Origin of the sequence: Akkermansia sp. NBRC 115031 (assembly GCF_030268505.1) — a bacterium.
Taxonomy (GTDB): Bacteria; Verrucomicrobiota; Verrucomicrobiia; order Verrucomicrobiales; family Akkermansiaceae; genus Akkermansia; species Akkermansia massiliensis.
Window position 1 is genome coordinate 144,290 of record NZ_BSQU01000005.1, and the last position, 113,272, is coordinate 257,561.

Genomic DNA, 113,272 nt, shown 5'->3' on the forward strand with positions numbered 1-113,272 from the left:
CTGTTCTGCTGCTCTTGTTGTTTTTTCTTTTCCTCTTCCAATTTCTTCTTTAATTCCTCCAACTGCTTGCGGTATTCGTCCAGAGATTTGTCGTAACGGAGCATTTCCTCCTTGTTGGCGGCCGCTCCTTCATGGGAGCCGTAGGCGGAGAGGGCGTCGTCAAAGCGCTTGACGGCTTCCTTGACGTGTTCTTTCGCCACGGGTATTTTTGCCAGGCGGGCGTCAATTTCCTTGATCTGGTCATCAATGGAAGAGGGCTGCGCCTGCGGTTGTTCCCCTTCCGGCCGGGAGAAGATCATGGTTTTACGGGCCTGGGCGGCTTCCAGGTTGCCAAGGTTGAAGTGGGAATCCGCCTGGAGGGAGGCTTTGGGAGAAAGGAGCGCCTGGGAGAATGCTTCCGCGGCTTCCTTGGGGTTGTCCGCTTTTTGTTCCAGGCAGCCTTTGGCGAATTCCAAGGCCTGGCGCGTTTCTTCCGCCAGGTCCGGAACGGCGAGCATTTCATCAATGGCCTTGACGGCTTCCTCTGTCTTTCCCGTCCGGATCAGGTCCGTGACGTTGTCCAGGGCGCTCGTGTCCGCGCGCGCTTCCGTGCCCAGCAGTCCAGCGCAGAGCAGGGTTGCGGCGGCCAGGGCGGTCATGCCGCGGCGTCCGGAACGGCGGAAGGAGCGCCAGCGGGTACCTGCCAGAAGAGTGAGGAGCAGGCAGATGAGGGCCGGAACGGCAAAGATGACGTAGCGGTCGTTCGGCACGCGGCGCACTTCCTCCCGGCCTTCCGTGATGTCCAGGCGGTCCGCGATGTCCCTGACGAAGTGGTTCAGCGCCGCTCCGTCGGAGAGCTGCACATACTGGCCGTCCGTCTGCCGGGCCAGGTATTGCAGGCTTTCCGGATTGAGCTTGGAGACGACATGCTGGCCGCGGCGGTCCCGGTACAGGCCGGAGGGGGATTGCTCATCCGGAATGGTGGTGCCGATGGTGGTGCCGATGCCCGCCGTTACGATGATGAGCTGGTGCTGCCTGGCGGCTTCCGCCGTCTTGTAAGTGATGTTGACGGTGTCTTCCCCGTCGCTGAGGATGACCAGGGCGTTTTTGGCGTCCGCCTCCTTGTCCCGCTTGAAGGTCTGGAGGGCCAGCCGGACGACGTTTTCCAGATTGGTGCCTCCCTGGGAGACCCAGCCGAATTGAAGCTGTTCGATGGTTTCCTTCAGCGCGTTGTGGTCATGGGTAAGGGGCATGAGCAGGACGGCGTCCCCGGAGAAGATGATGATGCCGAAGTTGTCCCCCGGCAGGGCGTCCAGCAGGTCGTAGGCGGCGGTTTTAGCCCTTCCCAGGCGGGTGGGGGAGGCGTCCTTGCTGAGCATGGAGCGGGAGCAGTCAATGGCGATGAGGATATTGCGCGATTTGGGAATCTCCTTTACCTCCGTGTAGCCGTCCACCGGACGCGCGATGGAGAGGATGGCGAAGATGGAAGCCAGCACGGCAAAGATGACGGGGAGCACCCGGTGCCAGGTGGCCGGAGCGTGAACCAGCTCCTGCCGGTATTCCGGGGAGACGAGCACTTCCCATTTTCTGGAACGGCGGCGCCACAGCCACCAGGCCGCCGCCGCGAGCAGGGCCGGGAGGATGAGCGCGTACAGAACGTTGGGATAAAGGAAGGTCATGGCGGGAAAGGGATGGTGTTACGGGGCGGGGGCCGGTTTGAGCACTTGCAGGGAGAGGCCCAGTAGCGTCAGCGCGGCGCCCGTTACGAGGAAGTACATGAAGTATTCTTCAATGTGGCGGACGGTCTGCACCTTGGCCTCGCTTTTTTCCAGCTTGCCGATGGAGGCGAACGCCTTGTTGAAGGAGGCCATGTTCGTGGCCCGGAAGTGCTCCCCGCCCGTGAGCTGGGCTATTTTCCGCAGGGTGGGTTCGTCAAATTCGCTTTGCACCACCATTCCGTTCGCCAGGGTGCCTTCTTCCGTGCCCACGGCGATGGTATAAATCTTGATGCCCAGCTTGGCCGCGTTTTCCGCCGCCACCAGCGGGGATATCTGGCCGGAGTTGGAGGCGCCGTCCGTCACCAGGATGATGATTTTGGATTTGGTGTCCTTGCGGTCGTCCAGCCGGGTGGCCGCCGCCGCAATGGCGGAGCCGATGGCCGTGCCGTCCGCCTGGATCATGCGAGGATGGAAGTCCCGGATGATGCCGTTGACCAGGGCGTGGTCCAGCGTGAGCGGACAGAAGGATTTGGTTTTCCCGGCAAAGCCCACGATGCCGATGCGGTCGTCCGGACGGCTGTCGACGAATTGGGTGATGACATGCTTGGCGGCCACCAGGCGGTTGATGGGCATGCGGTTGAGGACCATGTCCGGCGTCTCCATGGAGTAGGAGAGGTCAAAGGCGATCATGATGTCAATGCCGTTGACGGTGCGGAAGGTTTTATCCTCCACTTTTTGGGGGCGCGCCAGCGCGATGGCGAGGGCCGCCGCCGCCAGCACGAAGCAAATGGCCCCTATTTTTCCGGCCAGGGATTGGGGATTGCGCGCCAGGGAGGAGATGAAGCGAACGGTCGGGTAGGTGATGGAGCCTTCCGCCCCCCGCCTGCGGCGGAGGATAATGAGGCACAAGATGAAGGGAAGGACATAGAGCCATTCAGGTTGTGCGAATTGGAAGTGTTCCGTCATGGTGTGCTAGCGTTGGTTGGGGCGTGGGGAAGGTTTTTTGACGACGAGGTCCGTTTCCTCCTTCGTGCGGTGTGCGTCCGCTTCTATGTCGTTGATGAGTTGGACCGTGTCGTCCGCCAGTTCGTTGACCAGGGAGTCGTTTTCCGGAGTGTCCGGCTCATATTTCAGGGAGGCCATGCGGTCCAGCAGGTCGCGCGTGGGACCCTGGAGTTCCGAGGGGAGCGCGGTGAGCGCGTCCGCCCGGCGGTTGAATTCCTGCTGGGTTTCATACAGCGCCGGGTCTTTGGTTTCCCCCACCAGGTATTTCCGGAGGAGCAGGGAGAATTCCACGGCGGCCTGCCTGAGGGAGGGGTGGGTTTCCCGGAGCATCGTGATGTCCCGGATAGCGGTTTCCGCCGGGCTGAGCGGCGCGGCGGGGGTGCGCCCTTTCCTGCGGATGAGCACGATGACGGCTATGGCGACGGCCAGCAGGATGGAGGCGAGCATGATCCAGATGCCCCACGTATCCCAGAAGCCCGCTTGAAGGTAGGCGTCCGGGGACTGCGTTTCCATCAGCGTGGGGAAGGCCGGCGGTTCCGGAATGGCCGTGGGGGGAGTCTGGAAGGTGGCGGGTGCTGGCATGGCTGGCGGAGAAGGGTTTAGCGTGAGAATTTGCGGGACCTCCTGGTGAAGAGGGCCTGGAGGGGCGGCATGAAGTTGTCCGTGGTCTGGAGGTCCAGGAAATCGATGCCCAGGCGGCGGAAGTCCTGCGTCCATTTTTCACGGTGCAGGTGCACGACGTTGGCGTGGGCTTCCCGGACGTCCTGGCGGGCGAGGTTCAGGAACATGCTTTTGCCGGTTTCCGGGTCTTTCAGGATGACGCGCCCGGCGTCCGGAAGGTGCAGCTCCATCGGGTCCGCGATGCGGATGGGGATGAAGTCGTGCTTGAAGTTGAGCTGTCCCAGGGCGGCCTTGTTGTGCTCGCTCCAGAAGTCGCTGAGCATGATGACCATGACTGCCTTTTTCTGGGAAAGGACGAGCTGCCGGGCTACCTCCGCGATGCTTTGATCCGCCCCGTCGTTTTTACTGGCTACGATTTCACGGACGATGCGCAGGGTCTGCTTGATGCCCTTGGCCGGGGGAATGTAATGGGAGTGGCTGTTCCCGTAAATGAGAAGGCCGCACTTGTCCCCGCTCTGGGCCGCGCTGAAGGCGAGCACCGCGGCCACTTCCGCCGCATAGTCCAGCTTGGAAGCCCGGGCCGCGGAGGAGGCGTAGTGCATGGAGCCGCTGACGTCCACCGCCAGAATGACGGCCTGCTCCCGTTCCTCCCGGAAGCGACGCACGAAGGGGGAGTTCATCCTGGCCGTCACCTTCCAGTCAATGAAGCGGGGATCGTCTCCCGGCGTGTATTCCCGGAAGTCGTCAAAGTCCAGCCCCTGGCCGCGGAAGCCGGACTGGTATTGCCCGGCGAAGTTTTCCGTGGCCAGATGCCTGGCGCGCAGTTCAATGCGGCGCACGCGCTTGAGAATGTCTGAGGCTTTATCCATGAAGTGATCCTCCCTGTTTGAATTCAATCAGGTTCCGGTGAGGCGCCCCGCGGGGGCTGAAGGATAAGGGCGGACGGGGGAGCCGCCTCCTGCCGTCACGGCACGGGAACCTTCGTCAGGATGTGGTCGATGACGTCGTCCGTGGAGATGTTTTCCGCTTCCGCCTCATAGGAGAGAAGGATGCGGTGGCGCAGGATGTCATGGGCCAGGTCCTTGATGTCCTGCGGGGTGACGAAGGAGCGGTGGTGCATGAAGGCGTTGGCGCGGGCCGCCAGGGCCAGGTTGATGGTGGCGCGCGGGGATGCGCCCGCGCGGATGAGGCCGCGCAGTTTCACGTCCACCGTTTCCGGGAAGCGGGTGGCGCGCACCAGGTCCACGATGTAGCCGCGCACGGCGTCGTCAATGTAAATCTGGTTCACCAGGTCGCGGGAGGCCGCCACCTGTTCCGGCGTGGTGACCGGGGAGGTTTCCGGCGGCTTGGCGGAGCTGGCCATGAGGTCCAGCACCTGGAGTTCTTCTTCGCGCGTGGGGTAGGTGACCAGAACCTTGAAGAGGAAGCGGTCAAGCTGGGCTTCCGGAAGCTGGTAGGTGCCTTCCTGGTCAATGGGGTTCTGCGTGGCAAGCACCAGGAAGGGGTCCGGCAGGCGGTAGGTGGTTTCCCCCAGGGTTACCTGGCGTTCCTGCATGGCTTCCAGCAGGGCGGACTGGACCTTGGCCGGGGCGCGGTTGATTTCGTCCGCCAGGATGAGATTGGCGAAGATCGGGCCTTTCTTGGCAGTGAACTGCCTTTCCTCCGGATTATAGATCATGGTGCCCAGCAAGTCCGCCGGCAGAAGGTCCGGCGTGAACTGGATGCGGGCGAACTGCGCGTGCAGTGTGCCCGCCATGGCTTTTACGGAGAGCGTCTTGGCGAGGCCGGGCACGCCTTCCAGCAGGACGTGCCCCTTGCAGAGGAGGCTGAGGATCAACCTGTCCACCAGCGCCTGCTGGCCGATGACCACCTTGCCTACCTCCGTTCTGAGAGCAGAAATCCACGATGAGTTCGCGGCGATAATTTCGTTGAATTCTCGGGTGTCCATGATTCTTAATAGCGGGTGAGACAGTCTGCCGGGCGCTTGCGTTGAAAAATTCCGATTATTTCCCAAGGGCAAATCCGGTTTTCAAGAGAAGGTCTTCCCGGAAATGGGGGGCCGTCATCTGGAAGCCCACGGGGAGCTCCATGCCGCCTTCCTTCACGGTTCCGCAGGGGATGGACATGGCGGGCAGCCCGGCCAGGTTGGCGGGGATGGTGTAAATGTCCGCCAAGTAGGTCTGGAGGTGGTCCAGCGCGGAGTCTCCGATTTTAGGCGCGGGCGCGGGGGAGGTGGGGCCCACGATGATGTCCGCCCTGGAGAAGGCTTCCGCGAAGTCCCTGGCGACCAGGGAGCGGACCTTCTGCGCGCGGGAGTAGTAGGCGTCATAGTAGCCGGAACTGAGCACGTAGGTTCCCAGGATGATGCGGCGCTTGACTTCCGGGCCGAAGCCCTCTTCACGGGTGCGTGAGAAAAGCTCCATCAGGCCGTTGGCGTCTTCCGCCCGCTTGCCGTAGCGCACGCCGTCAAAGCGGGAGAGGTTGGAGGAGGCCTCCGCGCAGGCGATGATATAATAGGCGGCGACCACGGCGTCTGCGTGGGGAAGGCTGATTTCCACCAGTTCCGCGCCCAGGCTTTCCAGTTGCTTTACGGTGTTCTGCACGGCCTTGGAAATGCCCGGATGGTTGCCGGAGGTGAAATATTCCGCAGGAATGCCCACTTTCAGGCCCTTGACGTCACGGCCCAGCGCGGCCTCAAAGTCCGGCACGGGCTCGTCTGCGGACGTGGAATCCTTCGGGTCGTGCCCGGAGATGGCCTGGAGCAGGATGGCGGCGTCTTCCACCGTCCGGGTCATGGGGCCTATCTGGTCCAGGGAAGAGGCGAAGGCCACCAGCCCGTAGCGGGAAACGCGCCCGTAGGTGGGCTTGAGGCCCACGATGCCGCAGTGCCCGGCGGGTTGCCGGATGGAGCCGCCCGTATCCGAACCGAGCGCGGCGATGGCGGTGGCAGAGGCGACGGCGGCGGCGGAGCCGCTGGAAGAGCCGCCGGGGATGTGGTCCGGAGCGTTCGGGTTGCGCGTGACGCCGTAGGCGGAGTTTTCACCGCTGGCGCCCATGGCGAATTCATCCATGTTCGTCCGGCCCAGGGGAATGCCGCCCGCCGCCTTCAGCAGGCGGATGGAGGTGGCGTCATAGGGAGAAGCATAGGGGGCCAGCAGGCGGGAGGCGCAGCGCGTCGGCTGGCCCAGGACGTTGATATTGTCCTTCACGGCGATGGGGATGCCGGCCAGGGGGCTGGCGGTGTCCGCCGCGGCTGCGGCCCGGAGGGCGGCCTTGCGGTCAAAGGAGATATAGGCGTTGGTGGTCCGGTCCGCCTCAATGGCGTCCGCCGTCAGGTTGACTAGTTCGGCGGGGGAAAGTTCCTTGCGGCGCAGGCGGTCGCGCCACTGGGCCAGGGTGCCTTGAATGCTTGACATGGAAAGAAAGGGGTAAGAACGGTTGAAACGTGAAAGGGAAGAGGACCGGGAGGAGGTCAGGCGGATTCCACCACCTTGGGCGTGCGGAACTGCCCCTGGGACTGCTGGGGGGCGTTGGAAAGGGCTTCCTCCTGGGAAAGGCCGGGTTCCGGAACGTCCTTGCGCATTACGTCCATCGTGGGCAGGGGATGGTTCATGGGGGCGATGCCCGTGACGTCGTAGGATTCCAGCTTGGTGATGTAGGCCAGGACTTTGTCCAGGTCCTTGGAAAAGAGGGCGGCTTCTTCCTCTGTCAGGTCGATGCGCGCCAGTTTGGCAATGTAGGCTACGTCAATTTGGGGCGTGCTCATGATGGGAACGTGCGTAATATATAAGAGAAAGGGAGGGTGAGGCCTATTGCTGTTCCAGCAGGCGGACAATCCAGCAGAAGGAGGCGGCGATGGCGCAGACCAGCAGGCCCAGCAGCATGAAGTTTTCACGCAGCTCCCGCCTCATGTTGGTGGCGCGGCCGTCGCGGGCCACCACGGCGCGCAGGGCGCGGTTCTGGGTGCCTTCCCGCACGCGGTCCGGCGGGGGCATGGTATTGCGGTCCAGGCGCATGCGCGTTTGCTGGGCCGGACGTTTGAGAGAGGCTTCCAATTCCTGGATGCGGTTCTCAATTTCCCGTGAGGCGCGGTCCAGTTCTGCCAGTTCGGAGGAACGGCGTTTGGTCTTTCTTTTAATCATGATGCGGAGGGGCTGAAAATCCAGATGAAGAAGAGGATGATAAGGGCAATCAGGAGCAGGGGAAGGTGGAAGGAAAGGCCCTGGAGGAACTGAGTCATGAATTCGCGGGAGCTGATGCGCACTTTGCTGGAACGGCGCACTCCCGTAAGCACCTTGGTGTGCTGCATGCGGGCGCACTGCTGGACGGCGTCCGCGAATTCCTCCTCGCAGCGGTCGATGACCTGCTGGCCCTGGTTGATGAGGTTGTCCGTGTTTTCAATGGGCCATTCGTCCGGGCGCACGGTGCTGAGCATTTTCAGGCTCCGCGTCAGGGCCATGTGAATCTGCTCCAGCTCATTGCTTTCCTGGCGAAGGCTTTCCACCTCCCTGCCGATGAGGTCCGCGGCGTTGACCATGCGGTCGCCCAGTTCGTTCTGCTGGTCCATGAAGCGGGCCTTGCGCAGGTGGGTTTCCTCCAGGCGGCGGCGGGAGCTTTCCACCTCCTCCTTTTCCTTCCGCAGTTGTTCCAGTCGGAGCTGGGCCTGTTCCATGTCGGCATCCACCTGGTCGTCTTCCTGGGGATGGTAGCCGGGATCGGCATCCATGCGGCGGTATTGGGGATTGCTTGGTTTCATACGCGGTAAAAATGATGCGGCCGGTGTGCGGGATTGCAGCATTCCCGGCCGGTATGGCCGTGCCGGGGAATCCCTGCGCGTGTTATTATTTAACTTTCACAAAATAAATCAAGCCAAGAAGAAGGTAAAAAGTGATTTTTCAAGTATGTTTCCGGCGGGGAATGCCGGGGCTTTTTTTCTTCCGGAGCCGTGCGTCCGGACTGTCCTCCGGGCGGCATGGCGCCCCGCTTTCCCGCAAAGGTGGATGCCGTGCACTTTTTTTATGGTCAAGGGCATGGAATTGCTGGTATGTAAGAAACATGCAGTCTGACACGGTAGAATGTAAGCCGACCATGTGGTTTACCGGCAGGGCGGTTATCATGGCTCTCATGTTCCTGGGGTTCGGAGTGTATTTTTATTACGATGCTTCCACCGGGTATCCCCAGAAGAACCTGGAGTTTTTCATGCACAAGGCGTTTGTGGACGCGGGAGCCCTCTTTGACCGTGAGGTGAGCGGGAACGGGGCCTCCCCGCAGGACTGGGAGCGCACCGTCCTGGAGCGCACGGTTGAATTCCCGGAAGGGTACCAGGTCCCGTCCGGCGTGGACCGGGACGCGACGCCGTGGCCCGACGTTCTGGCGGATTACAGGCTGATGTCCGCCCCCGGCAAGGGCTGGAGCGCCGCGTGGCAATCCTATTCCGGAGAAAAGCGTTACCCCATCAAGCCGGTGGACCACCCGTATGACGCCTCCAAGATTTTTGAACAATGGGTGGCCGGAAGCATCTGCATGGTGCTGGCCCTGGTGGCGCTGTTTTTCCTGGTGAGGACGCGCGGCAGGAAAATGGCCCTGAAGGAAGGGCAGGTAACGGCTGCTGGCAGGGTCTTCCGCGTGGATGACATCGCCCGGCTGGACTTGCGCAGATGGAAGATGAAGGGGCTGGCTATTGCGACGCTGAACCCGGAATGCGGAGGGGACCGGATCAGGCTGGACGGCCTGACCTACGGCGGCTTCCGGAAGGAGGATTCCCCCAATAACGCGGAAGATTTCATGAAGGCCCTTCTTTCCCTTTACCGGGGTGAGGTAGTTGACTATGAAGAAGCTCCGGAGTCCGGCGGCACGCCTGCCCGGAAGGATGACGAGGATGCCGTATGAGCGAATCCCTTCCACCGGAAAAGAACGCCCGTGACCGCGCGTTCGGCATCGCCTGCTGGACGCTGGGCGCGCTGGCGTTCGTCCTGCTGCTGATGGTGGGCGTCTCCTTCAGCCTGACCGCCCGCACCGTGGTGGTGGAAAAAGTGGTGGAAACGCCCGTACCCGTTCCGGTGCAGCAAAATCCGGAAGGGCCGGCGGCTGTTGAAGAAGGGGACGAACCGGATACGGCAGGCATTGCGGCCGTTCCGGCGGGTTCTTCTGAAAAACCCCGTTCCGTGGAGGAAATGCTCCGGGCCGTCGATTTGTCGGATCCGGCGGGCGATCCGGTCCCTGCGGCAGTGGCAGCCCCAGTCCCGGGAGGGGAAGGCGTCTCCGGCCAGTCACCCCTGCCGGCTGAGAACCCGGCGGAAGCCATGCCGCCCATGACGGAGGAGGTGGCGGAGCTGGTCAAGGCGGCGCGGTATGCCCAGATTGACGGAGACCTTAAAGTAGCGGTGGTGAAGCTGGAGCAGGCCATGAGGCTGGAGCCGGACAACCCGGTGGTGCTTTATTACTACGGCCTCACCTATGAATGGCTGAGGAATGCGGATAAATCCCGGGAATTTTTTCTGAAAGTATACACCCAGCGGGAAAAGGCGGGGAAATACTTTGCGCGCGCGGCCCAGCACCTCCAGGCCGGTTTTTCCAGCCCTGCGGACCTGCGGGGCGATATGTCCTTCGGCACCATTCTGGAATACCGGGACCCGGAATGCCCCGCCGGAGAGCGCGTCAAGCTGATCGTACCCATCCTGATGAAGGATGGCCTGAACGTCAGGCCGGAGGACCTGCGCGTCATCGTCCAGTTCTTTGACAAGGTCAACGGCAAAAAGGTGGAAAAAACGCACGCTCCGGAACCCTCCTCGCGGTGCGTCACGGAACCTGCGGACTGGGCGGATGGAGAGGAAATCATGGAGGTGACCTACTATATGCCCCCCCTGACGGAGGAGGAGACGATCGCCTACGGAAGCCTCAAGTACTACGGCTACACCGCCAAATTGTACTACAAGGGTGAACCGATGGATTGCCATGCCTCCCCGCCTGTGCTATTTTTGCTGGAACAGATGAACCAGAGTTCCCCTTCCGGCATGCCTGAAATTTATGACGGCGGCCTGCTTCCCCCGGTGGAGGCGTCTCCGGTTTCCGACTCCTATGACTCCCTGCTGCCTCCCTGATGCCTGAATCGTCCATGTTCGACCTCCCCCACAACTTCGGCGACTATACGCTGGTGGCGTTCATTGGCCGCACGCGGGGGGGGATGCTCTACCAGGCCATCCAGCAGGGCATGGACCGCTCCGTGTTCCTGGAGCTGCTGGAGCCGGACAACCCGGAAGGCGTGGGCGTGGAGGATTTTCTGATGAAGGCCCGCACGCGCGCCGCCGTCAGCGCGCCGGTGCTGGGAACCGTCTATGAGGCATCCCAGGCCCAGGGGTACTGGTTCGTCACCAGCGAGCAACTAGGGGGGGCCTCCCTCCAGTCCATGCTGGACCGCGGGCAGACCCTGTCCATGAAGGACCTGCTGAAAGTGATTGAAACGGTCGGCGGCATGTGCGGCAGGTATGAACGCCTGCAAACCGCCTTCAACGTCATGGAGCCGCGCCACATCTTCCTGGATGACAAATCCGCCGTGCGGCTGATGAATACGGCCATGCCCGGCGACTTTCATGAAGAAATATCCCGTGCGCAGATGAAGCGCCTGGGGGCCGACCTGCTGCCCCTGGTGACGCCGGACGTGCCCGGAACCACCCGCATGCGCACCCTGCTGGAATGGATGCGGGAGGGCCAGAACGGCAAGCCGATGCAGTGGGACCAGGTCATGGAGCTGATTGCCGCGGTCCGCGAACAGCTGGGGCTTTCCCCTCGCGCCACCACGCACCGCTATACCGTTCCCGTGGAACCCCGCAGAAACTCCGGAAAATGGATGCTCTGGGCCGGAACGGGCCTGCTGGGCGCAGGAATAGCCGCGGCTGCCGTTTTTCTTTTATTCCCCCGGGAGGAAGCCTCCACGCCTGCTCCGCCCCCGGCGCCGAAACACTATCCGGATTTCTCCGCCAGCGACCATACGGAAGTCTGCGTGAACCTTCCCGGCGGCGGGGAACTGATCGTGGGGGCCCATGAAATTACCCTGGAATCCTACCGCCTGTTTCTGGACCAGTGGGCGCGCCTTACCCCGGAACTGAGGGAGGAATACTCCCATCCGGACCAGCCGGACAAGCAGACCGCCACCCATATCCCCGAGGACTGGGAAGCCATGTGGAAGGCGGCCTCCACTCCGGGAGGCAAATGGAAGGGCAGGAAAATAACGCCCCGCTCCCCCGTCGTCAACGTCACCTTCTGGGATGCCTGGGCATACGCGAGCTGGAAGCCCGTGGCCCCCGGAGAGCCGCGTTACCGCCTGCCCGCGCGCGGGGAATGGATGGCCCTGGGGAACATGCTGGAAACGGGTGAAAAGGGAGACAAGACCCTGGTGATTGACAGATACAGCAATGATTACGACTTAAAGACGGGCATTTGCGGCATGGCTTCCGGCGTGATGGAATGGACCTCTTCCATGGAAAAGGACCCCGCGCGCGTGAAGGAGCCGCCGGGCCCGGTGGCCTGCGGCGGGGACTGGAGGCAGCCCGGCATCACCAACCGGGTGGAATACCTGCGCTCCCGCGGTGAAAGCCGGGACAACCTAGGCTTCAGAATCGTGCGGGACGTCCGCTGACCTGTTTAAAAACACATACTCGACAAACCAATACCATGAAACACATCCTTGCAATGCTGCTGCTGGCCCTGATGGGGGCGTCCGGGGCCCTGGCCCAGATCTACGTGAAAGTAGTTCCGGAAAAGAAAACCTTCCTCAGCGGGGAGGCCATGTACATGAGGCTGACCATCACCAACAACTCCGGCGTGCCCGTGGAACTGAAAAGCCAGGAATATTCCTCCTGGCTGGACATCCATGTGGAGCACTCCACCGCGGGCGCGGAACTCCCCCAGTCCAAATTCGCCATGTTCCCTCCGCTCAAGGTGCCGGCCGGCATGAGCGTCTCCCGTAAAATTGACCTGCGGCACTTCTATGACCTGTCACGTGAGGGGAACTACCATGTGCAGGCCGTCGTGAAAATGCCCAACCAGAAGGACATGTTCGCCTCCCAGAAATCCCTGTTCGCCGTCCGGACGGGCACGCCCATGTGGTCCCAGACCGTAGCCATTCCCTCCAGCGCCAAGCGGTGCACCTTCTCCATCTGCACCATTGCCGTGCGCGGAATCCAGAAACTGTACGTGCAGACGAAGGACCCGGATACGGGCGTGGCCTACAATGCCGTATGCATCGGGGACTGGCTGGGCACCACCCGCCCGCAGTGCATGGTGGACGGCAAGGCGAACGTGCACGTCTTCTTCCCCACCACGCCCATGCTGGGCGCGTATTCCCGCATCAACTACCGCGGAACCATGGAAAAGCTCCAATACTACAAAAAGGTGATGGGCACCCCCTCCATGGTCTTTCTCCCGGACGGCAGCGTGCGCGTGACGGGAGCCGTCCATTATGACCCCACCGTGCAGCCCAAGACGGTGCCGGACGCCGCGGACGTTCCGGGCATGTAATCCGCCCGGTGTTGCCGGTTGTTGCGCGGGAGGAAAAACAAGAAAAATGGACGCCGGGCCGTTCCCTGCGCCGGAAAGGAGTGGAAGACGGTTCAGGAATCCCCCTGCGGCTTTCTTTCCGGCTGCGGCGCGTTTTTCAGGATGCGCTGCACGCTCTCCTGCACCACGCTGATGGGCAGGGCGTAATTTTCCGCCCGGTTCACTCTGGCGATGTTCATGCCGATGAGCTCCCCTTTCAGGTTGAGCAGCGGGCCGCCCATCAGCGTATGCCGGGAAGGGGTGTCATGCTGGAGGACCATCGGAAAATCATCCCTGCGTTTGCTGAAGCCCCCGCTGATCAGGTCGTTGGAATCCTCGGGAGCGTCTTCCCCCAGGGCCTGCCGCCGGGAGCCCAGCGTGATGGCGTAGGAAAGCTTTTTGCCCTTGCGCCTGACCTTCAGCGTCACTTTTTCCCCGATCTCCTTCTTGGACAGGATGGGGGAAACGGCTTCCAGCGTGGTGATGGGCGTGCCGTCCACCTCCAGAATCTCGTCTCCGGCCATGGCTCCCGCCTTGGCGGCGGGACCGTCCTTGACGACCTCCTGAATGGAGCAGGGGGTGCCGAACATCACGCCCATGTAGGCCGTGTCTCCGTTCGGGATGGGCCGCCGCGCCGCGCTGAGGGTGCCCAGCTGGGGGCGCCTGGAAGTGCGGGTGGTGGAGCCGTTGCTGACCACCATCATGCCCATGGCGGCCTCATTGCTGACGGGGCCGGGGGCGGGCAGGCTGGCGGCGTCCACCTTCACCACGGCAATGTCCGTGGCCGGGTCCGTGCCAATCTCCTTGAAATGGCCGTACTTGGAGGAACCTATCCGGACCACCAGGTTCTGGTGGGAGTGGAGTTCCGAGGCCTTGGTGGCGATGTAGCCGTCCGTACTCAGTACAATGCCGTAAATCACGACGTCATGGCCGGAAAAGAAAACCGCGCTCAAATCCTGGAGCCGTTCCCGGATGGGCTCAATGGTTTTCAGAACGGTTTTTCCGTTGATGCGCTGTTCAAAATCCAGGCTCCCGTTAAACCCTTCCGCCAGGGCGGAGGGAAGAAGGGAACAGGCCAGGGGCAGCAGGCAGGCGCAGGAGGAAAGTTTCATGACCATGGAGGGAAAAAGCTAGCCGTCCCGTTCCGGTGACGGAGGCAGGGGGGCCTTTCCGCTTGCGGGAGATTCCATCAGTGCGTCGAAATCCTTCATGGGAACGTGGAGATTGTCTTCAAGCCCGGAACCTACCCGGCTGTGAATGCCGATCAATTCCCCGTTCAGGTTGAAAAGAGGGCCGCCGGAATCCCCGCGGATCAGCTTGCAATCCGTCTGAATGACGCCGTGCTTGAGGGAAACCACCCTCCCCAGGCGCACCATCGGGCCGCGTTTCTGGTCCAGGCCGCCTCCGTGCCCCAGCGCGAACACCCAGTCCCCCACGCGGGGCAGTTTCTCCGCCTTCTCCACGCGGGGAAGGTTCTTGTTCAATTTGGTCGTGATTTCAGCCGTTCCGGCGTCCGAATCGCTGTTCTGCGCCGTGGTTTTTCCCGGCAGGCGGGTGCCGTCCGGCAGGATGATCTTGAGCACGGTTCCTTGTTTGTCAACGACATGGGCCGCTGAAAAAATCAGGCCTTTTTCCGAAACCAGAATGCCGGTGCCGCTGCCGTTGTTCACTTCAATGCAGACCAGGGCGGGGAGCACCCGGGGAAGCACCTGCTGGAGCTGGTGTTCAATCCGCTGGAGGTCCTCCACGGACTGCGGCGTGGTGGAAAGGATTCCGGCGCTGTCGGCGGACTGCGCCCGCGCCTGCGGAGCCAGCAGGGCCGCTCCGCAGAGAATGGCGGAAAAACAGGGTTTCCGGAAAGCCGTGTTCATGATTGCCGGGGACTACTGTTCAGAGGCGGGAGCTTCCGCCTTCTGCTGGTCTGCCTGTCCGCCTTCCGCCAGGGAATCGTGATAATACACGCCGATGAACAGGCCCGCCAGCGTGATCAGGGTAATGAGCAATTCTTTCATGCCGCCACAGCATAGAATGTGTCTTTCATTCTGACGAGAGAATTTCATTTATAAGCCACACTTTGATGCAGTTCGGCAGAAAAAGGATGGATGGCGTATGGGGAAATTGCCAAAATAAAGGTTGCTTTTTCCCGCAACGGGCGTATAAACCTCCCCAGCGGTCGGTTCCGGTCCGCTGACCCATCCAAGCGGATGTAGCTCAGGGGTAGAGCGCAACCTTGCCAAGGTTGATGTCGTGGGTTCGAATCCCATCATCCGCTCCATTTTTAACTTCCTAATTTCAGGAAGTTTTTTGTTTTCAGAGAATAACAATTGCGGGCCGTTCTAATAGTATCCTATTATCCCGAGTAACCGGAATTATCGTCAAAACCGTTACTGCCTGCTGAAACCTGAATGTTACAGTCAATAAAATCAAGGCTGTCTGTTGTATATTTAGAAAATCATTGACGATGAATGTTTTAAGATAAGGTGAAGAAATATCCTGGAGGAAGTTGACGCTTCATGCAGGATGCTATTTTTCTGCAACAGATACAGGATTTTTTTGAAGTGGCAGCAATGATTGCTGTGTATTCGGAAAATGGAGGACACATTAAACCAGGGGATGGCTGGATCAGATTCCTGTTGTCCCGGCTGGAAAAAGGGGCTTCTGTGGAACCCAACATAGAAGCCGCCTAACCGTTGAAGCTGTCAAAATCCGGGAAGACCGCAGGCTTTTCGCGAGTGAGAATGTTTTCGGAGTTACCATCATGGATATGAAGGCAGCAGAGTCGTCATGCCACTTCATTACAAGTAACAATAATAAACAAAACCATGAATACTATTAATATTCTCAATGGAATCACCCTGGCATCCCAGGAGGAAGTAACCGGACATACCGGGAATACAACGATGCATCTTACGGAAGAAGAGCGTACGGCCTGGAATTCCGCCGCCGCTATTCCTGACGCATCCGGTACTTACACCGGCAACAACACGCACGCAGGTGTGGAAACATTCAACGGGGCTGTCGTTCTGAACGGCCCCGTAACATCGGACGCACTGGAAACCGGGCGCATGCTCGCGAAGGTGACGGCTTGTTCCTGCATACCTCTGATAAGCGCCTTCAACGCGACGGTTAAGCAGAAGGGGCCTATGGGGTTCAATATCTCCCGGCCTGCCGACGGAAGGCCGGTAAAAGTGGGAGGCACCGGAAACCCGTGGGGATGGTGGAGCAAGGACAAGGTTGTCGTACAAATCAATTTTGTTCCGGATGAACGGGCCGTTTTTGAGGTGGGCTCATGCACGTTTGCGGATTTTACCGCTCCTCCGGAAGATCATTATGCCTATGCCCATACCATACGGCAAACAGGCAATGCCGCCGGCATTTATATCAGTCTTCAAATCGACAGTGCTCTGCGCAAATTCCGGGTGAAATATCATTCCAGGCTCTCGAATTCCGCCGTGGCTCCGGGGGTGCTGAGCGTTTATGAATGGGATATGCCGGAGGAATTTTACAATGTTAAAATGGCACGCCTCATTTATGCCTACCGTCACCAGTATCTGGACGTGTATTACGTGACGCCCTCGGGAGAACTGAAGCTTATCGCCGCTACGCCGGCCTCACAGGGTTACGCCATCACTGAGGCGCAGCTGCTGTTTCATGGCAACAGTGAAATTTATTCCGCCATAGCGCACGTGGAAGATAACAAGCTGAGGGACTGGCTCGGCAAGCAGCCGCTTCCCTATTCCCGTTCCAAATGGATTGAGCGCAATTCGAATGCTCCTTTATCCGGTATCGATCTGCCCTCTGCCGGGGGGAGCTTCCCGTTGACGCTGAATTCCGGCGCCGGTTCTGCATGGACGCTGGTTTCAAAACCCGACTGGCTGGACGCAGGTGGGGAGCATTGGGAGAACGGCGCTGTCGTGACCGTATCAGCCGGGGCAGCGGAAGAAACGCGGCATGGCTCGCTTATCCTTGCGACGGATGGCAACCATGCGGTGACCGGAGTTAAAGCCTATGAAAAAGTCGTCATCACGCAAACTGCCCAAGCGTGAGGCAGGCGTAAATAACGGTCATGGCCTGCTCTGGACTGATGGACAGTAACGCTTGAAGCGGCTGTCCGAATCAAACGACAGCAGGAACATTGGTTCGCATTCAGACGGGCGGCTTTTAGCCGTCCGTCTTTTTTTGGAGTACGGAAGATGAAGGCTCAAGGCTGCGGTTATTTTTCCGTTTCAGGAAATGCTTTGCCAGGAAGCTCCGGACCGGTTCATCGTAGAATTTCAGGCACAGCCAGGCCAGCAGGATGCTCCCGATGACGACGGCCAGGGCACCGGGGAGGGATTCAGAGAAGGAGAGGTCTCCGTTTTTCACCCACGCATAATACAGATAGATGAACGGGTAATGCACCATGTACAGGGGGTAGGAGATTCTGCCCAGGAACCGGCATATTTTATCCGTATAGGGATCAGTGATTTTTCCGGAAGCGCCAAAGAGGAGGATAAGGGGGAAGAAGACCGCGAAGCACACGGTTTCATAGAGGCTGTTCATCCAGAAAGCGTCTTCTCCTCCCAGGCGGGGCATGGCCAGCAGGATGGCGAGGGAGATGCCGCACAGCCAGAAGGAACCCTTGATGTTGACGGGCTTGAACAGGCGGAACAGAAGCAGCCCGGCGGAGAAGGAGTACAGCAGGCGCAGGGAGCCGCCTGTCCATTCCGTGCCGGTCATGGCGAAGCCGGAGCAGATGTCTCCATTGGGCCCCCAGAAGCTGAAGGAAGCCAGGCCGCATCCGGCCAGGATCACCAGTGCCGCCAGGGAGCGCGTGGAGAGTTTCCGGATGAACAGCGCATAGAGAAGGTTGCCGATGTATTCAAAGAATAGCGACCAGCTTGGCCCGTTGAGCGGGTACATCTCTCCCAGTCCCCGGATTTCCAGACCGGGAGGCGACGGAATCAGCAGGACATTGACGAAGGTGGCGACCAGCAGGGAGATGACCGTGACCTGGGACACATCCCATACGGAACAGCCCTGGAAATAAAAGATGAGTGCGCCAATGACCGCCCCGATCGCCACCATGGGCTGCAGGCGTATGAGGCGGCGCTTGATGAATTCCCCGGTCGTCATCGTTTTCCAGCGGTTGTCGTAGGCGTAACCGATGACGAACCCGGACAGCATGAAGAAGAAGTCAACGGCCAGGTAGCCGTGGTTGATGATTTGGTCCACATGGCTGGTGGCGTATGCTTCAAAGATATGGAACCACACGACGACAATGGCGGCCACCCCGCGCAATCCGTCAAGAATGTGGTAGTGATGTTTTTCACTTCCGGGTGGGATGGGAGAGTTCTGTGAGTTCGACATAGGAGAAGCTGTTTTTTAATGTTGTTTTTGTTTTGCTTTGAGAGAGTGTCCGCCGTATCAGCCCATTCCCCGCTACGGATAGCCCCGTACAGGGGAGAAATCATCCGGAGGCGCAGTTTTCGCGTTACCTAATCAAATACCATTCCACCCTGCAAGTTCTTTCATCCATTGTCCTTTATCATAGGGCTTTATAGGGGGGAATAGGGGGAATAGGGGGAATAGGGGGAATAGGGGGAATAGGGGGAATAGGGGGAATCACCGCCGGGCAGGGAGAGAAGACGGCTTTAGAGGCGGGAGTGGATGGGTGACAGGGAGCGCCTTTTCCTGTATGATGGGACAGAAGGCTACCCCTTGCGGTAGTTCGCTAGCGTTTCCACGTATATTCCGGAGATGCTGCCTCCCTCCATGGGGGCAATATCCTTGAACGCGGGATTGATGGGTTGCAGGACATGTTCCATTTTTCCCGTTTCCGCATTTTTCTTCCGGATCAGTTTTTTCAGCGTGACGCCGCGTCCGTCGTTGTATTCCACGATGGTTCCCGGCTTGGGGACGGGCGGAGCCGTATGGCGCCGCATGACTACCAGCGCGCCGTCCGGGATGAGGGGTTCCATGGATTTTCCTTCTACGCGGACCACGTATTCGTTTTTGCCCAGGGGCCTTTCCATGTAAATGGTGGACGGGACGGTATCGCTTTCCGAAAGGGAGCCCGCGGCGATGTTGCCGACAATCTGCGTGCTGTATTCGCGTCCGGCATGTCCGGCAACGGACGGGAGTTGTTCCGCCAAGGGAATGAAGGAGCTTTGCCCCGTCCGGAGCTGACGCGCGTCCGCCGCTTCATCCGCCAGCTCGGTCAGCCACTGGCGCAGGGGCATGCCCTTTTCAGAAGCGGCCCTTTCATATTTCCTCATGCGTTCCTCCGTGATTTCCAGCACAAGGCGGTTGGTCTGGATAGCCTCATTTTCCAGCTGAGCCGGCCCGTATTGGGACATCAGGGAGTGGATTTTCAAAATGGCGTTGGAGGGGAAGGGGCCGGAGGGGGAAAGCCAGTTGTTGACCGTTCCTTTCTCCGTGCCGCATTCCCTGGCGAGCCAGTCACGGTCCTTTCCGATGGCTTTCAGCCAGTTTTTCACGTCCCCTTTTGTCGGTGTCATGGCTTGATGATACACGATTTTCGTGAATTGTCGATAGAAAGAAGTAAATTAAATCCGTGAAAAATATGTTGACTGATTAACGAATATCGTTAAAAAGAAGTCATGAAGTACATGCCTTTGGACATTTCCATGATGAAGCCGGAGCCGTTCCCGTATTCCGTGATGATGAGGCCCGACCTGCATCCCAAAAGACAGCCCTCCGGGGAAGAAGGATGGCGCGGCCGCCTGGGGGCAGTCTGCAGCGCACTGCAAACGCTGGTCCGTCAATGCAGGGCAAAGGCGGAACGGCAGAAAATGGTGATGACCGTTCTTTCCGTCGCGGGGGCTTGTGCTTTCGGCCTGTTGGCCGTCGGCGTGTTCTGGCTGGCCGTAGAAATGGACAATTCCGATTTGCAGGCATCCAAGTCTTCCTGTTCCATAAGGCCGTAAGCCGGACCCTGGCCGGAGTTCCTGAGCGGTTTTTTGTGGCGCCGCTCCCGGAAATAAACAGGGGCCGCGTTTGATGAAGCCGGGTCCGTTTTCCCCCGGTTGAAATGGCTTGCGAAGGCATGAAAGGTTCCAGTAGGGAACCGGAGTCCGGATGAGCTTCCTTTGTTGCGGAGCTTCTCCGTGGCGGTGGGGGGAATGAATAGAAATCGTCTCTTTTTTGAGGAGGAAATGGCAGGGGGTAATTATTTTTTTGTGTCGGAAATATTTGGTAATAAGTTATTTAAAATAAAGATAAAATTATTTTTAAGATTTTTCTTTCATTAGAGCAGGTGTAACCTTTTAGATGATAGGTAGTGTGTTGCTTCCCGTTTCCGGACGGGTGTTCCGGGAGTCCGGGAAGCGGCCTTTAAACCAACCTGTCATCATGTCAAACCATACCCATTCCGCCTTTCTCATGCATGTGCCCACCCGGCTTCTTTTCGGGGCCGGGCAACTGGAGAACCTGCATGCGGAAGCATTGCCGGGCCGCAAGGCCATGATCGTCATTTCCAACGGGAAATCCACCCGGGCCAACGGTTATCTGGACCGCCTCACGGGGCAACTGGACAAGGCCGGAATCGCCTGCGCCGTCTTTGACCGGGTGGAGCCCAATCCCCTGAATTCAACCGTCAATGCCGGAGGCCGGTTCGCCCGGGAACACGGCTGCGATTTTATCATCGCCCTGGGCGGAGGGAGCTGCATGGACGCCGCCAAGTCCATCGCGCTGATCGCAGTGAATGACGGCGATTACTGGGATTACATTCCCTCCGGCACGGGGAAGGGGAAGCCGGTTTCCAACAGGCCCCTGCCGATCGTTGCCATTACCACCACCGCCGGCACCGGATCGGAGGCGGACGCGGGCACTGTCATCACGAACGAGAAAACGCATGAAAAGACGGGCTTTGTCCATCCGGACCTGTTTCCGGCGCTTTCCATCGTGGACCCGGAGCTGATGCTTACCGTTCCTCCGCTGTTTACGGCCTTCCAGGGCTTTGACGCCCTGTTCCACAGCGTGGAGGGTTACGTTTCCAACGGCACGAACCTGATGAGCGACATGTACGCCCTGGAGGCCATTAAGCATATCAGCCGCTACCTGCCCAGGGCGGTGGCCGACGGCTCCGACCTGAAGGCCCGTACCCATGTGGCCTTCGGCAATACCCTGTCCGGCTACGTGATGTGCGTGGGCCGCTGCACCAGCGAGCATTCCCTGGAGCATGCCTTGTCCGCCTACCATCAGGAGCTGCCCCACGGGGCCGGCCTCATCATGATCAGCAAGGCGTATTTTACGCACCTGATTGAACGGCATGTGGCGGATGAACGCTTTGTCCGCATGGCGCAGGCCATGGGAATGCCGGAGGCGGCGGACCCCATGGATTTCATCACCATGCTGGACAGGCTGCAACGGGATTGCGGCGTAAGCGGCCTGCGCATGAGCGATTACGGCATTGCGCCGGAGGAGTTCGGGAAAATGGCTCGCAATGCGCGGGAAACCATGGGGTTCCTGTTCCTGTGCGACCGCGCGGAGCTGTCCGTGGAGGATTGCGTTTCCATTTACCGGAAGTCTTATCTGTAAGCCCGGGAGCCTGTACCATGAGCAAGAAGATTTTAATCATTTCCTCCAGTCCGCGCAAGGGCGGCAATTCCGACCTCCTGTGCGATGAGTTCATGAAGGGGGCGCGGGGCGCAGGGCATGACGTGGAGAAGGTGCGCCTGGCGGAGAAGCGCATCGGCTATTGCCGCGGCTGCGGCGTGTGCCATGACACCCACGCCTGCCTCCAGAAGGACGATATGGAAGAGTTGCTGGACAAGCTGCTGGAAGCGGATGTCATCGTGCTGGCCACTCCCGTGTATTTTTATACGCTGTGCGGCCAGATGAAGACGTTTATCGACCGCACGGTTCCCCGTTATCTGGACATCCGTGACAAGGAGTTTTACTTCATTCTGGCCGCGGCGGAGGATAACCGGGCCAATATGGAGCGCACCGTGGAGTGCTTCCGCGGTTTTCTGGACTGCCTGGAAGGGGCGGTGGAGAAAGGCGTGGTTTACGGCACCGGGGCCTGGAAGATGGGCGGCATCAAGGGCAATCCGGCCATGAAGCAGGCCAGAATCATGGGGATAGGGGTTTGAGCCTTTTTCCCCACTAAAGAAGATCAGCCGTAAAACCGCCCATGGAATAATATCAACCGGATTTCATATAGAATGTTTTTTGCGCCCAGCGAGGATAGGTGAGACAGCTTCCCGCGGCGTCCGATTTCCCGGGTGGGGATGAGGGCGCCGCGGGAAGAAAAGCTCCGGCAATGTTTCCGGCTTTTCTTCTGCCCGTGGTGCGCCTTCCGTTGCCGGAGAAGGCCGGCAGCCGTTTTTTCCTTCTTCGCGGGGATTCCCGGTCCCGTTCAATCCTGCCGGGCAGCCATTCCTATTAAAATATAGACGATGAAAAAATTATTACCATATTTGTACGCGGCAGGGGCTTTCCTTGCCCCCTGTTGCGCCGCGGAGCCGGAGATTCCCCAGCCATCCCCGAACACCATGAATATTACGATTAAAGCAGGAGAAAAGGAAATTGCCGCCACTCTTCAGGACAATGCCGCCGCCAGGGATTTCGTGGCCCGGCTTCCCCTGACGCTGACGCTGGAGGATTACGGCGATACCGAGAAGATCAGCCCTCTGCCCGGCAAGTTGTCCACCGCCGGGGCTCCGGCCATGGGGCAGCCCTTCCGGGGGGCCATCGCCTATTACGCCCCGTGGGGCAATTTGTGCATTTTCAGGAAGGCCTTCGAGCCGTCCCGCGGCCTGGTGATTCTGGGGAGCGTGGACGGGGAAGGGATGAAGGCGCTGGATGTTTCCGGAAAGATCCGCGTGATCATTGACGTGAAACGCTGACCTTCCGGTTTGTCCGGCAGGTTTTTATCCCGGTTCTCCGGGATGGGGCAGCGTTCCTTTTTTAAGGAATCGGGAGAAGGCTGTTTTTCCCGGGCGGGGGCCTGTTGCCTCATTTTTTTGGGAGAAAAGATATTAAAGATACATGAGATTTTTTTAATGATATGAAAATAAAACATTTATTGAATGCGTGCGCTGCGGTGCCCGGTGATGGAAAAGGAGGGGCGGATGCCTCCCGTTGACAGGATGGGCCCCGTCAGCACGCGGGAGCGTTCCGTGATTCTGGACGCCTTGAGGGGACTGGCGCTTTTCGGCATCTGCCTGGCGAATTTTCCGGAGTTTTCCCTGTACACGTTCCAGAGTCCGGAGGTTGTTTCCGCCATGCCCACCGCCGGAATCGACCGGGTGGTCCGCTTCCTCCAGTACGTGTTTATTGACGGCAAGTTTTACAGCCTGTTTTCCCTGTTGTTCGGCATCGGCTTTTCCATCATGATGTCCCATTCCATGGAGAAGGGGCGCGACGGCATCGCCGTTTTTTACCGCAGGATGGGCCTTCTGGCCCTGATCGGGCTGCTGCACCTGATGCTCCTGTGGAGCGGGGACATCCTGCTTCTGTATGCGCTGGCCGGCCTGCTGCTGCCGCTGTTCCGGAATGTGCCGGACAGAAAGCTGCTGGCGATTGCCGCCGCGCTTGTTTTCTGCCCCGTTCTCATGGATGCCCTGAAGGTTTTTTCAGGCTACCGGTTTGACCTCGCCGCCCCGGTGGGGGGCGCAGTACGGTATTTCAACGGCCTCAGCGGGATTACGGACGCGAATTTCGGCAGATGGCTGGTGGACGGGGAACATTATTCCGACGTTCTGAAGTTCACCCTGTCCGGGGCGTTCATCCGCGTCCAGGAGCTGCTGGAGAGCAACCGCGTCTTCAAGGTGCTGGGCTTGTTCCTGCTGGGGCTGTATGTGGGAAGGAACGGAATTTATGCGAATCTGGAGAGGCGGCGGACGCTGTTGAAGAGGGTATGCCGCTGCGGTTTTCTGGCGGGGCTGCCCCTTTCCTTCCTGTACGCCGCCCATGCGCTTCACCTGCTGGGCGGCGGGCCCGTGGCCGGGGCCTTCCTGTATGCCGTCAGCGTTATTCCCCTCAGCCTGGCGTATGTGTTCGTTTTCTGCCTGTGGTTCCTTCGCCGGAAGGACGCTCCCTTGTTCCGGGCGCTGGCGGCTCCCGGGCGGATGGCGCTGACCAATTACATCGGGCAGTCCGTGCTGGGCATCGTCCTGTTTTACGGAATAGGCTTCCGCCTGGGGACCCGGCTGGGGCTGGCGCAGGTGGAACTGGTAGCTGCCTCCGTCTTCCTGTTCCAGGCGCTGTTCAGTCGCGTCTGGCTGAAGTTCTGCCTGTTCGGCCCCCTGGAATGGGGCTGGCGCATGCTGACGTACGGGAAAAGGCTCCGGTTGTTCCGGAAGACTCCGGTTTTCCCCGGAAGGAAGGCGGCTCCTTTTAACAAGTAAAGAGTTCATGGAGGTTTTCCAATGGCTGTTTATCCAATCACGGAGCCGCCGGGCCGGCTGGGAGTCATCACCGCGTATCTGATGATTTACGTGGTGTGGGGGTCCACCTATTATTTTATCGGGACGGCGCTGCAGGGGTTCCCTCCGTTTCTGCTGGGCGGAATGCGCTTCTGCTCGGCGGGGCTCCTTCTGCTGCTGGCCGGGCGGGCAAGGGGGGAGGATATTTTCCGGGGTCCCCTGGTCCGGAAGTCCGCCGTCAGCGGCATTATCCTCCTTTTCGTGGATATGGCCGTCGTCATGCTGGCCCAGCAGTATTTGAGCAGCAGCCTGGTGGCGATCATCGCATCGTCCACGGCCATCTGGATTATCGCGCTGGATGTTCCCATGTGGCGCAGGAATTTCCGGAGCATTTCCGTTTTGGCGGGGATAGCGGCCGGATTCCTGGGAGTGGGCCTTTTGTTCGCGGAGCAGCTTGGACGGGAGGAAGGGGGCGGCCAGGGCGCGCACGGTATGCTGCTGCTGGTTTTCGGCTGCGTTTCCTGGGCTTTGGGGACGCTGTACGCCAAGTACCGTTCCTGCGCGGAGGAGGCGGTCAACAATGTGGGCGGGGCGGCGTGGCAGATGCTCGCGGCGGGGGTGATGTTCTGGTGCTGGGCCCTCGTCCGGAAGGAGCCGGAGAACATGGATTGGGAGGAAGTTCCTGCTTCCGCGTGGCTGTCACTCCTTTATCTGGTGCTGTTCGGCTCCGTCCTGGCGTACACCAGCTATATCTGGCTGCTGAAGGTTCGTCCGGCGGCGGAAGTAGGGACGCACGCCTATGTGAACCCCCTGGTGGCCGTCGTCCTGGGGTGCGCGGCGGGAGGGGAAGGGATGACGTGGGCGCGGATGGCCGGGCTGTTCGTCATCCTGGGGAGCATCGCGCTGGTGAGGAGAACGCCTCCGGAAGATTCCGCCGGGAAAGGGCGCGCGCTTTCCCCTGCGGCCGCCATGGCGTACAGAAAGGGAATATCGTGCCGGGAATCTGAAAAATGAAGTTGTTTTCATGATTTCACGGTTCATGAAATGATTTTTATGACAGTTAATATTTATTAATTATGAATACATTACAAATGATGAACGAGAAAATGCTAAAAATCCTTTGCATTACAGTTACTATAAGGAATAGCCTGAAGGAAGAAAGAAGAAGGCCAGGAATGCGGAGAATGCCGCTCCCCGTCTTTTTCCCGGTCTTCCTTTTCCGGATGCCGATTGCCGCCGCTTAAACGCATATGATGAATTCCAAAAGAACATTTTACCAACCCATCACCATGACCAAGAAAATGATTAAGAATACTTCCTACGAGGGGGAGCGCCCCTTGTTTGCCTCCCATCATCTGAGGCTGGAAGACGTCACGATTTATCCGGGAGAGTCCGCCCTGAAGGAATGCTCCGACATTGAAGCCGTACGGTGCGAGTTCCGGGGAAAGTACCCTTTCTGGCACAACGACGGCTTGCTGATTGAGAATTGCCTGTTCAGGGAAGGCGCCCGAGCCGCCATCTGGTATTCCCGGAACCTGCGCATGAAGGATACGCGGGTGGAAGCCCCCAAGATGTTCCGGGACATGGACGGGATGGTTCTGGAGAACGTGGTCCTGACGGACGCCCTGGAATGCTGCTGGCACTGCCGGAACGCGGAGCTGCGCAACGTGCAGGCGGACAAGGGCGATTACCTGTTCATGCACGGGGAGAATATGGACATTGACGGTTTCCGCCTGAACGGGAACTACTCCTTCCAGTATTGCAGGAATGTGGTGATCCGGAATGCGGAGATTCATTCCAAGGACGCCTTCTGGAATACGGAGGACGTGACGGTGTACGATTCCGTGGTGGACGGGGAATACCTGGGCTGGCATTCCAAAAACCTCCGCCTGGTGAATTGCCGTATTTCCGGCACGCAGGCGTTGTGCTACGCGGAGAACCTGGTGCTGGAAAACTGCACGTTCGGGGAGGATGCGGACCTTTGTTTTGAATATTCCTCCGTGCAGGCGGAAATCAAGGGGCGCGTGCACAGCGTCAAGAACCCGCGCAGCGGACGCATCGTGGCGGAAGAGTACGGGGAGGTTATTCTGGACGAGCACTGCAAGGCTCCGGCCAACTGCTCCATTGAAACGGGAAAAACGCAGTCGGGAGAAGCAGCATGAAGTACGATTTTGACACCGTTGTGCCGCGCCGGGGAACGAATTCCTACAAGTGGGATTCCATGCCCCGGGCGGACATTCTGCCCATGTGGGTGGCGGACATGGATTTCCGCACGGCTCCGGCGGTGACGGAGGCCATCCGGAAGAGGGCGGAACACGGCATTTTCGGCTACACGCGGGTTCCGGATTCCTATTATGAGGCGGTCACGAACTGGTTTGAACGCCGCCACGGCTGGAAGATCAGCCCGGAGTGGATTATTTACACCACGGGGGTGGTGCCCGCGCTGTCCGCCATCATCCGGGCCCTGACGGCTCCGGGGGACAAGGTGCTGGTGCAGACGCCCGTGTACAATTGCTTTTTTTCCTCCATCCGCAATAACGGGTGCGTGGCGGAAACCAGCCCGCTGAAGTACGAGAACGGGAGGTACGCGCTTGATGCGGAGGACCTGGAGCGGAAGGCGGCGGATCCCGCCGTCAAGCTCCTGCTCCTGTGCAATCCCCACAATCCCGCCGGGCGCGTCTGGACGAGGCCGGAACTGGAGAAGATCGCGGATATCTGCCGGAGAAACGGCGTGCTGGTGGTGGCTGACGAGATTCATTGCGAACTGACGTATCCCGGCCATCCCTACACGCCGTTCGCCTCCCTTTCGGAGGAGGCCCTGCGCCATTCCGTCACCTGCATTTCCCCCAGCAAGGCCTTTAATCTGGCGGGCATTCAGATCGCCAATATCGTCGCGGCGGATGAGGAGGTCCGGAGGAAGATTGACAAGGCTATCAACATCAACGAGGTGTGCGATGTCAATTCCTTCGCCGTGGATGCTCTGGAAGCGGCCTACAACGGCGGAGAGGACTGGCTGGAGGAGCTGAAGCTTTACCTTTACGGGAATTACGAGACGGTCCGGGACATGCTGGGCGAACGCCTACCGCAACTCCGCGTGCTGCCGCTGGAGGGAACGTACCTGGTCTGGATAGATTGCTCCGCGCTGGGGCTTTCCTCCGCGGAAATTGTCCGTTTGCTGGAGGAAGAAGGCCGGGTGATGGTGAACGGCGGCGAAATGTACGGGGAATCGGAGGGCTGTTTCATCCGCCTGAACATCGCCTGTCCCCGGAAACTGCTGCTTGAGGGGGTGGAAAGAATCTGCCGTACGCTGGGCGGCCGCGTTTCCGGAACATGAACGCGGCCGGCGGCCTGAAAGGTCTCAATGGAGAGAGCGCGAAGAACGATCATCAAGAACAAACAATCAAGTTGCCATGAGAAACAATATGACGAGAAGAGCGTGGCTCCAGTCTTCCACCGCGGCCCTAGCGTGCCTGGCCTTGCCGGAATATGCGCTGGGCGCGGCCGCGGAGAAGAACGGAGCTTCCAGGGTATGGATGACGAAGGAGATTTCTCCGGAGGCTCTCGTAAGAATTTACGAGGCCCTGGGGCGTCCGGCCACGGGAAAGGCGGCCGTCAAGATCAGCACCGGGGAGCCGGGCGGCCGCAATTTCCTGAGTCCGGCCCTGATCAAGGGCCTGGTGCACCGCGTGAACGGCACCATCGTAGAGTGCAATACGGCTTACGGCGGCAAGCGGTCCCGGACGGAAGACCACCTACGTGCCGCGAAGGAGCACGGTTTTTCCGACATTGCCAGGGTGGACATCATGGACGCGGAGGGAGAGTTCACCATTCCGGTGAAGGACAGGAAGCACCTGGAATACGATATCGTAGGGAACCATTTGAAGAATTATGATTTCATGATCAACCTGGCCCACTTCAAGGGGCACGCCATGGGCGGCTTCGGCGGCGTGATCAAGAACCAGTCCATCGGCGTGGCTTCCGCAAGCGGCAAGGCGTACATCCATTCCGCCGGAAAAACGCGGGACGTTGCCGCCGTGTGGAACAATCTGGCCGCGCAGGACGACTTTCTGGAGTCCATGGCCGCCTCCGCTCAGGCGGTGGCCGATTACTTCGGGGACAGGATTCTGTATATCAACGTGATGAACAAGCTGTCCATTGACTGCGATTGCGATGCCCACCCCCATGACCCGGAGATGAAGGACATCGGCATTCTGGCTTCCCTTGACCCGGTGGCGCTGGACCAGGCCTGCCTGGACCTCGTTTACGCCGTCAAGCCTTCCGCCGGAGACAACAGCAAACCCCTGATTGAGCGCATTGAAAGCCGCCATGGGCGGCACACGGTGGATTACGCCGAACAGATAGGCCTGGGCACCAGGAAGTATGAGCTGAAGAAGCTGGAATCTTAGCAGGCTTGTTAAATCCGATGACGTTAAAGAATGGATACTGATGATGGAGCGGTGCATTCCGTAATGAAGGCAAAGGGATTGATGCAGTCGGTGGACTGGGAGGGGAACCTCCGTCATTTCTACTGCGACTTGGCGGGAGGGGGGCCATGGGAATACACATCGTTTATTCCATAAAGAGGGGGCCTAAAATCAATCTGATGAGAACGTCGCGCAGACACTGCCGTAGAAAGCCAAATAATCAGTTATCGTTTTAAAGAGAATGAAAAGATATCTTTTTATCAGCTTATTGATTTTGATCACATCGTTCCAGCTATCAGCCCAAACGAAGCCGGCCGTTTCAGCAGAGAATATGTTAATCCGTATTTCCGAAATCGAAGTATATCCCCAGTATTTGAAAGAATATCTGGAATATGCCTCTGTGGTAGGAGCTACATCGGTCAAAGAGGAATCGGGAGTTATTTGCATTTTCCCGATGCAGATGAAGCGGGATTCCACACAAATCCGCATCCTCGAAATCTACGCTTCTCCCGAAGCCTACCGGTATCATATTCAGACCGCTCACTTCCGGAAGTACAAGACGGCTACGCTGCACATGGTGAAGAGCCTCGACTTAGTGGACATGCATGCCCTTGATCCGGCAGGCATGCCTGAGATATTTCTGAAAATAAAAACAAACAAATAGAGAAGAATATGAAAACAATATAGGCAGCGTACCGGAGCTTTATTCTCCTCCTACGGTGGCAACGCTATGATGATAGTCCACTAAAGGATGTTCTTTCAGGAAGTCGACTGCCATCGGACAACTTTTCCGTTTGATGGATGGAGCGAATGTCGAAATGGACGATGCCCCTTGCGCGGACCTTCCTTGAAGGAGGTGAGGTATAAGGATTTATCTTGATTTTATTAAAAAATACAACCAGAAATAATTATGGAAGAAATTACATTAAATAACGGAGTTGTCATGCCCATCCTGGGCTTTGGAGTTTTTCAGATTCCCGACGCCGCAGAGTGCGAGCGCTGCGTGCTGGACGCGATCGGCGCCGGCTACCGTTCCATTGATACGGCCCAGATTTACGGCAATGAGGAGGCCGTAGGCCGCGCGGCGGAGAAGAGCGGGGTGCCGCGCGAGGAATTGTTCCTCACCACGAAGGTGTGGATTACCAACGGCGGGTATGAAAAGGCGAAGGCTTCCATTGACGAGTCCCTGCGCAAGCTGCGCACGGATTACGTGGACCTGCTGCTCATCCACCAGCCCTTCAACGATTATTACGGCACTTACCGGGCCATGGAAGAGGCTAACCGGGCCGGAAAGGTCCGCGCCATCGGCGTGAGCAATTTTTATCCGGACCGTTTTGTGGACCTGGCGGAGTTCTGCGAGATCAAGCCCGCCGTCAACCAGGTGGAAACGCACGTGTTCAACCAGCAGGTGAAGGCCCAGGAACTCATGGCCAAGTACGGCACCCGGGTGGAATCCTGGGGGCCCTTCGCGGAAGGCCGCAATGGATTTTTCACGAATCCGGTGCTGAAGGACATCGGAGAGAAGTACGGCAAGACTCCGGCGCAGACGGCCCTGCGCTTCCTGATCCAGCGCGGCGTCATCGTCATTCCGAAGACGACCCACCGGGAAAGGATGGAGGAGAATTTCAACGTCTTTGACTTTGAACTTTCCCGGGAGGACATGGGGGCCATCGCCAGGCTGGACCGCGGAGAGAGCCTTTTCCTGTGCCATCAGGACCCGGAGTCAGTCCTGTACCTGATCAATTACGGAAAGCAGTAATTCACCTTAAGTATTGGAAAGATGACAGGGCATTCATTTAAAAGGTTTTGCGCGGCTTTCTCCGCCTGCATTTGCTGTGCAGGGAGCTTATCCGCTGAAAATAATAACGCCAACACGGACAGGATCATGAACGAACAACTGAATTTAACGCAGGAATGGGACAAGGTGTTTCCGAAGAGCGACAAGGTAGACCACCGCAAGGTAAGCTTCCGCAACCGCTACGGCATTACGCTGGCCGCGGATTTGTATATCCCCCGGAAGGCCGGCGGAAAGTTGCCGGCTATCGCCGTTTCCGGCCCCTTCGGAGCCGTGAAGGAACAATCTTCCGGGCTCTATGCCCAGACGATGGCCGAGCGCGGTTTTCTAACGATCGCGTTTGATCCCTCGTATACGGGAGAGAGCGGCGGGGAACCCCGTTATGTCGCTTCCCCGGACATCAATACGGAGGATTTCTCCGCAGCCGTCGACTACCTCTCCACACGAGACGACGTGGACCCCGAACGTATCGGAATCATCGGCATTTGCGGGTGGGGCGGCATGGCGGTGAACGCGGCGGCTATCGACACCCGCATCAAGGCGACGGTAGCGTCCACGATGTACGATATGAGCCGAGTGAACGCCAACGGCTATTTTGACGCGATGGACGCCGACGCCCGTTATGAGCTTCGCAAACAACTGAATGCCCAGCGCACCGCCGATGCAAAAAACGGTTCTTATGCGCTCGCGGGGGGCGTGCCCGATCCCCTGCCTGACGATGCCCCAGGATTCGTGAAGGATTACTACAATTACTATAAGACGCCCCGCGGCTACCACAAGCGTTCGCTCAACTCGAACGGCGGATGGAATACCACCTCCGCGCTCTCGTTCATCAATATGCCCCTGCTGGCGTACAGCGGTGAAATCCGCAGCGCCGTGCTCATGATTCACGGAGAAAAAGCCCATTCACGCTATTTCAGCGAGGATGCCTTCAAGAAGTTGAAAGGGGATAACAAGGAGCTGATGATCATTCCCGGCGCGAGCCATGTGGATCTCTATGACAATCAAGCCGGGGTTATTCCTTTCGGCAAAATCGAGCAGTTCTTTCAGGAGCATCTGAAATAAGGCGGTTCTGCGGCTGACTTTGAAGGAAGCTGATTACGGTGAGGGACTCAACATGATAAGCCGTCTGCCGGTTGTTCGCAGGGGAAGGACAGCGTTCTTCCCGTTCCGGCGGGGTTCAAGCCATTTTAAGCAAGAGACACATGATACTGATTTTCGGAGCACTGCTGGCGGTTTACGTTTTCTGCCGCGCCATTCTGCCGCTTAGACTGAAATGGGGCTGGAAGGCCCTGCTCGCCGTCCTTCTGGCGGTGGCGGCGTTCAAATTCCATCTGCTGCATTTGTTCGGCGGCCCCATGTTTTTCTCCCCGGTTCTGCCGGAAGGCGTCCTGCTGGCGGCTGCATGGCTGTTCTCCGTGCTTTTCCTGTTCTTTTTCCTGCTGCTGGCGGCGGACGTGGCGCGCCTCCTGTACCTGCTGGTTCTGTTCTGCCTGCGGAAGAAGAGGACGGAACGGTTCCGCATCATCGGCAACCGGGTGAACCTTGCCCTGCTGGTTTTCGCCGCCGTACTGGCTACCGTGGGGATGGCCGGAGGAACCGGGGTGCCGCGGGTGAAGGAGGAAACGATTTCCGTGAACCATCTGCCGGATGGGGCGGACGGCCTGGCAGTCGCCGTGCTGGCGGACCTTCATGTGGACGGCATCACGCGTGCGGACCGCATCAGGAAAATTGTGGAACGCACGAATGCCCTGAATCCGGACATCGTCATTATTGCCGGGGACTTCGTGGACGGGACGGTTCCCGTGCACGGGGATGATTTGAGGCCGCTTGCGGATTTGAAGGCCAGGTACGGGGTGTTCGGCGTGCCGGGCAATCATGAGTATTATTCCGGTTATGAGGAGTGGATGGAGTTCCTGCCCATCCTGGGCATCCGTATGCTTCACAATGAACATGTGCAGACGGGCGGGGGCGCGGTAGTGTTGGCGGGGGTGACGGATCCTGTAGCCGGCATCATGGGAAAGGAGGAGCCGGATATACGCAAGGCGTTGGCGGGAGCCCCGGAAAAGGGCGTGCGCATCCTCGCCGCCCATCAGCCGCGGCTGGCCCCGGAAGCGGCGGAGCACGGCGTGGACCTCCAGGTTTCCGGCCATACGCACGGCGGCATGATTGCCGGCATTGACCGGCTGGTGGCCCGGTTCAACGAGGGCTTTGTGTCCGGATTGTACACGGTGGGGGGTATGAAGCTGTATGTCTCCAACGGGGCGGGGATTTGGAACGGCTTTCCCATCCGCATCGGCGTTCCTTCGGAAATCGTGCTGATCCGGCTCCGGAAAGAGGAATAAGAGTGTTGAGAGTTGAGAGTTTAGAGTGGAGTGGGTGCAATCTTTGGAACAGATGAGGGAAAACATGTTGACTTATAGCTGCTCTAACGTTTAGACAGGAAGAAGGAACAAGGTTCGTGCACGGAGACTGCCGGATGAAGCCGTTTTTCTTCCCGGGCTGTTTTCTGCGCGGCCTTCCAACCCAGACATTAAATTCATGAAAACAATATCAATGATATGCACGCTGGCGGCCGCCCTGATGACGGGGGCCGGATGCTCGGGACAGGAACAGCCCAAGGTTTCCGCGGAACCCTCCAAGGTTCTCATTGCCTATTATTCATGGGGCGGCAATACGAAGTACGCCGCTGCGCAGATTCAGAAGGCGACGGGCGGAACCCTGTTTGAAATCAAGCCGGTCAAGCCTTATCCCGCCGAGTACCGGGAATGCACGGTACAGGCTAAAAAGGAGATTCAGGAGGGCTTCCGTCCGGAGTTGGCCGCCAGGGTGGAGGACATGAGCAAGTACGACGTGATTTTCATCGGCAGTCCCAACTGGTGGAGCACGATTGCGCCTCCGGTCGCCTCTTTCCTGGCAAGCCACGACCTTTCCGGCAAGACGGTGATTCCGTTTGTGACGCACGGAGGCGGCGGCATGGCGCGCTGTGGGGACGAGGTGCGGAAGCTGTGCCCCAAGTCCACCGTTCTCAAGGGCGGAGCTTTTGCCGGGGAAGGCATCCGGACGGCCAGGCCCGCGCTGGTCAAGTGGGTCAATGACACAATCACCATCAACAAATAATGCTCCTTATGAAACGAACCCTTGCGGGAATGGCTTTTTCCCTTGCCTGTCTGATGAACCTTTCAGAAGCCCAAACCATGAATAACGATACAAGCGCCTTGTCGCCAAAAGAACAACAGATTGCCGCCATCAGCGCCCATACGGCCAGGGGCGACATGCCCGGCCTGCGGAACGCCCTGACGGCGGGGCTGGACGCCGGACTGACCCTGAACGAGCTCAAGGAGGTGCTGGTCCAGATGTATGCCTATTGCGGTTTTCCACGCAGCCTGAACGCTCTCAATGAGTTGATGGTTCTGGCCAAGGGCCGCGCCTCGCGCGGCATCAATGATACGGTGGGAGCGGAGGCGGGAGCGCCGCCCGCCGGAAAGAGCATCGACTTTGGCACGGCCAACCAGACGAAGCTTTGCGGCGCTCCGGTGAAGGGGGATCTTTTCCTGTTCGCCCCGGCCATTGACGAGTTCCTGAAGGCGCATTTGTTCGGGGACATTTTTGGCCGCGACAATATGGACTGGAAGACCCGGGAGCTCGCCACCATCGCGGCCCTGGCCGCCATGACGGGCACGGAAAGCCAGTTGAACTCCCACATCCGCATCGGGAAGCACAACGGCCTGACTGACGGGCAGGTGGAGGCCATTCTGGCCGTATCCGCCGCTGCCGGGAAGAAGGACGCCTTCCCCAAAGGGGAGCCGGCTCCGGCCAATTTCACCGGAAAAGCCTGGGTAGCCATGCTGGTGGACAACAGGGATTACGACATGTCCGCCTATAACGTCACCTTTGCCCCCGGCACGCGGAACAACTGGCACAGCCATTCCGTGGGCCAGGTGCTGTTCTGCACGGAAGGCACGGGATACTACCAGGAGCGCGGCAAGGCCGCCCGGCGCCTGACGCCCGGTTCCGTGGTGGAAATCCCGGCCAATACGGAGCACTGGCACGGCGCGGCTCCGGACAGTGAGTTCGTGCACCTCGGCATCACGCCCAGGGCGGCTTCCAACAGGACGGCGTGGGGAGGCCCCGTGACCGATGCGGAGTATGCGGAGGCGACGGGAAGCAAATAAAAGCGCAGGGATTTTCCGGCGTTTCCTCCTTTTCCTTCGGAGAGGGGGGCAGCCGGGAAGGTTTTTCTCCCTGACGGGAAATGAAGGAAAAAACGGGGCATCCGGGAATTCCACTGGAATTCCCGGATGCCTCCTGTTGCGGATTTAAGGGAAAGATTATTCTTCCGGAGCGATGTTCGGTTCGCTGGCGCTGACGTGGTTCAGCGGATTGCAGCTGTCCGGCCTGTGGTTGTTCAAAAGATCCTGGTAGAATTTCTTCTTGTACTTCAAGACTTCCATTTGCTTTTTCAGGATGCGGAGTTGTTCACGGAGGCTTTTCTCCTGCTTGAAAATCAGTTCGGCGCGTTCCGGAATGGTGGTGTCCCCTTCCTGGCACAGGTCGATGTAGTGCTTGACGCCTTCAATCGGGAGGCCCGTCATCCGGAGGCAGTGAACCAGGCGCAGCCAGCCCAGGGTGTAGTCTGAAAACATGCGGGCATTGCCTCCGCTGCGGTCCACGTCCGGAATCAATCCAGCGTTTTCATAGTAGCGGATGGTGTAGGCGGACATCTCCATCATTTCCGCAACCTGTTTCACGGTATATTTGGGAGTGCGGTCATAGGAAGGCCGGTAGGAGCTGGATGGGGTCTTTTGTGTGATCATTGTGCAGTTGATGGCTTACAGTTACTCTAATATACTACCGGTTGCGGGATGGCAAGCGTTTTGCGTTGCCTCGCGGGCAATAACGTGTTCATAAGGCAGGGAAAACGGCTGGGACCGCCTTCCGGCGGACGGAAGGGTTTTCTGACTGACTAATTGCCGGATGAAGGAAAAGGGGAAAGGCCGGAAAGCCGTCTCCATGGTTGCTCCTGGAGAAGACGCCGGAACATGAAAAAGGCTGTTCCGGTGAAGGAACAGCCTTGATTCATTGGAAGAAAGCACATTTCAGGCGCGCACCCTGCGGCGGCGCAGCATCATGGCGGCAAGCCCCAGCAGGCCCAGGGAGGCCGCGGCCGGTTCGGGGACGGCCAGCGTCCCTTCCAGGGAAAGGTCTTCCACGGTGGCGTTATCTCCTCCCCGGCCTCCGGAGCTTCCCACCACGGCATAGACCTTGCCGTTGCCGTTTTCCTTCATGGCTCTCAACTGGTCTTCCGTGAGGTCATAGTGAACGTTCCAGGGGGAGCCGTCATTGTTCCTCGTTCCCTTGCAGAGTTCCACCATTTCCCCGTCCCTGGTTTCATACCAGACGGAATACGTGTACGTTCCGGTGGTTCCGGACGGGGTGAGGTTCATGCTGAAGCTCAGGCCGGAGTAATCCTGAATGTTTTCAATGGTCATTTTCAGACCGAAGCAGACGCCCGCCGTGCCGGACATGCTGGGCAGGTTGATGGTCTGGTCTTCCGTGTTGGAGGTGGCGTTCCCCCAGCGCATGTCGCCGTTGCCGGTAGTGGTGTACCATCCGTCAGCCCGGGAACCGAGCCAGTTTTTAACGTCGTCTCCCGTGATGCCGTCCCCGGCAAGGCGTCCCGCTGAGTTGTAGCCCTGGCCCGTCATGGCGCCGATGTCGGGCATCAGCTCGACGGTTGCCGCCGCAGCGACGCCTGCCAGAGAGGCCACGGCCAGGTGGATGATGAGGTATAATGCTTTCTTCATATTCGTGTGGAATGATTGAATTATTCGCAAACTACCGGATTAACAATCCGCGGAGCTCCGGAGACGTTTCAAACGGGAACGAAGGAAAGCTCAAATGCATGGTTAACAAACACTTTCCCGTTTTCTTCCAAGCCCGCATACTGCCTGGGAATTGGGAACTCCCGGCCCTAATGGATACTCTCGCCGGAGCAGGATGGCGGCTATTGAAGGAGAACCTCCGCTGCGCTGCGGAAAGATTTTTTACCCACGAAAGGCGGGAGCCTTCCGTTTCCAAGCGCGGGAGGTGCAAATCCACCGTTTCTTTTGCAGGTTGCCTTTCGCCTGGAAAGGACGGGAGCCTGCTCCTCATCTCATGGCTGTTTCCTTTCCCAGACGCGTCTTTCCCGGAAGTTCGGGCTTCCCTGCTTCGTTGCGGAACGAAGAGAAAATCTATTGCATCAGGAACAGAAGCTGACGATTTACGGAGTATGGACAAGGGAAATTTCCCGAAAACGTTTTTCTTTCAAATGTTCATGCTTGACTCCGGATTGTTAATCCGATGCATGGTCTTCTCTATGTTTTATGTAATTGAAACAGAATATATTATGGAGACGTTAAGAAGGTGTTTTCCTGCGCTGGTGATGCTTGTAGTTGGCAGCCGCGGGGGAGGAATACCTCAATAAAGGGAGGCGGATGGAGCCAGTGCCTCCCCGTCCGTTTCCTGAAACTCCGGTTTCACGGCTTTCCTTCCGCCGGACGGGGGGCCGGTCAGGAATTGTCCGGAGCGGGAAGTGGGGGCCGGCGTGCGCCGTGTCCCGGCAAGTCCGGGAATTCCCATGGAAAAGGGTCAAAGGGTTTGACGGGCTTTTCCGGCCCGTTACAATGAGACCGCTCCGGGATGGAGCCTGCGCCATGATTATTGCCTCCCTTTCCGATTCCGCCCGTTACGAGTCTTTGAATCCCCTTTTCCAGCGGGCTTTCGATTTTGTCAGGGAGGCCGGTCCGGCTTCCCTGGAACCGGGCCCCCACGTCCTGGAGGAAGACGCCCTGATTGTGATGGTGAATGAGCCGGCGATGAAGAAGCCGGAGAAGGCCCGCATGGAAGTGCACGACAGGTTCATTGACATCCACGTTCCCCTTTCACGGGAGGAAGGGTTTGCGTGGAAGGACCGCTCTGCCCTGGAAAAGCCTTCCGAACCGTTCAACATGGAAAAGGACGCGCAGCATTACGACGATGCGCCGGACACCTCTTTTACCGTGAAGCCGGGGCAGTTCGCCGTCTTTTTCCCGGAGGACGCCCATGCCGGCTGCATCGGGGAAGGGGCTCTCCGTAAACTGGTGATTAAAGTCAGAACGGCCTGACCCGCGTTCCGGAAAGATGCTCCGGCGCCGGGACAGGCCGTTCCTCCACGCCCGCTCCGGCTTGCCTGCCGGCGGGGCAATCATTCAATTTATTCCTCGTCTTCCACCCTCGCGTCCTGCTTGGGGTCCTGCGGAGCGTTTTCCGGAATCCAGACGGCTACGTTGCCGCCGTGGACGAGGAACTGGCCGTTGCCTTCCTCGTCAATGGTGACGGTTTCCTCCACGTTTCCGGTGGCTTCCTTCCAGGTTTCCCCGGCGTGCTGCTTGCCCACGTTCATCACCTTGTCCCCGTCCTCTCCGTTGGAGATGAGCACGGCCACGCCGGAATGCGGGTGGTCGTCATCCCCCACGCGGGTGAAGCCGATGGTGTTCGGGTGGTCGAAGTAGTAGTTCTGCTCCCCGAAGGCATGGTTTTTACGGATTTCCAGCAGGTTGTCGATGATGCCGCGGTGCATGGGCGGGTTGCCGCTTACTCCGTAGTAGTCCCCGTAGAAGATGCAGGGATAGCCTTCCTTCATGAGCAGGATGAGCGCATAGGCGGAGGGCTTGAACCAGTCTTCCACGGCTGATTCCAGGGAGCTGCCCCACTGGGAGTCATGGTTGTCCACAAAGGTGACGGCCAGCGTGGGGTGGTTCTGGACCAGGGTGCCGTCCAGAATCTTGGAAAGGTCGTAATCACGGCCCTGCTTGGAAGCCTGGTACATGTTGTAGTGCAGGGGCACGTCAAACAGGTCCACCTTGTAGCGTTCCTCCTTGAGGTATTCGTTCAGGGAGTCGAGGTCCTGCTTCCAGTATTCGCCCACGGCGTAGAAATCCTCTCCCCTGTCCTTGCGGACGGCGGCCAGGAATTTCTTGATGAACTCGTCATTGATGTGCTTGATGGCGTCCAGCCTCATGCCGTCCAGGTCCAGTTCCCGGGATACCCATACGCCCCATTTTTCCATTTCTTTCACCACTTCCGGGTGGTCGAAGTCCAGGTTGGCGAACATGAGGTAGTCATAGTTGCCGTTTTCTTCATCCACGCCTTCGCTCCAGCTTTTCCCGTCCCCCATGATCTTGAAGATGGAAGTTTTTTCCGTAGCGGCGTCGTAGTCCGTGCCGGTGAAGTGGTACCAGTGCCATTTGAAGTCGGAGTACTTGTCTCCGCGGCCGGGGAAGTTGAAGCCGGTCCAGCCTTCGATTTCGTAGGCGTCCGTGATTTCCTTGTCCCGGTTCTGCTGGTCCACTTCCTTGGCCATGAATTTTTCCGTATAGTCCGCTCCGGCTTTGTGGTTCATGACGGCGTCCAGGTAGACGCCCACATGGTGTTCATGAAGGGCCTTGATGGCGTCCTGGAGTTCCTGCTTGGTGCCGTATTTGGTGCGGACCGTGTTCTTCTGGTCGAATTCCCCCAGGTCAAACAGGTCGTAGGTGCCGTAGCCCACGTCGTTCTGTTCCTTGCCCTTGTAGGCCGGGGGAATCCAGACGGCTGTGACGCCTATCTCTTCCAGATGGGGGGCGTCTTCCTTCAGCTTGTTCCAGAACTGCCCGTCATTGGGCAGGTTCCACTCAAAATATTGCATCATGATTCCGTTTTTCATTTTGTCAGATTCCTTGTAAATGTCGTTCGGGTTGTTCCGCCTTCAGGAGGCCGGCTGATGGGGAAGACGGTTCCCTGGCGTCTGCCGGGCGGGGCTCCGGATGATGATTTCACACGAAGCCGTCAACAAAATAGAGTCCTTAAAGCGCGGCGCGTTCGGCATACTGCCGGTGTTATGTCCCGCAAAATGTCAGGGAGAACGTGTGGAAAGCTGGAAAAGAGGGCTTTCCGCCAGGGCCGGACTGAACTTGCCCGCGAGCCGTCAGGAGTGAAACTGGCCCTTGCTGCTGCTGGAAAAACGAGCGTCAGCGAACGAGTGTGGAAAGAGAGGGCGCGGCCTTTGTCCGCCTGTTCATTCCGAAGCCGCAGAGGCCTGCGGCGCTCCCTGGAAGGGCTTCACGCTTCGGCCGTGCTGTGGTCCAGGTAGTGCCTGTTTTTCAGCCGGTAGTATTTGAGGAACCTCCGGATGAAGAGCAGGGTGACGATGAAGGAGAGCACGTCCGCCAGCGGGAGGGAGGCCCAGACGCCGTCCTGGCCCCAGAACCTGGGCAGCACCAGCAGGAACGGCAGCAGGAAGAGCATCTGGCGCGTCAGGGAAAGGAAGATGGCCAGACGGGCCTTCCCGATGGCCTGGAAGAAGTTGCCGATGATGATCTGGCTGCCGATGAGCGGGAAGGCCAGCACGCAGATGGTGAGGCCGTTGGCCGCCAGGCTGATGAGCGCGGCGTCATCCGTGAAGAGCCCGGCAATGCCGCGGGGGAAGAAAACGCAGGCCAGGAAGCCCAGCGTGGTGAAGGAAGTGCCCGCCAGCACGCCGTACTTGAGGGTGAGCAGGACGCGCCCCGGCTTCATGGCCCCGTGGTTGTAGCCGATGATGGGCTGCATGCCCTGCGTGAGGCCGATGACGAGCATGGCGAACAGGATGAGAATGCGGTTGATGATGCCGTAAGCGCCGATAGCCAGGTCCCCCCCGTGGTCCGCAAGCTGCCTGTTGATGGCGATGGTGACCGCGCTGCCGCAGACGTTCACCAGGCACGGAGCCATGCCGATGGACAGGATGCCGGTGACGATGGCCTTCCGCAGTTCCCAGATGCCGCGCCGGAAGTGGACCGTGCTGGCCGCGTCCGAGAAGTGGAGCAGCACGCGCGCCATGCCGGTGACCTGGGCCAGCAGGGTGGCCAGGGCTGCCCCGGTGATGCCCCATTTGAACCAGAAGATGAAGATGGGAGCCAGGATGATGTTGATCCCCACGGAGAGCAGGGTGGAGCCCATGGCCTTTTTCGGGTAGCCGGTGGCCCTCATCACGTGGTTGAGGTTGAAAAAGACGTACGTGACGGGCAGCCCCAGCAGGGTGACGAGCATGAAGTCGTACGCGTACGTGAGCGTCTGCCCGCTGGCGCCGAAGGCGGTCAGGATTTCCGTCAGGAAGAGCAGTGTGGGAACCACCAGCACCACGGCGGCGATCAGGCTCATGATGAGGACGTTCCCCAGCGTGCGCTCCGTCCCCTCCTGGTCCTTCTTGCCCAGCCGGATGGAGCTGATGGCCGCCCCGCCGATGCCCACCAGCGTGCCCAGCGCAAAGGTCAGGTTCATGATGGGGAAGGTGACGGCCAAGCCGGACAGGGCCAGGGGGCCCACGCCGTGGCCGATGAAGACGCTGTCAATGATGTTGTACAGGGAGTACACCACCATGCCGGCGATGGAGGGCAGGGAGTACTGGACCAGCAGACGCCATACGGATGCGTTTTCCAATTCTGCGATGTTGCGTGACTGGGCTGCCATGGACGGACCTCCTTTTCAGACGGGAGGCAAACTATAGGAATGCGCGGAGGGGTTGTCAAGCTGTCCACCCGTCCGGGGAGCGGGCATTTTTCCGCCGGAGCGGCCGGAAAGGCCTGTTTTTGATTGACTGGGGAAGCTTTTGGGGGTTGATTCCTTTCCGCCTTTTTCCAGGAACACGCCATGACTTTTTCCGTTTGCCCTTTCCTGCGCCTTGCCGCCGTCTGCGGAGGCGCCCTTCTATGCTCTTCCTGCCTGCCCATGCTCGGCACCGGGCAGATGCTGGCGGGCAGCCATCTTGCGGACGGCCTGCTGTCCACCTCCCCCCTGGACCTGGTGTGGAGAGGGGACATCCGGTCCTTTCCCTCCTCCGGGCTGGATACGCCCAGGGGCTTCAAGGTTTCCCCCGCGGATTCCTATTCCCTGCTGATGGAGGCGCGCCCCGGCATTGCCGGAGAGTGGGCCTGCTACCATGACCGGAACAGTTACTACTGGGCCTTTGTGGCCGGGAAGAAGGAGGAGGAAGCGGGGCTTTACGCCGTGCGCCGCGGCGTGGCCGTGAACGGAACCACCGGGGAGATTGAAGACCACCCCGCCGCGCAGGCCGTCAAGCCTCCCTCCGTCATGTAGGCGCGGGTTCTGGTCTTTTTGCAAAAACCGCTGCCGGGAACCCGTTTTCCGGGCTGTGGAACACGATAGATTTGACAGGCAGGGGCCTTTGCGGGCGTATTATTACCCGCATGAAGTTCCTTTTATTATCGTTTGCGTGGATGTGCATGGCGTGCGCCGGGGCGTGGGGGCAGGATACGGCTCCCTCCTTCCCGGCGAACGGAGCCAATTACAGGCTGTTCCCGGCGGACCAGCCGCCCCTGGTTCCCAAGCCCCAGCAGCTGCACTGGACCGGCAAGGCCATTCCCGTGCAGTCCGTTCGCATCCTGGCCCCGTCTCCGTCCAGGACTTCCTATCCGGAACAGATGAAGTTCATCGTTTCCGAATTGAAGTCCTTCCTGGCGGACCACCGGGTGAAGGTGGCTCCGGACGGGGCGTTCGCCGTCAAGTTCGTGAAGGGGGAGGTGAAGGCCGGCACGGAGAATCCCAAGCTGAAGGAGGAGGCCTATTCACTCCGCGTGACTCCCGGCGGCGCGCTGATTACGGCGGCGGACACCAGGGGGTTTTATTACGGCATGAAGACGCTGGAGCAGCTTCTTCTGCGCCGCGGCGGGACGACGACCATCGCCGCCTGCGACATCGTGGACTGGCCGGATTTTGAAATCCGCGGGTTCATGAACGACGTGGGCCGCAATTACATGCCGCTCCCCCTGATCGCGCAGGAGCTGGATTCCATGGCGCAGCTTAAGCTGAACGTGTACCACTTCCATTTCACGGAGCATCCCGGCTGGCGGCTGGAGTCCAAGATTTATCCGGAATTGAATGATCCCAAGAATTTCACCCGCATGCCGGGCAAATTCTACACGCAGAAGGAGTTCAAGCAATTGGTGGAGTACTGCCGCCTGCGCAACATTCTGCTGATTCCGGAGATGGACATGCCGGGGCACAGCCAGGCGTTCCGGAAGGCCCTCAACGTGAAGATGAGCGATGAAAAGGCCACGAAGGCCCTGGTGGCCCTGATCAAGGAGATGTGCGCCCTGGTGCCCAAGGAGAAGATGCCCATCATCCACATCGGCACGGACGAGGCCCACGGCAAGGACGAGCAGGTGAACAATGACATTCTGAAGGAATACATCAATGCGGTGGAGTCCTGCGGCCGCACGCCCATGAGGTGGCACCCCGGTCTGACGCCTAAGGGCTATAACGGCTCCATCCTGCAATTGTGGTCCGGCCGCCAGAACCGCGGCGCATGGCCTGTCAACGGGTCCAAGTACGTGGATTCCCTGGAGACCTACCTGAACCACCTCGATCCGTTTGAAACGGCCATGACCATGTACTTCCGCCGGGCCTGCCCGTTCCAGAATGCGGACGGCCTGGGCATGATGCTGTGCTCCTTCCCGGACCTGGAAATTACGGACCCGCGCAACCAGGTTCTCCAGACGCCCGTTTACGCAGGGATGGCGTTCGTTTCCGAGCCCTTGTGGAACAATCCCCATGAAAAGGTGCAGGGAGACCCCAACCAGGACGAATACATGAAGTATTTCTCCAACCTGCCCGTGCAGGGGGACCCGCTGCTGAAAGGATTTGCGGAGTACGAGAACCGCGTGCTCGCCATCCGGGACCGCTTCTTCGTGAACAAGGAGTTCAATTACGTGCGGCAGGCCAATATTCCGTGGAAGCTGCTGGGCCCCATTCCCAACGGAGGGAAGACGGAAACGGAGTTCGCCCCGGAGGCGGACAACAAGACCGGGAAGATGAAGGATTCCTACGAGATTGACGGCGTTACCTACGAGTGGTCCAAGGACGCCTACACCGGAGCCACCATCATCTTCAAGCATTACTGCGATTTCCCGACGCTGTTCAACGGAGCGAAGATGGGGGCGTATCCCCACAAGAACCACACCTATTACGCGCAGACCTGGATTTATTCCCCGAAGGCGCAGACGGTGCCCTTCTGGATCAGCGGCCATACCTGGGCCACGTCCGACTGGCGCAACGGCCCGGCGAGCGTTCCCGGCAAGTGGTTCCACGCGAATCCCAGGTTCTTCGTGAACGGGCAGGAGATTGCTCCCCCGCAATGGAAGAAGCCGCGCAACGGCGGCGTGCTGGTGGATGAGAACTACCATTTCCGGGAGCCTTCCATGGTTCCCCTGAAGAAGGGCTGGAACCGCGTGCTGGTGAAGAGTCCCAGCAACAATTCCGCGCGCCGGTGGATGTTCACGTTCGTTCCCGTGCAGGTGAACCCCAAGACGCCCGGCTGCAACGTGAAGGAGTATCCCGGCCTCAAGTTCGCCGCGGAACCGAAGTAAAGGGCTTTTCCGGTTGTTCCCGGGCAAATGACGAAGGCATGAGGCGCGTTCCGCTTCATGCCTTTTTTATGGCCGGACGGGGTTCCGGGAGAGCACGGCGTCCTGTCAGAGTTTTTTCCAGGGCAGGGCTTCCAGCATCCCGTCAAAGCCCAGGCCCGTTCCGGCGGGAACGGCTACCTGCGGGTTCATGCCGCCCATCTGGTCAAGGAAGGGGTCCGGTTCAAACAGGAGGTGCGTGCAAAGGCCACAGAGGGGGATTTCCGTGGGCAGGGCGTTGCGGTAGTAGTCCGCCGCCTGGTAGACGGCCCAGAGCTGCCCCACGGGATGGTCCATGACGGTGGTGAACACGGGGGGCTCGTAAAGATACTCCGGCGTGGCTTCCCTCGCGGGCTTGACGATGCGGATGATGGGCAGGTCCGAGGAGATGGCCGGCTGGTGCTCCGAGTCCGAGCCCATGTCCAGGGCCAGCGGCATGCCGGCGTCCACCAGCCGTTCCCAGCTCTGGACGGAGAAGGGGCACGGGTCTTCAATGAAGTCTATCCGGGTTTTCAGGTGGTGGGGCAGGGATTTCCAGAATTTCAGGGCGTCGTTTTCATTGAGGCAGCCGTTGAAGTCCAGCCGCCAGCGCCAGGCGGGGACCATGGAGGCGAGCATGGTCAGCCGTTCCAGGGCGGCGGCCAGGTTGGGGCTTGCCTTGATTTTTCCGGCCTTGAACCCCTTGGATTCCATGATGCGGATGGTGGCGGGGCTGACGCAGGAGGGCAGCGTGGCGTGGCTGGCGGGAATGTGCAGGCCGTCAAACAGGCTGGCGCCCTTCGCGCGCGCCTCCCCGTCCGTCCGGGCGCATTCCAAGGCGCGGATGCCCAGCGGCAGCGGGTTTCCCTTCCTGAGCGCGTCCAGTTCCTCCTGCAACGTGGCGTCCCCCAGCTCCGGCCACGGCTGGATGCAGCCGTACCCGCCTTCATCCGTTTTAATGAGGGCTCCTTTCCTGCATACTTCCGCGGCTCTGGCGTTCAGCGGACCGCAGGCCGTTAAAGAATATTCATGGTAAAACACAACTTTAATTCAAACAGCCTTTCAATCTTTTGTCACGATGAAAAAAGGTTTTCATTGGATTTTGGAGGGGGAATGGCTAAGCTCCGTGTCATGTACAGAACATTGGTGTTCGGAGCGGGCGGCCGTGTGGGGAGCCGCCTGGCGGCGCATCTGGAAGAGGAAGGCATGGAAGTGGTGAGATGCGGACGGGACGCCTGTGATTTAAAGGATTTAAAAGCCCTGAAAAACGTGCTGCTTTCCTCCGGCGCCACCCACGTGGTGAACTGCGCCGCCGTGAGCGGCCTGGAGGCCTGCCTGGATGATCCGGAGACGGCGCACCGCGTGAACGCCATGGCCCCGGAGATGATGGCCCGCATCTGCCGCCTGGAGGGCATGCGCTTCATCCACCTGAGCACGGACTACGTGCTGGACGGCAGGAGGGGCGGCCTGAAAACGGAGTTGGACAAGTGCCGCCCCGTGAACGTGTACGGAGAATCCAAGCTGGAGGCGGAACTCCGCGTGCGGGAGGAAATGCCGGAGGCGCTGGTTGCCCGCGTTTCCTGGGTGTTCGGCAATCCGGAACGGCTCTCCTTCCCGGAGATGGTGCTGCGGAAGGCGCTGAACGGAGAACCCCTCTCCGCCGTGGCGGACAAATGGTCCATGCCCGCGTGGGTGGAGGATTTGTGCGGGTGGCTCCGTTTCCTGGCCTATGAAAGCGACGCGTCCGGCGTGCTGCACCTGTGCCAGTCCGGGGAACCCGTCTCCTGGCACGGATATGCCGTGACCGCTCTGAAATGCGCCGTGAAGCACGGGCTGCTGCCTTCTTTTCCGCCCGTGGCGGAACAAAAGCTCGACGAACATGCCGGTTTCAGGGATGCTCGGCCCCGGCATACCGCCATGTCCTGCGAACGGCTCGCTTCCCTGATGAAGCGGCCCGTGAGGACGTATGAAGAGGCCATCGACCTGGCCGTGGCCCGCTATGCCTCAGATTCAACCTTCCTCTCCCGCATTTCATGAACGATTTCCGCAATTCCCGTGATTCTAGCGATTCCCGCCCCAGGCCCGCCTACCGGGACCGCCGCTCCCAGCCGGGGCGCCCGCGCACGGCTCCCAAAAAGAACCTTTTTGTCAACAAGTCCCCGGAGGGCAGTGAACAATGGCTCACGCCGTGGGTGGAGCTGAAATACTTTACGTACAATCCCGCCGTTTTCCCCCGCATGCTCGGCTCCGTGAGCGGGGAAATAGCCCCGGGAAGCCTGGTGCACGTCTATGACAAGAACGGGGAACTGTTCGGCGCGGGCTTCTGGAACGAGGCCAGCCGCACGCCCCTGCGCGTGGTGTACCACGGGAAGGACGCCTTTACCGAACGGGACCTGGACGCCGCCCTGGAACGCGCCGTGAAGCTGCGCCGGGAGATTCTGCGCCTGGATGAAACCACCAACGCTTACCGCGTGCTGCACGGTGACTCCGACGGCCTGGGCGGCCTGGTGGTGGACCGTTACGCGGACGTGCTGAGCCTGGAGGTGAGCACGCTGGCCGTCTGGCAGAGGCTGGACCGCTGGCTGCCCCTGCTGCACCGCCTGTGCGGCACAAAGCGCCATGTGGTGCAGGTGGATGAGGGCATTGCCCGCATGGAGGGCATCCGCGCGGAAGACGCCCCGGAATCCCCGGCTCCCGTCCGGCTGGTGAAGATTGTGGAGAATGGCATCACTTATGAAGTGGACTTCGCCCAGGGGCACAAGACGGGCTTCTTCTGTGACCAGCGGGACAACCGCCTTAAATTCGCCTCCCTGGTGAAGGGAGCCACGGTGCTGGACCTGTGCTGCTACAGCGGCGGCTTTTCCATTGCCGCCAAGATGCTGGGAGGCGCCGCGGAAGTCACGGGCGTGGACCTGGATGAAAAGGCCATCGCCATGGCGAAGAGGAACGGCAATATCAACCAGCAGCGCATCGACTTCGTGCATGCGGACGCCTTTGTCTACGCGCGCCAGATGGTGCGCAACGGGCGGCTGTTTGACGCCGTGCTGCTGGACCCGCCCAAATTCATCATCGGCAGGGAGGGGTATGAGGAAGGCATCAAGAAGTACCATGACCTCAACATGCTGGGCTTGCAGTGCGTGCGCCCCGGCGGCCTGTTCGTCACCTGTTCCTGTTCCGGGCTGCTTTCCCCTGCGGAGTTTGAGCACACCGTGATTAAGGCCGCCCAGCGGCAGGGGCGCAAGCTCCAGATCATGGCGATGACCGGCCCCGGCTGGGACCACCCCTTCCTGAGCACGTACCCGGAAGGCCGCTACCTGAAGGTGCTCTGGGCCATTGCCCTGTAGGGAAGGACTGGATATTCAAACAACTCTCCCAGCCTTTGCAAAAGCAAGGACCGGGAAAAGAAGGAGGAGATACCTATATTCCTTTTTTAAGGAAGGGAGTTGCTACTTGGGTAGAAAACTATATCCATTCTCGGAAAGATATTTTTAAGGGAAAGAACCGGATTTTTTTATTTCTTTCTCTTCTTTTTAAAAAGCCGGTCATGTTCAATCCGGTGCCTGCCTTGGTATAGAAAATCGGTTTTAGCATCCCGTCCGACGGTGCGGTCAATCAGGCCGGGAATGTCTTCCCTGGAATATCCGGCTTTAAGAAGAAAATCCTCTACCTTAGCATATGTACCTGGAAATTCGGCGACGAGGAGTTCCATAAAAACCTTCTCGAGATAGTTGACTTCGTCTTTTACGATGATGTTTCTTGCATTGATGAAGGATTTTCCATCTGCGATTTCATTCATGCGGGTAAAAATTTCTTCCAGCTGTTTTCGGGAGGTGACGTAAATGGTTTTTTCTTGTTTATGTTCTCCCTGCTCCTTGGTTTCGGTGATACTATAGGGATTGTGCTCGTGGGCATTTTTAAATTGTTTCAGAATGTGTGCGTAATAAGGGAGCAGAAGGCGCCGGATGATCGTTTTTTTGAGAGGTTCCTTGATTTCTCCGGAATCCCGGATTAGTCCTATATACTTTTCAAGAAAGCCGCATACCATGGATTTACGGCTAAGATCAGCCGTATCATCTATATCAATATCCGGTTCCGTTTCTTGGTATGTTTTAAAAGTAAAAACAGGAGCCGTAGCTACGAGATAGCAGTGCCATATTTTATTTTTCAGTTCAGTATAAACATTATCCTTTGTTGTTATGCTGAAAGTAAGTTCGTTTTTTTCTGCTTCATTGTAAAAAGATTTAATCTGGTTGTCTTTTAGTATGGCGTTCAGCTTTTTGATGGTGTTAGGAGAAGTTTTGTATTGTTCAATGCACTCTGGAGTTTCCAGAGTAAAATTATCGGCATTTGTATTCCAACTGATGATGAAGAAGACAAAACAAAAAAATAGGAATGGCATTATTTTCATAGTAACTCTAACCGTCGTTGCTGTTTCTTTCAAAGGTAACGTTAAATTTTTTGATGATCGTTTTTGTTGCTATCTCTTTCAAGAAAGCCTCAATGTAAAATTCCTGATTTGTCGTACCGAGCTGGAACAAATCTTTCTTTTGGTCTTTCAAATAGACATGAGCATTACATACCCACCAAAATTCTTGAGGATTTTCGTTGGTTTTCCTAATAGTGTCGAGAACAACGATGGTATCCTCCAATTCACTGACACAATCATAAAACGTGTTTTTATCTTGTATTCTAGCGATTTTTCCCGCTCCATTTCCGGTATGGTTGGAAGCCAGAGCAGGTTTGGGCTTGCCATTGTCTTTTCCTTTCCACTGAAGTCCTCCGTCTTTTTCAATAACATTAATATTCTTAAAACTTACATCCGTAGGCGACAAGGTTACCTCAATGAATCCAATGACCCCGTGTCTGCCTGCCGGAATTTTGTAATCGCTGACATTAATGGATTGACCGTCGGAGCCTTCGAATGTGCCTGTGTATTTTTTCCCTTCTATTTTGTTAGGAACTTTTATATTAATCGTTATTGCTGTCTGAAGTCCTTCACTTGTTTCCGCTTTGATTTTAGCAGTTGTGTCTTTTTTTAAATCATTCTTTGCAATTAAGGAAATTTTTAAGTTTCCTGTAAATTGGTCTAAATTGGTTTTTTTGAATCCATCTCCTTCAATGTTCCATTTAAGTTCTTTAATGGAGCCTTTCTGTTTGCCGACAAGCAGAAAAGTGATTTCTTCTCCAATTCCAATGTTTATCCTCTTTTTATCCTCATTTTTGTCTCCATTTCCACCCTTGATATAGTAATCTGCGGAGCAGAGTTTTGTCTGTGATTTGATTTTAAGGGAGCCTGAGGCTTCTTCCTCGGTTTCTTCTAAAGTGTCCTCTTCCTCTTCATCTGCCCATAGAATACAGGAACTGAATAGTACCGCCAGGATAAGAACCAGCAGACGGGAGAGCGATGAAGGCAGGAAAAGTGGCATTATATAGAAAACAGTTAATTATTTTCGGAACTATATACTTTAGTCTTGCAATCCCTCCATAATCCATTACACTACTCCTAGAAAAAGAAAGGAGTAGAACATGACGTACCGCGAATTCATTGAAAAATTCCCTGATGATGAGAGCGTGGCAAAATATCTCATTGAAAAACGGTTTGAGGGGAAAATAGTTTGCCCGTTTTGTGGGAAAACAGAGAAGGTTTATCACGCTCACTATAATTGCCGCAATGCCTATTGCAACAACTGTAAGATGGAATTCTCTATTTTCAAGGGAACCATTTTTGAAGAAACAAGAATGCCTTTAAGGCATTGGCTGTATGCTATCAATATGGTTTGTTTGTCTAAAAAAGGGATTTCAGCCATGCAATTGAAAAGGGAGTTAGGTGTTTCCTATAAAACCGCTTGGAGGATGATGCACAAGATTAGAGGGGCAATGGCAAAAAGGGAGGTAGGAGAAACCTTTGAGGCGATTGTTGAGATTGACGAAACCTATGTTGGAGGAAAACCCCGGAAGAAAAATGAACATGGGGATGATGACGATTTGCCGAAAAATCCTAGAGGAAGAGGAACGGCCAAAGTTCCTGTTATTGGAGTCAAAGAAAGGGGAACTGGGAAAGTTCATGCCGTCGTTGCCAATAGGAATGAAGAGGGGAAACAATTAACGGGCAAACAATTATTCAATGTCCTTAGTAAGGTTTGCAAACCTAATACCAAAGTCATGACTGACCAGTTCAAGGGCTACAATATTCTGAACTATCCTAACAATAAGAATCTTACCCGCATCATGATTGACCATAACGTTATGTTCAGCGCGGGCAATGGGGTTCATACCAATGGGATTGAAAGCTTCTGGGCTTTATTGAAAAGAGGGATTCATGGAATATTTCATCATGTCTCCCTTAAACACCTACAGAAATATGTGGATGAATTCTGTTTCAGGCAATGTTATAGGAACGAAAATGAGGCCTTTGAGGTTTTGATGGGGTTGTGCTGGAAATGAAAAGCCGCCACCCTGCAAACAAGGTGACGGCCTAAGTCATGCAAATCAAAGAATCGCCCCCTTCCCCGAAAGGAAGGAGGCCAGTTAATTCACCGCCGAAGGGGGTTAAAAGGTCCAGCTAATGCCAGCTTGGATGACATGGTAAGGGTCAGTATCGTGGAATTTGAGAAGTTCGTACCCTAAAATCAAATCTGTTGTATTGCCAATGGCAAAACGGAAGCCAGCCGTAAGAGAAAAGGTAAAATCAGCATTGTATTCTGAAGCACTAATTCTCTTACGCTCAATTCGATAAGAGGAATTATGCCAAACTTTTCTATCAAGCGTTGCTGTTGCTCTCCATGTATTAAAGGTGATGCCAATCTTGCCTCCTAAGTAGAAATACGCTTTCTCCTGAACCAGAGGAAGATTCAATGTATAACCTCCCAATAGAGGAATGGAAGTCTTCAATTTGCCTTTCAAATCGACATTTGCAATATTTTTATCATCAAGGAATTGTTGAATTTGAGCATCCGAATATCCCAATTCGCGGCCAATATCAAAGGCACTAAAGTGCTTGTTTCCAGAAGACATAAGCCCCGTTGTCAAAGACAATTCGTGAACGATATCCCCTGTTTCAGTATAGGAATTTAGGCTGAGCAGACCGCCGCCAAGATTGGGCATGTCACTATCTCCCGCAATCCCATAAACACCCTTGATACTCATTCCAAAGGTAGAATCGTATTTCTGAGTATAGGATGGGGAACTGTAAGAACTGCCTGCTCTATAATAGTTCCAAGGGTCAGACGCTTGGACTGAAAAAGCACAGGATAATAGACCTAATGCACACGTTATAAATAAGTTTTTCTTCATGGTCGTTTATGGGTTGAAGTCATAATGAAGTCACGCTTGCCAACAAAGATTCCCTCTTGAGGGTCTCAATTGCGAATCGCAATAATCATCATATGCGAGTTATTAACATAACAAATGCGAATAACACAAGCTCTTTCTTTCTATGAACTGGGTTCTATCAGATAATCAAACCGCATGTTTACGAGCAATTCCAAGCCTGAACCGGACTATGTGGACACTAAAAAATTAGGCCAATGGCTCAACGAACATTCCATTAGCCGCGCTGAAATAGCTAAAGCCCTTGGAGTCCAAACCACCGTGGTTCACAACTGGTTTGCCCGTCAAAGAATCCCTAAAAACGTGCAAGGCTCATTGCGTCATCTAATGAGTGCCGATTATCCTTCGGAACTGGAATCTCAAATCGCCGTTCGAATGAAAAATTCTACCCTGAACGAGGTAGTCAAGAGGGCTGTCAAGGAAGGATTGTCCGTGGAGGAATGGATTTTGAGGGCGGTGGGAGAGAAATTGAGCAATAATTCTTAAAATCCAAAAAATATCCATCATTTTTTATTGACAGGAAGATTTGTTCTGTGGTAATGAGGGATATATGAACAATATATTCGAAGTAAGAGAGGGCCTTTATATCAATTTCAACCAGGTCGTCGCAATTGATTTTTCTTATAATAAAAGCGGTAATATTGAGTCAGCTTTTGTTTATTATGCTGCCCCTATCAGAAACGGTAATTATGCTGAATATTTAGAAAAAGAAGAGGCTATTGAACTCCAAGGTTTTTTATCCGAATATAACCAAAGAAATTCTTAGATTCTGAGGCAACTTTATACTTTGCTGGGCGTCCTACCCCAGCACTAAAGAATACTTTCCCATTTTCAATAGGGACGAATTCTTCAAGTTCGTCATTGATTAGAATTGAAATGCTTTTCTCTTTTTCGAAAAGCTCGACTATGCTTTTATCTAATTCACAAAACTTTTTCATAGTATAAATCTTCTTCAAAAGGATTTACACTAAATTAGATTCCAAGTTCATCTTGGCATATTTTAGTAAGAGGTTGTATTTCTTCTGGACTTATAGCTTCTTTCTCGCATCTTTCTCCTAACTCTCTAAACGTTTTATCAAAATTTGGACTGCAAAATATGCATCTTTGACTTTGTAACTCATTTAGTTCATTAATTAAAATGCAAATTCTTCGGGTAGATTCTTCTGGACTTATTTTAGATAAATTTCTTTTATAACCAGCATAGTTAATCATCCAACGTATCATTGTTGAGTATATTTCTTCCTTTTTCCTTTTGAAATATTTTTTCTCTTCTCGTTTAAATCTCAATTTATCTTGCCACCAAAGGCCAAATATTGTAATAAAAGACCCCAAAGCGACTCCTGCAATACTGAATAGAGATGCTAAAACTGTATCTGACATATCTTGTATGATAATCGCAGGAATGGGAATGACAATTCTGATTCTTTAGTGGTTCCCAGATTTTTTCTTTACTAAAGAAGAGGGAGAAGAATTTTCTTTGAATATCTAACAAAAAGCTCCTTCTTTGAAAGGAGCTTTTTTCGTGCCTACTCCTACGAAGTAGGAGAGGGTAACAAGACTAAAAGGGATAATTCCGATTATTTTTATAGGTATATGCGACCTAAAATATGATTACTTGTCAAGTTTTTTTTGGAAATTTTAATGAGTGTTTCCGGTTAAAAACTTGATTCTAATAGGTGATATTAGCCTGTTCCGGGTATAGTTCGGTCAAATGGATTAAAACAGACAGTATATGAAATGGTCGGTTTTCTGCATCACCTTTCAGGCGTGTTGACGGCTTTTCCTCCTCCCTGCTTTGGTGGGGAGGAATATGGCAAAACAAGTATTACAGCGGCTCAGTTTCACCGCCGGGGAACTGACCCCGTGGCTGGCCGGGCGCGCCGACCTGGACCCTGTGTCCCGCGGCGCGTCCCGGCTGAGGAATTTCCTGGTCAGCCCCTTCGGCGGACTCCGGCGCAGGCCGGGAACGCGCCTGGTTGCCCGCGCTGGGTGCACGGAGGGGGGCGTGAGGCTGGTTTCCTTCAAGTACTCCACGGGGGTGCAGTTCATGCTGGAAGTGGGGCGCGGCTACATCCGGTATTTCAAGGACGGCGCGCCCCTGCCGGATGCGGAGGGCGGCGTGCTGGAAACGCCTACCCCGTGGAAGACGGACGAGCAGGTGGGGAACCTCCGGATGCAGCAGCTGAATGATGTGATTTACTGCGTGGAGCCGTCCACGCCGCCCATGACGCTGGCCCGCCATGCGGACGATGACTGGAGGCTGGAGGCGCTGGAGTTTTCCGGCATGCCCTATGAAAGCTCCCTGTTCAATGCCGTGAGGCTGGAATGCCGCATGGTGCGGGACGGCAGCGCCAACAGGCTGCTGGCCACGGCGGACGATGATGTGTTCACGCCGGAAATGGAGGGAAGGGAATTTCTGCGCGTCACCAGGAAGTACGGAGAGGCTGTTGTGGAGGGAACGCAGATGCCCTTTTACCATCTGACGACCCTGGACCGGGACCTCTACAAGGGGGAGACTTTTTCCATGGACCGGGAGGACGGCTGGCGGCAGGCCTATACCTGCATCCGTGATTTCAGCCGGAAAAACGACTACCAGCCCGGAGTGAACCGCCCGGAGCGGTACACGGCCTTTTTTGAAAAAGGTTCCGATGCCAGCGCGCGCGTTTACGTCAGCGGCGCGTGGACGCTGGAAACGACGGGCACCTGGGATGCGGAGTGGGATATCTGCCGGGGGTATCCGGACGGCTCCAACTACCTTCCCAACCAGCCGGAGCTGGTGTGGCATTCCGTGAAGAGCTTCCAGCAGCGGGACGGGTTCCGGAACAACTTCACCCTGAGCGGCAATGAAGAGGAAATGTCCTACTATAAAATCCGCCTGATGGCGTACAGGAACGGCGTTTCCACGGGAACGCCCGTGTTCCGGGCCGCCGCCGGCTCCTTCAACCATGAAATGGTAGTGGAGGAATATGTTTCCCCCCGCAGCGCCTACCTCGCGAACGCCCTTCACCTGTCCTATTACGTGCTGGGCGACTGCGAGACCAATGACTGGTCATTCGGCGCGTTCGGCGTCCGGAACGGTTATCCGTGCACGGTGGAGTTCCACCAGGGGCGGCTGTGGTTCGGGGGTACGCCGGGGCAGCCGCAGACGCTGTGGGCCAGCAGGGTGGATGATTTTTCCGCGTTCACTCCCGGCATTCCGTCGGATTCTCCCATGATTCTGACGATGGCGGCCTCCCAGCAGAACCGCATCTCCTGGATTGCCTCCCTCCGGGGGCTGATGATCGGCACCAGCGAGGGAGAGTGGCGCTTGTCCGCCTCCAACTCGGAAGGGCTGAATGCGTCCAATGCCGGGTTTGAGCGCCATTCCGGGGTGGGGTCCGCCTCTCTGGACGCCCTGACGGTGGAAAACAGCCTTCTGTTCGTGCAGCAGGGAGGGATGAAGGTCCGGGAATTGTTCTATTCCCTGGAGGCGGACGGCTACCAGACGCGGGACGTCAGCCTGCTGTCCGACCACCTGCTGGCGGCGGGGATTGTGGACTGGACGGTGCAGAGGAGCACGGCGTTCCACGTCTGGTGCGTGCTGGGGGACGGCAGCGCCGTGTGCATGACGCTGAACAGGGAGCAGAACGTGGCGGCGTGGCACGCCCACCGCCTGGAGCATGGACGCATCCTGTCCGTGGCGTCCCTGCGCGGCTCCTATGGCACGCCGGATGAAGAGGTGTGGTTTGCCGTGGCGCGCGGGGAAGGGGAGCGGGCCTGCATCACGGTGGAACGCCTGGCGGACGGCAACGTCTGCCTGGATGCCTGCACGGAGGCCGTGGTGCAGGGAGAGAAGATGGCCGGCCTGGGCCATCTGGCGGGGTGCGGCGCCCTCCTGCTGGACGGGGAGGGAGCCTGCCTGCCCATCAGCGTGGATGGGGAGGGGAATGCCGCCTGTCCCGGCAGGCTGGACGGAGAAACCGTGACCGTAGGGCTGGCCGCTCCGGCGGAGGTGAGGACGATGCCCCTGGAGACGCTTGAGACGCTGGGCAGGTTTAAAAAGCAGCTTGGCGCGCGGGCGCTCCTTCATGAAAGCACCCTGAAATTCCGTTACGGAACGGGCCATCCGGATGCGTGGAGGGATTTCCAGCCCGGCAGGTACGGCGTGGCGGAGCCTTATTCCGGCTACGTGCGGATGATCCACAACTACGGCATGGATGAACAGTCCTGCTTCGCCCTCCGTGTGGAGACGCCGGACCAGTTCAATCTGCTGGCCCTGGTGCTGGATGTGGAATTATAGGGCGCGGGAGCGCTTACGGCTGTTCGGCCGCCTCCTCATGGGAAAGCATGTGCACGATGACCTTGAGGCCGTGCTTTTCCCCGGCCGCCTTCGCTAGGGAGCGGATGGCGGAGGCCGTCATTCCGTTGCGGCCGATGATGCGGGCCACGTCCGTCTTTTCCAGAATCAGGCGGAAGCGGACGGCGTCTCCCTGCGGAGATTCCGCAACGCGCAATTCCGCCTGTTCCGGATGTTGCACGAATTGCAGGGCGATCAATTGCAGGTACTGGCGGATTTGTTCTACGGCAGGATGCATGAAGGGAAATGTGGGTTATTTCCATTACCCTACTATAAAACCGCCTGATTGAAAAGATGCAATTCCAGACATTCCCTGAAAAAGAAAGTCGCCCCGGTCGTAAAACGACCGGGGCGCCCCAACTACCCTATGAAACTGGATCCGTTAAGATCCAGAGAGCTTTTTTAACGAGCGCTCACCTGCTCGAAACGCAATATAGGACAGGAAAAAGGGATAAGCAAGTATTTTTTCATTGAAACGATTGTTTTTATTCAGGAAAAACAACATCGTATTCTTTACAATATCAGGCCGGAAAGAAGGATATTGTTATAATAACAAAATCATCTGCCGGGAAGCAGTTCATAAGTGAAGCCCTTAAGGTATTCCGTTTCCGGAATGTTCAGTAAAATTGGATGATCCGGTCTTTGGCCGTGTTGCTGTATCAGGCGCAGGGTGGCGGGCGCATCGATGGCGGCGTCGAGAACGCTTTCCCGGAACAGGTCCGCCCCGGCGTGGTGGGAACAGCAGAAGGTGGAAAGAATGCCTCCCGGGGCCAGAAGCTTCATGGCGCGGAGGTGGATTTCCTTATACCCGCGCATGGCGTCATGCACGGACTTCTTGTTTCTGGTGAAGGAGGGCGGGTCCAGGATAATCAGGTCCCACTTGTGTTCCCCTCCGTCCCGGACGAGGGCCGCCTCCTTCTTCAGGAAGTCAAACGCGTTGTCCGTAACGCACTGGATGGAGACGCCGTTCAGCTTTGCGTTGCGCGCTACGGCGTCCATGGCGTCCTGGGATACGTCCACGGCCGTTACCTCCGCGGCTCCGGCAAGGGCGCAGGCCAGCGCAAAGCCGCCCTGGTTGCAGAAGCAGTCCAGCACGCGGCGTCCGCGGGCAAAGCGCGCCACGGCGGCGTAATTGTCAAGCTGGTCCAGGTACAGCCCTGTTTTCTGCCCCGTCTGGAGGTCAATCATGAATTGCACTCTGCCGCTGCTTGCGGCGAAGGGTTCCGGCTCCTGCCCGCGCGCCACCCGGACGGAAGGCTCAATGCCCTCCGCCGCCAGCATGGGGGAATCGTTCCTGACGATGATTCCCCTGGGGGAAAGCAGGTCTTCCAGAACGTTCAGGATAATGGGGAGGCGGCGCTCCATCGCGATGGTCAGCGTCTGGACGACCAGGTAATCCGCGTAACGGTCCACAATCAGGCCGGGGAGGCCGTCAGACTCGCTCCAGACGAGGCGCGTGAGCGTTTCCTCCGGCAGCCACTGGCGGCGCAGTTCCACCGCCTGGCTGATGCGCCTGGAAAAAAAGTCCCCGTCCAGTTCCTGCTTGCGGCGGGAAAAACGCCTGGCGACGATCTGGGAATGGGGGTTGAACATGGCGGATCCCAGGAAGCGGTCCTTGAAATCCTTCAGCGCCACGACGTCCCCCGGCTGGGGATTGCCGAAGACCTTGCGCACTTCCGTGCCGTAAACCCAGTCGTGCCCCTGAAAAATGCGTGCTCTTGGAGAAATAATCAAACCTGCCATGTCAGGAAAGGCAATACATGATCAGGGTGGAAAGTTCAAGGGTAATGCGGAGGGGTGGCGCAAGGGCCGCCGCTGCCGAAGGGAAGGGAATGTCTGTTAAAGGAGAAAAGCTTTTTTCTCTTCCCGTGCTGTTTATGCCCTTATGGGAAGTAAGAAATAAGCTCCCTGCCGTGCTCCGGATGATGGTTCGGGAGGGAAGGCCGGGAGAACCCGCCTGGTGGCTGGACGGAAAGCGAAGCATGCAACGCGAGGAACGGATGAATTTAAAAGATGAACGGCTCAACCCTACGCTTCCAGTTGGCCGTTTTCCATTTAAGCCGTGAACCTCCGCTGTCTCTCTTGATGGCCGCGCCCCGGGAACAAGGGCCTCCCGGCCCTCGTAAATCAAAACAAACCGGGTTTTCCTTCCTTGGCAGTCAGGAGCGCCGCAAACCTTTGCGGCAACTGAAGGGGAACTGGATGGTAGCGAAGTAATATTAAAAATGGCCTTTTCTGATTAAAGGGCGCGTCTTTCAGCCGAATATCCATCCGGCTGTGGCAGAGGCCTGCGGTCATTTTCCGCAGCGGGAAGGGTGAAGGCTTCCGTTCCCTGGAATTTTCCGCACAAGTGAACCAATGCGCATCATTCCGGGACTATTTCGGTTGAAAATGCCCGGAAACGAAGTAAAATGTGGCGCGTTATGAAAGTAGAAACTTTTGAAACTCCCCAGGATGCTGCCAAAGCTTTGGCAGGAGAAGTTGCGGAACTGATCCGCACGCGCGCCGCCGAAGGCAGGAACGTGGTTCTTGGCCTCGCCACGGGCGCCACTCCGCTGCCCTTTTATGCGGAGCTGGTCCGCCTGCACAAGGAAGAAGGCCTTTCCTTTGCCAACGTCATCTCCTTCAATCTGGACGAATACAGCGGCCTGGACCACGACCATCCGGAATCCTACTGGTACTTCATGCACACCAATCTCTTCAACCACATCGACATGAAGCCGGAGAACATCAACCTGCCCTCCGGCACGGTGAAGGGTGACGAGATTGCCGCCCACTGCGCCGCCTACGAACAGAAAATCAAGGACTGCGGCGGCATCGACCTCCAGATTCTCGGCATTGGCCGCACCGGCCACATCGGCTTCAACGAACCCGGCTCCGACGATACCACCATCACCCGCCAGGTGCATCTGGACGAACTGACCCGTTCCGACGCCGCCCCCGCTTTCGGCGGCATTGAAAACGTTCCCACCACCGCCATCACCATGGGCGTGGCCACCATCATGGGCGCCCGGGAAGTGGCTCTGATGGCCTGGGGCGAAAAGAAGGCTTCCATCGTGAAGAAGGCCGTTCAGGGGCCTGTGACGGTGGACGTGGCCGCCTCCTACCTGCAGAAGCACCCGAACGCCAAGTTCCTTCTGGACAAGGGCGCCGCTTCCCAGCTTTAATTATCCGTTCAACAACGAACACGCCGCTTTTCCCGGTTCCGTGGAAAGGCGGCGTTTTTGATGGAATGAAGGAAGGCGGAATCTTCTTTTTCCAGCGGGGATGGCGTGGGGGGAGCTCCGTATGTCCGGACCGTTGGTCCCGTGAAGGAAGATTTTGTGTCATTGAGGGGAGTGTGGAACAGCTGTGGCTGCTCCGGTGGACGCAGGCCGGCAGGTAATAAAGAAGGTCCGTTTTTCCCTTCCATGGCTGGTCCGGTGGGATGAAATGGGGGTGATATTTTTATTGTTTATTAAAAATGAATGAGTTTTAATGATGTGTGGGACGTGTTTTCCTGTTTCCGGATGCGGTTCCGGAGCCCGGAGGCAAACCCGGAGTTCCTGTCAGGGATTTCCTTTAAAAGGGGGATGGCGGATTGGCCGTTTAACCGGCTGCACCTTTTTATTAGGATGGAGTGGCGCATTGACAAGAGTTTCATTTTCCGTGCATGGTTGAAGGTGCCAATAGATGAAAAATAAATATATCCGGCAGTGTGTAATTAATATTTCATTCAGGAATTACAGATGATGGCCGGTTTTTATAGATAGAACAGGAAAAACAGAAATATGAAACAAATGAAGATACTGATGGTCGTAACCGGAACCGGGATGTTTCCCGACGGAAAACAGGAAACGGGATTGTGGCTCAGCGAGCTCACCCACATTTACGACAGAGCGAAAAAGCGGGGATATGACATCGTCATCGCAAGTCCGAAGGGAGGCGACACCCCCGTCGATCCCATGAGTCTGAAAACGATGTACATGGACAAACTGTCCAAAAGCTGCTGGGACGATTCGGAATTCCGGGATGTGCTGCGGCACACGAAAAGCCTGGATGAAGTTTCCGGTGAGATGTTCGACTGCATTTATTTGGCCGGAGGCCACGGCGCGATGTTCGATTTTACGGATAACGCCGTTCTGCAGGAACTCATCAAAAACCACTATGAAAATAATAAAATAGTTGGTGCTATTTGCCATGGCGTATGCGGATTGTTAAACGTGAAGCTTTCGGACGGACAATATCTGGTAAAAGATAAGAAAGTCACGGGATTCAGCTGGTTTGAGGAAGGTCTGGCCGGAAAGAAAAAGGAGGTGCCTTTCGATCTGGAATCCGCGCTGAAGGAACGGCGGGCGGATTACAAGAAGTCATTGATTCCGATGATGCCGGAAGTAGTGGCCGACGGAAATCTGATCACGGGCCAGGACCCGTTCAGTTCGGAAAAGATGGCTGAAACGGTCATGGGACGGTTTAATCAATAGCAGTTGGCGGTGAATGGCATGAATTTGGAAGAAGCCTTGAATTACCGCCGGGCCGTGCGGGTATTTGATAAAAATAAACCGCTGGACCCTGAAAAGATGAAACACTGCCTGGAATTGGCCTCCCTGGCTCCCAGCAGTTCCAACATGCAGTTGTGGGAATTCTTCCAAATCACCCGGCCTGAATTGATAGCCCGCGTTGCCGGGGCCTGCCTAGGCCAGCCGGCTGCCGCCACGGCTTCGGAAATAGTCGTTTTCGTGACGCGGCAGGACCTGTACCGGCAGCGGGCGCAATTCGTCCTCGAATTCGAGCGTGGAAACATCCGGCGGAACAGCCCGGAGGAACGCCAGGCCAAACGCATCAGGGACCGGGAATTATACTATGGAAAGCTGATGCCGTTCCTCTATGCGCGCTGCTGCGGTATTTTGGGGGCTTTCCGGGCTTTGCTGGCCAGGGGCATCGGCCTTTTCCGCCCCATGATGCGCGAAGTCTCGGAGTGCGATATGCGCGTCACGGTCAACAAATCCTGCGCCCTCGCCGCCCAGACGTTCATGATTGCCATGGCCGCTGAAGGATACGATACCTGCCCGCTGGAGGGATTTGACAGCAAGCGGATGAAAAAACTGCTGAAATTGCCTCATGGCGCCGGGATCAATATGGTAGTCCCCTGCGGCATACGGGACAGAGAGAAAGGTATCTGGGGCGAGCGGTACAGAGTCCCGTTCGATGAGGTGTACCATAGGCTCTGACCCGCCGGGGAAGGAAAGTTCCGCTCCGCCGGCAGCGTGCGGCGTCAGCGGGGAGCGGGAGAGGACCGCCTGCGCTGCGTTCCTGGGGCGCGGCATGCCTCACAGGAAAAGGGTTCCGGCTACTTGAGCCACGCCAGGAATTCATGGTTCCCGTCGGTTCCGGTGATGGGGGAGGGCTCGCAGCCCATCCAGGAGCGGTTTAGTTCTTCCGTGACGAAGGCGCGTATGGAGTCCACCGCCCGCTGGTGCAGGGCCGGGTCCCGGACGATGCCGCCGGGGCCGATGTCTTCCGGCTGGAGTTCAAACTGGGGTTTGATGAGTACCAGGGCGTCCCCTCCGTCCTTAAGCAGGGGGAAGGCCGCGGGCAGGATTTTTTTCAGAGAAATGAAAGAGACGTCGGAGACGATCAGGTCCACCTGTTCTCCGATGTCTTCCGGAGTCATGTAGCGGGCGTTGAATTTCTCCTTCACGACGACGCGGGGATCCTGCCGCAGTTTCCAGACGAGCTGGTTGGTGCCGACGTCGATCGCGTGCACTTTGACGGCGCCGTGCTGGAGCAGGCAGTCCGTAAAGCCTCCGGTGGACGCGCCGATGTCCAGGCAGACCTTGCCTTCCGCGGAGACGGGGAAGGCGTTCAGGGCTCCCTCCATTTTCAGGCCGCCGCGGCTGACGTAGCGGGGGCGGTTCCGGATGGCTATTTCCGCGTCTTCACTGACCTTGAGGCCCGGTTTGGTGGAAGGGTGGCCACCCACGCTTACCTCTCCGGCAATGATAAGCCTCTGGGCCAGTTCCCGGGATTCTACGAGATTGCGGGAAACCAGAAGGACGTCGAGTCGTTGCTTGCTCATGATTCGGAAGGAAGGTGCGTACGCAGGTATTTCATGAAACCGCATGGGGAATCAAGAAAAACCGCGCGAAGAAAGGCATTTGGGGGCAAAAAGGAGGCATGGCGCGCGCTGGAACATTTTACGATTGATTCAGCCCGGATTTATAGGAGACTTTGCGGCGAATGGAACACCGCTACAGGCAATTGATGCGCAAGGTCAGGCTTTACCTGCTGACGGAGGTGCGTAAAAAATCGTGGGCCAGCAAATTCCTTTCCGCCAGGATTTTTGACCCCGTCTACTGGTCCTGGAACAGGCAGTCCGTAGCGACAGGCGCCGCCTGGGGGGCCGCCGCGGCGATTGCCCCGCTGCCCATGCAGAGCCTGTGGGGCGTTTTCGCCTGCCTGTGGCGCAAGGGGAATATCCCCGTAGCCATCCTGATGGCGTGGCTTTCCCCCCCCGGCTTCACCTTTTTCGCCATTCCCGCCCAGTGGTGGCTGGGGTGGTTCCTTTTTTCCCTTGTGGGGCTCCCCACGTCCGGAGCGAACTGGCAGATGCTGAAAACGGGAGTGCAGCAATGGTCCTGGGCCCCGTTTGACGGGTTGAGCATCGGCATGGTAAGCCTGGAGTTCCTGACGGGCTGGATTGTTTCCAGCGTGGTGCTGGGCTGCCTGTGCTACGGTCTGGTGCAGCTGGGGTGGGGGATAGGCCATTTTCTGCGCAGCAGAAGAAAGGCTGCCGGGGAATAACAAGAACCCTCCGGCCATTCAGGGCAGGCGGGTCCGGAAGCCGTTTGCGGCCATGGCACGGTGGCGGGAAGGTCAGACGGCCACTTCCATCAGAAGAACGGTTGAGTTCTGGATGGCTTCAATGGTGATGGAGTCCGTATCCGTTATTCCGGCTCCGTCCCGGCGGTGCAGCACCGTGTCTCCGATCTTGATTTCTCCGTCTATCACGAAGACGTACACCCCGGTGTTCTGGCACTTGAATTGATATTCCCGTTCCACGCCCCGGTCGAGTTCCGCCCAGGAGAACCAGGCCTGCTGCATGATGGAGATATCCGTTTCCGGAGCCAGGAAGGTGGAAATCTCATTGTGCTTCAGCAGGGGCTTGATGTCGTAGTCCCGGTATTTGGGGGGCGTGTTGACCCTGTCCGGAATGACCCATATTTGAAGGAATTCCAGGGGTTCCGTGGAACTGCCGTTGAATTCGCTGTGCTGGATGCCCGTTCCGGCGCTCATCACCTGGATTTCTCCGCGGGTGATGGTATGGCTGTTGTTCAGGCTGTCTCCGTGGCGGAGCTGTCCCTTCAGGGGAATGGAAATTACCTCCATGTTCTTGTGGGGGTGGGTGCCGAAGCCTTCTTCCGGGAGAACCGTGTCGTCGTTGAGTACGCGCAGGGCTCCGAACTGCATGCGGTCCGGATTGAAGTAATTGGCAAAACTGAACGTATGGTATGTATTCAGCCATCCGTGGTTGGCATGCCCACGGGAAGATGCACGGTCAATGATGATGTTCATGATTGATAGGGTTGGTATTGAAAGCGGATTCCCGCCTGTAGATGGTTTGACCGGATGGACCCCGGGGCTGTTCAAGGCGCATGACAGCATGTCCGTTGCCGTAAAATAAATCGGCAACACAAATTGATGGTGCAATGTCTCTTATTTTAAGGTAGCGTGTCGCGGTACCTGTGCAAACAAGACAAGGCGTATGGCTCATCGGACATTCATGAGATGGATCAAGGGATTGGTTCCTACGGTGATTATTTTGCTGGGCGCCTTGGTGCTTGGGTGCATCTGTTATGTCTCCATCTGGGGCGCTCCCTCCTTTGTCGTGCAGCGTGTGGAACAGGCTCTGATGGAAAAAGGCATTCCCGTCCACATAGAGACGCTGAAGATTTCCCTGTGGCCCCGCGCCGTGGTGACCTTGAAGAATGTGGAGCTGCTGGATCCTGGTGTTCCTCCGGAGGCGCGCCGCCCCGTGGCCCTGCTGCATGAGGCGGACGTGGCCCTGAACTGGAAGGAGCTGATAGACGGGCAGGTAGTGCCGGAACGGCTGAACGTGAAAGGGCTGGACGTCAATCTTCCCGTGGACGCGGAAAAGCCTGAAAGAGTTTTTTCCACCGCAGGGCTGAATGCGGAGCTGGACCTGGGGCGTCCCGGCATGGTGGACATCGTGAAGGCTGATGCCGTGGTGCAGGGTATCCGCGTGACTGCCCAGGGGGCGTTTTCCATCGGGCAGGGGGATTCCGGAGATTTTACGCTGACGGCTGAAGACATGGCCGCCGCCAGGGAGCAGTTGAACCAGGTGCTGAAATACCTGGACCGGGTGAAGTGGCCGGAGGCGTCTCCGCCCAGCCTGGCCGTCAATTTGAACGACGACCCGAAAGGGGGAGTGCGCGTGGGCATGGATTTGCAGGCTCCTTCCCTGAGGTACGGGAAAATCCGGGTCAGGGATTTCCTGTTCAGCGGGGATTACGCGGATTCCGTCATCATGGCCAAGCGCTTTACCATGAGGGATGCGGAAACGGCCGGCTTCGTCAATCTTTCCCTCCAGGCCGATTTGAAGAAACGTTCCCTGATCTGGGATGTCCGCAGCACGGCCCCCCTGGTGTCCTGGGCCGTAGCCATTGTTGATGAAGCCCTGGTGCCGCGGGAGATGAAGTTCCTGAGCGAGCCGCACGTGCAGGTGTCAGGCCGTGCGGTTTTCACGGAGAACTGGGAGGGCGTGGAGCATCTGAACGTCATGGGCTCCGGCTCCATGGGAGCTTTCTCCGTGCTGGGGGAAAAGTTCCAGAGGGCCTCCTGCGATTTCAGCTATGAGGACGGCAATTTTTATGTGACGGATTTGGACATACGGCACCCCGGCGGCGTTTTTTCCGGCAAGGTGATGGGCGTGGACGGAGAGATCAAGATAGACGTGCACAGCACGCTGCCCATGCATGCGATGCTGGACATGGCCCGGTCCATTGCTCCGGAAGACGTGAAGCTGCCGCTTACGCTGGAAATCAAGGGAGACCCTGAATTGAAAGTGTACGGCACCGTGGGAATGGGGAAGGGCTGGAAAGGGCCGTTCCGGGTGGACCGCCTCCAGATTGAGGCGGCCGTGACGGACGTCTCCTACCAGGGGGTGGAGTTCGCCTCCGCCGCCGCCAGGGGGGAATTGATCGGCCGCTCCATCAATGTCACCCAGTTGGACCTGGCGCGGGAGGACGGCCATGTGAAGCTGGAAGGCAGCTATCTGGGAACCGATCTTGTCTTCACGCTGGAATCTGATTTGAAGCCTGAATTGCTGGTAGCCCTGGCCGGGAATTTGGCGCCCATTCCCGAGAATTTGAAGTTGCCGGAAAAAGCCTCCCTGTGGGTGCACGGCAGGCTGGATATTCCGGAAGGCAAGCCTGTGGAGCCCACGCTGGTCCGGGCGCGCATCAATGCGGAAAACCTGGCCTGGAACAAGGTGCCCGTGAAGACGGCGAATGTGGAGGTGGAGTACCGCCCCAACCAGCTTTTTGTACAGAATTGCCGGATCGGGATGGAGAAGGGCGTTTTTGAGCTGTTCGCCAACGGTTTCCTAGACGGCCAGATGTTCGTGATGGGGCAGTCCACGGTTCCGCTGGAAACGATAGACCGGCTGCTGGGCATGAAGGATGACGACTTTTTTATGAGCCGCTTCGTCTTCCGCAAGGATTCCGGCCTGGAGCTTTCCTTCCAGGGGACGCTGGGCCTGTACAATCTGGAAAAGGCTTACGATTTGCAGGCCACTGTTTCCGCGACGAATACGCGGTACAAGGGCGTGGACCTGAAGTCCGCGCGGGCGGATGCCCATCTGGTGACGGACCAATTGGTGCTGACCAACGTGACGACGGTGGTTTCCAACGGGAATTACCTGTCTTCCGCCGGGTTGTCCGGCGGTCCCGCGGAGTGCACGCTCAAGGCCAAGAGCATAGATTTCCGCTTTGTCCAGGATACGGTGGAGGTTCTGGGCATGGAGGGGCAGGCCTACCCCGGTTATACCATGCGCATGTTTTCCGACAACGCCGCCAAGGTTTTGAAGGAGTTTGTCTTTACCCGGCCCGTGACGCTTTCCGGCGGAGGCATGTTCCCGATGGGGGACGACATGAAGCTGATGAAGGGGCGCATCCGCTTTGACGCCTCCGCGGGGCGCGTGCGCTATCCCTTGCTGGGAACTACGCTGGACCTTGGAAAGGCGAAAGGGGAAATTCTTATTTCCCCGCAGTGGGTGGTGGTGGACAAGATGAAGGGCACCATCTGGGACGGCTCCTTTACGGGCCGCGTGCTGGCGCAGATTGACGACGGGGACGCCCTGAACGGCTCCTTTGTCCTCCAGGACATGAACCTGACCTCCATCGGGAGATCCTACGGCAAGAAGATGGAGAAGGCCACCGTGCACGGGGCCATTGAATTTTCATCCAAGGGAGGCAATATGAACTCCATCCAGGCGAAGGGCGAGGCCGCCCTGGTGCATGGGGACCTGGTGGAAATCCCCCTCTTCGGCTTTTTGGGGGAAGCCCTCTCCAATTATATTCCGGGCCTGGGCCACCTGATCAATTACAAGATCACCAGGGCCGACTGCGATTTTTCCATTGAGAAGGGCTATATCCGCACCAGCAATTTCTCGGCCAAGGGCAGCAATATGTCCCTGGAAGGCGGCGGCTGGATACGCCTTGCCGACTTGCAGGTTAATTCTGATTTCAAGCTGGGGCTTCGCGGCCTGCCGGGGCTGATTACCTCTCCCGTCTTCCTGCTGGCGGGGGGATTGTTCCAGGTGCGCGGCACGGGGCCTTTGAGCAATGTTTCCTGGAGCTTTGCGCCGTTCTCCGGCGGAAAAGCCCCTGTTCCCCCCGCGGCGGCTCCCGCCCGGAGGAGGTAGAGAAGGGGAATGCCGGGTTTCCCGGAGAAAAGCGTCATGGAGCGCCGCATGCCCACGCGGCAACTGAACGGAAACGCGGCTGCAAGCCGCGCCCTTTTGTAGTCCCGTATTGGATTGATGTTTCCCGTCTTTAATGAACCGGTCCGCCAACGCTCATTGATAATCCGGTTGACACACAGCATGCAATGTTCCGTGACGCAGCAGGGCCGTTCCGGACAATGCCGGAACGGCCCTGCTGGCTTGGAGAGTGGAACGTCTCCGCTCCACTCTCAAACCTCAACTCTCCTTAGAAGTCATAACGGTAGCCCACGCTTCCGTTCACCGAGTTGGCTCCGTCACGGAAGTCCGCGTTCCCGTTGATGAAGACCGTTCCCTGCGTTCCTACCGGTACGCTCAGCCCCGCTCCGATTTGCAGAGCCGTCGTTCCAACCTTGGTCCCACGCACGCTCTGCATGAAGCCGGGGTTGCCCAGCAGCGCCACATTGGTTTCTCCGCGGCGGTCGCCCATGTCCTGGGCCGCGTTCACCCGGAACTCAGCCAGCGCTTCTCGCCCGAAGATGTTGCTGCCGATGAGCCCCATCCACCGGCCGCCCAGCGCAACCGTTCCCGTCGTCCATTCCTGCTTGCCTACGTTCAGACCCGCGTTCCCCGCTCCCGTTTCCGTGTAGCCGTCCATGCGCGTCGTCACTACCGAGGCGTTGGCCAGGGGCTGCAGGATGCTGCTCCTGTCTTCGTTGAGGTACACGTCGTAGGTCAGTTCATACATCGCTCCAAAGCCCCACCCGTTGGTGTTGCCCTGCGTCCTGTAGCTGCCTTCCCCGTAGTTGACCGTGCGGTTGAGCTTGGCGTTGTCCCATTCTCCGGAAAAGGAAGAGGCGTCCCAGCGTCATTCATCATGGATTCCTGTAGAAAATGGATTTCCTGAGGGAGATTCCGTCTTCCTTCTGCCAGAAACCATGATACAGACGGAAACGGCAATGATGAGCAATTCCAGAAAAAAAGACCAGTGCAGCAGGAAGTTCAGCCACCAGGGGGGGTACTGCGCCTGGACAGTGGCCAGCGCGTGAAAGCGCATGGACCACGGAGCCAGGAGAGGGATGTCTCCCACGATGCAGTCCAGAAGGAGGTGCAGGAAGCCGCTCATGGAAAAGATCAGCAGCCATGTTCCGCCCGTGCTCCATGGTTTGATCCGGCTGGCTCCCCATGCGAGGAGCATCAGCGCGAACCAGACGGAAGGATAGTGCGTCCAGTAGGAATGATGGTGGTGCTGGCGGCCGTCCAGGGTATAAAAATAAAACAGGTCCAGGTCCGGGGCAATCGCCCCCAGCAGGGCGGCGGTCATGACGGCCTTCCTTCCCGGTGTGCGTAAACGGATGGTTTTTGCCAGGAGATAGCCTGCAGGCAGATGGGCGATGAACATGAGCGTTCAATAGAAGAAAAACGGACAAAGACGGACAGTCCGGGTGCGTACTACCTGGAAAAAGGTTTTTCCACCCAGTCAAAGGATAGTTCCCTGTTTCCGCCTCCCACGGAAGAATAGACTGTTCTAACGCCGCTGGATGAAGGATTCTTCCAGATGAGGGACAGTTCCTCAATCCGGCTTTCCCCCGATTCCAGGAAGATCTTGTGAATGCGGAGGCCAGGCAGGCGCCAGGCCCTCACGTCCGGGTGGACATAGGTGGTTTCCCAGGCGGTTTGATGTTCTTTGCCGGTTCCGCACGTCCATGTAATGCTCAAGGACATTTTTTTATCAGGGGTGCTTTTTCCGGCCCCGGTATATTCCACACTGACGGGAATGGTCCCGGAAGATTGCGGGATGGCTGCCGGGCTGCAAACAAGGGCGGCGAGGGATAGGGGAAGGAGGCTGATCATTTTTTCACAAGGGAGGGGGGCGTTGAGAAAAAAGGGGGCGGCTGGCCTGCATCAGCCGCCGCCCCCTTGGAGAGGGGGGTTATCTGCCGGATTTGCCCAGCTTGTACCCGGCGTAGGTTTCCGTGTTGTACAGGGGCTGGTTGTCCGGCACGGCGTAGCCGATGGATTTGCGGATGGCGAGGAAGTCCGCCACGCCTTCCGGTCCCACCTGGTTCAGGGGGGCCTTGTGCAGCCCGGCCATCAGCACCATGCGGCAGTAGGCGTCCGCGTTTTCCATGAACCATTCCGCTTCTTCCACGTCGCGGGCTCCGGCGATCACGCCGTGGTTTTCCATGAAGACCACGGTGGATTGTTTGGCCGCTTCCGCTACAGCTTGTGCCGTCTCCAGAGAGCCGGGCGTGCCGTAGGGGGCCAGCGGGATGTGGCCCAGGAAGATATCCGCTTCCGGATTGATGCCGGAGGGGGGAACCTGCCCGGCGAACAGGAAGGCGTTGCAGTGCGGGGGATGGGCGTGGATGCAGGAGTTGACGCCCACGGATTTCATCATGGCGATGTGCGTTTTCACCTCACTGGTGGAGGGGCGTATGCCCGCCTTCTGGCGCGCGTCCATGTCCACCAGGCAGATGTCTTCCACGGTCATGAAGCCCTTGGAGCACAGGGTGGGGGAGCAGAGCAGCAGGTTCTGCGCCACGCGCACGGAAATGTTGCCCCCGTTGCCGTCCACATATTCGCGGTTCCACAGGCGGCGGCCTATGTCGCACATGCGTTCCTTGATAACCAGGATTTCAGGGGAATGGAAGAATTCGTTCACTTCCTCCCGCGTGACGGGGTTGTATTTTTCCCACGGGAACACCTTGTCCGGGAGGGGAGGGGAGATTGACCAGTCTTCTGACATATATAGTTACGTGTTAGTGGTTGAGCTTTTCGTAGGCGGTTTCCTGGGGACCCGGCAGGTACGTCCGGTAAGTGATGCCGAAGGCATCCCTGGCTTCTTCCGGCGTAGAGTACACTCCGGCGCCCGCAAAGGCAAACATGGATGCGCCCAGCACGGTACTTTCAGATACTTCAGAGACCTTCACGGGAATGCGGAGGATGTCCGCGCGCATCTGGGTCCAGACGCTGTTTCTGGCGCCGCCGCCCACCAGGATGAGGAATTCGCTTTTGAACCCGCCCACGGATTCCAGGCGGCGCAGGCGGGATTTCAGCCGCCAGGCAAGCGCCTCCATGGCGGCGCGGTAAATGTGGCCGCGCGTCCGGCCCAGCACCAGGCCGCCGATGGAGCCTTTCCGGTCCCCGGAAGCCAGGAAGTCCGGAGCCATCGTTACGCCGTCGCAGCCGGGGGGGATGGCGGCCGCTTCCGCATCCATGGTATCGTAGGATTCACCGCGGAAGCAGGTGGCTTTCACCCATTCAATGATGCCGGAACCGAGCCATTGCAGGCCGGGGTTCAGAAGGCCCGGTTCCGCGTCGAATTCCGCCGTGGCTCCGTCCGCGTAGTCCTCCGGTGTCAGCCGGGCCTGCGCGGAGCGCGCCATCAGGATTTCCCAGGTGCCGGAGGAAAGGACCGGCTGGTCCCTGTCCGCTCCGGAACCGAAGATGGCGAACTGGGTGTCGTGCCCCGCGGAAATGACGGGGATGCCCGCCAGGGCGGGAATGCCCATGGTCGCCGCCGCTTCCGGAGTAAGAACGCCGATGGTCTCCCCCGCGTCCACCGTGGGGGGGAAGAGGCCGCGGCGCAGGCCTAGGCGGTTCAGGATAAGCTCGGAAAAGTCTCCCGTTTCCAGGTCCGTGAGCTGGGAGGTCCCGGCCATGGTCCGGTCCGTCGCCATGACGCCGGTGAGCTTGTACGCCAGGAGGTTGGAGATGAAGAGCCACGCATGGGCCTTTTCCAGCAGCTCCGGGCGGTTTTCCTTAATCCAGACGAGCTTGTAAATGGTGTTGAAGGCAAAGGCGCCCACGCCGGAGATGCGGTCAAGCTCTTCCTGGGAGATGTACTTGCCGATGTTTTTCATGACCTCCGCCGTGCGGGGACACTTCCAGGATATGACGGGGTAAAGCTGGCTGCCGGAGGCGTCCACCAGCGCGCCGTCCACGCCGAAGGTGGTGACGGTTACCGCCCGCACCTGTTCCACATCCAGGCCCTCAAGGGCCTTCACGGCGCATTCGGAGAGCTGCTTGAAAATCCGGTCCGCGTCCCAGACGTGGAATTCCGGGTTTTCCTTACCGGGCAGCGTGGCGTTCGGCTGCGAGGCCTTCCCCGCGATGACGCCTTGTTCATCCACAACCATCGCGCGCACGTTCGTCGCGCCGCAGTCCAAGCAGAGGGAGTACATGAGTTAAGAGTTAATAGTGAAAAGTTAATAGGTGTCCGGTTGTGCTTGTTGAGCTGTTTTGTTAATAGAAATGAGCATTTTAAGGATTTCCGTGCAGTCCTGGTTGATAGAGGAGTATTCCGTTTCCGTCAGGCTTCCGGTGGCATGCAGCAGTTATGCGTCTCGGAACATTCCTTCAGGGCAATGCGGACTTTGGAAAAGAAGTCCTTTCTGCTGCTCCCGTAGACAGCTTCGGATAAATTGGCGGCAATGCTCGTACCGGAACGTATGAGCTGGCTGAGCAATTCCCGCTCGACGTCCTGCTTTTTCAAGTGCCTGCATAAGTGAATAATGCGGACCGCGAAAGAAAAGCTTTTAGCGGAAACGAGACTTTCTGCCATGTTTTATCCGAAGCTGTTAACTATTACCTATTAACTGTTACCTTTCGTTTTCAGTATTTTCCGTATAATGGCCCGTAGTTGGCGCAGGCGCGGAAGTCGGCGCCTTCCGGGTCCGCGGTGCCATGGAGGCCCCAGGCGGAGGGACGGTAGATTTGGTCGTCCGGGATGTTGTGGGCGTATACGGGGATGCGCAGCATGGAAGCGAGCGTCAGGATGTCTGCGCCGATGTGGCCGTAGGTGAAGGCTCCGTGGTTGGCGCCCATGTTGGCCATGACGCTGTAGACGTCCGTGAAGGCTCCCTTGCCGGTCAGGCGCGGGGCGAACCAGGTGGTCGGCCAGCCCGGATCGGTGCGTTCGTCCAGGGTCTTGTGCACCTTGGCGGGCAGGTCCACGGACCAGCCTTCCGCCACGATGAGGACGGGGCCGAGGCCCTTGACGATGTTCAGGCGCATCATGGTGACGGGCGCGCCGCCCTTGGTGACGTAGTGGACGGAGTAGCCGCCGCCGCGGAAGTATTCCCGGTTGGCCGGGCACCAGACGGCTTGTTCCATCATGGTTTTCGCGTCGTCCGGGGTAACGTCCCAGTGCTTTTTCATGACGGGCTTGCCGTCCTTGTCCGTGCAGGCCATGCAGCCGTCCAGGGCCGCGGAGCCGGAGTTGATGAGGTGGATGATGCCGTCCTTGGCATGGCCTTCCAGCTTGTAGCCCGTGACGCGCTTCACGGCTTCCGGGCTCCAGTAGGTGCGCACGTCCGCAAAGACGTTGGCCTGTCCGGTGAGCAGGTAGCCGAAGAGGAGGCAGGCTCCGTTCAGGGAGTCGTTTTCCGTGGCGAAGGGCATCGGCGCGCGCGGGCCGTTCCAGTCAAAGGTGGAGTTGAGCAGGGTTTCCGCAATGTCTCCGTTCGGGTAGAAGTCCGTCCAGTGGCGCTGGCCCTGGAAGCCGCCGGCAATGGCCTGGTAGCCCATGGATTCCTCTTCGCGGTCGATTTTCTTGAGCTTGGGGTTGCCCTGCATCATGTCCCGGAAGATCATGGCCATCAGCACGCTTTCCTTGAAGGTCCTGCGGCGTCCGGCTTCGTCCAGCTTCAGGTCCGGGCGGTTCTTGTCTTCGGCGAATTTGAAGACGGCGTCCGCCCATTGCATGGCGAGGTCGAATTCCGCTTCGTCGTAAATCTTCTGGTCCATGCGGCGGCGCACTTCCGTCATGTCCACGGCCTGTACGCGGATGCCCAGGTAGTTTTCCCAGAAGGACTGGTCCACGATGGAGCCGGCGATGCCCATGGAGCAGCCGCCGATGGAGAGGTAGCCCTTGCCGCGGAGGGTGGCTACGGCCAGGCCGGCGCGGCAGAAGCGCAGGATTTTTTCAGCTACGTCTTCCGGAATGGAGGTATCCCCGGCGTCCTGGACGTCTTTTCCGTAAATGGAGAAGGCGGGGAAGCCCTTCTGGTTCAGTCCGGCCAGGGCGGCGGCCAGGTACACGGCGCCGGGGCGTTCCGTGCCGTTGAAGCCCCAGATGGCCTTGGGCGTGAACGGGTCCATGTCAAAGGTCTCGCTGCCGTAGCACCAGCAGGGCGTGACGGCCAGGGAGACGCCGACGTTGTTGGCCTTGAATTTGTCCGCGCAGGCGGCGGCTTCCGCCGGACCGCCAATGCAGGTGTCTGCGATCACGCACTTGACGGGTTCGCCGGAGGCGTGGCGGATGTTGGCCTCAATGAGAGCCGCGGCCGCCTTGGCCATGTTCATGGTTTGATCTTCCAGGGATTCCCGGACGCCGAGGCGGCGGCCGTCAATCGTGGGGCGGATACCGATGGTTGGTAATGCTGTTTTCATATCTTGCGTAGGTGATGTGAAGCTGGTTCAGGCCTGGGCAGGCGCATCCTCTTCCTTTTTCAAATGGGTGTTGCGGAAGAAGAAGCCGTAGATTAGTACCACGGCAAAGCAGATGATGGGAATAAAGAAGGATGACCGCACCGCTTTTTCCACAAAGTTTTCCTGGGCCGTCTGGAATTGCTTCATGTCCAGGGGGTCGGAAATCAGGTTGCCAAGTACCTCGGCCTGGTTCCCGGAGAGCGTGGTGAGCGCCGGAATCAGGGAGAATTGCTGGATCTGCTGCTCCCGGTCCGCGGGGGCGGGCAGGCGGTCCAGGTTGGCCTTGAAGACCGCCAGTTCTTCCGGCTTGAGGCCGGAGCAGCCGGGCAGGGATTTGGCCGCCCGGTCAAAGGCTTCCCCGTCCAGGGTATGGAGGGAAAGGAAGGTATCCAGGTTTTTCTGGAATTTGGCGGCGGCTTTGGCCTGTTCTTCCCCCCCGGCGGGATTGGCTTCCGACATCTTGTAGAGGGCCAGCATGGCGCCGGAGACGGATTTGCGGGAGTCCGCTGCTTCCGCCTGCGCGATCAGGGGACGGTCAATGGATTCAAAGTAGGCCACCTGGTTTTTTACCGTGGTGTTGTCAATGAAGGAGCCCATGTACGGGGTGATGACCGCTCCCCCCAGAATGGCCATGATGAGGCCCGCGGCGCCCAGCTTCACTTCGGAACCCAGTCCGCGCAGGGCGATGCCGTAAATGGTGGGGAACATCAGGGACATGCAGCCGGAGATGCCCACCAGCGTCCAGACGGAGATTTCCTTGGGCAGGTACATGGTGCCCAGGCAGCAGAGGATGCCCGCGATGGCAAAGAGGGACATCATGTTGGCCGGGTTGAATTTTTTCATCAGCGCCGTGGTGATGGCGCGGCAGGCGATGAACAGGACGATGGAGAAGATGTAGTAGTTGGAGGCCGCCGCTTCCTGCATGCCGGGGAAGACGGACATGATGTACTTGATCGTCCACGTCCAGACGGCGATCTGCACGCCCACGTAGAAGAACTGGGCCACCACGCCGCAGAAGTAGCGCGGCAGCTTCACCAGCTTCATGAGCTGGCAGCGGTAGTCCGGCATGATGAGCAGGAAGGCGATGGGCCCGATCATCATGATCAGGATCTGCTGCACCATGCTGAATTCAAAGGTGGAGTAGTACTGGAACAGGAAGGGAATGAGGATGAAGGCGACGCACAGGCCCAGGCGGCCGAGCTTGGAGGAAAGGGGTTGCGTGTTTTCCCGGGTGGGCACGCTTTCATCGTCGGACTTGTAGCGGCAGAAGAAGAACCAGATGACGGCGGCGATGGCGACCAGGCCCACATAGGGAACGCACACCCAGAAGAGCTCGTCGCTGACGATGGCGTTCAGTTGTTCCGGGTCCATGGCCTTGCGGGTGTCCATGTCCGCATCATTCAAGTGCGCCAGGATGAAGTATTTGGCCAGGAAGATGCCCGTCAGGGAGCCGATTGGGTTGAAGGCCTGGGCGAAGTTCAGGCGGCGTACGCTCGTCTCCTGGGACCCCATGGAGAGGACGAACGGGTTGCAGGTGGTTTCCAGGATGGAGAGGCCGCCCGCCAGCACGAAGATGGCTACCAGGTAAATGTCAAAACTTTGCCCGATGGCGGCGGGTATGTAGCACAGCGCGCCAATCATGTAGAACCCCAGCCCGATGAGAACGCCGGCCTTGTAGGAGAATTCCTCCAGCAGGATGGACGCGAAAATGGCAAGCACCGCATACGCCCCGTAAAAGGAGATTTGCACCCCTGCTGATTCCGAAGCGTTGATCATGAATATCTTGCTGAATGCCGGAACCAGGTTGTCCGTCATGTTGTTCAGCAGCCCCCACAGCGCAAAACAGGAGACCAGCATGAAGAACGGCAGCCGGTACTGTTTGGGAACGATCGGCACGGTAGAGGTACGGTTTTTGTCCATATTGCTTTTGTCAATCTCTCACAAGGACGGCGGTGCGTCAATCTGGAAACGGAAAAGAGTCCAGAAATTATCCAACATATTGACATTGAAAATAAAATGACGTTCCGGCATTGGGATATCCTGTCAGCGTTCACGGGAGACCCGGCTTCTTCTTGACTCCTGTTTCCGAGGTGGCTAAGGATGGGCCGATGAAGAAGTGCATTCTTGCCGTTTGTCTTGGACTGGCCGGTTTTTGGGGCGTCCAGGCGGAAGATTCACCCGTCGCCAATCCGGAAAAAACGGATGAAAAAGGCGACGTGACGCTGCCGTCCGGAGAACTGCTGTCAGACCATGTGGCGGAGGCGGAGTTTACGGGCGTCATCCACCGGAAATGCAGGTTCCTTACCTCCCTCTGTCCGGACAAGTGCGACCACGCCAAGGATTTCGCCTCCTTCCGGATCATCAAGTATCTGGATTACCGGAAACCCGGAAAGTACGGGGATGAAAAGCAGGAGCAGCTGATGATTGACGTTAATCCGGCGCACAAGCCCATCCTGCAGGGGGCGGACATCCTGAAAAAGGTAGCCGCCCTGAAGCCGGGGGACAAGGTGCTCCTTCACTGGTCCCATTACTACATGCACCGGGATTCCAGCTCCTTTCCGGAACGTCCCGTGATTTCCATGGAGCCGGCGGCTTCTTCCAGTGGAAAAACGGAGGGTTGAGGACTGGTCTTTCTACAGGCTTCCCAGGCAAGGCTGGACGCGGCGGAAAATCGTGTGTTAGGAAACAGGCTGGCAATGACGCAGCTCCGGGCAAGATTGTTCCGGTTCGTTGCGTATTGTCCTGCGAAACACACCATAAATACGATGCGTTTACCTTTGAATACATTAACGGGGCTTGCCCTGCTGTGTGCCCTGGGCATGTCTGTTCCCGCTGCCTTGGGTACGGAAAGCTTTGAGCAGGCCAAACACGGCAAGTTTACCACGCTTTCAACCAAGTACGGCCCCATGTCCTGTCGGGACGGCGTGGCGGAAATCGGGGGAGGGGGAAAATCCGGGAAATCTTCCCTGCGGATGTTCGGCGGGCAGGATACCGAACTGAAGCTGGACTTGAAGGATACTCCTTCCAGGGAAGTACGGCTGTCCGCCTGGGCGGAGCGCTGGACCGGACAGGCCCCCTTTGAATTTTCCATTGTGGCCGTAGGGCCCAAGGGGGAAAAGAAGATTTATGACGGCAAGGACATCAGGACGGGCGGCTTCAATACCAGGATAGAGGCCGGCGTTCCCGCCGGAACGCGCTCCCTGGTGTTCAAGCTGACGTCGCCGGAGAACAAGGGGTTGAAGCTGGACGACCTGTTCATCGTGCCCTGCATCCCCATGAAGGTGAATCCGCAGGTGGAGATGGCTTCTTCCGCCTATCCGGTGATGGTGCGCATCCCGTGCAGTCCCGTTCTTTCCCTGAAGGTTCAAACGGACGGCTGTCTTAATCCTCAGTTCCTGACGGCCGTCAATCTGGATTTTACGGGCACGACGAAGCTTTCCGACATTGAATCCGTGACGGTGGTGCGGGGGGAAGAGGCTCCGCCCATTCAGCACGGGGAAGACCCGTTTCCGAAGGATGCCTCCCAGGTACTGGGTACGGTGAAGCTTTCCGGCTCCTCCAAGCCCCAGGTTTCTGTGAAGGGGAAGCTGGAGCTGGACCCCGGCGACAATTACCTGTGGGCATGCGTGACGATGAAGAAGGGCGCCTCCCTGGACGGCAGGGTGGTGGTGCGCCCGGCCAGCGTTGTGGCGGGGAACAAGCTGATGAAGGTGGCCAATGCCGCCCCGGTGGCGCAGCGCATCGGCGTGGCCGTAGTGAAGCACGGGGATTTCAACTCCAAGTTCTACCGCATTCCCGGCCTGGACAGGTCCAGGAAAGGGACTCTCTTGGCCGTTTACGACATCCGTTACAACCATTCCGGCGACCTTCCGGCCAACATTGACGTGGGCGTGAGCCGCTCCACGGACGGGGGCCGCACCTGGTCCGACGTCAAGATCGCCATGGACGATTCCAAGATTGACCCCTCCCTGGGGGCTACCAAGGGCGTGGGGGATCCCGCCATTCTGGTGGATGAAAAGACGGGCCGCATCTGGGTGGCCGCCATCTGGAGCCACAAGCATTCCATCTGGGGCAGCAAATCCGGGGACAATTCCCCGGAAGCCTGCGGGCAGCTGGTGCTGGCGTACAGCGATGACGACGGCCTTACCTGGTCCAAGCCCATCAACATTACGGAACAGACCAAGGACAAGGACTGGCGCATTCTGTTCAACGGCCCCGGCAACGGCATCTGCATGAAGGACGGCACGCTGGTCTTTGCTGCCCAGTACTGGGACGGCAAGGGCGTGCCGTGGTCCACCATCGTTTATTCCAAGGACCAGGGCAAGACCTGGCACTGCGGCACGGGCGTCAATGAGCAGACGACGGAAGCCCAGGTGATTGAGTTGAAAGACGGCTCCATCATGATCAATGCCCGCTGCAACTGGGGCGGCTCCCGCGTGGTGGGCGTTACGAAGGACCTGGGCAAAACCTGGGAAAAACACCCCACCAACCGCACTCCCCAGTTGAGGGAACCCGTCTGCCAGGGCAGCCTGCTGGCGGTGGACGGAGTGCCGGGCGCGGGCAGGGTGGTCCTGTTCTCCAACCCCAACACCACTTCCGGACGCTCCCATATGACGCTGAAGGCCTCCACGGATGACGCCGGCTCCTGGCCGGAAGACAAGTGGCTCCTTTACGATGCCCGCAATTGCTGGGGGTATTCCTGCCTGGCGCCCGTGGATAAAAACCACGTGGGCGTGCTGTATGAATCCCAGGGTGCGCTGAACTTCCTGAAAATCCCGTACAAGGAGGTTCTCAACGCGGGCAGTGCGCGCTGACGCCGCTTTCAGGTAATCGTTTACGGGCCGTTTCCTTCCGGGAGCGGCCCGTTTTTTGGCGGCGGTCTTTGGGTAGGAATTCCTCCAAAGCGCAGGGGAGGGAGTTCAGGTACGGAGGACGGAAAGAGAAGCTTGAAACGCGCAGGAGGAGTGAATCTGAAAGAGGCACGAATCAAGCCTCCGTTTCCCGGCGGCGGTGTTTCTTCCAGGCCGCGGGAATGTGAGTCCCTGGTGGCCGCGCTGCTGGAGCAAGGGCCTCCGGGTCCTTGTAAAAAAGCTTTCTCCGGATCAGCCCTTTTTCCTGTTCCCTGGCCGTCACTCCAGAAAAGAAGCCAGCGCGTCCTTCAGCATGTTCCTGGCGCGGAACAGCAGGCTTTTGGTGGCGGGAACCGTCATGTCAAGCGTCCGGGCTATTTCCTCGTAAGGCATGTTTTCAAAGCGGCGCAGCTGGACGGCCAGGCGCGCCTTTTCCGGCAGGGCGGCAATCGCTTCATCCACGGCCCGCTGGAGTTCCGTGTGCTCCATGGCTTCATCCGGGGCCTGGGAAGGTTCCAGGAACACGGTCATGCCGCCTTCCTCCTCCATGGCGTCCGCGGAGGTGGTGGGCTTGCGCTTCTGGCGGCGCACTTCATTGAACACCAGATTGCGCAGAATGGTGAACATCCAGGTGGTGAAGCGTGCGGAGGGTTCGTAATTCCCGGCTCCCTTCCAGATGCGGATGAAAACCTGCTGGGCGATGTCCTCCACCTCCGGCCCGTTGTTCAGCATGCGGGCTACGGTGGCGTACACGGAGTTCTGGTGCTTGCGGACCAGCATTTCCATGGCGGAAGCGTCGCCATTCCTGACTCTCAGCATCAGCTGGGCGTCCTCGTCTGGTTCCGCAGGCGGCATGTCTTGTGCTTCGTCCATGAAATTCCCTTCTATAAACCCCGTGTCCGGTGAAAGGTTGCATCCGGAAGGGCGCATGCCCCGAAAAAAAGGTCTATCCCATTTTTCCGCGGCTGACGAGATGAAAACGGGTCTTTCTTCTCTTTCCGCGCAAGGCTCCGGACAAAACGTTTTGCTCCTGCCGATGGCCGGGGACGGCTGAGGGGGTGGAACATTCCGTTCTTTTCCCGGTGGGAAGACGGAGCGTGATGGAAATACGGAGGCCACCCTCCATGCCGCTCCGGTTTGACAATGACCGGAGGGGCCTGCTAGTGTAAGGGAAAATGAAAGGGAGAAACGCCGGTAAATTGGTCTGTTTAAGGAATCATCCTGAATTCCTTTCCACAGCTTCCGCCTGGTTCGGCTCCAAGTGGGACGTTCCCGTGGAGGCCTATGGGGAAAGAATGAAGGAATGCATGGAACGGAAAACGGGCATTCCGCAATGGTACGTGGTCATGAACGGACAGGGGGCAATCATTGCGGGAGCCGGAGTGATTGAAAACGATTTCCATGACCGGAAGGATTTAACCCCCAACTTATGCGCGCTATTTGTGGAAAAAAGGCATCGCGGCAGGGGTGTGGCTGCGCTCGGATATCCCCGTCTCTATCTGGTGACGGACCTGGCGGGGTTTTATGAAAAATGCGGGTGGGAACTGCTGACAATGGCGACGGGCGGTCATCATGCCCGGGAACGCCTGTATACGGCTCCCGCCATGGAAACCGGACCCGTTTGACGGGGGAAGGCCGGAACTTCGTTCTTTCAGTCTTCATGCGGGGGCGGGAAAGGATTGTTGCGCCTGGAATAAGGAGGAAAGAAGGGGGGCCGGACACAGTAGGCCCTTCCGGATGGAACGCGCCTGCGGGAGGACTCTGTTCTTGACAGCATTTCCTGTCTGCCTGATAACTTGATGATACAGATACCCCTAACAGTATAAGGAAACGCCGCAATGAAACAATGCATGAATTCTGAAAATTTGCATCGCCGCCTCAAGAAAATCATCGGACAGGTGCAGGCGATCGACAGGATGGTTGACGAGGACGTTCCCTGTGAAGATGTGCTTGCCCAGCTCAATGCCGCCAAGTCCGCATTGCACAAGGTGGGCCAGGTCGTGCTGGAGGGGCATATCAGCCATTGCGTCCGGGACGGACTGGAGCACGGAGACCCGGAGCAGACCATCGCACGCTTTACCAAGGCGGTCGAACGGTTTGCCAACATGATTTAGCAGGAGGGGCCAAGAGCCTTTTTTCAACCGCCATTTCCGGGGATTTTTCCGTCTCATCTTGACAAACCTATACCCCTATAGGTATATAAAACCCGTACCTGCATGGGTATGGAAAGGAGAATCATATGCTGGACCGATTGGAAAAACTGCTGGAATGGGGAGGGACAAGGCGCGACGTCGCGCTGCTGTCCGTTTCCGGATTCGCGCTGCTGTTGAGCATGCTTGATATTGAACCGCTTCCCTTTGGCGTCGCGTGGATAGCCATTGTGCTGTGCGGCGTTCCCATCGTGCTGGAAGCCGTGCTTGGACTGGCGGCGGCCTGGGACATCAAGGCGGATGTGCTCGTTTCCATCGCGCTGGTCGCTTCCGTCATCATCGGGGAGGACTTTGCCGCGGCGGAAATTGCGTTCATCATGCAGCTCGGCGCGCTGCTTGAGAACCTGACCGTGGCCAAAGCCCGGGCGGGAATTGAAAAGCTGGTTCATCTGACCCCGGCTACCGCCCGGAAAGTGGACGGCTTCCGGGAGGAGGTCATTCCGGCGGAACAGGTATGTGCGGGGGACGTCCTCCGCGTGCTGCCCGGAGAGACGGTTCCGGCGGACGGAGTGATTCTTTCCGGCCATACTTCCATCAACCAGGCCGTAATGACGGGTGAACCCCTTCCGGTGGACAAGGAAGCCGGGGACGAGGTTTCCAGCGGAACGGTCAACCAGTTCGGAGCCTTTGACATGAAGGCGTCCAGGGCCGGGGAGGACAGTTCCATTCAGCGCATGGTCCGTCTCGTCCAATCCGCGGATGCGGGAAAGGCCGGAATCGTGAGCCTGGCGGACCGCTGGGCCACATGGATCGTCGTCATTGCCCTGGCTTCCGCAGGGCTGGCCTGGCTGGTCACGGGCGAACTGATCCGCTCCGTCACCATCCTGGTGGTATTCTGCCCCTGCGCGCTTGTGCTGGCTACCCCCACGGCAATCATGGCGGCCATCGGAAACGCCACCAGGCATGGATTCCTGGTGCGGGAGGGGGATGCCCTGGAACGCCTGGCCTCCGTATCCCACCTCACCTTTGACAAGACGGGAACGCTTACCCACGGGAAGCCCCGCGTGGCGGCGGTACGCAGTTTTCTGCCGGACCTCCCCGAACAGGTGCTTTACAGGTATGCCGCCTGCGCGGAACTGCGGTCGGAGCACCCTCTGGGCAAGGCGGTCGTCCGCTGTTACCGGAAGGGAGAAACGCGGGAGCTTCCCCAGCCGGAACAGTTCCGCATGATTCCGGGGAGAGGCGTCCAGGCCGTCCTGGACGGGAGGGAACTGATGGCCGGGAACCTGGAATTGTTCCGGGAAAACGGGCTGGAGGTGCCCGGCGAAGTCAGAAGGGCGGCGGAACAGTACCAAAGGGAGGGATGCACCGTGATTTTCCTCGGCATGGACCGTAAGGCCGCAGGCTTCATCGCCCTGTCGGACACCCTGCGGGAGGACGCCGTCTCCACCATCCGGGAAGTGGCGGAAACCGGGGTGGTTCCCGTGCTGCTGACCGGAGACCATGGGAATGCCGCGGCCCATGTAGCCGGGCAGCTAGGCATTGAGCGGGTTTACGCGGACTGCCTGCCGGAGGACAAGTTCAACTGGATTGACGCATTCCAGAAGGAACGGAACCGGGTGTGCATGATCGGGGACGGAATCAATGACGCCCCGGCCCTGAAAACCTCCCATGCCGGAATTGCGATGGGAGGCATAGGCAGTGACATTGCCGTGGACGCCGCGGACATTGTCCTGGTAAGCGACGATATACGGGAACTCCCCCATCTGCTGCGCCTGGCAAGACGCATGATGCGCACGATCAAGTGCAATCTGACGTTTTCCATGGCCCTGAACTTCATCGCCATCATGCTGGCGGTGGGCGGAATATTGAATCCCGTGGCGGGCGCATTGGTCCATAATGCAGGCTCCATCGTCGTGATCGTCAATTCCGTCTTTCTGCTGAAATGGGGGAGGAAGAAGAGCATGGCTCCCCACGGCGCGGAGGGAACAGCTCCATAACGGGGGGAGAGGGGAGTATCGCGCACCCTGCGGACGCATGATAGCAAGTTGCCGCATTGGCATGCGACGCTCCTGCGCCGTGGGTTTGGCACCCGGACCGGAAAACGCTTGGATGGGACGGGAGCCCGTGCTATCTTTTTCCCAAGTTCGGCAGGGGTGCCCAAACAAAGGCTGAGATTGCGGGAACGGCATGCTGTTCCCGCAGAACCCTTCAAACCTGATGCGGATAATTCCGCCGCAGGGAGTTCGATTGAACGGGCATGCCCCGTTTCTCGGGAAGGTCTCGTTTCCGCTGTTCCCCTGCCGGCACAGAACAGCATCCATTCCATGAACGACACCGCCAATTTGACCTATCCCGGCTCCCGACGCATTTATATTCCGGGCCGTCTGCATCCGGACGTGCAGGTTCCCTTGAGGGAAATCCTCCTGAGCGATACCCTGCTGCCAGATGGCACCGCCCACTCCAATGACCCCGTGCGCGTGTACGATTGTTCCGGACCGTGGGGGGATGCGGCTTATGAGGGAGCCCCGGAGCAGGGGCTTCCCGCCCTGCGCGCCGCGTGGATCCGGGCCCGCGGTGATGTGGAGGAGGCGGAAACGGACCAGGGCCGCTGCCTCCGGGCTGCGGGGGGCACGCCTGTGACTCAGCGGCATTACGCCCGCCAGGGCGTCATTACGCCGGAAATGGAATTTGTAGCCATCCGGGAAAACCTGGGCAGGGAAGAAGCGTTCAAGGCGGTGTATGACCGTTATCCGAACGCCAAGAGCCGCCCGGACGAAGCCCGGGAAGTCCTGGAGGCGCTCACCATGATGCCGCGGCCGTCCGAGCTGGAGGCGCAGGAAGGCTTCGGCCCCTCCAGCATGGTGGCCCGCGACCGGCTGGACCACCAGCACGCGCCGGAACGCCGGAGCGGCTGCCGGATGCCCGCTTATTTTACGCCGGAATTCGTCAGGGACGAGATCGCCGCCGGACGCGCCCTGATTCCCGCCAACATCAACCATCCGGAGTGCGAGCCCATGGCCATCGGCCGCAACTTCCTGGTGAAAATCAACGCCAACATCGGCAACTCCGCCCTGGGGTCCGGCATTGAGGAGGAGGTGGAAAAACTGCGCTGGGCCATCCACTGGGGGGCGGACACCGTCATGGACCTTTCCACCGGGAAGAATATCCACGCCACGCGGGAATGGATTCTGAGGAACTCCCCCGTGCCCATCGGGACCGTGCCCATCTACCAGGCGCTGGAAAAGGTGGGCGGCAAGGTGGCGGACCTGAGCTGGGAAATCTTCCGCGACACTCTTCTGGAACAGGCCGGGCAGGGCGTGGATTATGTGACGGTGCACGCCGCCCTGCTGTTCCGGTTTGTGAACCACACTGCCCGTCGCATGACGGGCATCGTCTCCCGCGGCGGCTCCATCATGGCGCAGTGGAGCATGATCCACGAACAGGAAAACTTCCTTTATTCCCACTGGGATGAAATATGTTCCATTCTGGCGGCTTACGACATTGCCGTCTCCATCGGGGACGGCCTGCGGCCCGGCTCCGTGGCGGACGCCAATGACTTCGCCCAGCTGGCGGAGCTGGAAGTGCAGGGGGACCTGACCATGCGCGCGTGGAAAGCGGGCGTACAGGTCATGAATGAGGGGCCGGGCCACGTGCCCATGCACCTCATTGCCGAGAACATGAGCAAGCAGTTGGAATGGTGCATGGAAGCTCCCTTTTACACGCTGGGTCCGCTGGTAACGGACATCGCCCCCGGCTACGACCATATTACCGGAGCCATCGGCGGAGCGATCATCGGCCAGCGCGGCTGCGCCATGCTCTGCTATGTGACCAGGAAGGAACACCTGGGCCTCCCGGACCGGGAGGACGTGAGGGAAGGCGTGGTCACCTACAAGCTGGCGGCCCACGCCGCGGACCTGGCCAAGGGGCACCCGTCCGCCCAGTGGCGGGACAACGCGCTGGCGCAGGCCAGATTTGAATTCCGCTGGGAGGACCAGTTCAACCTTTCCCTGGACCCGCAGAAAGCGCGTTCCTACCATGACCTGACGCTTCCCCATGCCAACGCCAAAAAGGCCCACTTCTGCTCCATGTGCGGTCCGGACTTCTGCGCCATGCGCCTGAGCCAGGACATCCGCCGCCGGTCACGGCAGTAGGGGGACCGAAGGCGCGGCGTCACGGTAGCCGCCGGGCTGCCAGGAGCGGGAACGTCTGAAAAAGAATGACAAGGGCAGGGATGGTGCTATGATGCCTTTAAGATGAAGAATTCATTTTTTCCTGTCCTTGGCGTTCTTTCTCTGGCTTCTGCCGTGGTTTGTTCCGCATCTCCCGTCTGGGAGACGGATTGGAGCAAGGCTCTGGAGAAAGCCGGCAAAAGCGGACAGCCGGTGCTGGTTGACTTCACCGGCTCCGACTGGTGCCCGGGGTGTATTTATCTGCGGAAAAATATTTTTGATACGGACGCCTTCGCCAAGTATGCGGGAGACAACAACTTCATGCTGGTGGAGCTGGATTTTCCCAGGACGGAGGGGAAAATGCCTCCGGAACAGCTCAAGTTTCATGAGGAATTGATGCGCCGTTACGGAATTTCCGTGTTTCCCTCCGTCCTGATGATGGAGGGGAATGGCGCTCCCTATGCCAAAATAGTGGGGCCCTCCAGAACGGTGGAGGAATACTTGAAGAAACTGGCAGCCGCCGGGGAGACGAGGCTGAAGCTGAAAGAAGCCGTGGCTGCGGCCCGCGCGCTGGAAGGAAAGGAAAAACTGGAAAAACTGGTGCAGGCCATCAAGCTGCTTCCGGAGGATTTGCAGCCTTATCAGAAGGAATTGATCGCGGAAATCTCCGCCCTGGACCCGGAGGACAAATACGGATTTGCCGGGAAGGCTGAAAAAGCCGTGACCCTGGCGGCGCAGCGGCTCATGATGGAGCAATTCTACAAAAAGCACGCGGGCCCCTTTTCCGCAGAAAAAATCCGCGCGGGACAGGAGGAAGCTCTGCAAATGCTGGAGAAGCGGGACCTCCTGCCGGCCATCCGCCTGGAAATAGCCAAATATGTCAGCGACGGGTATGCGCTGGAGCGCAATTATCCCAAGGCCCTGGAATACCTGAACATGGCCCGTGACGCCGATCCGGAATCTCCGGCGGCCAAAAAGCTGGAGCCATGGATCAACAATATGCAGAAGATAATCAATAAAGGGAAATAAGCTCTTTTCATGAAGGCATTCCCTCTTCCCGTGAAGAGGAAAACTATATTCCGTCTTTTATTTTAAACAAAAAAATGAACTTGCTGCGCTATGATTGATGAAGGAACCGAACATGCAGAAATGAATACGTCCGCCTACATCAGGGAAGAGGAAGTTAATGAAGAAGACAGCCATTTGCTGAGCTGGGATGAATGGCTGCGGAGGCACGTCGCTCAACTGCTGCTGTTTGCCCGCCAGCAGTCCCGCTCTCCGGAAGATGCGGAGGACATCCTTCAGGATGCCCTGATACGGCTGGCGCGCAAGGAGGCCTCCGGAGAATTTGTGGGAGGGCAGGAGGCATGGCTTTCCTATGTCTTTGCCTCCATCCGGCGTCTGGCGGTGGACTATGGCCGCAAATCCGACCGGCGCCAGAAAAGGGAGGATGAAGCCTGCGCCGCCGAACAGGACGAGGATGTTTATGCGGACCCCTGGTTTTCCAGCGCCGCGGCGGACGAGGAGCTCAAGCAGTTCATGGAAATGCAGCTCAGGAAGCTTCCTTCCAAATTCTCCGAGGTCATTGTCCTGAAAATATGGGGGGAACAAACCTTTCAGCAAATTGCGGAAACGCTGGAAATCTCACAAAACACGGTGGCGAGCCGGTACCGCTATGGCATCGACCTGCTCCGCAAGACGCTGAGAAACAAAAAAGACCAACTCTAATGCCGCTCCACTCTTATGAAACATGAAACAACATCATCCGCCGCAGGGGAGGAAGGCGGCGGTACTGCCGCCATGCAGCCCCTTCCCGTATCCGATGAACTGATTTCCCGCCTGGCCGGAAGGTGTGAGGAAATCTTCCCCCTGAACGACCGTCTCCGGCATGATGAAATCTCCGATGAGGAAATTCATGAGATGGAATCCCTTTTGAAGCGTTTGCGGCCTGCCCCGGCGAGGGTTCTGTTCCGGGAACAATGCTGTTCCCTGATGTGCGCCGAGTCCGAACAAGAAATGGAAACCCGGCTGAAAAGGCTTTCCGCCTCTTCCATGCTGGAATTCTCCGTGTGCAAAATGGTGCAGGCCATGGACTGCGCCGGAGAGGCGAAGCAGGAAAAAGCGGTGAAAATCCCCCTGTGGCGGCGGCTTGCCTATATTTCAGGCATTTCCGTGGCGGCTGCGGTGGGCGCCGTTCTGCTGGTTCAAAATACGCTGGTAGCGCCCGGCGGCACGGTGGCCGGAGGGAATGAGGCGGAAGCCGGAGCTGAAAAGACGGAAGCCCCTGTACTGCCCGGGGAAAAGCGGGAGCTGCTGCGGAAACCCACTCTTTTTGAATTGCAGGGCGGAGACGAGCGCGTGCCCGTGATTGCTCCTGCCGTCATCCGTAGAATTCTTCCTGAAAAGGAATATTAAAGGACCGCCGCGTGAACGCCTGTAGGCAGCGCGGTTGAAATTTTCCATTCTGTTGCTGCAAGTGTTCACGCTCTCCGGTCCTGTTCCTTGTTCCGCGTCTCTGCTTTGTGAAGAAAAAGAAAGCGCTCTGGATGCATGGCGGAGCTCTTTTCCCATGCCCGGAAATAAATGTTCTACCGGGAGGGAAATCTCCCTGCCGGTGGAGGGAAAGGCGTCTGGATAAAGGTCTCACCCAAGTGTGGATTGGCTTGGCTTTACTCCCGTGATGCGTTCCTTGGCGGTTTGCCGACGCTGCGGGACGGAAGGGGACGAGCGAGGACCTGCAAAAAAAATGCACAAATTTTGAACATTGCGCGGACGGATGCTGTATATTATCTCACATGGATATGAAAACCTGTATCTTTCTGACATTGGGATTGCTGATAGGTTCGGGCTCCGGATATTCCATTGACCGGCCCGCAGGAAGTACGGACAACCTTCAGCCGCCGCCCTTGACTCCCTACACGCCGCAGACCAAGCCGCTGCCCTCTTCCAGACCGGCCAGGCTGGGCATTGTGCCCGGCACGGTGCCGCAGGCAGTCGTGGCTCAATTGGAACTCAGCGGATTTCCCGGCGTGCTGGTGACCAAGGTGATGCCGGACAGCCCCGCCGCCAAGGCCGGACTCCAGGAAAACGACGTCATCATCAAGCTGGGGGACATCTCCCTGTCCGGCCCGCGCTCCGTGACGGAAGCCCTGTCTGAAAAAGTTCCGGGAGACAAGATTACGGCTGTATTCTACCGCAAGGGCAAGCGGGAAACGGCGGATATCACGCTGGACGGCGGAACGCTTTCCGCGGAAGAAATACTGGCGGCCCAGGGAGATCCCCGCACCCAGCCGCGCGTGGTTCCCTCCGTCCGGCGCCAGGCGGTTCCTCCCGCCGGAATGGCCGCACGGCCCAGCCTTCCGCAGCGCATTCTGGACATGCAGCAGATGATGGATGATTTTTTGAGGGACTCCGCGATTGATGATTCGCGGATGGATGACATCATCGGCCGGATGAACCTGACGCCGGGAGCGGCCCAGATGCTCCGGAGCCTCCAGAACCTTCACCAGATGCCCATGCCCCCCATGGGCAAGGTGTCCGGCGGAGGGCAGAGCACGTCCTCCGTCCGGATGTCGGACGCCAACGGAACCATTGTGGTTTCTTCCAGCTCCCAGGCGGGCACCACCGTCCATGTGACGGATTCCGCGGGAAAAGTCCTGTACTCCGGCCCCTACAACACGCCGGAGGAAAAGGAAGCCGTGCCGGAAGCCGTCAGGGAACGCCTGAAAAACATAGAAACCAATTTCTGCTTTTAACCTCTTCATGAAACAATGGAGAAATCCATGATCATTATGTTAAGGACGGCTGCCCTGTGTGGGGCAGCCTTTTTCATGCAGAAAAGGGGCTTTTTCCTCTTCTGAAAAAGCGGCGCGTTCCGGGAAGAAAAAGCACGGAACAGCAGCAGGACATTTGTTCCTCACCCGGAGGAACCGCCCGAAGCAAAAGGAAAGAGAAGAAAGGGGATATTCTGCGGCCTCCCTGTGGGCAGGTCTTGAACTCCTTTTGAAAAGCGGAGTGCGGCAGGAACTACAGAATGCCGGTCAATTTCCGGTACGTCTCCAGCGCGAAGGAATCCGTCATGCCGGAAATATAATCAAGCATGTGCGCCAGGCGTGCGTCCTTCCCTTCGTCATCCTTGGGCAGACCGGTTCCCTGAAGCATGATGGCTACTTTTTTGGACTGTCCGGAGGAAGGATGGTTCACCCACTCCATGAAAAAGTCAATCAGCTCTCCCAGCACCTTGTAGCCCATGGCTTCCACTTCAATCACCTCCCGGGCCTGGTACACGTTCTCAATGGCGTACTGGTACAATCCGTTCAGCGGCGCGGCCAGTTCCGAACGGTCAATCAGGGATTGATCCATGCTCCCTTGCAAAAGCACCTCTTCATGCTTCATGAAACTGTCCACGGCAGACTGGATGCTCCTGCCGATGGCGAGCGCGCGCATGTAATGGATGCAGGATTCTTTTTCATCCTTCTTTTCCAGTTCCCGGACGTAGCAAAGCTGGGATTCCGTCAGGAAAGGGCTGAATAAATCCCTGGTAGGCTCAAAATCCAGAATGCCGGAAAAATACCCGTCTTCAATATCCGCGATACGGTAGCAGATATCGTCCGCGGCCTCCATCAGGTACGCCAGGGGATGGCGGCACCAGCAAAGATATTTTTCATCCGGCGCGGAACGGGGAAGCAGCCCCAGATGGCCGGCCACGAAGGAAGCCGCCTCCCTCTCCTGTTCCCCGATGCCGAACTTCTTGCATTCAAGCTTGTTGGCTGCCGTCATGCCGCCTTTCCTGACGGCCGCGGAATAGGATTTCGTGCAGGGATACTTCATGAAGGCGCCCAGAACGGCAGCCGTCAGTTTCAGGCCGTTGCCTTCCATCGGATCTCCGGTGCGGGTAAGGATGCGGAACCCCTGGGCATTCCCTTCAAACGGCAGCTCCAGGCCGTGCCGTTTCAGGGCGGTTTCAATGGCGTCCTCCCCGGAATGGCCGAAGGGCGGATTGCCGATGTCGTGGGCCAGGCAGGCGGTGGAAACGATGGTGGCCACGTCGGAAGGCACTATAGGAGCGGGAAGGGAACCTTTCTCCGCCAGCCACTCTCCCGCCAGCATGCCGAGGGAGGAGCCGATGTGGGCCACCTCCAGGCTGTGGGTCAGGCGGGTGCGAACGTAATCATTGCGGCCCAGGGGGAAAACCTGCGTCTTGTCCTGAAGGCGGCGGAAAGCGCTGGAAAACAGAATGCGCCCGTAATCCCGGTCGTAATTGCTGCGGTTTTTCTGCGGAGACGCCGTACTCTGGTGCCTGGACCCCCAGCGGGCGTCCGACAAAAGCTGCTGCCAATTCATCATCCCTGACATGGTGAAGGAATGCTACAGGGGAATGCCCGGCTGGAACAGGAGAAAATGGGGGAAGGCGTTCAATAGGTCAGCATCAGCCCCACTCCCCAGTGCAGGTTGTTGTCGTAATTGGTGGAAACGCTGAGATGGGAGGTCAGGATGTAGTGCAGGCCCACGGAATAATCCCGGTCCGTATTCAGGGAAAAGGAAAGGCGCAGGCGGGAGGTGAGCGGGATATCATCCCTCTCCAATTGCAGGCGCACCTTTCCGTCCGTATCAATGCGCGCATCCCCAATCAGGAGCAGGGGCAGCGTATACCGGACGCCCAGGGTGCCGTCCACTTCCCGGTCCTTTTTGGTGGTCTGGCGGAACATGTTGCGTTCTCCGGCCTCACCCTTGCGGCAGGTCCAGTCCACCCCGATGTAGGGGTAAAGCCACTGCTTCTCCCCGATGTACCTGCCCAGCCGTCCTTCCGCCTCATAGCCGCGCGTATCCTTGTAGCCTATTTGCCACTCTCCCTGAACGCTCCAGCGGGTGCCTCCGAACTCCAGGTCTCCGATGTTCCCGTTGGAGGCGAAATCATTGTTCACGGTCAGGTACCACTTCCGGTCCATGTCGTAAACGTGCTGGAGCGCCCGCATGGGGTGTGGAAGCTGCGGATTGGGGGGAGAATCCTCATACGTGAAAATCCGCCCCATGCCGCTCATCATGTGGTACAGGATATGGCAGTGGAAAAACCAGTTGCCGCGCGTCTTCTCCGCCGCGTTAAACTCAATCACCTGGGTGGCCATGGGCTGGATGTCCGCCGTGAACTTGAGCGGGGAAAAATCCCCGTGCCTGTTCACCAGCCGGAAAAAATGCCCGTGCAGGTGCATGGGATGCCTCATCATGGTATTGTTGGTCAGGATGATGCGTACATTCTGCCCTTCCTCGATCATGATCCGGTCCGTCTCTGAAAGAGTCTTCCCGTTGATGCTCCACACATAGCGGTTCATATTCCCGGTCAGCATGAAATGCAATTCCTTCACGGGCACGCCGGAAGGAAGGTTGGTGCGGGAAGGGGACTTCAGCATGTCATACGTCAGGGTGGTTTCCTCCCCCTCCTCCTGCATGCTGCCGTGGCCTCCACCATGGGAGGAACCGGACTTCATGTACATCATCCCCATATCTCCGGAATGGGAGGCCGGCATGCCGCCGGACATGCCGTGGTGATGCATCTGGCGCATGGAACCGGAATTCATTTTCATCATCTTCATGTTACCGCCCATGGTCATCATTCCGTTCATCTGCTTCATCTTCTTGAAGTAATTCAGCCTGGGGAAGGGGCGCAGCGGCTGCCTTTCCCCATGGCCCAGCCACAGGGAGGAAGACCCGGAGGTATCCTCCGCCGTCGCCTGGAACTCGAAAGCCCTGCCTGATTCCGGTACCGTCAGGACGACGTCGTAAGTCTCGGAAACCGCAATCATCATGCGGTCCACGTCCACGGGAACGACGTCCTTCCCGTCGCTGGCCACCACGCGGATTTTGCCGCCCGCGTACCTCAGCCAGAAATAGGTGGAGGAAGCCCCGTTGACAATGCGCAGCCTGAGGCGGTCGCCGCCCTTCAGCCGGGGCAGGGAAGCCTGCGGAGAGCCGTTCAGCAGAAAGCGTTCGTAATACACGTCGCTCACGTCCATGGCGTTCATGCGCTTCCATTCGCTGGTCAGCTTGGTTCCCAGGTAGCCGGCGCGCAGGGCCTCCCAGTAGCTCTGCACGCTCCCCTTGCGGATGGAAAACCAGTCCGACCCGGTGTGAAGCTTCCTGTTCACCTCCTGGGGATTCTCGTTCGTCCAGTCGCTCAGCACCAGCGTATACTCCGGCAGGGCGTCCTCCGGCCTGCGCGCCGGGTCGCCGGGCCGCTTGCGGACGACGAACGCGCCGTACAGGCCGCTCTGCTCCTGAAGGCCGCTGTGGGAATGGTACCAGTACGTGCCGTTCTGGATGATGGGAAAAGTATAGGTATGCGTGGTGTGGGGCTTTACCGGCGCGGAAGTCAGGTACGGCACCCCGTCCTGGTCATTGGGCACCAGCAGGCCGTGCCAGTGAAAGGAAGTCTCCGTATCCATCAGGTTGTGCACCCGTATTACAGCGGTGTCCCCCTCCGTAAAATACAGAACGGGGCCGGGAATGCTTCCGTTGATGGTCATGGCCGGGCGCGTGACTCCGGTAAAATTGACCGGAGCGTTCCGGACGTATAAATCGTATTCCACCGTTTTGGCGAATGACGGAGAGAACTGGGCCATCAGGCAGCAGCACAGGAATGGGAAAAAATGGGAGGCGACCTTAAACATGAATAGGAGGAAAGTACTGCCAGAAAAGACCTGTTCATTCCATCTCCGGTTCAAAATGAAACGGATGTGATGTGTCATGCCTTTCCTGGAGCATGAAAGGAGAATCTGGAAACTGGCGCGGGCGGAAATGACAAGGGTGCGTTATTCCGGAATCCGGCCGCCGGAAGCCTGTTTCCGCGCAGCCTTTTTGAGAGGAATGGGCGCGATCAGGAAAGAGGACAGGATAAGCAGGCACCCGAGAGCCAGGAGGAACATATTGGGCTGTTCCCGGAACAGGAGCAGGGAAATCAGCGCCGCCAGGGGAATCTTGAGATTGTTCATGATTGCCAGCTTGACGGGCGTTACCCGGCGGGCGCCGTAATTCCAGAGGAAAAAGCAGACTCCTGAAGCGATGACTCCCAAATAGGCCAGCAGCCACCATTGCATGGCTGAAATCTCCTGCCAGCAGGCCAGCCCTGACGGCAGTCCGGCAGGCAAGGTAACCAGCAGGGCGCCTGCGTAGGCATAGGCGAAGCAGGAAGCTTCACTTCCGCCGAACCAGGAATCCTTCAAGGAAATGTAGGCGATTTGCCCTGCCGCGAAACAAAGGTTGGAAAGCTGTACCAGAACAATTCCCGTGAGTTCGCCATTGCCGGCGGAATACCCTTTCCAAAGGATGCCCGCGCCTCCTATGGCCGCAAGAACGGCCGCCGCCAGATGGAGCGGCGGCAGCTTCTTCTTCATCAGGCCGTTGACCAGAACCACGTAAATCGGCGTAGTGGCCGTGAAAAGGGCGACCTGGTGGGAAGGCAGATAATGGAAGGCTGCGATATAGCAGAGGTACATTCCTCCGAATTGGACGGCGCCTATCCCCATCATCCCCATTGCATGGCTGAAAGGAACCTTCCGGACGAAGGGGAGGAAAACGGCCAGCGAGCCGGCCATGCGCGCCAGCGCGACAAAACTGGCGGGGAGGTCGGACAGGCAGTTCCCCAGCAGTCCGAATGACAACGCCCAGATGAAAGACGTGATCAGCAGTGCAGGCATGAGGGCGGGAGCATACGGAGAAAGGAAAACCAAGTCAATGCCTGTGGCGCAGGAACAGTTACGAGGAGAATTCTTTCCACATGCAATTTTATGGAAAGAAAGGATGTGGGTACATCTGCTTCGCCAAATAGAGAAAGGACAGATTTTCTTGGTGGATGTTTTGTTTTGGCAAGGGAGAAGAAAAAGTTGGACAACGGTATTTAATAATGAAAATAAAAATGTTACAAAAGTTGAAAAAATGATTTTGAGGGTATTTGGACTTGAACTATTTTTGGTGGCTTTTTATAAAGATGCATGAACTTTTGGCCCCTTGCCGTTTTCTCTGTATGTGCCGTGGCATCTGTATCGCTTGCTGCGGAAATTCCTCAGGAAGTTCAGGCATTGGATCGCATATATCAGAAACGTTGCACCCAGGCTTGCGCCCCTCATATTGCTGCTTTTACTCAGAAAGCGTTGGTATTGCAGAAGAAATGCGTTCAACGCTCTGATTTTGAAGGGGCGAAAGTAATTCATGACGGTCTTGAGGAATTAAAGAAAAACAATTTTGACTGGCGATTGGTGAAGGAAACTTGCCAGATTTCTATTCCTAGGGATGGATGGTATGGTTCGGTTGCTAATATGATCCATAAGCTGGATGCTGAGGGCAACCATTATGATATACAGGAATTCCGTAAAAAATTTAAAAACACGGGCGAGAAAGTTAACACCGAACTGACGGGACCGGATCTGATCGTATTTACAGGAGCTCCGAACAGGTTGTGGCTGATCATTGATTCCCGGACGATTTTTGAAATTTATACAAACAATATCGTTGCCCGTTTGATACATGATTCTTCCAAAGAGGGAACCAATGTAGGAAGTGCGGATGAAATAAAAGATACCGAGTGGCTGCAGATGCAGAACGATCTCAAGAAGCGGTGTTTTCAGGCATGTTCGGAAATAACAAAAAAATATATCCAGGCGTTAGACAAGTTGAAGCTGAAATTATCGGCTGACGGTGATATGACAGCTGCTGTTGCAGTGCATGAATACGCAAAACGGCTTGAAAGCGGCAACCTTTCTCCAGAACGGGACCGTTCCTTGAAAACCTTTGAAGGAAACTGGAAGGATGGTTCCGGTCTGACTTACCGTTTTAATGGGCGTGGAGAAGGTACAGTTAAAAAGTCTAACGGTACTACTGATTTTACGATGACTCCTGTCCGTTCTTCTCCCCACGGGGATTTCCATTATTTTAATGTTTCTTCCGGAGGCTCTCGGATTGCAACCCGGGTGGCCGACAAGGTTTATATTATCATGCAGGATGGAAGAAAGGATTGGCTGCGCGTGTGTAAACGTATCGGGAAATAACATTGAGAAAATACATGGAACCCAGCCGAACTGCAGAACTGAGTGCAACATCGTTGAAGGCATCTCGAAATTGGGCCTGAAGGTTCGTTCTTATACTGCTTTTCTAGGTGGATGCACCCTCCCGTGCCAGGCAGACGGCAAATCATCATCCGGGTGCAGGGAAACATCGGTTTTATCTTTTCGCTATCAGCCTTCTGTTATCCGCTAAAATAAAGCCTGGCGGTGAAAAGAAAAACGCTCCGGAATGCAGGATTCCGGAACGTTTATGAAGATGGTACGCGGTACTGGTTTCGAACCAGTGAATCCAACCATGGGTGTTTGCGAGTGTTCGTGCATGTTTAAATTTATTCATAAATCAATATGTTATGAAAAATGTGAACAGGCGCGAATTCTCCTGTACAAGCACGAAAGGTGCTAGTATAGGTGCTAGTAGTTTATGGCGTATTTGCGTAGAAGATCAGGCTCTAAATACTGGTTCGCCCAGTGGAACGACCCCGTATCCGGGAAGAAAATTACCCGGTCAACCAAGGTAGAGGCCAAAGGCGGCAATCGTCGGAAAGCCCAGGATATAGCCGACGAGTTCGAGGAAGAGACAAAAAAGGTCCGTACGGAGATTCAGGTCAGAAAGGTGCTGAATGATCTTCATACCCGGATCACGGGGAATAACGTCGTGGTGAAAAGCGTTCGGGAAGTCTTTGAAGAATGGATCAATAACCAGTCCGGGGGAATCAGCCGCAATTCACTTCTTGCTTACAGGGGAAGTATTGAGGCGTTCCTGTCATGGTTCGGGGAACGGTCTGATCAGGAGATCAACCTTGTCACGCAAAAAGACATTGTAGACTTCCGCAACGCCACAGAGAAACAGCGTTCCGGGGCGACGGTCAACAAACACCTGAAATTGCTTCGGCGGATTTTTGCAGACGCCAAGAAGAAAGCCTACATCAGCATTGACCCGACGGATGACGTCAACATCGTCAAACGCCGCAGACAGGAAAACGGCAGGCAGGCCTTTTCTGCGGAGGAATTACAGCGAATCGTGGATCTGGCAGACCCGGAATGGAAAAGCATGATCCGCTTTGCCTTGTATACGGGCGGGCAGCGTCTCGGCGACATTGCCCTGTTGAAATGGGCCAATATAGACCTTCAGGAACAGGTGATTCATTTCCAGACCAAAAAGACAGGCCGACAGATTGTCATCCCCATCATTCCCCCTCTGCTGAAGCACATCAACAGTCTGACGCCTCCTGAATCATCAAATACCTTCGTACACCCCCGTGCCGCCGCTTCTTTTGAAGCCCAGGGCTCGCCCCGCTTATCGAGCGAGTTCGGCATAATCCTGTACCGGGCTGGCTTAAGGGAAACCCACCCTCAGGCGTCCCGCAAGGCATCAGACCCAAACTACAAATCCGGGCGCAGAGAAGTATCGGTTCTGTCCTTTCACTCCCTGAGGGCGACCGCTGCCACCATGCTTCACGCCGCAAACGTCCCCCCGGCCATGGTACAGGACATCGTCGGCCATGACTCAGCAGAAGTTCATAGCCGCTATGTCAAACTGGGCAGGGATAACGTTCGAAATGCATTGGGTAACTTGCCTGAACTCTAAGTTTCCGAATTTCCGATCTTCTCATTAACAGACTGATACGTTGAAATGGCAGGAAGGGGGCAGGGATGGCGGATGAAGTTATTCCGTACGAACAGACTCCTTTTGCCATCGTGAATGGATTGCCTCCCAAAAATAATTAAACTCTTCTTTTCCCGTTTCCGCCCTCCAAAGTGCTTCCAAAAATAACCGGATTCCCTCCATTACATCGTCAAAAGGGATTTGAGTATTGCCCAGGGTTCTCAGAAAGTAGCGCCACTTAGTCTGCATGGACTTATCATCACTCAGGGTCAATATGCGTTCAAAACTATCATGACCATAAACCGTCCCACGATTTTGAAGTGTTTCCCGGATGGCCTGTTGTAATTTTCTCCCATCGAAATCGAAGGTTCGTGACAAATAGTAGATATCATAAAAATCCTTCATACGTCCGGTCAGCTCAAAACGTTGCAGGATGGCGTCAAACTTCTCGGCAATCGTGCTTTCTAATGAATAGACCAGGATGACCGGTTTTTCATAGCCGTCCAGCTGAGTTTGGATATTCCGTTTTTCCGGGTGAGGAACGATTACATCGCCTACGCCGATATCCACATTAAAAGGGACACGAACATTTTTGATATATCCGGTAATCTGTGTGCTGATACCATGATACTTCCGCTGTATGGCGATGGGTTTTGCCTTGTTCGCCTTGAAGGTTATAAATTCATTCCCGGTAGGAACGGTGAGAATATCCGCAATTATTTCATCCATCCGGTCAAGATCATTGTTCAGACCTCGCATTAAAAAGTCCACATCTACAGTGGCTCTGCTTTCAAAATTGGTCAATGTGTAAATAAAGAGACCACCCTTCAGGATCAAGTTCTCTGCATATCTGGACGCTGCCAGTTTACGCAGAAATTCTTCCTGACAAAACAGCTGGAGACACTGTTGATAGCTGATGCCGGATGATTTGGCCTTGTTTTTCAGCTTCGCAAGAACGGAAACAGAAATATCATTCATTATAACCAGACTCCTATCAATTCTTTGACTATTTTTTTGACACGCATGAGCTCGGCATATTCCAGCAACTTGGGGATGTTCTTTTCCGGGTCAAGGATGTAGCTCTGAACGGCTTTGTTAAATAATTCCTTATCCATTTTGTTGCGGTAGCGCAAGCAGTCGCAAATCAGACGGTCACGATCATAAATGCGCACGGCGTGTCCATCTATCGTACCATGAGTCAATCCCAGCTCAAGAACAGCCAACTCTATGTAATAGGGTTTCACAAAAGGATAGGGAATCTTGAATCGGGTCTTCCCGGAGTCTTTGCTCACTGCCAGATGCCAGGACCCAGGAGTTCGGTCACTATAATCGTAATACCGAAGAGCCGTATCCATGCACAGAATAGCATCCGGGAACAGGCGCATGATTATTCCTGCCTCACTAACATCTTCAGGATTGACCCATTGATAATAACCCGTGCGGATTTTTTCCACATAGCCGTCGTTGACCAGTTGCTGACGTCTCTGATAGAAGATTTTCTCGGAGGCCATCTGCTTGGTTCGCATCATGCCGCCGTATCGATCAAAGATCTGCTTGTAATACATCGCATCGTACATCTGTCCTGTTTCTTTATAGGGCTTTTTGTGTACTGAATCAATATCAGTTTTTATCATTTTAATCAATAGAGCGGATGTTTTTGTAATTCCTGCATTTGCCTCATTCAAGGGAATCAATCTATTCCATTAGGCTTAAAACTATTTGTTGCGTTCCGCAAACGTTCCCCCGGCCCTGGTACAGGACATCGTCGGCCACGACTCAGCCGAAGTTCATAGCCGATATGTCAAACTGGGCAGGGATAACGTTCGAAATGCATTGGGTAACTTGCCTGAACTCTAGGTTTCCGGATTCCCGATCTTCCCATGCCGGGGAACGTATTTTACTGTTCCCTATCGTAATCAAGCTCCCGGTTCAGGACATCCATGCACATGGCATAGCTATAAACCTTATCCCGTTTCTTGCCCGTTATTTCCGTAACAATGCCGAGCTTCTGAAGCCTGGAAAGAGCACTGTTGACGGTGGCCGGACTTAGTCCGGTTTCGGCAATAATATGTTTGCTGTCGGTAATCAGTTTCCGGGTAAAGCAGTCAAAGACAGCCATGGTCGTTTCTGCAGATCGCCCTGTCTGCTTGATCGTTTGGCGGTCATGAGATATTTGCCCGATGATCTGCCTTGCCGTAGAGACAGCCTGTCGTGAAGTAAGGGAGACGGCTTCCATGAAATAGGACAGCCATGCTTCCCAGTCTCCTGTGGATCTTACTTCGTTGAGAAGACGGTAGTATTCCTGGCGGTGGACTTTGAAGAACAGGCTGAGATACAGGAGAGGCGCTTTCAGGATGCCTGAGTCACAAAGCATCAGGGTGATCAGCAAACGCCCCAGGCGTCCGTTGCCGTCAAGGAACGGGTGGATGGTTTCAAACTGCACATGCACCAGAGCCGCCTTGATGAGAACGGGCAATGCTATCGTATGGTCATGAATAAACAGCTCCAGCTTTCCCATACACTCCATTACCCGGTGAGGGGGCGGCGGTACAAAAACGGCATTGCCCGGCCTTGTCCCCCCAATCCAGTTCTGGCTTGTACGGAACTCTCCCGGATTCTTGCCTCCTCCCCGTCCTTTTCTTAGCAGGATTTCGTGCATCTCCCTGATCAGTCGTAACGACAGGGGCAGCTCCTCCCGAAGCTTGTCCAGGCCGTACTGCAAGGCGGCGACGTAATTGCTGACCTCCGTCACATCTTCCAGGGGGACGCCGGGAACTCCGTCCATTTCCGATACCAGCAAGTCCGACAACGAAGACTGTGTTCCTTCAATCCTCGACGACAAGACAGCCTCCTTGCGAACGTAGGAATACAACAAAAGAGAGTAGTCCGGCAAAAAAGAAGTCAGTGAATTGAGTTCGCCGACCGCAATCAGAGCCTGGTCATGCGATTGCTGCAATTCGGGACTGATGTCTATTCCCGGAACGGGCGGCAAGGGCGCAGGAATAAACGCTTTCACCCGTTCTCCCGCCACTGCCGTGATCTCATAATCTCCCGTATGCGTCCTCTTCATACGGTATGATTAACTTAAAATAATCAGATTGTCTATTTTAAGTTAATCCATTTTTCTAAAATAACGAGCAGCGCTATTTCAAGATTCCTGATACGTTATCATTCCCGCGAAGCAGGAAGTTCTTCGTCCCCGGTTTCAGCAGGGTAGGTGGCAATGGGCTGAATCACTTTCTCCAATTCCTGTTTACGAACCATTCCTTGTTGTATTCGAAGGCTGATTCCCGGCCTTTGCGAAAGTGCGACCACAACCTGCCTGCTTGTACTGGCCCCGGAGAGGAAGGCAGGTCAATAAATACAGGAGTATCACTCATGGGCTTTGGGAAGGTGGATGCGTTTGGGCAAGCGTTCTTCTTCAAGAGCTCGGCCTACGGGATCATTATTGGCATCGACAAGGTTTTTGAGACGGTCAGTCAACCCCAGTACAAACAGGACGGCGGCATAGTTGCCCAGGGATACGCCGGGAGCGCCTTTTTCAAGTCGTCCCAGAGTTGCTCGGGAGATGAAAGCACGCTCAGCCATAAGAGTTGTAGGAATACGTCTCCTCTTGCGGGCATCGCTGATATCTGCGCCCAATTTCTTGAGTGCCGCTCTCACTGGCCCCGGCAATGGGGATGTGGTTTTCATGAAAGGAATATGTTTCATAAAAGCAACAAAAACGAGAGATATGTTTCATATATGTTGCATATTTAGAAGTATCAAGGCTCTTCCGAAGACAAATTGACTGAGCTTGTAAATCCAGCCTATTTCCCGGACAAAGTTCCACAGCACTAATGATGATGCGCCCCAATGCTGAGGCTTCCAACAACCCTGTTTGAACTTGTTCAGAGGGACTCCCGGTGATAGAAAACATCATGGATCAGAATGATCAGGCTAAGAGTCCGGAAACAGCCCTTCCTGCTTATTTTACGGAAGAGATGAAAAAATATGCCCGTCGGGTGTTTGATGTGTATGATCCAATAGGGCCGAATCGAGGGTTCAAAATTCTCCCCAGGGAGATAAAGTGTTATGGACTTTTTGATGCCGGGCGCAATAGGCAAAAGATAAGAGAAATCTTACAGATTAGGAATAATATTTATATTCATAATTATAATTCTAAAGAAAAATATATTAAAGGTACAATTTACTCAAATGAGGGACCTTATTTAAAAATATTGTGTGAAAATAATGACGGTAAATTCATGTTTTCTAAAATTGAATTGTTTGTTCGCTTCCCCGAAAAAAGTATTTCCTCTGCATATTTGTATGATGATCAAGCGAGATTAAGAAAATTAAAAATCCTGCAGGACAATAATGTTCTAAATCCGGGATTTGCTAGATATGTCATCACGCATCCCGAGCTTTTTGGATTTCGTCCTATTTCTCAAGTGATTGAAGATTATGTTAAAGACAAGTCTCTGCTTTTCAATATGAAAAACAACGAAGCTGAAGATTATGAAGGAGGTTTTTATGATTCTATTTTGTCTGAAATATACTTATTTGATGATTATTGTATCTTTATAGGGGCGCTTAAATCAGATGAATGTTCTTACTCAATAAATTCAGATTGGAAACAAATTGAACATGAAGAAGTTGTTTGTATTTTTAAAAATTGGGGTCATATCGTAGATAAACCATATTTGAATTTTGAGTCGAAAGGGATACAAGAGAAAATTTGCTTGCCTGATCCGAAAAATTTCAAACAATTTATTATTAATTTTATAGGATTGTGTCTCTATATAAAGGCAAGAGGTTTTGAATGTGAGTCTTTAGTTGATGGGATAACTTCTGTCATTCCGAGTAGACAAGAGTTAGCCAATGTCCTTGCCTTAGTCTTGAGTTTGGAGGCAGGTGGTTTGATTCCAGGAAACGAGAAAAAGAGTAAGGCCTATCAAATTGCCTCGGAAATTCATAAATTATCTGCTTTGAAGCGTCCCCAAAACAGCAAGAAGCTCCACTTGTTCACTTCCTCCGAGTTTCTTGTCATGATTAGTCGTCACTTGAAAGAATTAAATTTTAATTTTTTATAATATTCTTGTTTTAAGCAACATAACAACTTCATGAGGTCTGTGTGTGATGTCGGATGTGCTCTGTCTCCGATATCTTGAGGTCGCTCTCTTGAGCTATAATCATGAAAAAACAAAAAAATGACCACCACGAGTCATTGACGGGCCAAGCCTCTATTCAGAATAGGGAATGGTGGACAGTCAATGAGACACTGCAACAAGGATTGTTTGGCAGAACGACTCTGTACAAACTACTGAACAACGGAAGCATCAAATCCAGGCTGATTCATTCGGATCGTTATGCCATCACAGGAAAGAGATTGATTCATGCTCCTTCCGTTTTGGCGTTCATCGAACGATCGGAAGGCATGGATCCGGATGAAGCCGATTTGGATAACATTAACCCCCATGAACAAGGAACCCGCTAATTCATGGATAAAAACACGTTGGAGTATCTCAAACGAGATCGGGGCGCTTTGGAACGCGTGTTGTTATACTACAGCCGCGAAGGTGAACTTAAGATATGGTTCGAAAATCGAAAGACTAATGTTCCGTGTCCTTTTCATGTGGATAACAATCCCTCTCTGTCGATCTATCAGAAAGAAGGAGTCTGGAAATGGAAATGCCATCGATGCGAAATTGGCGGCACTCTTATAGATGTTGTCCGTCATGGTTCTCCGGGCTGTACGTCTTTCTCTGACTGGCTGAAGGAACTGGAACTCATCCTGAAACCTTCAACGTTTGTTTGCGATGAATTTCTCTTCAAGGGAGAAGATTCGAAGAACGAGTGCATTTCGGAAGAAGGCATTTGCCATCCTCCTTTTTTGGGGGCTGAAGAGACGGAAAAAGCAGTCCGGTACAATGATCGGTTGCTGAACTCTTCTGACACCATCCAAACGTTGGCCGGCACATTCGGCTTATCTCCGGAAATCATTCGCTTGCATGCCAGTGAGGAGGGGCGGGGAATGCTGGGTATAAGTCCAACCGGGGAGGCTGTTTACTTGTATACCTTCATCATATCCGAGGCGGAACAAGAGCTCTTGGGGATCAAGATCCGTACTGGAAAAAAGCCTCACAGATTCCATTTCGAATGCGGTAAGCCTTTTCTCTGGGGATATCATACTCTTTTGGACAAGGAAAAGGTGATTCTTACTGAATCGGAAAGCGACTTGTTATCTATAGATGATGCCCTGATCGGCTGGGATGAGGAGAAATATGGGGAGCGTCTAGGATTGGCCGCTGTTCCTGGCTCCGGAAATTTCAATCCCGCCTGGGCTCCCATGTTTCAGGGGAAACGGGTAGTGAGTGCATTTGATGGAGATAAGGCAGGTCTCAAGGGTGCGGAAAAACTCCGCACCGTTCTCTCGCCTTACGCATTATCCGTGACTTCGTGGAACTTGCCTGACGGGATCAAGGATGCCCGTGAATTTATTATCAATAAAGGGAGGCAGGAAATGCTCTCTCTTCTCATTAACACACTCAAAACTTTATATTAAACATGACCTCTACCATTTCAGAAGACGAAATAGACATTCCTTATCCTCCTTTTCCTGTGGACTCGCTTCCAGCAGTTCTCAAGGAAACAGTCTCGAACATACGCGAGAAAACAAACATTCCCGAGTCTATCATTGCCTACCAATGCCTGGGAATTCTTTCCGGCGTTGTTGGTAACAGTATCCAAAGCAAGCTGGGCTCATTACCCGTCTATCCCAATTTGTTCATCATTGGTGTGGAACACTCTGGGATTGGAAAAACGAAATCAGCCGGCATCCTCTGCCGAGGCCTTCGTCAAGCTCTGTCTCCATGGATAGATGAGTCGAATGCGAAAAGGATGAAGGCAGAGATGGAATGGGAAGAACTGAATAAATTGTACAAAAAGCAATTCCGGGAGAATGAACAGAGAGGGGACTCTCAGGAACCTGAACATGATCTTAAGCCTCTTGTCGATAGGATCGCTATCTTGCAGCGGCAGAAGAACATCCGGGGAGATATCATCATTTCCGATATCACTCCTGAAAAAATGGCTTCGGCCATGGAGGGAATGCCTGACCATGCCTTGCTTTCCTTTTCTTCCGATGCCAGACAACAAATCGAATCGCTGCTTAATGGCTATGGGAACAACAAGTCTTCCACAGAGGGGGCATACTTGCAGTTCTTCAGTCATGAATCGTTTTCTCAAGAACGAAAAACAACGCAGTCAGTCTCTATTAATGAACCGTGTCTGGCTCTGCAATGGAACATCCAAATGGATAAATTCGACAAATTGACTTCCAGTGAGGTGATGCGGGAATCCGGATTTGTCGGACGTACCCTTTTTGCTTCCAGTGGAATAAGGAAAACGGCATGGCAGAGTTGCTGTTCTGATCATTCGATAAATACTGAAGGTTGGGACAAACTCATGCTTGATTTGATCCAGCTCCGGCAGAAATTGGTCGGGAATTCGCAGGAACCGGTCAGAATTCAGATCATCGCTCAAGATCCAAGCGAATTTGATCGGGTACTGGAAGATTTTCATGGAAATCTGCCCTCATTTCATGTGGATAAGGAACATGAAAATCGTCAGATAGAAATACTTTTAAGGCTGGCTCTGGTTTTGGCTATTGCCGACCAATGCCAGGTTCTCGCCGAGTTTCCGGGGAGAATTTGTCTAAAAGTAAGCCACTTGCAGCAAGGAATGACAATCCTTGATTGGTTCAATCAATGCAGATTAAGGCTCATGTCTTCGGGCAGGTTCAACTCCCTTTGGAACATTCTTCTGAAAATTTTCACAGCGATGAAAAAGGAGAGAAATTCTGATAATGATAAATTCTACACTTGCACCAGCGGGCGATTGACTCGTCATCGTACCGTTGGATCATTGGAGGAATTAAAAGAGGTAGCGGACACATTTCCCCAGTGGATTACCCTGACGGAAACAGAACGACAGGATTCCTTGAAAGTGACGTGGATAGGAGGAAACCCCAGATAGTTGTTACAGGTTATCCCGGTGTTCAGGAAGTCTCTTATCATCAAAGTTTAAAGAAGGCGACAAGAGCGGGTATCTACGGCAATTGGGATTGATTTCCTGTTATATGAAGATGAGCGGGGCTAGTATCCGCCATTTCCCGGCCTCTGCATGCATTGCGTGCAGAGGTCTTTTCATCATCAACTCTAATATATCAAAATCAACATGGCTATCAAACTCATCGCCAACTACAGCAAACGCCTCGGCTTGCCGGGGTATTCCTCCCATCAGTTCGAAGTTTCCGTTGAAACGGAGATTGGAAACACGTCAGAACTCGATTTCGCCGCAGAGCGGCTTTACAGCTCGCTCCAGTCCGCTGTGGATGCCCAGATCAAGCAGGTCGGATTTGTTCCTGATGCTTCCTATGGTTCGGGAGGTGCATCCGGTACGTCGCTTCCTGCCATGCGGCAGGTTCCTCGGCTTCCTGTGCCTCCGTCTTCGAATTCCCAGGCATCTCACCCCAAAGAACCGATATGGAATTGTTCGGAAAAGCAGAAGCAAGTCATCCTGTCGCTGGCACGTAAAAACGGGCTCAACGATTCCGCACTTCATGATCTGGCCGTACTCTGTTTCAGCAGAGGAGTCTCTCAGCTGAACAAGCTGGAAGCGTCTACCCTGATCAAAGAATTGATCGAAACATCAGGAGGAACATCCCGAAAAATTCCTCTTCCAGCAACTATGCCCGGCACCAGACGGGAGCCGTAGCAGGAATACGGTAAACATCCGTATATTCCCTTTGCCGGAGTCTTTCAATACGGATGGCTCCGGCAAAGGTCTTTATTTTATCTGCTGTATCCCAGGTTTCAGGAGTCAGGAGACCTCTGGGATTTGATTATCGAAACACTTCTTCGCAAAACAAGCGCTTGCTCGAAGTCGGATATCTCACACTCGTAAAAATCACATCATATTGTGATTTTATAAGAAAACAGAGTGGACAGAACATTCAAAACATGATATTTCACATCGTATTGTGAATTTAGGTGATATCGGAACATACATTCGCGAAAGACGCCGGACGCTGGGCATTACTCTGAAGGATTTGGCCGAACTTTCCGGCATAGGGATCAATACGCTCAATAAAATCGAACTTGGGAAGGCCAACCCGACGTTCAAAATCCTGATAGGATTGTTCGATTTATTGGGACTGGAAATGTCGCTAAGCCCCAAAAGAACCGATGTGATGAAAGGGCCTGAATCATGAGAAAAGCCCTTGTATTGTTGCGGAATATCCCTGCCGGAACGTTGACGGAAGAATCCCCTTCCAGTTATGTATTCCGGTATCTGGAATCCTACCTGCTGAAGGAAGAGCTTCCTCCCGTCAGCCTGACAATGCCGAAAACCTCCGAAGAGTACCGTTCCCCCCATTTATTTCCCGTTTTCTTCAACATGCTCTCGGAAGGCGTCAACAAGGAAATTCAGTGCCGTCATTTCCATCTGGATGAAAAGGATTATTTCGGACTGCTCCTTGCAACAGGTCATGATGATACGATTGGAGCATTAACAGTACAGCCTTATACCAACGATGAACATTGACCGTTGCCCCTCGACGCTGGTTCCTGGATTCACCTCCTACAGCCCGACCGGATTGCGGAAACTGTTCGACGGTAAAAAAGTGTCTCCGATTCTTCCTTATGACGCCCCCGATATTCATGGAGAGCCGGAAGAGTTTCTGGAAAACCGCGAGCATATTTCCATCTCAGGGGTTCAGGAAAAACTTTCTGTTCTTGTTGACCAGGGAATAATCCGTCTGACCAAGTCGGGAGAACAGGGAACGCATCTTCTGAAACCCATCTCATCACGCCTCGCCCGGGCTTCCGACATGCCGGCCAACGAACACGTGACCATGCAAATTGCCGCTCAAATATTCGGAATTTCAACGGCTCCCAACGGACTATGCTTTTTCCGAACAGGAGAACCGGCTTATATCACCCGGCGATTTGACATCAATCAGGGGGGCATCAAACTACGCAAGGAAGACTTCGCCTCACTGGCCGGGAAAACATCCGCCCAAGGCGGTTCCAACTTCAAATATGATTACTCTTATCTGGAAATGGGGGAGCTTATCCGCCGTTATGTCCCCGCATGGAGAATTGAAATGGAACGCTTCTTTCGTCTGGTGTTGTTCAATTACCTGTTGTCCAACGGCGACGCTCATTTGAAGAATTTTTCCGTACTGGAAACTCCTCAGGGAGATATGACCTTGTCCCCCGCGTACGATCTGCTCAACACAAGCCTGCACATTCAGGACAGTGACTTTGCCCTGTCCGGTGGTTTGTTCCGGGGCGCATCCGCACACACGAATCGAAGCCTGCTTGAAGAATTCGGACGGCAACTGGGAATGCAGGACAAACGCGTCCAGGCAGCCATCGATCATTTGATGGAATCCAGAGAAGAAGTGGAGTCTCTGGTGGACCGCTCATTCCTTTCCCCTCCGGCCAAACGAGCCTATATGCTTTCCTACAGGACGCGTTACAATCCTCTTCGATGAAATTTACCTGCCATTTCCTTGGCTCCTATCATGAAATGAAACTTGTAGAGAACAGATTGCAGGAATCATGTGTTCCATCGAATCTGTTTCCATCCATCACAAAAATCCGCTTATTCCTGTCTTGGATCAAGTCTTGTTTTATTGCAATCCTGACTTGAATGAAGTCAGAAATAAAAATATTTCTTAAAACGCAACGACGTCAAACAGCCGCGTGTTTTGCGGCAGTTAGCGAGGTGGGTCTGGAAACTCTGGCTCAGTACATGGAGTGGATGCAGGATGCTTATTTCTTTTTTTTCCCCGTTCCTGCTTATAACGCCTCCTTTTCCGAATGCGATGCGAACCACCCTGTCGCGATCCTCTTCATTGTATAAAGTAATACGGGAGGAATACTTTTTCCGGGAAGCGTTTTCCTCCTGGTGGGATTTAATAACAATCATGAAGAGGAACAAAATGTAATCAATTGTTATCATTTACCAACAATTTGTTCATTTTCTTGATAGCGGCTTATTTTAAAACAGTTATTGGATAGACTGTGCTATAAGTGGCTTATCCGAGAACATGGCGGCTGGACGATAGTGTGGAGAGTTGATGCCGACCTGTCTCGCCAGTCAAAAATCCTCTTGGCATTGTCTGTTCCTCTATTCGGGATCGGGATCTGACGGTTAATCTTTCCATTTCGTGATTTGATTGCGCAAATACACACAAACAGTATATTTACGCAATCATTTTATGCTTTTGAAACTTTCCTTTGAGAGAAAGGGGTGGAAGCAATTCCATACCGAGTAAGTTCCGAACAAGCTCAATACAAGTACCGCACAAGTTCAGGATAAAAAACCGACATCCTTCTATTCACTCAGACGGTTGGCGGTAGTCAGCAATTCTTGCTGGTGGCCCGTTATATAGACCTGAAGACAGGCATTTAGCTTCTGCCTTCATTCCTCAACACCCGTTTCCCCTTTGCAGGGAAGCGGGTGTTTTCGTTTCAACCCACATTCATCATCAATATGCATCCTATCATCGCATTGCCTCATTATCCGGCGACAGCCCGGCACATCCTGCCTTTGGGAGATACCAGACAGGCAGTCCTCCTTCAGAGGAGAAACGTCATGCCCGAACCGGCAGCGGCTCCGGTCATTCCCCCGACCGTATTCCGTAAAGGACTTCTCCTCCATTGCGGGGCCGAAGTCGTCGACAGGGGAATACTGGCCCGTGTGGAAACCCCGTCCTGCACGGAATCATGGTTCCCGCTTCCCCATGACTTCCTGTTGAAGGAAGTGGAGTCCCAGCTCACCGCTCATGGCTTCGGCATCGGAGAAACCACCCACGCCCTCAGCCATGAAGGAAAACGGTATTTCGGCGTTCTCCAAATCCTGAGGCCTGACGACGGCCCCGGCGACTACTCGTGGATTGTCGGCATCCGCAACTCCCACGACAAAACCTTCCCGGCCTCTCTGGTCATGGGAACGCGCGTCTTCGTCTGCGACAACCTTGCTTTTAACGGAGAAGTGAAACTCTCCCGGAAGCATACGAGGTTCGCCGTACGGGATCTGCGCTTCATGACCTCCCGTGCTGTCGGACGGCTTGGGGAACAATTCCATCGCGAAGACGAACGGGTCGCCGCTTACAAAAAGCAAAGGCTGACGGACAAGGCCGCTCATGATCTTCTGATCCGCGCCGTCGACTGCCGGGCCATCACGCCGACCGTCCTGCCGGAAGTCATCCGGTACTGGCGGGAGCCGCTTCATGAAGAATTCCGATCCCGTACCGTCTGGAGCCTGTTCAACGCCTTCACGGAGCAGTTCAAGGCCGTCAACCCGCATGTGGTCGCCAAGCGGAGCCAGGCCCTCCACGGCCTGTGCGATTCCGTCTGCGGACTGATCGCCTGAGCGTAGTTCAAAAATAACAACATGAAAGGAAACATCTCATGAATCCATCCTACTCATTGACGGGGGCGCAAGCCGCAGTCCTGATCCTCACGCAATCCGTATCAGGGCAAACGAGCGATGAACTGATCGGCTCCTTCCACTCGGAAGAACGGGGGCGGGTCAGGCAAATCATTCGCTTACTGGAACGCCGGGGACTGCTCATCTGCCAAACGGGGGAAGACGATCCCTTCGTCTTCCCCCGCACCTGGCATCCCACCTGGGACGGGCGAATAGCCCTGCTGGAATGGGCCTCCTATCTGGGCAACATCCGTCTGGACGGCAGGACTGCTCCGACATCAACCGATTCCCGGGCAGTCATAGAACAGGAAGATCATCATCACCCCTCATCCGTATGTTGACCTTCCTTCTCGTGACTGTCGCCGGCTGGTTCCTGTTTCCGTGGCTGTTCGCGCTCCTCAAATGGGGAATCATGCTGGCCTTCGGCTTGATGACGGCAGGACTGCTTCTGTGGTTCTGCCTCTTTTGAAGAGACATTCCACCCAGACACCGGAACCATGTACCACATCGTCAAATACAAGGACACACGCTACTGGGCGGTACTCCATCACAATGGAAAACTGCTCGCCGTCGTCGTGTACAAAAAAGGCGCCGAGGCCATTGTCCAGGCTTTGGAGCAAATCCTCGTCGACGCCGTCACCAAACCACAACCGCCATGCCCATGATCAAAATCATCCTGTTCGAGCTCACTCGCATCCTGCTGGGCTACGCCTCCGACAAGGTCGGCGAGTTCATTCGGAACAAGCAGAGGAACGTTCCTCGTCCTCCTTCCTTTTATGAGGAAGAGGAGGAAGATCCCTGGTCTCAACATCCACCCCGCTGATTCCATGATCCTGGCTCAACTATTGCAGGCCATTTACAATCTCATCGCCCGACGATGAGGCAGACCTTCCAAGACGACATGTTGTCTGAGGAGGGCGTTCAAGAGGCAGTCGAATCGACTCCTCTTTTTTAGCTGTCACAACTATATTTCTTCCTCATCAGAGAAGAAGGAAGGAGTCAGTTCCAGAAGTTGGTAGCGATTTTTCCTGACTCCCAGATTGTATTCCACAAGAAGAGAGACCAGTTGATCTCCGTCAATCAAATCAATGGGAGTATGGGAAGAGGAACGGGTTGCCTCATCTCTGGCTCCCTTGGAAAAATTGGAGGTCGTCACAATCAGTCCGCGTTCATCCGTTCCCAGACTGCCGCGAAGTTGTTGGACGACAGGAGACTGTACGTTGGCCTTCCACCGTTTGGCTTGTACCGCCAACTTGATGTGAATGGCATCATGCACCGTCATAATGCCTCGCACATCAACACCACCATCTCCGCCGTAGGGAGTTCTGCTCACTTCGGAAAATCCCATTTTACTCAACAGGGTGGTAATCAGTTCTTCAAAGTCCTGCGGATTTAATTGCATCATCCGTTCCATCAAGGTCTTTCTCTGCTTGTCATTGAATGAATCAATGTGACGTTCCAGACCCGTTGATTTCCAGATGGTCAACCCTACCATACCGTTACCCAACTTTTCGAAGCGCGGGATTTTCCCTTGCTTTTCCCTCCTCTGGATTTCTGTCAAGACTTGCGCGTACATACTCGCCTCGGGAGTTAGTCCTTCCGTCTTGAGCCACCCCAACTCCAGGGCTTTGTTTGTAATATCCCTGTAATGCATGGGCGCATTCCCGGAAAAATGAAGGAGGATTTTTTCCGCACAGTCTGAAAAAGAATAGGAACCTGCTGACTTCTCTGGCTGTTTCCTTTTAACCGCCTTTCCTGCATTTTTCCCTGAGTTCGGCAATTCGACTTTCACGTTCGGATTAAGCGCAAAGAACCCTTTTGCCGCCTTGATGAACCGGGATTGATTTCCATGCTTCTTAATATCGCAATAAATGCTTGCTCCTACAGTAGCGTCGGGAGTCTTCCCCTGTGAGCTCCACATTCCACGCTGGATGAGTGCAGTCGCAAGCTCTTTGGGATGCATGGGGGATGCAGACTCTTTCAGAAGTGAATAAACTGAATCAAGAAGGTGGCTCATAACAGGAATTGTCATAGATTATCATCCTTCCCCGTCCGGGCAATCCCTTTTATCTCTTCTTCCCGTTTACTGAATATGATTCATACCAGATAGTCAAAAAGTAGAATACCATGATTGTATTCCCGCAAAGATACGGAAAGAAATTTCGGTGAAATACTCTGAATGAGATGGCTGGATGCCGCTTTGTATGGTACTTATCCCTGTAGTACTACATCCGTTTCATTTTATGCCCATCAAAAAAAGCCAAATATACTCTTCACTCTGGTCTGCCTGCGACGAATTGCGCGGTGGTATGGATGCCTCCCAGTACAAGGATTATATTCTGACTCTGCTGTTCATCAAATACATCAGCGATTTGCACAAGGCTGGCCGCAAATCTAATATTGTGATTCCTCCCGGCGCCAGCTTCGGCGACATGTACGCTATCCGTCATAAAGATGACCTAGGCGACAAGATGAACAAAATGGTCGAGAAGCTCACCTCGGCCAATGCGGGAATCGGCAATATCAATGTGGCGGATTTCGATGACCCTCACAAGCTGGGAGACGCCAAGGAGAAGAAGGAAAAACTCGCCCGGCTGCTAGCCATCTTCAGCCGTCCTGAGCTGGATCTCACGTCCAACCGTGTCGATGGAGATGATATTCTGGGTGACGCCTATGAATACCTGATGAAGAACTTCGCCACGGAATCAGGCAAATCGAAGGGCCAGTTTTATACCCCTGCCGAAGTTTCGCGTTTGATTGCAGCTGTCATCGGCATGAGCAAACGCCCTGCGGAGGGTGAAATTCTGGTGACTCTGTATGACCCGGCATGCGGCTCAGGTTCTCTTCTTCTACGTGCAGCTGAGGCTTCCCCGGTCAAGGTGTCCATTCACGGACAAGAAAAGGATGGCTCCACAGCCGGTCTTGCTCGTATGAACATGGTGCTTCACGGGCAGGATACCGCCGTCATTCACGATGGTAACACGCTGGCCAATCCTCGGTTCAAAGACGGCGACGTCTTGCGAACGTTTGACTACGTGGTTGCCAATCCTCCTTTTTCTCAAAAGAACTGGATGACGGGAATCGACCCAGCAACCGACCCTTATCACCGTTTCGAGGACGGGGTTCCCCCGGAAAAGAACGGAGACTATGCGTTCCTGCTTCATATCATCAAATCCATGAAGCCCAAGACGGGCAAGGGCGCGTGCATTCTTCCCCACGGCATTCTGTTCCGGGGCAACGCAGAGGCAGACATCCGCCGGAACCTGATCAAGAGACGCATCATCAAGGCCATCATCAGCCTGCCGCCGAATCTGTTTTATGGGACGGGTATTCCCGCCTGCATCATCGTTCTGGACAAGGAGAACGCGGCTGCCCGGGATGGTATTTTCATGATTGATGCCAGCAAAGGCTTCATCAAGGACGGCGCGAAGAACCGGCTGCGCGAGCAGGATATCCAAAAGGTCATGGATGTCTTCCATGACTGCCAGGAAATACAGGGGTATTCCCGCATGGTTCCCTTGGCTGAAATTGATTCCAACGACTACAACTTGAATCTTCCGAGATACATCGATTCTTCGGACGATGAAGTGCAGCAGAACCTCTTTGCCCACCTCAACGGGGGGATTCCCGATGACGACCTCCGGGAGCTGGATGATTATTGGCAGGTATTCCCCCAGTTGCGTACACAATTATTTTCTCCGTCCGTTCATGCCGGGTACAGTGTACTGAATGTACCGTCCGGAAATATTCGTTCGTTGATTCTGGAAAGTCCCGAATTTCAGCAATTCCGCACTGCGGTGGAAAATCGCCTGTCTCGTTGGATGCAGCAGTCCCGCGAGCTCATGATGGGGCTGCATGTCGGCGTGCACGCGAAGGACTTCATCCGTACGCTGGGCGACTCGCTGCGCGAACTTTTCCACGACATGCACCTTGTGGATGAATACGATGTGTACCAGCGCCTGATGGACTACTGGGAAGAGCCGATGCGCGATGACGTCTATCTCATCGCCGCCGAAGGGTGGATATTCAAGACCAGCAACCTGACCAAAACAGACAAAAAGGGGAAAGAAAAAATCACGGGATGGGAAAGCCCCCTTCTACCGGAGGCCTTGCTGCAACAGCACTTCTTCCCGGATGACGTCGAAGAGCTTCACCAAAAACGACTGCAAGCCGAACAAATGCAGACAGAGCTTGATTCGCAGGAAGAGGAACAACTAGGAGAGGACGGCTTCTTCTTCGAGTGGGAAAAAGTCGATCTGGCGGCTCTGAAAAGCCGCATCAAGGAAATTAAAGGCGATTTGCTGGCAGCAGAAGAACTGGCCTTCCTCCGGGATTTTCTTTCCCGGAAGACAAGCGTCAAGGAATTGAAATCCGACATCAAAGCGTTGGAAACGAAGCTAAACCTTCGTACCCGGCAGGCGTGTGATGCTCTGACCGAAAAGGAAGGCAAAATGATTGTCGTGGATCAAAAATGGCTGGCATCTCTTCGTTCCAGTATCCACGAAGATGTGGAGCGGGTGATGCATACGTTTGCGCAGCAGGTGAAGACTCTGGCGGATCGTTATGCTACCCCGTTGCCGGAGATTGAACAGAAGGTTGTTGAACTCAAGGATAGGGTAACCGCCCATTTGCAGAAAATGGGGCTGACATGGGAGGGAAGTCTGAGATGAGTAGTATTCCTAAAGGGTACAAAAAGACTGAAGTCGGGGTGATTCCTGAGGATTGGGGAATGAAAAAATTAGGTGATTTTTCTTCTTTCCAAAATGGTATAGGATTTCCAATTAGGTATCAGGGTAAACAACATGGCGATTTGCCTTTTTGTAAGGTAAGTGATATGAATCTGACTGGGAATGAGGTATTTATAACGCGAGCTAATAACTACATTTCTTATGAAGAAGCTCGCATTATACATTCTCCTATTGTGTCTCCCAACTCTATTTTATTTGCTAAAGTTGGAGCAGCGTTATTGTTGAACAGAAGACGTATTACAAAGTGCAAAATTTGCATAGATAATAATATGATGTCGT

The 113,272-nt window shown here is 56.2% G+C and carries 108 protein-coding genes, 1 tRNA gene, 2 pseudogenes and 1 riboswitch (1 of these 112 only partly in view); of the genes and pseudogenes, 64 read left to right on the top strand and 47 right to left on the bottom strand.

The genetic code is table 11. The annotated features are described in order from the left end of the window. From QSJ36_RS08200 to QSJ36_RS08240, 9 genes are all read right to left on the bottom strand, one after another. Positions 1-1,658, bottom strand: a 1,658-nt coding sequence (locus QSJ36_RS08200) for a VWA domain-containing protein (RefSeq protein WP_285468126.1), incomplete at its 3' end; no start/stop codon positions are given. Positions 1,659-1,676: 18 nt separating this feature from the next. After that, on the bottom strand, positions 1,677-2,663 hold the full coding sequence (locus QSJ36_RS08205) for a VWA domain-containing protein (protein WP_022397163.1): 987 nt from the start codon (positions 2,661-2,663) through the stop codon (positions 1,677-1,679). A gap of 6 nt (positions 2,664-2,669) precedes the next feature. Further along, entirely contained in the window at positions 2,670-3,284 is a 615-nt protein-coding gene (locus tag QSJ36_RS08210; RefSeq protein ID WP_022397162.1) for a hypothetical protein, read from the bottom strand. Between the two features lie 17 nt (positions 3,285-3,301). Further along, positions 3,302-4,192, bottom strand: coding sequence for a DUF58 domain-containing protein (locus tag QSJ36_RS08215; RefSeq protein ID WP_285468127.1), 891 nt, complete (start codon positions 4,190-4,192; stop codon positions 3,302-3,304). A gap of 95 nt (positions 4,193-4,287) precedes the next feature. Next, on the bottom strand, positions 4,288-5,271 hold the full coding sequence (locus tag QSJ36_RS08220) for a MoxR family ATPase (protein WP_012420813.1): 984 nt from the start codon (positions 5,269-5,271) through the stop codon (positions 4,288-4,290). A gap of 55 nt (positions 5,272-5,326) precedes the next feature. Continuing rightward, a complete protein-coding gene (gene gatA / locus QSJ36_RS08225) occupies positions 5,327-6,739 on the bottom strand; it encodes an Asp-tRNA(Asn)/Glu-tRNA(Gln) amidotransferase subunit GatA (protein ID WP_285468133.1) in 1,413 nt (470 codons plus the stop codon). A gap of 56 nt (positions 6,740-6,795) precedes the next feature. Continuing rightward, the gene (gatC, locus tag QSJ36_RS08230; RefSeq protein ID WP_022397159.1) at positions 6,796-7,089 is read right to left on the bottom strand and encodes an Asp-tRNA(Asn)/Glu-tRNA(Gln) amidotransferase subunit GatC; all 294 of its coding nucleotides are present in this window, start codon (positions 7,087-7,089) and stop codon (positions 6,796-6,798) included. A 43-nt stretch (positions 7,090-7,132) separates the two neighbouring features. Then, positions 7,133-7,465: a hypothetical protein gene (locus tag QSJ36_RS08235; RefSeq protein WP_022397158.1), complete on the bottom strand. Its 333-nt coding sequence runs from the start codon at positions 7,463-7,465 to the stop codon at positions 7,133-7,135. After that, complete coding sequence (locus QSJ36_RS08240; RefSeq protein ID WP_102733284.1) at positions 7,462-8,079, bottom strand: hypothetical protein; 618 nt, start codon at positions 8,077-8,079, stop codon at positions 7,462-7,464. Before QSJ36_RS08240 ends, QSJ36_RS08235 begins: the two co-directional genes overlap by 4 nt. Before the next feature lie 359 nt (positions 8,080-8,438). Between QSJ36_RS08240 and QSJ36_RS08245 the strand changes: the two genes are divergently transcribed. From QSJ36_RS08245 to QSJ36_RS08260, 4 genes are read left to right on the top strand one after another with little or no spacing between them, the layout of a single operon-like run. Beyond that, positions 8,439-9,212 (top strand): hypothetical protein, encoded by a 774-nt coding sequence (locus QSJ36_RS08245; RefSeq protein WP_146017915.1) that lies wholly within the window; start codon positions 8,439-8,441, stop codon positions 9,210-9,212. Continuing rightward, positions 9,209-10,423 (top strand): hypothetical protein, encoded by a 1,215-nt coding sequence (locus QSJ36_RS08250; RefSeq protein ID WP_285468135.1) that lies wholly within the window; start codon positions 9,209-9,211, stop codon positions 10,421-10,423. Before QSJ36_RS08245 ends, QSJ36_RS08250 begins: the two co-directional genes overlap by 4 nt. 14 nt (positions 10,424-10,437) lie before the next feature. Then, positions 10,438-11,958, top strand: coding sequence for an SUMF1/EgtB/PvdO family nonheme iron enzyme (locus QSJ36_RS08255; RefSeq protein ID WP_285468136.1), 1,521 nt, complete (start codon positions 10,438-10,440; stop codon positions 11,956-11,958). 35 nt (positions 11,959-11,993) lie between these two features. Continuing rightward, positions 11,994-12,839: a hypothetical protein gene (locus QSJ36_RS08260; RefSeq protein ID WP_022397153.1), complete on the top strand. Its 846-nt coding sequence runs from the start codon at positions 11,994-11,996 to the stop codon at positions 12,837-12,839. Positions 12,840-12,931: 92 nt separating this feature from the next. On the opposite strand, the gene QSJ36_RS08265 is transcribed toward QSJ36_RS08260, so the two are convergent. Genes QSJ36_RS08265 through QSJ36_RS08275 form a run of 3 tightly spaced genes read right to left on the bottom strand, consistent with a single transcriptional unit; the run spans position 12,932 to position 14,869 of the window. Then, positions 12,932-13,975, bottom strand: a complete 1,044-nt coding sequence (locus QSJ36_RS08265; RefSeq protein ID WP_215442662.1) for a PDZ domain-containing protein — start codon at positions 13,973-13,975, stop codon at positions 12,932-12,934. Positions 13,976-13,987: 12 nt separating this feature from the next. Further along, positions 13,988-14,728: a serine protease gene (locus QSJ36_RS08270; protein ID WP_102729260.1), complete on the bottom strand. Its 741-nt coding sequence runs from the start codon at positions 14,726-14,728 to the stop codon at positions 13,988-13,990. A gap of 12 nt (positions 14,729-14,740) precedes the next feature. Then, positions 14,741-14,869, bottom strand: a complete 129-nt coding sequence (locus tag QSJ36_RS08275; RefSeq protein WP_284709699.1) for a hypothetical protein — start codon at positions 14,867-14,869, stop codon at positions 14,741-14,743. Positions 14,870-15,057: 188 nt separating this feature from the next. Here QSJ36_RS08275 and QSJ36_RS08280 point away from each other — a divergent pair. The 3 genes from QSJ36_RS08280 to QSJ36_RS08290 all read left to right on the top strand — a co-directional run bounded on the left by QSJ36_RS08280 (position 15,058) and on the right by QSJ36_RS08290 (position 16,903). Then, a tRNA-Gly gene (locus tag QSJ36_RS08280) sits at positions 15,058-15,132 on the top strand. Between the two features lie 238 nt (positions 15,133-15,370). Beyond that, positions 15,371-15,544, top strand: a complete 174-nt coding sequence (locus tag QSJ36_RS08285) for a hypothetical protein (RefSeq protein WP_285468146.1) — start codon at positions 15,371-15,373, stop codon at positions 15,542-15,544. A gap of 135 nt (positions 15,545-15,679) precedes the next feature. Further along, complete coding sequence (locus QSJ36_RS08290; protein WP_285468148.1) at positions 15,680-16,903, top strand: hypothetical protein; 1,224 nt, start codon at positions 15,680-15,682, stop codon at positions 16,901-16,903. 115 nt (positions 16,904-17,018) lie between these two features. On the opposite strand, the gene QSJ36_RS08295 is transcribed toward QSJ36_RS08290, so the two are convergent. Continuing rightward, complete coding sequence (locus QSJ36_RS08295; protein WP_102728130.1) at positions 17,019-18,206, bottom strand: acyltransferase; 1,188 nt, start codon at positions 18,204-18,206, stop codon at positions 17,019-17,021. 344 nt (positions 18,207-18,550) lie between these two features. Beyond that, positions 18,551-19,357 (bottom strand): S24 family peptidase, encoded by an 807-nt coding sequence (locus QSJ36_RS08300; RefSeq protein ID WP_285468153.1) that lies wholly within the window; start codon positions 19,355-19,357, stop codon positions 18,551-18,553. A gap of 102 nt (positions 19,358-19,459) precedes the next feature. On the opposite strand from QSJ36_RS08300, the gene QSJ36_RS08305 reads away from it, so the two are divergent. From QSJ36_RS08305 to QSJ36_RS08375, 15 genes are all read left to right on the top strand, one after another. Beyond that, entirely contained in the window at positions 19,460-19,786 is a 327-nt protein-coding gene (locus QSJ36_RS08305; RefSeq protein ID WP_285468155.1) for a hypothetical protein, read from the top strand. Between the two features lie 424 nt (positions 19,787-20,210). After that, positions 20,211-21,398, top strand: a complete 1,188-nt coding sequence (locus QSJ36_RS08310; protein ID WP_240454325.1) for an iron-containing alcohol dehydrogenase — start codon at positions 20,211-20,213, stop codon at positions 21,396-21,398. Positions 21,399-21,415: 17 nt separating this feature from the next. Next, positions 21,416-21,952, top strand: a complete 537-nt coding sequence (locus QSJ36_RS08315) for a flavodoxin family protein (RefSeq protein WP_022397143.1) — start codon at positions 21,416-21,418, stop codon at positions 21,950-21,952. Positions 21,953-22,354: 402 nt separating this feature from the next. Continuing rightward, positions 22,355-22,708 (top strand): cyclophilin-like fold protein, encoded by a 354-nt coding sequence (locus QSJ36_RS08320; protein WP_285468160.1) that lies wholly within the window; start codon positions 22,355-22,357, stop codon positions 22,706-22,708. Positions 22,709-22,891: 183 nt separating this feature from the next. Further along, positions 22,892-24,211 carry a DUF418 domain-containing protein gene (locus QSJ36_RS08325; RefSeq protein ID WP_285468161.1) on the top strand — a complete coding sequence of 440 codons (1,320 nt, stop codon included), beginning with the start codon at positions 22,892-22,894 and terminating at the stop codon, positions 24,209-24,211. Positions 24,212-24,232: 21 nt separating this feature from the next. Beyond that, on the top strand, positions 24,233-25,243 hold the full coding sequence (locus tag QSJ36_RS08330) for an EamA family transporter (protein WP_102727809.1): 1,011 nt from the start codon (positions 24,233-24,235) through the stop codon (positions 25,241-25,243). Positions 25,244-25,518: 275 nt separating this feature from the next. After that, positions 25,519-26,391, top strand: a complete 873-nt coding sequence (locus QSJ36_RS08335; protein ID WP_102722084.1) for a DUF3737 family protein — start codon at positions 25,519-25,521, stop codon at positions 26,389-26,391. Then, entirely contained in the window at positions 26,388-27,563 is a 1,176-nt protein-coding gene (locus QSJ36_RS08340) for a MalY/PatB family protein (protein ID WP_102721966.1), read from the top strand. The genes QSJ36_RS08335 and QSJ36_RS08340 overlap by 4 nt, the downstream gene beginning before the upstream one ends. Before the next feature lie 76 nt (positions 27,564-27,639). After that, on the top strand, positions 27,640-28,635 hold the full coding sequence (locus QSJ36_RS08345; protein ID WP_253231649.1) for a DUF362 domain-containing protein: 996 nt from the start codon (positions 27,640-27,642) through the stop codon (positions 28,633-28,635). A gap of 259 nt (positions 28,636-28,894) precedes the next feature. Further along, positions 28,895-29,317, top strand: a complete 423-nt coding sequence (locus tag QSJ36_RS08350; RefSeq protein ID WP_285468165.1) for an antibiotic biosynthesis monooxygenase family protein — start codon at positions 28,895-28,897, stop codon at positions 29,315-29,317. A gap of 246 nt (positions 29,318-29,563) precedes the next feature. Continuing rightward, positions 29,564-30,412 carry an aldo/keto reductase gene (locus QSJ36_RS08355; protein WP_285468167.1) on the top strand — a complete coding sequence of 283 codons (849 nt, stop codon included), beginning with the start codon at positions 29,564-29,566 and terminating at the stop codon, positions 30,410-30,412. A 21-nt stretch (positions 30,413-30,433) separates the two neighbouring features. Beyond that, positions 30,434-31,513 carry an alpha/beta hydrolase gene (locus tag QSJ36_RS08360; RefSeq protein WP_102721969.1) on the top strand — a complete coding sequence of 360 codons (1,080 nt, stop codon included), beginning with the start codon at positions 30,434-30,436 and terminating at the stop codon, positions 31,511-31,513. A 140-nt stretch (positions 31,514-31,653) separates the two neighbouring features. Beyond that, on the top strand, positions 31,654-32,793 hold the full coding sequence (locus QSJ36_RS08365; protein WP_285468169.1) for a metallophosphoesterase: 1,140 nt from the start codon (positions 31,654-31,656) through the stop codon (positions 32,791-32,793). Between the two features lie 196 nt (positions 32,794-32,989). Continuing rightward, a complete protein-coding gene (locus QSJ36_RS08370) occupies positions 32,990-33,568 on the top strand; it encodes a flavodoxin (protein ID WP_285468170.1) in 579 nt (192 codons plus the stop codon). A gap of 77 nt (positions 33,569-33,645) precedes the next feature. After that, positions 33,646-34,623, top strand: a complete 978-nt coding sequence (locus tag QSJ36_RS08375) for a carboxymuconolactone decarboxylase family protein (RefSeq protein WP_285468171.1) — start codon at positions 33,646-33,648, stop codon at positions 34,621-34,623. Between the two features lie 156 nt (positions 34,624-34,779). Here QSJ36_RS08375 and QSJ36_RS08380 read toward each other — a convergent pair whose 3' ends face one another. Continuing rightward, positions 34,780-35,265, bottom strand: coding sequence for a MerR family transcriptional regulator (locus tag QSJ36_RS08380; protein WP_022397129.1), 486 nt, complete (start codon positions 35,263-35,265; stop codon positions 34,780-34,782). Between the two features lie 282 nt (positions 35,266-35,547). Further along, positions 35,548-36,255, bottom strand: a complete 708-nt coding sequence (locus QSJ36_RS08385; protein ID WP_102727803.1) for a PEP-CTERM sorting domain-containing protein — start codon at positions 36,253-36,255, stop codon at positions 35,548-35,550. Between the two features lie 11 nt (positions 36,256-36,266). Here QSJ36_RS08385 and QSJ36_RS08390 point away from each other — a divergent pair, with 11 nt between their 5' ends. Together QSJ36_RS08390 and QSJ36_RS08395 are read left to right on the top strand one after the other, a co-directional pair. Continuing rightward, on the top strand, positions 36,267-36,917 hold the full coding sequence (locus QSJ36_RS08390) for a hypothetical protein (RefSeq protein WP_285468174.1): 651 nt from the start codon (positions 36,267-36,269) through the stop codon (positions 36,915-36,917). 229 nt (positions 36,918-37,146) lie between these two features. Continuing rightward, positions 37,147-37,596, top strand: a complete 450-nt coding sequence (locus QSJ36_RS08395; protein WP_022397126.1) for a YhcH/YjgK/YiaL family protein — start codon at positions 37,147-37,149, stop codon at positions 37,594-37,596. 89 nt (positions 37,597-37,685) lie between these two features. On the opposite strand, the gene QSJ36_RS08400 is transcribed toward QSJ36_RS08395, so the two are convergent. After that, positions 37,686-39,176, bottom strand: coding sequence for an alpha-amylase (locus QSJ36_RS08400; RefSeq protein WP_285468177.1), 1,491 nt, complete (start codon positions 39,174-39,176; stop codon positions 37,686-37,688). Between the two features lie 395 nt (positions 39,177-39,571). Continuing rightward, positions 39,572-40,957: an MATE family efflux transporter gene (locus QSJ36_RS08405; protein ID WP_285468178.1), complete on the bottom strand. Its 1,386-nt coding sequence runs from the start codon at positions 40,955-40,957 to the stop codon at positions 39,572-39,574. A 180-nt stretch (positions 40,958-41,137) separates the two neighbouring features. Here QSJ36_RS08405 and QSJ36_RS08410 point away from each other — a divergent pair, with 180 nt between their 5' ends. Beyond that, positions 41,138-41,584: a hypothetical protein gene (locus QSJ36_RS08410; RefSeq protein ID WP_102728141.1), complete on the top strand. Its 447-nt coding sequence runs from the start codon at positions 41,138-41,140 to the stop codon at positions 41,582-41,584. Positions 41,585-41,694: 110 nt separating this feature from the next. Next, positions 41,695-43,872 (top strand): family 20 glycosylhydrolase, encoded by a 2,178-nt coding sequence (locus QSJ36_RS08415; RefSeq protein WP_102729326.1) that lies wholly within the window; start codon positions 41,695-41,697, stop codon positions 43,870-43,872. A 105-nt stretch (positions 43,873-43,977) separates the two neighbouring features. On the opposite strand, the gene QSJ36_RS08420 is transcribed toward QSJ36_RS08415, so the two are convergent. Further along, complete coding sequence (locus QSJ36_RS08420; protein WP_146020165.1) at positions 43,978-44,928, bottom strand: enolase C-terminal domain-like protein; 951 nt, start codon at positions 44,926-44,928, stop codon at positions 43,978-43,980. A gap of 90 nt (positions 44,929-45,018) precedes the next feature. Here QSJ36_RS08420 and QSJ36_RS08425 point away from each other — a divergent pair, with 90 nt between their 5' ends. Beyond that, positions 45,019-45,924 (top strand): sugar nucleotide-binding protein, encoded by a 906-nt coding sequence (locus tag QSJ36_RS08425; protein WP_285468184.1) that lies wholly within the window; start codon positions 45,019-45,021, stop codon positions 45,922-45,924. After that, a complete protein-coding gene (locus QSJ36_RS08430; RefSeq protein WP_102729329.1) occupies positions 45,921-47,231 on the top strand; it encodes a class I SAM-dependent rRNA methyltransferase in 1,311 nt (436 codons plus the stop codon). Before QSJ36_RS08425 ends, QSJ36_RS08430 begins: the two co-directional genes overlap by 4 nt. Before the next feature lie 167 nt (positions 47,232-47,398). Here QSJ36_RS08430 and QSJ36_RS08435 read toward each other — a convergent pair whose 3' ends face one another. Both QSJ36_RS08435 and QSJ36_RS08440 read right to left on the bottom strand, forming a co-directional pair. After that, positions 47,399-48,286, bottom strand: a complete 888-nt coding sequence (locus QSJ36_RS08435; protein WP_285468187.1) for a hypothetical protein — start codon at positions 48,284-48,286, stop codon at positions 47,399-47,401. A gap of 16 nt (positions 48,287-48,302) precedes the next feature. Continuing rightward, a complete protein-coding gene (locus QSJ36_RS08440; RefSeq protein WP_285468188.1) occupies positions 48,303-49,313 on the bottom strand; it encodes a hypothetical protein in 1,011 nt (336 codons plus the stop codon). A gap of 100 nt (positions 49,314-49,413) precedes the next feature. Here QSJ36_RS08440 and QSJ36_RS08445 point away from each other — a divergent pair, with 100 nt between their 5' ends. Next, complete coding sequence (locus QSJ36_RS08445; RefSeq protein WP_285468189.1) at positions 49,414-50,331, top strand: IS1595 family transposase; 918 nt, start codon at positions 49,414-49,416, stop codon at positions 50,329-50,331. Positions 50,332-50,436: 105 nt separating this feature from the next. On the opposite strand, the gene QSJ36_RS08450 is transcribed toward QSJ36_RS08445, so the two are convergent. Then, complete coding sequence (locus QSJ36_RS08450) at positions 50,437-51,180, bottom strand: outer membrane beta-barrel protein (protein WP_285468191.1); 744 nt, start codon at positions 51,178-51,180, stop codon at positions 50,437-50,439. Positions 51,181-51,354: 174 nt separating this feature from the next. On the opposite strand from QSJ36_RS08450, the gene QSJ36_RS08455 reads away from it, so the two are divergent. Then, positions 51,355-51,702, top strand: coding sequence for a hypothetical protein (locus tag QSJ36_RS08455; RefSeq protein WP_285468192.1), 348 nt, complete (start codon positions 51,355-51,357; stop codon positions 51,700-51,702). Positions 51,703-51,932: 230 nt separating this feature from the next. Here the strand turns inward: QSJ36_RS08455 and QSJ36_RS08460 are convergent, their stop codons facing one another. Together QSJ36_RS08460 and QSJ36_RS08465 are read right to left on the bottom strand one after the other, a co-directional pair. After that, the gene (locus tag QSJ36_RS08460; protein WP_285468194.1) at positions 51,933-52,172 is read right to left on the bottom strand and encodes a hypothetical protein; all 240 of its coding nucleotides are present in this window, start codon (positions 52,170-52,172) and stop codon (positions 51,933-51,935) included. Positions 52,173-52,188: 16 nt separating this feature from the next. Then, positions 52,189-52,596: a hypothetical protein gene (locus tag QSJ36_RS08465; protein ID WP_285468196.1), complete on the bottom strand. Its 408-nt coding sequence runs from the start codon at positions 52,594-52,596 to the stop codon at positions 52,189-52,191. Positions 52,597-53,026: 430 nt separating this feature from the next. Here QSJ36_RS08465 and QSJ36_RS08470 point away from each other — a divergent pair, with 430 nt between their 5' ends. After that, positions 53,027-55,495 (top strand): hypothetical protein, encoded by a 2,469-nt coding sequence (locus tag QSJ36_RS08470; RefSeq protein ID WP_285468198.1) that lies wholly within the window; start codon positions 53,027-53,029, stop codon positions 55,493-55,495. Positions 55,496-55,508: 13 nt separating this feature from the next. On the opposite strand, the gene QSJ36_RS08475 is transcribed toward QSJ36_RS08470, so the two are convergent. Both QSJ36_RS08475 and QSJ36_RS08480 read right to left on the bottom strand, forming a co-directional pair. After that, positions 55,509-55,790, bottom strand: coding sequence for a KH domain-containing protein (locus tag QSJ36_RS08475; protein ID WP_102711411.1), 282 nt, complete (start codon positions 55,788-55,790; stop codon positions 55,509-55,511). A gap of 320 nt (positions 55,791-56,110) precedes the next feature. Further along, complete coding sequence (locus tag QSJ36_RS08480; protein WP_022397115.1) at positions 56,111-57,295, bottom strand: class I SAM-dependent rRNA methyltransferase; 1,185 nt, start codon at positions 57,293-57,295, stop codon at positions 56,111-56,113. A gap of 680 nt (positions 57,296-57,975) precedes the next feature. Here QSJ36_RS08480 and nagB point away from each other — a divergent pair. The 3 genes from nagB to QSJ36_RS08495 all read left to right on the top strand — a co-directional run bounded on the left by nagB (position 57,976) and on the right by QSJ36_RS08495 (position 60,762). After that, a complete protein-coding gene (nagB, locus tag QSJ36_RS08485; protein WP_022397114.1) occupies positions 57,976-58,719 on the top strand; it encodes a glucosamine-6-phosphate deaminase in 744 nt (247 codons plus the stop codon). 603 nt (positions 58,720-59,322) lie between these two features. Beyond that, entirely contained in the window at positions 59,323-60,015 is a 693-nt protein-coding gene (locus QSJ36_RS08490) for a type 1 glutamine amidotransferase domain-containing protein (RefSeq protein WP_022397112.1), read from the top strand. Between the two features lie 18 nt (positions 60,016-60,033). After that, entirely contained in the window at positions 60,034-60,762 is a 729-nt protein-coding gene (locus tag QSJ36_RS08495) for a nitroreductase family protein (RefSeq protein ID WP_285468204.1), read from the top strand. Between the two features lie 119 nt (positions 60,763-60,881). Here the strand turns inward: QSJ36_RS08495 and QSJ36_RS08500 are convergent, their stop codons facing one another. Further along, on the bottom strand, positions 60,882-61,610 hold the full coding sequence (locus tag QSJ36_RS08500) for a TlyA family RNA methyltransferase (protein ID WP_215442682.1): 729 nt from the start codon (positions 61,608-61,610) through the stop codon (positions 60,882-60,884). 161 nt (positions 61,611-61,771) lie between these two features. Between QSJ36_RS08500 and QSJ36_RS08505 the strand changes: the two genes are divergently transcribed. Further along, positions 61,772-62,335 (top strand): DUF2062 domain-containing protein, encoded by a 564-nt coding sequence (locus QSJ36_RS08505; RefSeq protein WP_285468207.1) that lies wholly within the window; start codon positions 61,772-61,774, stop codon positions 62,333-62,335. A gap of 72 nt (positions 62,336-62,407) precedes the next feature. Here the strand turns inward: QSJ36_RS08505 and QSJ36_RS08510 are convergent, their stop codons facing one another. Beyond that, positions 62,408-63,106: a pirin family protein gene (locus QSJ36_RS08510; protein ID WP_022397108.1), complete on the bottom strand. Its 699-nt coding sequence runs from the start codon at positions 63,104-63,106 to the stop codon at positions 62,408-62,410. Positions 63,107-63,314: 208 nt separating this feature from the next. Between QSJ36_RS08510 and QSJ36_RS08515 the strand changes: the two genes are divergently transcribed. After that, on the top strand, positions 63,315-66,476 hold the full coding sequence (locus QSJ36_RS08515; protein WP_285468210.1) for an AsmA-like C-terminal region-containing protein: 3,162 nt from the start codon (positions 63,315-63,317) through the stop codon (positions 66,474-66,476). Positions 66,477-66,762: 286 nt separating this feature from the next. Here QSJ36_RS08515 and QSJ36_RS08520 read toward each other — a convergent pair. The 8 genes and pseudogenes from QSJ36_RS08520 to QSJ36_RS08550 form a co-directional block, all read right to left on the bottom strand. Beyond that, positions 66,763-67,329 (bottom strand): annotated as a pseudogene (locus QSJ36_RS08520) (autotransporter outer membrane beta-barrel domain-containing protein); the annotation flags it as partial. Positions 67,330-67,362: 33 nt separating this feature from the next. Next, positions 67,363-67,896: a metal-dependent hydrolase gene (locus QSJ36_RS08525; protein WP_253231661.1), complete on the bottom strand. Its 534-nt coding sequence runs from the start codon at positions 67,894-67,896 to the stop codon at positions 67,363-67,365. Between the two features lie 50 nt (positions 67,897-67,946). Continuing rightward, positions 67,947-68,348 (bottom strand): hypothetical protein, encoded by a 402-nt coding sequence (locus QSJ36_RS08530; RefSeq protein WP_022398389.1) that lies wholly within the window; start codon positions 68,346-68,348, stop codon positions 67,947-67,949. 79 nt (positions 68,349-68,427) lie between these two features. Then, entirely contained in the window at positions 68,428-69,243 is an 816-nt protein-coding gene (locus QSJ36_RS08535; protein ID WP_285468215.1) for a class II aldolase/adducin family protein, read from the bottom strand. A gap of 13 nt (positions 69,244-69,256) precedes the next feature. Then, entirely contained in the window at positions 69,257-70,681 is a 1,425-nt protein-coding gene (fucK, locus tag QSJ36_RS08540) for an L-fuculokinase (RefSeq protein ID WP_285468217.1), read from the bottom strand. A 128-nt stretch (positions 70,682-70,809) separates the two neighbouring features. Beyond that, positions 70,810-71,061, bottom strand: coding sequence for a four helix bundle protein (locus QSJ36_RS12820; protein WP_219723044.1), 252 nt, complete (start codon positions 71,059-71,061; stop codon positions 70,810-70,812). A gap of 50 nt (positions 71,062-71,111) precedes the next feature. Next, complete coding sequence (locus tag QSJ36_RS08545; RefSeq protein ID WP_022398385.1) at positions 71,112-72,890, bottom strand: L-fucose isomerase; 1,779 nt, start codon at positions 72,888-72,890, stop codon at positions 71,112-71,114. 618 nt (positions 72,891-73,508) lie between these two features. Then, a pseudogene (locus tag QSJ36_RS08550) lies at positions 73,509-74,849 on the bottom strand (sugar MFS transporter); the annotation flags it as partial. A gap of 188 nt (positions 74,850-75,037) precedes the next feature. On the opposite strand from QSJ36_RS08550, the gene QSJ36_RS08555 reads away from it, so the two are divergent. Then, positions 75,038-75,550 (top strand): hypothetical protein, encoded by a 513-nt coding sequence (locus QSJ36_RS08555; RefSeq protein ID WP_285468221.1) that lies wholly within the window; start codon positions 75,038-75,040, stop codon positions 75,548-75,550. A 144-nt stretch (positions 75,551-75,694) separates the two neighbouring features. Beyond that, positions 75,695-77,743, top strand: a complete 2,049-nt coding sequence (locus QSJ36_RS08560) for a sialidase family protein (RefSeq protein WP_285468224.1) — start codon at positions 75,695-75,697, stop codon at positions 77,741-77,743. A 315-nt stretch (positions 77,744-78,058) separates the two neighbouring features. Here QSJ36_RS08560 and QSJ36_RS08565 read toward each other — a convergent pair whose 3' ends face one another. Beyond that, on the bottom strand, positions 78,059-78,652 hold the full coding sequence (locus tag QSJ36_RS08565; protein WP_022398380.1) for a sigma-70 family RNA polymerase sigma factor: 594 nt from the start codon (positions 78,650-78,652) through the stop codon (positions 78,059-78,061). A gap of 302 nt (positions 78,653-78,954) precedes the next feature. Between QSJ36_RS08565 and QSJ36_RS08570 the strand changes: the two genes are divergently transcribed. From QSJ36_RS08570 to QSJ36_RS08605, 8 genes are all read left to right on the top strand, one after another. Next, positions 78,955-79,404, top strand: a complete 450-nt coding sequence (locus tag QSJ36_RS08570; protein ID WP_285468226.1) for a GNAT family N-acetyltransferase — start codon at positions 78,955-78,957, stop codon at positions 79,402-79,404. A 213-nt stretch (positions 79,405-79,617) separates the two neighbouring features. Beyond that, complete coding sequence (locus QSJ36_RS08575; protein ID WP_022398378.1) at positions 79,618-79,893, top strand: metal-sensing transcriptional repressor; 276 nt, start codon at positions 79,618-79,620, stop codon at positions 79,891-79,893. Positions 79,894-80,018: 125 nt separating this feature from the next. Beyond that, positions 80,019-81,929: a cation-translocating P-type ATPase gene (locus QSJ36_RS08580; RefSeq protein ID WP_285468229.1), complete on the top strand. Its 1,911-nt coding sequence runs from the start codon at positions 80,019-80,021 to the stop codon at positions 81,927-81,929. A 142-nt stretch (positions 81,930-82,071) separates the two neighbouring features. Continuing rightward, positions 82,072-82,191: riboswitch (TPP riboswitch) on the top strand. A gap of 65 nt (positions 82,192-82,256) precedes the next feature. Further along, positions 82,257-84,083, top strand: coding sequence for a phosphomethylpyrimidine synthase ThiC (thiC, locus tag QSJ36_RS08585; protein WP_285468231.1), 1,827 nt, complete (start codon positions 82,257-82,259; stop codon positions 84,081-84,083). 102 nt (positions 84,084-84,185) lie between these two features. Then, positions 84,186-85,130, top strand: a complete 945-nt coding sequence (locus tag QSJ36_RS08590) for a thioredoxin family protein (RefSeq protein ID WP_285468233.1) — start codon at positions 84,186-84,188, stop codon at positions 85,128-85,130. A 120-nt stretch (positions 85,131-85,250) separates the two neighbouring features. Next, complete coding sequence (locus tag QSJ36_RS08595) at positions 85,251-85,829, top strand: RNA polymerase sigma factor (protein WP_285468235.1); 579 nt, start codon at positions 85,251-85,253, stop codon at positions 85,827-85,829. A 15-nt stretch (positions 85,830-85,844) separates the two neighbouring features. Further along, complete coding sequence (locus QSJ36_RS08600) at positions 85,845-86,516, top strand: hypothetical protein (protein WP_285468237.1); 672 nt, start codon at positions 85,845-85,847, stop codon at positions 86,514-86,516. Positions 86,517-86,902: 386 nt separating this feature from the next. Then, positions 86,903-87,856 carry a PDZ domain-containing protein gene (locus QSJ36_RS08605; protein ID WP_285468239.1) on the top strand — a complete coding sequence of 318 codons (954 nt, stop codon included), beginning with the start codon at positions 86,903-86,905 and terminating at the stop codon, positions 87,854-87,856. Positions 87,857-88,127: 271 nt separating this feature from the next. Here QSJ36_RS08605 and dgt read toward each other — a convergent pair whose 3' ends face one another. From dgt to QSJ36_RS08620, 3 genes are all read right to left on the bottom strand, one after another. Continuing rightward, entirely contained in the window at positions 88,128-89,456 is a 1,329-nt protein-coding gene (gene dgt, locus QSJ36_RS08610) for a dGTP triphosphohydrolase (RefSeq protein ID WP_285468241.1), read from the bottom strand. A gap of 59 nt (positions 89,457-89,515) precedes the next feature. After that, positions 89,516-91,765: a multicopper oxidase domain-containing protein gene (locus QSJ36_RS08615; protein WP_285468243.1), complete on the bottom strand. Its 2,250-nt coding sequence runs from the start codon at positions 91,763-91,765 to the stop codon at positions 89,516-89,518. Between the two features lie 141 nt (positions 91,766-91,906). After that, positions 91,907-92,791: an EamA family transporter gene (locus QSJ36_RS08620; protein ID WP_285468245.1), complete on the bottom strand. Its 885-nt coding sequence runs from the start codon at positions 92,789-92,791 to the stop codon at positions 91,907-91,909. On the opposite strand from QSJ36_RS08620, the gene QSJ36_RS08625 reads away from it, so the two are divergent. The 3 genes from QSJ36_RS08625 to QSJ36_RS08635 all read left to right on the top strand — a co-directional run bounded on the left by QSJ36_RS08625 (position 92,763) and on the right by QSJ36_RS08635 (position 95,741). Beyond that, positions 92,763-93,089 (top strand): hypothetical protein, encoded by a 327-nt coding sequence (locus QSJ36_RS08625; RefSeq protein WP_102731851.1) that lies wholly within the window; start codon positions 92,763-92,765, stop codon positions 93,087-93,089. The two genes, QSJ36_RS08620 and QSJ36_RS08625, sit on opposite strands and share 29 nt — an antisense overlap. After that, the gene (locus tag QSJ36_RS08630; RefSeq protein WP_285468248.1) at positions 93,086-94,138 is read left to right on the top strand and encodes a hypothetical protein; all 1,053 of its coding nucleotides are present in this window, start codon (positions 93,086-93,088) and stop codon (positions 94,136-94,138) included. Before QSJ36_RS08625 ends, QSJ36_RS08630 begins: the two co-directional genes overlap by 4 nt. Positions 94,139-94,574: 436 nt before the next feature. Continuing rightward, the gene (locus QSJ36_RS08635) at positions 94,575-95,741 is read left to right on the top strand and encodes a site-specific integrase (protein ID WP_285468250.1); all 1,167 of its coding nucleotides are present in this window, start codon (positions 94,575-94,577) and stop codon (positions 95,739-95,741) included. A gap of 78 nt (positions 95,742-95,819) precedes the next feature. Here QSJ36_RS08635 and QSJ36_RS08640 read toward each other — a convergent pair whose 3' ends face one another. The 5 genes from QSJ36_RS08640 to QSJ36_RS08660 all read right to left on the bottom strand — a co-directional run bounded on the left by QSJ36_RS08640 (position 95,820) and on the right by QSJ36_RS08660 (position 99,681). After that, complete coding sequence (locus QSJ36_RS08640) at positions 95,820-96,737, bottom strand: nucleotidyl transferase AbiEii/AbiGii toxin family protein (RefSeq protein ID WP_285468252.1); 918 nt, start codon at positions 96,735-96,737, stop codon at positions 95,820-95,822. Then, entirely contained in the window at positions 96,737-97,444 is a 708-nt protein-coding gene (locus QSJ36_RS08645) for a hypothetical protein (protein WP_285468253.1), read from the bottom strand. Before QSJ36_RS08645 ends, QSJ36_RS08640 begins: the two co-directional genes overlap by 1 nt. A gap of 212 nt (positions 97,445-97,656) precedes the next feature. Continuing rightward, positions 97,657-98,829, bottom strand: a complete 1,173-nt coding sequence (locus tag QSJ36_RS08650; RefSeq protein WP_285468255.1) for a Fic family protein — start codon at positions 98,827-98,829, stop codon at positions 97,657-97,659. Between the two features lie 302 nt (positions 98,830-99,131). Continuing rightward, positions 99,132-99,347, bottom strand: coding sequence for a hypothetical protein (locus QSJ36_RS08655; protein WP_285468257.1), 216 nt, complete (start codon positions 99,345-99,347; stop codon positions 99,132-99,134). Continuing rightward, positions 99,340-99,681, bottom strand: a complete 342-nt coding sequence (locus QSJ36_RS08660; protein WP_285468259.1) for a hypothetical protein — start codon at positions 99,679-99,681, stop codon at positions 99,340-99,342. The genes QSJ36_RS08655 and QSJ36_RS08660 overlap by 8 nt, the downstream gene beginning before the upstream one ends. Between QSJ36_RS08660 and QSJ36_RS08665 the strand changes: the two genes are divergently transcribed. From QSJ36_RS08665 to QSJ36_RS08700, 8 genes are all read left to right on the top strand, one after another. Continuing rightward, positions 99,680-100,834 (top strand): hypothetical protein, encoded by a 1,155-nt coding sequence (locus QSJ36_RS08665; RefSeq protein ID WP_285468261.1) that lies wholly within the window; start codon positions 99,680-99,682, stop codon positions 100,832-100,834. The genes QSJ36_RS08660 and QSJ36_RS08665 overlap by 2 nt on opposite strands. A 101-nt stretch (positions 100,835-100,935) precedes the next feature. After that, positions 100,936-101,238 (top strand): hypothetical protein, encoded by a 303-nt coding sequence (locus QSJ36_RS08670; RefSeq protein WP_285468263.1) that lies wholly within the window; start codon positions 100,936-100,938, stop codon positions 101,236-101,238. Positions 101,239-101,241: 3 nt separating this feature from the next. Then, positions 101,242-102,306: a toprim domain-containing protein gene (locus QSJ36_RS08675; RefSeq protein ID WP_285468265.1), complete on the top strand. Its 1,065-nt coding sequence runs from the start codon at positions 101,242-101,244 to the stop codon at positions 102,304-102,306. 2 nt (positions 102,307-102,308) lie between these two features. Beyond that, on the top strand, positions 102,309-103,778 hold the full coding sequence (locus QSJ36_RS08680; RefSeq protein WP_285468267.1) for a DUF3987 domain-containing protein: 1,470 nt from the start codon (positions 102,309-102,311) through the stop codon (positions 103,776-103,778). 201 nt (positions 103,779-103,979) lie between these two features. Then, positions 103,980-104,519, top strand: a complete 540-nt coding sequence (locus tag QSJ36_RS08685) for a hypothetical protein (protein WP_285468269.1) — start codon at positions 103,980-103,982, stop codon at positions 104,517-104,519. A gap of 265 nt (positions 104,520-104,784) precedes the next feature. Next, positions 104,785-105,015 carry a helix-turn-helix domain-containing protein gene (locus QSJ36_RS08690; protein ID WP_285468271.1) on the top strand — a complete coding sequence of 77 codons (231 nt, stop codon included), beginning with the start codon at positions 104,785-104,787 and terminating at the stop codon, positions 105,013-105,015. Continuing rightward, on the top strand, positions 105,009-105,347 hold the full coding sequence (locus tag QSJ36_RS08695) for a HipA N-terminal domain-containing protein (protein WP_345783934.1): 339 nt from the start codon (positions 105,009-105,011) through the stop codon (positions 105,345-105,347). Before QSJ36_RS08690 ends, QSJ36_RS08695 begins: the two co-directional genes overlap by 7 nt. Continuing rightward, entirely contained in the window at positions 105,337-106,302 is a 966-nt protein-coding gene (locus tag QSJ36_RS08700) for a HipA domain-containing protein (RefSeq protein ID WP_285468276.1), read from the top strand. Before QSJ36_RS08695 ends, QSJ36_RS08700 begins: the two co-directional genes overlap by 11 nt. A gap of 164 nt (positions 106,303-106,466) precedes the next feature. On the opposite strand, the gene QSJ36_RS08705 is transcribed toward QSJ36_RS08700, so the two are convergent. Further along, positions 106,467-106,739, bottom strand: a complete 273-nt coding sequence (locus QSJ36_RS08705) for a hypothetical protein (protein WP_285468278.1) — start codon at positions 106,737-106,739, stop codon at positions 106,467-106,469. Positions 106,740-107,408: 669 nt separating this feature from the next. Between QSJ36_RS08705 and QSJ36_RS08710 the strand changes: the two genes are divergently transcribed. Genes QSJ36_RS08710 through QSJ36_RS08730 form a run of 5 tightly spaced genes read left to right on the top strand, consistent with a single transcriptional unit; the run spans position 107,409 to position 109,068 of the window. Continuing rightward, a complete protein-coding gene (locus QSJ36_RS08710; RefSeq protein ID WP_285468279.1) occupies positions 107,409-108,188 on the top strand; it encodes a DUF932 domain-containing protein in 780 nt (259 codons plus the stop codon). Between the two features lie 38 nt (positions 108,189-108,226). Further along, complete coding sequence (locus QSJ36_RS08715) at positions 108,227-108,586, top strand: hypothetical protein (RefSeq protein WP_285468280.1); 360 nt, start codon at positions 108,227-108,229, stop codon at positions 108,584-108,586. After that, positions 108,580-108,714, top strand: a complete 135-nt coding sequence (locus tag QSJ36_RS08720; RefSeq protein ID WP_257997015.1) for a hypothetical protein — start codon at positions 108,580-108,582, stop codon at positions 108,712-108,714. The genes QSJ36_RS08715 and QSJ36_RS08720 overlap by 7 nt, the downstream gene beginning before the upstream one ends. A gap of 28 nt (positions 108,715-108,742) precedes the next feature. Continuing rightward, a complete protein-coding gene (locus tag QSJ36_RS08725) occupies positions 108,743-108,910 on the top strand; it encodes a hypothetical protein (RefSeq protein WP_285468287.1) in 168 nt (55 codons plus the stop codon). Beyond that, positions 108,901-109,068: a hypothetical protein gene (locus QSJ36_RS08730; RefSeq protein WP_285468288.1), complete on the top strand. Its 168-nt coding sequence runs from the start codon at positions 108,901-108,903 to the stop codon at positions 109,066-109,068. Before QSJ36_RS08725 ends, QSJ36_RS08730 begins: the two co-directional genes overlap by 10 nt. A gap of 141 nt (positions 109,069-109,209) precedes the next feature. Here the strand turns inward: QSJ36_RS08730 and QSJ36_RS08735 are convergent, their stop codons facing one another. Beyond that, complete coding sequence (locus QSJ36_RS08735; protein WP_285468289.1) at positions 109,210-110,262, bottom strand: restriction endonuclease; 1,053 nt, start codon at positions 110,260-110,262, stop codon at positions 109,210-109,212. Between the two features lie 226 nt (positions 110,263-110,488). On the opposite strand from QSJ36_RS08735, the gene QSJ36_RS08740 reads away from it, so the two are divergent. Together QSJ36_RS08740 and QSJ36_RS08745 are read left to right on the top strand one after the other, a co-directional pair. Continuing rightward, positions 110,489-112,915, top strand: a complete 2,427-nt coding sequence (locus tag QSJ36_RS08740; RefSeq protein WP_285468290.1) for an N-6 DNA methylase — start codon at positions 110,489-110,491, stop codon at positions 112,913-112,915. Continuing rightward, positions 112,894-113,272, top strand: partial view of a restriction endonuclease subunit S gene (locus QSJ36_RS08745; protein WP_285468293.1) — the start only. The gene runs 896 nt beyond the window's last position; only the first 379 of its 1,275 coding nucleotides appear in the window; it begins with the start codon at positions 112,894-112,896; the stop codon falls past the right edge of the window. Before QSJ36_RS08740 ends, QSJ36_RS08745 begins: the two co-directional genes overlap by 22 nt.

Bases quoted from the DNA above. Each gene is read 5' to 3' on its own strand.
- QSJ36_RS08205 (WP_022397163.1), bottom strand. From the start codon at position 2,663: ATGACGGAACACTTCCAATTCGCACAACCTGAATGGCTCTATGTCCTT.
- QSJ36_RS08210 (WP_022397162.1), bottom strand. From the start codon at position 3,284: ATGCCAGCACCCGCCACCTTCCAGACTCCCCCCACGGCCATTCCGGAA.
- QSJ36_RS08215 (WP_285468127.1), bottom strand. From the start codon at position 4,192: ATGGATAAAGCCTCAGACATTCTCAAGCGCGTGCGCCGCATTGAACTG.
- QSJ36_RS08220 (WP_012420813.1), bottom strand. From the start codon at position 5,271: ATGGACACCCGAGAATTCAACGAAATTATCGCCGCGAACTCATCGTGG.
- gatA (WP_285468133.1), bottom strand. From the start codon at position 6,739: ATGTCAAGCATTCAAGGCACCCTGGCCCAGTGGCGCGACCGCCTGCGC.
- gatC (WP_022397159.1), bottom strand. From the start codon at position 7,089: ATGAGCACGCCCCAAATTGACGTAGCCTACATTGCCAAACTGGCGCGC.
- QSJ36_RS08235 (WP_022397158.1), bottom strand. From the start codon at position 7,465: ATGATTAAAAGAAAGACCAAACGCCGTTCCTCCGAACTGGCAGAACTG.
- QSJ36_RS08240 (WP_102733284.1), bottom strand. From the start codon at position 8,079: ATGAAACCAAGCAATCCCCAATACCGCCGCATGGATGCCGATCCCGGC.
- QSJ36_RS08245 (WP_146017915.1), top strand. From the start codon at position 8,439: ATGGCTCTCATGTTCCTGGGGTTCGGAGTGTATTTTTATTACGATGCT.
- QSJ36_RS08250 (WP_285468135.1), top strand. From the start codon at position 9,209: ATGAGCGAATCCCTTCCACCGGAAAAGAACGCCCGTGACCGCGCGTTC.
- QSJ36_RS08255 (WP_285468136.1), top strand. From the start codon at position 10,438: ATGTTCGACCTCCCCCACAACTTCGGCGACTATACGCTGGTGGCGTTC.
- QSJ36_RS08260 (WP_022397153.1), top strand. From the start codon at position 11,994: ATGAAACACATCCTTGCAATGCTGCTGCTGGCCCTGATGGGGGCGTCC.
- QSJ36_RS08265 (WP_215442662.1), bottom strand. From the start codon at position 13,975: ATGGTCATGAAACTTTCCTCCTGCGCCTGCCTGCTGCCCCTGGCCTGT.
- QSJ36_RS08270 (WP_102729260.1), bottom strand. From the start codon at position 14,728: ATGAACACGGCTTTCCGGAAACCCTGTTTTTCCGCCATTCTCTGCGGA.
- QSJ36_RS08275 (WP_284709699.1), bottom strand. From the start codon at position 14,869: ATGAAAGAATTGCTCATTACCCTGATCACGCTGGCGGGCCTGTTCATC.
- QSJ36_RS08285 (WP_285468146.1), top strand. From the start codon at position 15,371: ATGCAGGATGCTATTTTTCTGCAACAGATACAGGATTTTTTTGAAGTG.
- QSJ36_RS08290 (WP_285468148.1), top strand. From the start codon at position 15,680: ATGAATACTATTAATATTCTCAATGGAATCACCCTGGCATCCCAGGAG.
- QSJ36_RS08295 (WP_102728130.1), bottom strand. From the start codon at position 18,206: ATGTCGAACTCACAGAACTCTCCCATCCCACCCGGAAGTGAAAAACAT.
- QSJ36_RS08300 (WP_285468153.1), bottom strand. From the start codon at position 19,357: ATGACACCGACAAAAGGGGACGTGAAAAACTGGCTGAAAGCCATCGGA.
- QSJ36_RS08305 (WP_285468155.1), top strand. From the start codon at position 19,460: ATGAAGTACATGCCTTTGGACATTTCCATGATGAAGCCGGAGCCGTTC.
- QSJ36_RS08310 (WP_240454325.1), top strand. From the start codon at position 20,211: ATGTCAAACCATACCCATTCCGCCTTTCTCATGCATGTGCCCACCCGG.
- QSJ36_RS08315 (WP_022397143.1), top strand. From the start codon at position 21,416: ATGAGCAAGAAGATTTTAATCATTTCCTCCAGTCCGCGCAAGGGCGGC.
- QSJ36_RS08320 (WP_285468160.1), top strand. From the start codon at position 22,355: ATGAATATTACGATTAAAGCAGGAGAAAAGGAAATTGCCGCCACTCTT.
- QSJ36_RS08325 (WP_285468161.1), top strand. From the start codon at position 22,892: ATGCGTGCGCTGCGGTGCCCGGTGATGGAAAAGGAGGGGCGGATGCCT.
- QSJ36_RS08330 (WP_102727809.1), top strand. From the start codon at position 24,233: ATGGCTGTTTATCCAATCACGGAGCCGCCGGGCCGGCTGGGAGTCATC.
- QSJ36_RS08335 (WP_102722084.1), top strand. From the start codon at position 25,519: ATGACCAAGAAAATGATTAAGAATACTTCCTACGAGGGGGAGCGCCCC.
- QSJ36_RS08340 (WP_102721966.1), top strand. From the start codon at position 26,388: ATGAAGTACGATTTTGACACCGTTGTGCCGCGCCGGGGAACGAATTCC.
- QSJ36_RS08345 (WP_253231649.1), top strand. From the start codon at position 27,640: ATGAGAAACAATATGACGAGAAGAGCGTGGCTCCAGTCTTCCACCGCG.
- QSJ36_RS08350 (WP_285468165.1), top strand. From the start codon at position 28,895: ATGAAAAGATATCTTTTTATCAGCTTATTGATTTTGATCACATCGTTC.
- QSJ36_RS08355 (WP_285468167.1), top strand. From the start codon at position 29,564: ATGGAAGAAATTACATTAAATAACGGAGTTGTCATGCCCATCCTGGGC.
- QSJ36_RS08360 (WP_102721969.1), top strand. From the start codon at position 30,434: ATGACAGGGCATTCATTTAAAAGGTTTTGCGCGGCTTTCTCCGCCTGC.
- QSJ36_RS08365 (WP_285468169.1), top strand. From the start codon at position 31,654: ATGATACTGATTTTCGGAGCACTGCTGGCGGTTTACGTTTTCTGCCGC.
- QSJ36_RS08370 (WP_285468170.1), top strand. From the start codon at position 32,990: ATGAAAACAATATCAATGATATGCACGCTGGCGGCCGCCCTGATGACG.
- QSJ36_RS08375 (WP_285468171.1), top strand. From the start codon at position 33,646: ATGAATAACGATACAAGCGCCTTGTCGCCAAAAGAACAACAGATTGCC.
- QSJ36_RS08380 (WP_022397129.1), bottom strand. From the start codon at position 35,265: ATGATCACACAAAAGACCCCATCCAGCTCCTACCGGCCTTCCTATGAC.
- QSJ36_RS08385 (WP_102727803.1), bottom strand. From the start codon at position 36,255: ATGAAGAAAGCATTATACCTCATCATCCACCTGGCCGTGGCCTCTCTG.
- QSJ36_RS08390 (WP_285468174.1), top strand. From the start codon at position 36,267: ATGATTGAATTATTCGCAAACTACCGGATTAACAATCCGCGGAGCTCC.
- QSJ36_RS08395 (WP_022397126.1), top strand. From the start codon at position 37,147: ATGATTATTGCCTCCCTTTCCGATTCCGCCCGTTACGAGTCTTTGAAT.
- QSJ36_RS08400 (WP_285468177.1), bottom strand. From the start codon at position 39,176: ATGAAAAACGGAATCATGATGCAATATTTTGAGTGGAACCTGCCCAAT.
- QSJ36_RS08405 (WP_285468178.1), bottom strand. From the start codon at position 40,957: ATGGCAGCCCAGTCACGCAACATCGCAGAATTGGAAAACGCATCCGTA.
- QSJ36_RS08410 (WP_102728141.1), top strand. From the start codon at position 41,138: ATGACTTTTTCCGTTTGCCCTTTCCTGCGCCTTGCCGCCGTCTGCGGA.
- QSJ36_RS08415 (WP_102729326.1), top strand. From the start codon at position 41,695: ATGAAGTTCCTTTTATTATCGTTTGCGTGGATGTGCATGGCGTGCGCC.
- QSJ36_RS08425 (WP_285468184.1), top strand. From the start codon at position 45,019: ATGTACAGAACATTGGTGTTCGGAGCGGGCGGCCGTGTGGGGAGCCGC.
- QSJ36_RS08430 (WP_102729329.1), top strand. From the start codon at position 45,921: ATGAACGATTTCCGCAATTCCCGTGATTCTAGCGATTCCCGCCCCAGG.
- QSJ36_RS08435 (WP_285468187.1), bottom strand. From the start codon at position 48,286: ATGCCATTCCTATTTTTTTGTTTTGTCTTCTTCATCATCAGTTGGAAT.
- QSJ36_RS08440 (WP_285468188.1), bottom strand. From the start codon at position 49,313: ATGCCACTTTTCCTGCCTTCATCGCTCTCCCGTCTGCTGGTTCTTATC.
- QSJ36_RS08445 (WP_285468189.1), top strand. From the start codon at position 49,414: ATGACGTACCGCGAATTCATTGAAAAATTCCCTGATGATGAGAGCGTG.
- QSJ36_RS08450 (WP_285468191.1), bottom strand. From the start codon at position 51,180: ATGAAGAAAAACTTATTTATAACGTGTGCATTAGGTCTATTATCCTGT.
- QSJ36_RS08455 (WP_285468192.1), top strand. From the start codon at position 51,355: ATGTTTACGAGCAATTCCAAGCCTGAACCGGACTATGTGGACACTAAA.
- QSJ36_RS08465 (WP_285468196.1), bottom strand. From the start codon at position 52,596: ATGTCAGATACAGTTTTAGCATCTCTATTCAGTATTGCAGGAGTCGCT.
- QSJ36_RS08470 (WP_285468198.1), top strand. From the start codon at position 53,027: ATGGCAAAACAAGTATTACAGCGGCTCAGTTTCACCGCCGGGGAACTG.
- QSJ36_RS08475 (WP_102711411.1), bottom strand. From the start codon at position 55,790: ATGCATCCTGCCGTAGAACAAATCCGCCAGTACCTGCAATTGATCGCC.
- QSJ36_RS08480 (WP_022397115.1), bottom strand. From the start codon at position 57,295: ATGGCAGGTTTGATTATTTCTCCAAGAGCACGCATTTTTCAGGGGCAC.
- nagB (WP_022397114.1), top strand. From the start codon at position 57,976: ATGAAAGTAGAAACTTTTGAAACTCCCCAGGATGCTGCCAAAGCTTTG.
- QSJ36_RS08490 (WP_022397112.1), top strand. From the start codon at position 59,323: ATGAAACAAATGAAGATACTGATGGTCGTAACCGGAACCGGGATGTTT.
- QSJ36_RS08495 (WP_285468204.1), top strand. From the start codon at position 60,034: ATGAATTTGGAAGAAGCCTTGAATTACCGCCGGGCCGTGCGGGTATTT.
- QSJ36_RS08500 (WP_215442682.1), bottom strand. From the start codon at position 61,610: ATGAGCAAGCAACGACTCGACGTCCTTCTGGTTTCCCGCAATCTCGTA.
- QSJ36_RS08505 (WP_285468207.1), top strand. From the start codon at position 61,772: ATGGAACACCGCTACAGGCAATTGATGCGCAAGGTCAGGCTTTACCTG.
- QSJ36_RS08510 (WP_022397108.1), bottom strand. From the start codon at position 63,106: ATGAACATCATCATTGACCGTGCATCTTCCCGTGGGCATGCCAACCAC.
- QSJ36_RS08515 (WP_285468210.1), top strand. From the start codon at position 63,315: ATGAGATGGATCAAGGGATTGGTTCCTACGGTGATTATTTTGCTGGGC.
- QSJ36_RS08525 (WP_253231661.1), bottom strand. From the start codon at position 67,896: ATGTTCATCGCCCATCTGCCTGCAGGCTATCTCCTGGCAAAAACCATC.
- QSJ36_RS08530 (WP_022398389.1), bottom strand. From the start codon at position 68,348: ATGATCAGCCTCCTTCCCCTATCCCTCGCCGCCCTTGTTTGCAGCCCG.
- QSJ36_RS08535 (WP_285468215.1), bottom strand. From the start codon at position 69,243: ATGTCAGAAGACTGGTCAATCTCCCCTCCCCTCCCGGACAAGGTGTTC.
- fucK (WP_285468217.1), bottom strand. From the start codon at position 70,681: ATGTACTCCCTCTGCTTGGACTGCGGCGCGACGAACGTGCGCGCGATG.
- QSJ36_RS12820 (WP_219723044.1), bottom strand. From the start codon at position 71,061: ATGGCAGAAAGTCTCGTTTCCGCTAAAAGCTTTTCTTTCGCGGTCCGC.
- QSJ36_RS08545 (WP_022398385.1), bottom strand. From the start codon at position 72,890: ATGAAAACAGCATTACCAACCATCGGTATCCGCCCCACGATTGACGGC.
- QSJ36_RS08555 (WP_285468221.1), top strand. From the start codon at position 75,038: ATGAAGAAGTGCATTCTTGCCGTTTGTCTTGGACTGGCCGGTTTTTGG.
- QSJ36_RS08560 (WP_285468224.1), top strand. From the start codon at position 75,695: ATGCGTTTACCTTTGAATACATTAACGGGGCTTGCCCTGCTGTGTGCC.
- QSJ36_RS08565 (WP_022398380.1), bottom strand. From the start codon at position 78,652: ATGGACGAAGCACAAGACATGCCGCCTGCGGAACCAGACGAGGACGCC.
- QSJ36_RS08570 (WP_285468226.1), top strand. From the start codon at position 78,955: ATGAAAGGGAGAAACGCCGGTAAATTGGTCTGTTTAAGGAATCATCCT.
- QSJ36_RS08575 (WP_022398378.1), top strand. From the start codon at position 79,618: ATGAAACAATGCATGAATTCTGAAAATTTGCATCGCCGCCTCAAGAAA.
- QSJ36_RS08580 (WP_285468229.1), top strand. From the start codon at position 80,019: ATGCTGGACCGATTGGAAAAACTGCTGGAATGGGGAGGGACAAGGCGC.
- thiC (WP_285468231.1), top strand. From the start codon at position 82,257: ATGAACGACACCGCCAATTTGACCTATCCCGGCTCCCGACGCATTTAT.
- QSJ36_RS08590 (WP_285468233.1), top strand. From the start codon at position 84,186: ATGAAGAATTCATTTTTTCCTGTCCTTGGCGTTCTTTCTCTGGCTTCT.
- QSJ36_RS08595 (WP_285468235.1), top strand. From the start codon at position 85,251: ATGAATACGTCCGCCTACATCAGGGAAGAGGAAGTTAATGAAGAAGAC.
- QSJ36_RS08600 (WP_285468237.1), top strand. From the start codon at position 85,845: ATGAAACATGAAACAACATCATCCGCCGCAGGGGAGGAAGGCGGCGGT.
- QSJ36_RS08605 (WP_285468239.1), top strand. From the start codon at position 86,903: ATGAAAACCTGTATCTTTCTGACATTGGGATTGCTGATAGGTTCGGGC.
- dgt (WP_285468241.1), bottom strand. From the start codon at position 89,456: ATGTCAGGGATGATGAATTGGCAGCAGCTTTTGTCGGACGCCCGCTGG.
- QSJ36_RS08615 (WP_285468243.1), bottom strand. From the start codon at position 91,765: ATGTTTAAGGTCGCCTCCCATTTTTTCCCATTCCTGTGCTGCTGCCTG.
- QSJ36_RS08625 (WP_102731851.1), top strand. From the start codon at position 92,763: ATGAAAGACGTGATCAGCAGTGCAGGCATGAGGGCGGGAGCATACGGA.
- QSJ36_RS08620 (WP_285468245.1), bottom strand. From the start codon at position 92,791: ATGCCTGCACTGCTGATCACGTCTTTCATCTGGGCGTTGTCATTCGGA.
- QSJ36_RS08630 (WP_285468248.1), top strand. From the start codon at position 93,086: ATGAACTTTTGGCCCCTTGCCGTTTTCTCTGTATGTGCCGTGGCATCT.
- QSJ36_RS08635 (WP_285468250.1), top strand. From the start codon at position 94,575: ATGGCGTATTTGCGTAGAAGATCAGGCTCTAAATACTGGTTCGCCCAG.
- QSJ36_RS08640 (WP_285468252.1), bottom strand. From the start codon at position 96,737: ATGAATGATATTTCTGTTTCCGTTCTTGCGAAGCTGAAAAACAAGGCC.
- QSJ36_RS08650 (WP_285468255.1), bottom strand. From the start codon at position 98,829: ATGAAGAGGACGCATACGGGAGATTATGAGATCACGGCAGTGGCGGGA.
- QSJ36_RS08655 (WP_285468257.1), bottom strand. From the start codon at position 99,347: ATGGCTGAGCGTGCTTTCATCTCCCGAGCAACTCTGGGACGACTTGAA.
- QSJ36_RS08665 (WP_285468261.1), top strand. From the start codon at position 99,680: ATGGATCAGAATGATCAGGCTAAGAGTCCGGAAACAGCCCTTCCTGCT.
- QSJ36_RS08660 (WP_285468259.1), bottom strand. From the start codon at position 99,681: ATGATGTTTTCTATCACCGGGAGTCCCTCTGAACAAGTTCAAACAGGG.
- QSJ36_RS08670 (WP_285468263.1), top strand. From the start codon at position 100,936: ATGAAAAAACAAAAAAATGACCACCACGAGTCATTGACGGGCCAAGCC.
- QSJ36_RS08675 (WP_285468265.1), top strand. From the start codon at position 101,242: ATGGATAAAAACACGTTGGAGTATCTCAAACGAGATCGGGGCGCTTTG.
- QSJ36_RS08680 (WP_285468267.1), top strand. From the start codon at position 102,309: ATGACCTCTACCATTTCAGAAGACGAAATAGACATTCCTTATCCTCCT.
- QSJ36_RS08685 (WP_285468269.1), top strand. From the start codon at position 103,980: ATGGCTATCAAACTCATCGCCAACTACAGCAAACGCCTCGGCTTGCCG.
- QSJ36_RS08700 (WP_285468276.1), top strand. From the start codon at position 105,337: ATGAACATTGACCGTTGCCCCTCGACGCTGGTTCCTGGATTCACCTCC.
- QSJ36_RS08705 (WP_285468278.1), bottom strand. From the start codon at position 106,739: ATGATTGTTATTAAATCCCACCAGGAGGAAAACGCTTCCCGGAAAAAG.
- QSJ36_RS08710 (WP_285468279.1), top strand. From the start codon at position 107,409: ATGCCCGAACCGGCAGCGGCTCCGGTCATTCCCCCGACCGTATTCCGT.
- QSJ36_RS08715 (WP_285468280.1), top strand. From the start codon at position 108,227: ATGAATCCATCCTACTCATTGACGGGGGCGCAAGCCGCAGTCCTGATC.
- QSJ36_RS08720 (WP_257997015.1), top strand. From the start codon at position 108,580: ATGTTGACCTTCCTTCTCGTGACTGTCGCCGGCTGGTTCCTGTTTCCG.
- QSJ36_RS08725 (WP_285468287.1), top strand. From the start codon at position 108,743: ATGTACCACATCGTCAAATACAAGGACACACGCTACTGGGCGGTACTC.
- QSJ36_RS08730 (WP_285468288.1), top strand. From the start codon at position 108,901: ATGCCCATGATCAAAATCATCCTGTTCGAGCTCACTCGCATCCTGCTG.
- QSJ36_RS08735 (WP_285468289.1), bottom strand. From the start codon at position 110,262: ATGAGCCACCTTCTTGATTCAGTTTATTCACTTCTGAAAGAGTCTGCA.
- QSJ36_RS08740 (WP_285468290.1), top strand. From the start codon at position 110,489: ATGCCCATCAAAAAAAGCCAAATATACTCTTCACTCTGGTCTGCCTGC.